At 65.9% G+C, this 115,343-nt stretch carries 109 protein-coding genes and 3 pseudogenes (2 of these 112 cut by a window edge); 34 read left to right on the top strand and 78 right to left on the bottom strand.

Annotated features, from left to right (window positions below; genetic code table 11):
* The 7 genes from AB0M74_RS18280 to rimP form a co-directional block, all read right to left on the bottom strand.
* Window positions 1-619: the 5' portion of a bifunctional oligoribonuclease/PAP phosphatase NrnA gene (locus tag AB0M74_RS18280; protein ID WP_366527418.1), read on the bottom strand. 398 nt of this gene lie to the left of the window's left edge; only the first 619 of its 1,017 coding nucleotides appear in the window; its start codon is at window positions 617-619; the stop codon falls past the left edge of the window.
* 13 nt (window positions 620-632) lie between these two features.
* On the bottom strand, window positions 633-1,076 hold the full coding sequence (gene rbfA / locus AB0M74_RS18275) for a 30S ribosome-binding factor RbfA (RefSeq protein WP_328403808.1): 444 nt from the start codon (window positions 1,074-1,076) through the stop codon (window positions 633-635).
* 26 nt (window positions 1,077-1,102) lie between these two features.
* Window positions 1,103-1,393, bottom strand: coding sequence for a DUF503 domain-containing protein (locus AB0M74_RS18270; protein ID WP_328413231.1), 291 nt, complete (start codon window positions 1,391-1,393; stop codon window positions 1,103-1,105).
* Between the two features lie 117 nt (window positions 1,394-1,510).
* On the bottom strand, window positions 1,511-4,552 hold the full coding sequence (infB, locus tag AB0M74_RS18265; RefSeq protein WP_366527417.1) for a translation initiation factor IF-2: 3,042 nt from the start codon (window positions 4,550-4,552) through the stop codon (window positions 1,511-1,513).
* Window positions 4,553-4,660: 108 nt separating this feature from the next.
* On the bottom strand, window positions 4,661-4,978 hold the full coding sequence (locus AB0M74_RS18260) for a YlxR family protein (RefSeq protein WP_366527447.1): 318 nt from the start codon (window positions 4,976-4,978) through the stop codon (window positions 4,661-4,663).
* A 164-nt stretch (window positions 4,979-5,142) separates the two neighbouring features.
* Window positions 5,143-6,171, bottom strand: coding sequence for a transcription termination factor NusA (gene nusA, locus AB0M74_RS18255; protein ID WP_366527416.1), 1,029 nt, complete (start codon window positions 6,169-6,171; stop codon window positions 5,143-5,145).
* Window positions 6,168-6,818 carry a ribosome maturation factor RimP gene (gene rimP / locus AB0M74_RS18250; RefSeq protein ID WP_366527415.1) on the bottom strand — a complete coding sequence of 217 codons (651 nt, stop codon included), beginning with the start codon at window positions 6,816-6,818 and terminating at the stop codon, window positions 6,168-6,170. Before rimP ends, nusA begins: the two co-directional genes overlap by 4 nt.
* Before the next feature lie 192 nt (window positions 6,819-7,010).
* Here rimP and AB0M74_RS18245 point away from each other — a divergent pair, with 192 nt between their 5' ends.
* Both AB0M74_RS18245 and AB0M74_RS18240 read left to right on the top strand, forming a co-directional pair.
* Window positions 7,011-7,637 carry a hypothetical protein gene (locus AB0M74_RS18245; protein WP_366527414.1) on the top strand — a complete coding sequence of 209 codons (627 nt, stop codon included), beginning with the start codon at window positions 7,011-7,013 and terminating at the stop codon, window positions 7,635-7,637.
* Window positions 7,634-8,065, top strand: coding sequence for a ferritin-like domain-containing protein (locus AB0M74_RS18240; RefSeq protein WP_366527413.1), 432 nt, complete (start codon window positions 7,634-7,636; stop codon window positions 8,063-8,065). Before AB0M74_RS18245 ends, AB0M74_RS18240 begins: the two co-directional genes overlap by 4 nt.
* 218 nt (window positions 8,066-8,283) lie before the next feature.
* Here the strand turns inward: AB0M74_RS18240 and AB0M74_RS18235 are convergent, their stop codons facing one another.
* Together AB0M74_RS18235 and AB0M74_RS18230 are read right to left on the bottom strand one after the other, a co-directional pair.
* Window positions 8,284-10,035: an acyl-CoA dehydrogenase family protein gene (locus tag AB0M74_RS18235; RefSeq protein WP_366527412.1), complete on the bottom strand. Its 1,752-nt coding sequence runs from the start codon at window positions 10,033-10,035 to the stop codon at window positions 8,284-8,286.
* Window positions 10,036-10,461: 426 nt separating this feature from the next.
* A complete protein-coding gene (locus tag AB0M74_RS18230; protein WP_366527411.1) occupies window positions 10,462-12,219 on the bottom strand; it encodes a proline--tRNA ligase in 1,758 nt (585 codons plus the stop codon).
* Window positions 12,220-12,354: 135 nt separating this feature from the next.
* Between AB0M74_RS18230 and yaaA the strand changes: the two genes are divergently transcribed.
* Together yaaA and AB0M74_RS18220 are read left to right on the top strand one after the other, a co-directional pair.
* Entirely contained in the window at window positions 12,355-13,098 is a 744-nt protein-coding gene (yaaA, locus tag AB0M74_RS18225; protein ID WP_366527410.1) for a peroxide stress protein YaaA, read from the top strand.
* A gap of 108 nt (window positions 13,099-13,206) precedes the next feature.
* On the top strand, window positions 13,207-13,938 hold the full coding sequence (locus AB0M74_RS18220; protein WP_366527409.1) for a hypothetical protein: 732 nt from the start codon (window positions 13,207-13,209) through the stop codon (window positions 13,936-13,938).
* A gap of 109 nt (window positions 13,939-14,047) precedes the next feature.
* On the opposite strand, the gene AB0M74_RS18215 is transcribed toward AB0M74_RS18220, so the two are convergent.
* Both AB0M74_RS18215 and AB0M74_RS18210 read right to left on the bottom strand, forming a co-directional pair.
* Entirely contained in the window at window positions 14,048-14,227 is a 180-nt protein-coding gene (locus AB0M74_RS18215) for a hypothetical protein (protein ID WP_366527408.1), read from the bottom strand.
* Between the two features lie 280 nt (window positions 14,228-14,507).
* Window positions 14,508-16,109, bottom strand: a complete 1,602-nt coding sequence (locus AB0M74_RS18210) for a PucR family transcriptional regulator (protein ID WP_366527407.1) — start codon at window positions 16,107-16,109, stop codon at window positions 14,508-14,510.
* A 252-nt stretch (window positions 16,110-16,361) separates the two neighbouring features.
* Here AB0M74_RS18210 and AB0M74_RS18205 point away from each other — a divergent pair, with 252 nt between their 5' ends.
* From AB0M74_RS18205 to AB0M74_RS18195, 3 genes are all read left to right on the top strand, one after another.
* Window positions 16,362-17,852 (top strand): CoA-acylating methylmalonate-semialdehyde dehydrogenase, encoded by a 1,491-nt coding sequence (locus AB0M74_RS18205; RefSeq protein WP_366527406.1) that lies wholly within the window; start codon window positions 16,362-16,364, stop codon window positions 17,850-17,852.
* A gap of 49 nt (window positions 17,853-17,901) precedes the next feature.
* Window positions 17,902-19,269 carry an aspartate aminotransferase family protein gene (locus AB0M74_RS18200; RefSeq protein ID WP_366527405.1) on the top strand — a complete coding sequence of 456 codons (1,368 nt, stop codon included), beginning with the start codon at window positions 17,902-17,904 and terminating at the stop codon, window positions 19,267-19,269.
* Window positions 19,270-19,347: 78 nt separating this feature from the next.
* On the top strand, window positions 19,348-19,851 hold the full coding sequence (locus AB0M74_RS18195) for a PPOX class F420-dependent oxidoreductase (protein ID WP_366527404.1): 504 nt from the start codon (window positions 19,348-19,350) through the stop codon (window positions 19,849-19,851).
* Window positions 19,852-19,871: 20 nt separating this feature from the next.
* On the opposite strand, the gene AB0M74_RS18190 is transcribed toward AB0M74_RS18195, so the two are convergent.
* From AB0M74_RS18190 to AB0M74_RS18175, 4 genes are all read right to left on the bottom strand, one after another.
* Complete coding sequence (locus AB0M74_RS18190; RefSeq protein WP_366527403.1) at window positions 19,872-21,356, bottom strand: MFS transporter; 1,485 nt, start codon at window positions 21,354-21,356, stop codon at window positions 19,872-19,874.
* A 3-nt stretch (window positions 21,357-21,359) separates the two neighbouring features.
* Entirely contained in the window at window positions 21,360-22,886 is a 1,527-nt protein-coding gene (locus AB0M74_RS18185) for an MFS transporter (protein ID WP_366527446.1), read from the bottom strand.
* 161 nt (window positions 22,887-23,047) lie between these two features.
* A complete protein-coding gene (gene cobA / locus AB0M74_RS18180) occupies window positions 23,048-24,346 on the bottom strand; it encodes a uroporphyrinogen-III C-methyltransferase (protein WP_366527402.1) in 1,299 nt (432 codons plus the stop codon).
* A gap of 100 nt (window positions 24,347-24,446) precedes the next feature.
* Entirely contained in the window at window positions 24,447-25,163 is a 717-nt protein-coding gene (locus tag AB0M74_RS18175; RefSeq protein WP_366527401.1) for a carbonic anhydrase, read from the bottom strand.
* A 250-nt stretch (window positions 25,164-25,413) separates the two neighbouring features.
* On the opposite strand from AB0M74_RS18175, the gene AB0M74_RS18170 reads away from it, so the two are divergent.
* Together AB0M74_RS18170 and AB0M74_RS18165 are read left to right on the top strand one after the other, a co-directional pair.
* Window positions 25,414-26,394: a hypothetical protein gene (locus AB0M74_RS18170; protein ID WP_366527400.1), complete on the top strand. Its 981-nt coding sequence runs from the start codon at window positions 25,414-25,416 to the stop codon at window positions 26,392-26,394.
* 140 nt (window positions 26,395-26,534) lie between these two features.
* Entirely contained in the window at window positions 26,535-26,981 is a 447-nt protein-coding gene (locus AB0M74_RS18165; protein WP_366527445.1) for a nucleoside deaminase, read from the top strand.
* Between the two features lie 121 nt (window positions 26,982-27,102).
* Here AB0M74_RS18165 and AB0M74_RS18160 read toward each other — a convergent pair whose 3' ends face one another.
* Complete coding sequence (locus AB0M74_RS18160) at window positions 27,103-28,458, bottom strand: DoxX family protein (protein ID WP_366527399.1); 1,356 nt, start codon at window positions 28,456-28,458, stop codon at window positions 27,103-27,105.
* Between the two features lie 142 nt (window positions 28,459-28,600).
* Window positions 28,601-29,938: a DoxX family protein gene (locus tag AB0M74_RS18155; RefSeq protein ID WP_366527398.1), complete on the bottom strand. Its 1,338-nt coding sequence runs from the start codon at window positions 29,936-29,938 to the stop codon at window positions 28,601-28,603.
* Between the two features lie 227 nt (window positions 29,939-30,165).
* Here AB0M74_RS18155 and AB0M74_RS18150 point away from each other — a divergent pair, with 227 nt between their 5' ends.
* Both AB0M74_RS18150 and AB0M74_RS18145 read left to right on the top strand, forming a co-directional pair.
* Window positions 30,166-31,296: a phosphotransferase family protein gene (locus AB0M74_RS18150; RefSeq protein WP_366527397.1), complete on the top strand. Its 1,131-nt coding sequence runs from the start codon at window positions 30,166-30,168 to the stop codon at window positions 31,294-31,296.
* An 8-nt stretch (window positions 31,297-31,304) separates the two neighbouring features.
* Complete coding sequence (locus AB0M74_RS18145) at window positions 31,305-32,402, top strand: hypothetical protein (RefSeq protein WP_366527396.1); 1,098 nt, start codon at window positions 31,305-31,307, stop codon at window positions 32,400-32,402.
* 99 nt (window positions 32,403-32,501) lie between these two features.
* On the opposite strand, the gene AB0M74_RS18140 is transcribed toward AB0M74_RS18145, so the two are convergent.
* The 8 genes from AB0M74_RS18140 to mqo all read right to left on the bottom strand — a co-directional run bounded on the left by AB0M74_RS18140 (window position 32,502) and on the right by mqo (window position 41,221).
* Complete coding sequence (locus AB0M74_RS18140; protein ID WP_366527395.1) at window positions 32,502-32,894, bottom strand: VOC family protein; 393 nt, start codon at window positions 32,892-32,894, stop codon at window positions 32,502-32,504.
* Between the two features lie 320 nt (window positions 32,895-33,214).
* Entirely contained in the window at window positions 33,215-33,625 is a 411-nt protein-coding gene (locus AB0M74_RS18135; protein WP_366527394.1) for a cobalamin biosynthesis protein, read from the bottom strand.
* Window positions 33,612-35,075 (bottom strand): cobyrinate a,c-diamide synthase, encoded by a 1,464-nt coding sequence (locus AB0M74_RS18130; RefSeq protein WP_366527393.1) that lies wholly within the window; start codon window positions 35,073-35,075, stop codon window positions 33,612-33,614. Before AB0M74_RS18130 ends, AB0M74_RS18135 begins: the two co-directional genes overlap by 14 nt.
* A 154-nt stretch (window positions 35,076-35,229) precedes the next feature.
* The gene (gene cobO, locus AB0M74_RS18125; RefSeq protein ID WP_366527392.1) at window positions 35,230-35,844 is read right to left on the bottom strand and encodes a cob(I)yrinic acid a,c-diamide adenosyltransferase; all 615 of its coding nucleotides are present in this window, start codon (window positions 35,842-35,844) and stop codon (window positions 35,230-35,232) included.
* Between the two features lie 318 nt (window positions 35,845-36,162).
* The gene (locus AB0M74_RS18120) at window positions 36,163-38,211 is read right to left on the bottom strand and encodes a magnesium chelatase subunit D family protein (RefSeq protein ID WP_366527444.1); all 2,049 of its coding nucleotides are present in this window, start codon (window positions 38,209-38,211) and stop codon (window positions 36,163-36,165) included.
* Window positions 38,212-38,555: 344 nt separating this feature from the next.
* A complete protein-coding gene (locus AB0M74_RS18115; protein ID WP_366527391.1) occupies window positions 38,556-38,957 on the bottom strand; it encodes a hypothetical protein in 402 nt (133 codons plus the stop codon).
* A gap of 281 nt (window positions 38,958-39,238) precedes the next feature.
* Entirely contained in the window at window positions 39,239-39,688 is a 450-nt protein-coding gene (locus AB0M74_RS18110) for a GNAT family N-acetyltransferase (protein WP_366527390.1), read from the bottom strand.
* 18 nt (window positions 39,689-39,706) lie between these two features.
* A complete protein-coding gene (mqo, locus tag AB0M74_RS18105; protein ID WP_366527389.1) occupies window positions 39,707-41,221 on the bottom strand; it encodes a malate dehydrogenase (quinone) in 1,515 nt (504 codons plus the stop codon).
* A 274-nt stretch (window positions 41,222-41,495) separates the two neighbouring features.
* On the opposite strand from mqo, the gene AB0M74_RS18100 reads away from it, so the two are divergent.
* Window positions 41,496-42,554: an alpha/beta hydrolase gene (locus AB0M74_RS18100; RefSeq protein WP_366527388.1), complete on the top strand. Its 1,059-nt coding sequence runs from the start codon at window positions 41,496-41,498 to the stop codon at window positions 42,552-42,554.
* On the opposite strand, the gene AB0M74_RS18095 is transcribed toward AB0M74_RS18100, so the two are convergent.
* From AB0M74_RS18095 to map, 3 genes are all read right to left on the bottom strand, one after another.
* Window positions 42,534-43,097, bottom strand: coding sequence for an alpha/beta hydrolase (locus tag AB0M74_RS18095; protein WP_366527387.1), 564 nt, complete (start codon window positions 43,095-43,097; stop codon window positions 42,534-42,536). The genes AB0M74_RS18100 and AB0M74_RS18095 overlap by 21 nt on opposite strands.
* A gap of 115 nt (window positions 43,098-43,212) precedes the next feature.
* Window positions 43,213-44,820: a cobyric acid synthase gene (locus tag AB0M74_RS18090; protein WP_366527386.1), complete on the bottom strand. Its 1,608-nt coding sequence runs from the start codon at window positions 44,818-44,820 to the stop codon at window positions 43,213-43,215.
* A gap of 7 nt (window positions 44,821-44,827) precedes the next feature.
* Window positions 44,828-45,691 carry a type I methionyl aminopeptidase gene (gene map, locus AB0M74_RS18085; RefSeq protein ID WP_366527385.1) on the bottom strand — a complete coding sequence of 288 codons (864 nt, stop codon included), beginning with the start codon at window positions 45,689-45,691 and terminating at the stop codon, window positions 44,828-44,830.
* A gap of 126 nt (window positions 45,692-45,817) precedes the next feature.
* Here map and AB0M74_RS18080 point away from each other — a divergent pair, with 126 nt between their 5' ends.
* The 5 genes and pseudogenes from AB0M74_RS18080 to AB0M74_RS18060 all read left to right on the top strand — a co-directional run bounded on the left by AB0M74_RS18080 (window position 45,818) and on the right by AB0M74_RS18060 (window position 49,065).
* Window positions 45,818-46,828, top strand: coding sequence for an LLM class flavin-dependent oxidoreductase (locus AB0M74_RS18080; protein WP_366527443.1), 1,011 nt, complete (start codon window positions 45,818-45,820; stop codon window positions 46,826-46,828).
* Between the two features lie 107 nt (window positions 46,829-46,935).
* A pseudogene (locus AB0M74_RS18075) lies at window positions 46,936-47,181 on the top strand (FAD-dependent oxidoreductase); the annotation flags it as partial.
* Window positions 47,182-47,216: 35 nt separating this feature from the next.
* Window positions 47,217-47,476 (top strand): annotated as a pseudogene (locus tag AB0M74_RS18070) (2-aminoethylphosphonate ABC transporter permease); the annotation flags it as partial.
* A 2-nt stretch (window positions 47,477-47,478) separates the two neighbouring features.
* Window positions 47,479-48,256: pseudogene (locus AB0M74_RS18065) on the top strand (ABC transporter permease subunit).
* Between the two features lie 107 nt (window positions 48,257-48,363).
* The gene (locus AB0M74_RS18060; protein ID WP_366527384.1) at window positions 48,364-49,065 is read left to right on the top strand and encodes a DUF4126 domain-containing protein; all 702 of its coding nucleotides are present in this window, start codon (window positions 48,364-48,366) and stop codon (window positions 49,063-49,065) included.
* Window positions 49,066-49,304: 239 nt separating this feature from the next.
* Here the strand turns inward: AB0M74_RS18060 and AB0M74_RS18055 are convergent, their stop codons facing one another.
* The 4 genes from AB0M74_RS18055 to AB0M74_RS18040 all read right to left on the bottom strand — a co-directional run bounded on the left by AB0M74_RS18055 (window position 49,305) and on the right by AB0M74_RS18040 (window position 52,686).
* Window positions 49,305-49,664: a DUF4254 domain-containing protein gene (locus AB0M74_RS18055; protein ID WP_366527442.1), complete on the bottom strand. Its 360-nt coding sequence runs from the start codon at window positions 49,662-49,664 to the stop codon at window positions 49,305-49,307.
* 1,314 nt (window positions 49,665-50,978) lie between these two features.
* Window positions 50,979-51,635, bottom strand: coding sequence for a hypothetical protein (locus AB0M74_RS18050; protein ID WP_366527383.1), 657 nt, complete (start codon window positions 51,633-51,635; stop codon window positions 50,979-50,981).
* A 416-nt stretch (window positions 51,636-52,051) separates the two neighbouring features.
* Window positions 52,052-52,234, bottom strand: a complete 183-nt coding sequence (locus AB0M74_RS18045; protein ID WP_366527382.1) for a hypothetical protein — start codon at window positions 52,232-52,234, stop codon at window positions 52,052-52,054.
* 2 nt (window positions 52,235-52,236) lie between these two features.
* Window positions 52,237-52,686: a hypothetical protein gene (locus AB0M74_RS18040; RefSeq protein WP_366527381.1), complete on the bottom strand. Its 450-nt coding sequence runs from the start codon at window positions 52,684-52,686 to the stop codon at window positions 52,237-52,239.
* Window positions 52,687-53,014: 328 nt separating this feature from the next.
* Here AB0M74_RS18040 and AB0M74_RS18035 point away from each other — a divergent pair, with 328 nt between their 5' ends.
* Window positions 53,015-54,400, top strand: a complete 1,386-nt coding sequence (locus tag AB0M74_RS18035) for an FAD-dependent oxidoreductase (protein ID WP_366527380.1) — start codon at window positions 53,015-53,017, stop codon at window positions 54,398-54,400.
* A 148-nt stretch (window positions 54,401-54,548) separates the two neighbouring features.
* Here AB0M74_RS18035 and AB0M74_RS18030 read toward each other — a convergent pair whose 3' ends face one another.
* Entirely contained in the window at window positions 54,549-54,983 is a 435-nt protein-coding gene (locus tag AB0M74_RS18030) for a hypothetical protein (RefSeq protein WP_366527379.1), read from the bottom strand.
* A 128-nt stretch (window positions 54,984-55,111) separates the two neighbouring features.
* Between AB0M74_RS18030 and AB0M74_RS18025 the strand changes: the two genes are divergently transcribed.
* On the top strand, window positions 55,112-55,741 hold the full coding sequence (locus tag AB0M74_RS18025; protein ID WP_366527378.1) for a TetR family transcriptional regulator: 630 nt from the start codon (window positions 55,112-55,114) through the stop codon (window positions 55,739-55,741).
* A gap of 134 nt (window positions 55,742-55,875) precedes the next feature.
* Window positions 55,876-56,736 carry a helix-turn-helix transcriptional regulator gene (locus AB0M74_RS18020; RefSeq protein WP_366527377.1) on the top strand — a complete coding sequence of 287 codons (861 nt, stop codon included), beginning with the start codon at window positions 55,876-55,878 and terminating at the stop codon, window positions 56,734-56,736.
* Here the strand turns inward: AB0M74_RS18020 and AB0M74_RS18015 are convergent.
* Entirely contained in the window at window positions 56,733-57,557 is an 825-nt protein-coding gene (locus AB0M74_RS18015; protein WP_366527376.1) for an ABC transporter permease, read from the bottom strand. The two genes, AB0M74_RS18020 and AB0M74_RS18015, sit on opposite strands and share 4 nt — an antisense overlap.
* Entirely contained in the window at window positions 57,554-58,375 is an 822-nt protein-coding gene (locus tag AB0M74_RS18010) for an ABC transporter permease (protein WP_366527375.1), read from the bottom strand. The genes AB0M74_RS18015 and AB0M74_RS18010 overlap by 4 nt, the downstream gene beginning before the upstream one ends.
* 98 nt (window positions 58,376-58,473) lie before the next feature.
* Here AB0M74_RS18010 and AB0M74_RS18005 point away from each other — a divergent pair, with 98 nt between their 5' ends.
* Window positions 58,474-59,886, top strand: a complete 1,413-nt coding sequence (locus AB0M74_RS18005; protein WP_366527374.1) for an APC family permease — start codon at window positions 58,474-58,476, stop codon at window positions 59,884-59,886.
* A gap of 76 nt (window positions 59,887-59,962) precedes the next feature.
* Window positions 59,963-60,463, top strand: a complete 501-nt coding sequence (locus tag AB0M74_RS18000) for a hypothetical protein (RefSeq protein ID WP_366527373.1) — start codon at window positions 59,963-59,965, stop codon at window positions 60,461-60,463.
* A 111-nt stretch (window positions 60,464-60,574) separates the two neighbouring features.
* On the opposite strand, the gene AB0M74_RS17995 is transcribed toward AB0M74_RS18000, so the two are convergent.
* On the bottom strand, window positions 60,575-61,846 hold the full coding sequence (locus tag AB0M74_RS17995) for a TIGR03118 family protein (protein WP_366527441.1): 1,272 nt from the start codon (window positions 61,844-61,846) through the stop codon (window positions 60,575-60,577).
* A gap of 211 nt (window positions 61,847-62,057) precedes the next feature.
* On the opposite strand from AB0M74_RS17995, the gene AB0M74_RS17990 reads away from it, so the two are divergent.
* Together AB0M74_RS17990 and AB0M74_RS17985 are read left to right on the top strand one after the other, a co-directional pair.
* A complete protein-coding gene (locus AB0M74_RS17990) occupies window positions 62,058-62,555 on the top strand; it encodes a peroxynitrite isomerase (RefSeq protein WP_366527372.1) in 498 nt (165 codons plus the stop codon).
* Between the two features lie 196 nt (window positions 62,556-62,751).
* Window positions 62,752-63,894, top strand: a complete 1,143-nt coding sequence (locus tag AB0M74_RS17985; RefSeq protein WP_366527371.1) for a BTAD domain-containing putative transcriptional regulator — start codon at window positions 62,752-62,754, stop codon at window positions 63,892-63,894.
* A gap of 257 nt (window positions 63,895-64,151) precedes the next feature.
* Here the strand turns inward: AB0M74_RS17985 and AB0M74_RS17980 are convergent, their stop codons facing one another.
* The 5 genes from AB0M74_RS17980 to dxr all read right to left on the bottom strand — a co-directional run bounded on the left by AB0M74_RS17980 (window position 64,152) and on the right by dxr (window position 70,891).
* Window positions 64,152-65,939: a penicillin-binding transpeptidase domain-containing protein gene (locus tag AB0M74_RS17980; protein ID WP_366527370.1), complete on the bottom strand. Its 1,788-nt coding sequence runs from the start codon at window positions 65,937-65,939 to the stop codon at window positions 64,152-64,154.
* Between the two features lie 64 nt (window positions 65,940-66,003).
* Window positions 66,004-66,867 (bottom strand): DUF4081 domain-containing protein, encoded by an 864-nt coding sequence (locus AB0M74_RS17975; RefSeq protein ID WP_366527369.1) that lies wholly within the window; start codon window positions 66,865-66,867, stop codon window positions 66,004-66,006.
* 58 nt (window positions 66,868-66,925) lie between these two features.
* Entirely contained in the window at window positions 66,926-68,083 is a 1,158-nt protein-coding gene (ispG, locus tag AB0M74_RS17970) for a flavodoxin-dependent (E)-4-hydroxy-3-methylbut-2-enyl-diphosphate synthase (protein ID WP_366527368.1), read from the bottom strand.
* A 165-nt stretch (window positions 68,084-68,248) separates the two neighbouring features.
* Window positions 68,249-69,451: a M50 family metallopeptidase gene (locus AB0M74_RS17965; RefSeq protein WP_366527367.1), complete on the bottom strand. Its 1,203-nt coding sequence runs from the start codon at window positions 69,449-69,451 to the stop codon at window positions 68,249-68,251.
* A gap of 300 nt (window positions 69,452-69,751) precedes the next feature.
* Entirely contained in the window at window positions 69,752-70,891 is a 1,140-nt protein-coding gene (gene dxr / locus AB0M74_RS17960; RefSeq protein ID WP_366527366.1) for a 1-deoxy-D-xylulose-5-phosphate reductoisomerase, read from the bottom strand.
* 86 nt (window positions 70,892-70,977) lie between these two features.
* On the opposite strand from dxr, the gene AB0M74_RS17955 reads away from it, so the two are divergent.
* The 3 genes from AB0M74_RS17955 (at window position 70,978) to AB0M74_RS17945 (ending at window position 72,207) form a co-directional block, all read left to right on the top strand.
* Complete coding sequence (locus AB0M74_RS17955) at window positions 70,978-71,247, top strand: DUF2631 domain-containing protein (RefSeq protein ID WP_328403930.1); 270 nt, start codon at window positions 70,978-70,980, stop codon at window positions 71,245-71,247.
* Between the two features lie 152 nt (window positions 71,248-71,399).
* Complete coding sequence (locus AB0M74_RS17950; protein WP_366527365.1) at window positions 71,400-71,687, top strand: hypothetical protein; 288 nt, start codon at window positions 71,400-71,402, stop codon at window positions 71,685-71,687.
* A gap of 364 nt (window positions 71,688-72,051) precedes the next feature.
* Entirely contained in the window at window positions 72,052-72,207 is a 156-nt protein-coding gene (locus AB0M74_RS17945) for a hypothetical protein (protein WP_366527364.1), read from the top strand.
* A gap of 123 nt (window positions 72,208-72,330) precedes the next feature.
* Here the strand turns inward: AB0M74_RS17945 and AB0M74_RS17940 are convergent, their stop codons facing one another.
* Entirely contained in the window at window positions 72,331-72,879 is a 549-nt protein-coding gene (locus tag AB0M74_RS17940) for an RNA polymerase sigma factor (protein WP_366527363.1), read from the bottom strand.
* A 342-nt stretch (window positions 72,880-73,221) separates the two neighbouring features.
* Window positions 73,222-74,151, bottom strand: coding sequence for a LysR substrate-binding domain-containing protein (locus AB0M74_RS17935; protein WP_366527362.1), 930 nt, complete (start codon window positions 74,149-74,151; stop codon window positions 73,222-73,224).
* Window positions 74,152-74,395: 244 nt separating this feature from the next.
* Here AB0M74_RS17935 and AB0M74_RS17930 point away from each other — a divergent pair, with 244 nt between their 5' ends.
* On the top strand, window positions 74,396-74,809 hold the full coding sequence (locus tag AB0M74_RS17930; RefSeq protein ID WP_366527361.1) for a DUF5997 family protein: 414 nt from the start codon (window positions 74,396-74,398) through the stop codon (window positions 74,807-74,809).
* Between the two features lie 108 nt (window positions 74,810-74,917).
* Here AB0M74_RS17930 and AB0M74_RS17925 read toward each other — a convergent pair whose 3' ends face one another.
* Window positions 74,918-76,501, bottom strand: a complete 1,584-nt coding sequence (locus tag AB0M74_RS17925; RefSeq protein WP_366527360.1) for a serine hydrolase — start codon at window positions 76,499-76,501, stop codon at window positions 74,918-74,920.
* A 1,078-nt stretch (window positions 76,502-77,579) separates the two neighbouring features.
* On the opposite strand from AB0M74_RS17925, the gene AB0M74_RS17920 reads away from it, so the two are divergent.
* A complete protein-coding gene (locus AB0M74_RS17920; RefSeq protein WP_366527359.1) occupies window positions 77,580-78,041 on the top strand; it encodes a PIN domain-containing protein in 462 nt (153 codons plus the stop codon).
* 18 nt (window positions 78,042-78,059) lie between these two features.
* Here AB0M74_RS17920 and AB0M74_RS17915 read toward each other — a convergent pair whose 3' ends face one another.
* A complete protein-coding gene (locus tag AB0M74_RS17915; protein ID WP_366527358.1) occupies window positions 78,060-79,010 on the bottom strand; it encodes an NAD(P)H-dependent oxidoreductase in 951 nt (316 codons plus the stop codon).
* 377 nt (window positions 79,011-79,387) lie between these two features.
* Entirely contained in the window at window positions 79,388-80,497 is a 1,110-nt protein-coding gene (gene rlmN, locus AB0M74_RS17910; protein ID WP_366527357.1) for a 23S rRNA (adenine(2503)-C(2))-methyltransferase RlmN, read from the bottom strand.
* 193 nt (window positions 80,498-80,690) lie between these two features.
* On the opposite strand from rlmN, the gene AB0M74_RS17905 reads away from it, so the two are divergent.
* Window positions 80,691-81,029, top strand: coding sequence for a lipopolysaccharide assembly protein LapA domain-containing protein (locus tag AB0M74_RS17905; protein WP_366527356.1), 339 nt, complete (start codon window positions 80,691-80,693; stop codon window positions 81,027-81,029).
* A gap of 4 nt (window positions 81,030-81,033) precedes the next feature.
* On the opposite strand, the gene AB0M74_RS17900 is transcribed toward AB0M74_RS17905, so the two are convergent.
* The 6 genes from AB0M74_RS17900 to rpsB form a co-directional block, all read right to left on the bottom strand.
* Window positions 81,034-81,975: a hypothetical protein gene (locus AB0M74_RS17900; protein WP_366527355.1), complete on the bottom strand. Its 942-nt coding sequence runs from the start codon at window positions 81,973-81,975 to the stop codon at window positions 81,034-81,036.
* A 70-nt stretch (window positions 81,976-82,045) separates the two neighbouring features.
* Complete coding sequence (locus tag AB0M74_RS17895; RefSeq protein WP_366527354.1) at window positions 82,046-83,068, bottom strand: phosphatidate cytidylyltransferase; 1,023 nt, start codon at window positions 83,066-83,068, stop codon at window positions 82,046-82,048.
* A gap of 152 nt (window positions 83,069-83,220) precedes the next feature.
* Window positions 83,221-83,778 carry a ribosome recycling factor gene (gene frr, locus AB0M74_RS17890; protein WP_366527353.1) on the bottom strand — a complete coding sequence of 186 codons (558 nt, stop codon included), beginning with the start codon at window positions 83,776-83,778 and terminating at the stop codon, window positions 83,221-83,223.
* 50 nt (window positions 83,779-83,828) lie between these two features.
* Window positions 83,829-84,557 carry a UMP kinase gene (gene pyrH, locus AB0M74_RS17885; protein WP_366527352.1) on the bottom strand — a complete coding sequence of 243 codons (729 nt, stop codon included), beginning with the start codon at window positions 84,555-84,557 and terminating at the stop codon, window positions 83,829-83,831.
* Window positions 84,558-84,783: 226 nt separating this feature from the next.
* Window positions 84,784-85,608, bottom strand: coding sequence for a translation elongation factor Ts (gene tsf / locus AB0M74_RS17880; RefSeq protein ID WP_366527351.1), 825 nt, complete (start codon window positions 85,606-85,608; stop codon window positions 84,784-84,786).
* Between the two features lie 176 nt (window positions 85,609-85,784).
* Entirely contained in the window at window positions 85,785-86,657 is an 873-nt protein-coding gene (rpsB, locus tag AB0M74_RS17875) for a 30S ribosomal protein S2 (RefSeq protein ID WP_366527350.1), read from the bottom strand.
* Window positions 86,658-87,045: 388 nt separating this feature from the next.
* On the opposite strand from rpsB, the gene AB0M74_RS17870 reads away from it, so the two are divergent.
* From AB0M74_RS17870 to AB0M74_RS17860, 3 genes are read left to right on the top strand one after another with little or no spacing between them, the layout of a single operon-like run.
* Window positions 87,046-87,438, top strand: coding sequence for a hypothetical protein (locus AB0M74_RS17870; protein ID WP_366527349.1), 393 nt, complete (start codon window positions 87,046-87,048; stop codon window positions 87,436-87,438).
* Between the two features lie 7 nt (window positions 87,439-87,445).
* A complete protein-coding gene (locus AB0M74_RS17865; protein WP_366527348.1) occupies window positions 87,446-88,027 on the top strand; it encodes a M23 family metallopeptidase in 582 nt (193 codons plus the stop codon).
* A gap of 54 nt (window positions 88,028-88,081) precedes the next feature.
* Window positions 88,082-88,612: a DUF1990 domain-containing protein gene (locus AB0M74_RS17860; RefSeq protein ID WP_366527347.1), complete on the top strand. Its 531-nt coding sequence runs from the start codon at window positions 88,082-88,084 to the stop codon at window positions 88,610-88,612.
* A gap of 81 nt (window positions 88,613-88,693) precedes the next feature.
* On the opposite strand, the gene AB0M74_RS17855 is transcribed toward AB0M74_RS17860, so the two are convergent.
* From AB0M74_RS17855 to AB0M74_RS17765, 19 genes are all read right to left on the bottom strand, one after another.
* Window positions 88,694-90,595, bottom strand: a complete 1,902-nt coding sequence (locus AB0M74_RS17855) for an alkyl sulfatase dimerization domain-containing protein (protein WP_366527346.1) — start codon at window positions 90,593-90,595, stop codon at window positions 88,694-88,696.
* 45 nt (window positions 90,596-90,640) lie between these two features.
* Window positions 90,641-90,949, bottom strand: a complete 309-nt coding sequence (locus AB0M74_RS17850; RefSeq protein ID WP_366527345.1) for a DUF202 domain-containing protein — start codon at window positions 90,947-90,949, stop codon at window positions 90,641-90,643.
* Window positions 90,946-91,311 (bottom strand): DUF202 domain-containing protein, encoded by a 366-nt coding sequence (locus AB0M74_RS17845; RefSeq protein WP_328403972.1) that lies wholly within the window; start codon window positions 91,309-91,311, stop codon window positions 90,946-90,948. The genes AB0M74_RS17850 and AB0M74_RS17845 overlap by 4 nt, the downstream gene beginning before the upstream one ends.
* Window positions 91,308-91,988 (bottom strand): DUF3159 domain-containing protein, encoded by a 681-nt coding sequence (locus AB0M74_RS17840; protein WP_366527344.1) that lies wholly within the window; start codon window positions 91,986-91,988, stop codon window positions 91,308-91,310. Before AB0M74_RS17840 ends, AB0M74_RS17845 begins: the two co-directional genes overlap by 4 nt.
* A 130-nt stretch (window positions 91,989-92,118) precedes the next feature.
* Window positions 92,119-92,850 carry an acetoacetate decarboxylase family protein gene (locus AB0M74_RS17835; RefSeq protein ID WP_366527343.1) on the bottom strand — a complete coding sequence of 244 codons (732 nt, stop codon included), beginning with the start codon at window positions 92,848-92,850 and terminating at the stop codon, window positions 92,119-92,121.
* A 195-nt stretch (window positions 92,851-93,045) separates the two neighbouring features.
* Window positions 93,046-93,966: a tyrosine recombinase XerC gene (locus tag AB0M74_RS17830; RefSeq protein WP_366527342.1), complete on the bottom strand. Its 921-nt coding sequence runs from the start codon at window positions 93,964-93,966 to the stop codon at window positions 93,046-93,048.
* A gap of 507 nt (window positions 93,967-94,473) precedes the next feature.
* Window positions 94,474-95,649: a DNA-processing protein DprA gene (gene dprA / locus AB0M74_RS17825; protein ID WP_366527341.1), complete on the bottom strand. Its 1,176-nt coding sequence runs from the start codon at window positions 95,647-95,649 to the stop codon at window positions 94,474-94,476.
* Window positions 95,650-95,969: 320 nt separating this feature from the next.
* Window positions 95,970-97,478 (bottom strand): YifB family Mg chelatase-like AAA ATPase, encoded by a 1,509-nt coding sequence (locus AB0M74_RS17820; RefSeq protein WP_366527340.1) that lies wholly within the window; start codon window positions 97,476-97,478, stop codon window positions 95,970-95,972.
* Complete coding sequence (locus AB0M74_RS17815; protein WP_366527339.1) at window positions 97,478-97,834, bottom strand: YraN family protein; 357 nt, start codon at window positions 97,832-97,834, stop codon at window positions 97,478-97,480. Before AB0M74_RS17815 ends, AB0M74_RS17820 begins: the two co-directional genes overlap by 1 nt.
* Before the next feature lie 136 nt (window positions 97,835-97,970).
* Entirely contained in the window at window positions 97,971-98,276 is a 306-nt protein-coding gene (locus AB0M74_RS17810) for a DUF2469 domain-containing protein (RefSeq protein WP_011210678.1), read from the bottom strand.
* 43 nt (window positions 98,277-98,319) lie between these two features.
* Window positions 98,320-99,108 carry a ribonuclease HII gene (locus tag AB0M74_RS17805; RefSeq protein WP_366527440.1) on the bottom strand — a complete coding sequence of 263 codons (789 nt, stop codon included), beginning with the start codon at window positions 99,106-99,108 and terminating at the stop codon, window positions 98,320-98,322.
* A gap of 63 nt (window positions 99,109-99,171) precedes the next feature.
* Window positions 99,172-99,960, bottom strand: a complete 789-nt coding sequence (gene lepB, locus AB0M74_RS17800) for a signal peptidase I (RefSeq protein WP_366527338.1) — start codon at window positions 99,958-99,960, stop codon at window positions 99,172-99,174.
* Window positions 99,961-100,678: 718 nt separating this feature from the next.
* Window positions 100,679-101,419, bottom strand: coding sequence for a signal peptidase I (gene lepB, locus AB0M74_RS17795; RefSeq protein WP_366527337.1), 741 nt, complete (start codon window positions 101,417-101,419; stop codon window positions 100,679-100,681).
* 142 nt (window positions 101,420-101,561) lie between these two features.
* Window positions 101,562-101,903 carry a 50S ribosomal protein L19 gene (rplS, locus tag AB0M74_RS17790; RefSeq protein WP_029893064.1) on the bottom strand — a complete coding sequence of 114 codons (342 nt, stop codon included), beginning with the start codon at window positions 101,901-101,903 and terminating at the stop codon, window positions 101,562-101,564.
* Between the two features lie 273 nt (window positions 101,904-102,176).
* Window positions 102,177-102,632 (bottom strand): hypothetical protein, encoded by a 456-nt coding sequence (locus AB0M74_RS17785; protein WP_366527336.1) that lies wholly within the window; start codon window positions 102,630-102,632, stop codon window positions 102,177-102,179.
* Window positions 102,633-102,918: 286 nt separating this feature from the next.
* Complete coding sequence (locus AB0M74_RS17780) at window positions 102,919-103,800, bottom strand: hypothetical protein (protein ID WP_366527335.1); 882 nt, start codon at window positions 103,798-103,800, stop codon at window positions 102,919-102,921.
* 28 nt (window positions 103,801-103,828) lie between these two features.
* Window positions 103,829-106,258, bottom strand: coding sequence for a Tex family protein (locus AB0M74_RS17775; protein WP_366527334.1), 2,430 nt, complete (start codon window positions 106,256-106,258; stop codon window positions 103,829-103,831).
* Between the two features lie 97 nt (window positions 106,259-106,355).
* On the bottom strand, window positions 106,356-107,984 hold the full coding sequence (locus AB0M74_RS17770; RefSeq protein WP_366527333.1) for an AMP-binding protein: 1,629 nt from the start codon (window positions 107,982-107,984) through the stop codon (window positions 106,356-106,358).
* Window positions 107,984-109,615 carry an AMP-binding protein gene (locus AB0M74_RS17765; protein WP_366527332.1) on the bottom strand — a complete coding sequence of 544 codons (1,632 nt, stop codon included), beginning with the start codon at window positions 109,613-109,615 and terminating at the stop codon, window positions 107,984-107,986. Before AB0M74_RS17765 ends, AB0M74_RS17770 begins: the two co-directional genes overlap by 1 nt.
* 95 nt (window positions 109,616-109,710) lie before the next feature.
* Here AB0M74_RS17765 and AB0M74_RS17760 point away from each other — a divergent pair, with 95 nt between their 5' ends.
* Window positions 109,711-110,565, top strand: coding sequence for a LuxR C-terminal-related transcriptional regulator (locus tag AB0M74_RS17760; RefSeq protein WP_366527331.1), 855 nt, complete (start codon window positions 109,711-109,713; stop codon window positions 110,563-110,565).
* A 107-nt stretch (window positions 110,566-110,672) separates the two neighbouring features.
* Here AB0M74_RS17760 and trmD read toward each other — a convergent pair whose 3' ends face one another.
* From trmD to AB0M74_RS17725, 7 genes are all read right to left on the bottom strand, one after another.
* Window positions 110,673-111,356, bottom strand: a complete 684-nt coding sequence (trmD, locus tag AB0M74_RS17755) for a tRNA (guanosine(37)-N1)-methyltransferase TrmD (RefSeq protein WP_366527330.1) — start codon at window positions 111,354-111,356, stop codon at window positions 110,673-110,675.
* A gap of 72 nt (window positions 111,357-111,428) precedes the next feature.
* A complete protein-coding gene (rimM, locus tag AB0M74_RS17750) occupies window positions 111,429-111,953 on the bottom strand; it encodes a ribosome maturation factor RimM (RefSeq protein ID WP_366527329.1) in 525 nt (174 codons plus the stop codon).
* The gene (locus tag AB0M74_RS17745) at window positions 111,954-112,196 is read right to left on the bottom strand and encodes an RNA-binding protein (RefSeq protein ID WP_163822793.1); all 243 of its coding nucleotides are present in this window, start codon (window positions 112,194-112,196) and stop codon (window positions 111,954-111,956) included. It lies immediately after the preceding gene.
* Window positions 112,196-112,630, bottom strand: a complete 435-nt coding sequence (gene rpsP, locus AB0M74_RS17740; RefSeq protein ID WP_366527328.1) for a 30S ribosomal protein S16 — start codon at window positions 112,628-112,630, stop codon at window positions 112,196-112,198. The genes AB0M74_RS17745 and rpsP overlap by 1 nt, the downstream gene beginning before the upstream one ends.
* A 460-nt stretch (window positions 112,631-113,090) precedes the next feature.
* Window positions 113,091-113,834 (bottom strand): class I SAM-dependent methyltransferase, encoded by a 744-nt coding sequence (locus AB0M74_RS17735; protein ID WP_366527327.1) that lies wholly within the window; start codon window positions 113,832-113,834, stop codon window positions 113,091-113,093.
* A 172-nt stretch (window positions 113,835-114,006) separates the two neighbouring features.
* The gene (locus AB0M74_RS17730; RefSeq protein ID WP_366527326.1) at window positions 114,007-114,990 is read right to left on the bottom strand and encodes an LLM class F420-dependent oxidoreductase; all 984 of its coding nucleotides are present in this window, start codon (window positions 114,988-114,990) and stop codon (window positions 114,007-114,009) included.
* 229 nt (window positions 114,991-115,219) lie between these two features.
* Window positions 115,220-115,343, bottom strand: partial view of an amidohydrolase family protein gene (locus AB0M74_RS17725; protein ID WP_366527325.1) — the end only. It continues 971 nt past the right edge of the window; only the last 124 of its 1,095 coding nucleotides appear in the window; its start codon lies beyond the right edge, outside the window — the gene reads right to left on this strand; it ends in the stop codon at window positions 115,220-115,222.

Here is a 115,343-nt window from a genome sequence, read left to right as displayed (position 1 = left end):
CCATGAGCGTGCGGGAAATCTCCGCACCGTCGATGCCGGTGGCCAGCAGTCGCTCGGCCAACCGGTGGGTACCGGGCCGAACCCAGCGGAACGAGCCGGTGTCGGTGACAAGCCCCGCGTAAAGGCAGTGCGCCACTTCGGGATCGATCGGCACCTGCCACGCGTCGAGCAACCGGACGAGCACGCTGGTCGTCGACTCCGCATTCGGATCGACTACATTGACCGTCCCGAACCTGGTGTTGGATCGGTGATGATCGAGCACCAATGTTGTTGCGGCACCGGACAACCGGTCGGCCAAGGCGCCGAGTCTGCCCGCGCTGCCGCAGTCAACGGCCACCGCAAGGTCCACCTCGCGCGGCACCTGCTCCGGCGCGACCAAATGATGCACGCCTGGCAACGACCGCATCGAAACGGGCAACTCGGCCGGTTCGGCGAACGACACCCACACCGGAATGCCACGACGATGCAGTACCAACGCCAATGCCAGCCCGCTGCCGATGGTGTCGGCATCGGGCTGCACATGGCACAGGATGGTGACCGAGCGTGCGGCCGCCAATGCGGCGACAGCCGCATCGAGATCCGCCGCGCCGACACCGACTGCTTCGGGCATCGTCGTCATCGTCTACCGCATGTCACTCGTCGGTGTCGCGTTCGACCTTGTACGGATCGGACTCGCCTGCGTGGGTAGCGGTGGCCGCCACCTTCGCCACCGCTTCGTCGGCGGCTCTGGCCTTGGCCAGCAAGGCCTCCATATCCGCAGCCACCTCGGGCACCTTGTCGAGCACAAAGGCCAGCGTTGGGGTGAATTTCACGCCGGTGCCCGCGCCCACCTTCGAACGCAGCACACCCTTCGCCTTCTCCAAGCCCATGGCCGCACCCTCGTAATCGGGTTCGACGTCCAAGCTTTCGCCCAGCACCGTGTAGTAGACCTTGGCGTCCCGCAGATCCGGGGAAACCTTGGCGTCGGTGATGGTCACGAAATTCAGGCGCGGATCCTTCACCTCGTACTCGATCGCGGTCGCCACGATCGCGGAAATCCGCTTGGCGAGTCGGCGTGCCCTGGCTTGATCCACCATGGCTGAACCCTCCTCACAATAAATCGTCAGTCTTCGGGTCCGAAGATCCTGCGGCGCACTGCCAGCAACTCTAACTCCGGACGGGCGGCAACGTGCCGCTCACATTTGTCGAGCACCTCGGTCAGGTGATCCATACCGGAACTGACCATGGCAACTCCCAGCAACGACCGGCGATGCCGATCGTGTTCTCCGCCTTCGGCGGCACTCACCCCGAAGCGTTGCAACTCGGCCAGGACCGGCCGTATCACCGAACGCTTCTCCTTCAGTGAATGCACGTCACCGAGCAGGATGTCGAACTCCAGTGCACCGAGGTACACGCACACCTCTTCAGTGTCGAGTTTCTTCCGTGTCGAGACAACAGCACCATCAGGTCGCGCCCACCCGAGCCCCAGCTTCTACCGGGGTGTCGGGCGGGCGCGACGCTGTTGCGGCTCTCAGTCGCGCGGCTTCTCGCGCAGCTCGTAGGCCTCGATGATGTCGCCTTCCTTGATGTCGGAGTAGGTGACGGTCATACCGCATTCGAAGCCCTCACGGACCTCGGCGGCGTCATCCTTCTCACGCTTCAGGGAGGAGATCGTCATCGTCTCGGCGACCACCACGTTGTCACGCAGCAGCCTGGCCTTCGCATTGCGCTTGACCGAACCGGAGGTGACCATGCAGCCGGCGATGTTGCCGATCTTGGAGGAGCGGAAAATCGCACGGATCTCGGCGCGACCGAGCTCGACCTCTTCGTAGATCGGCTTGAGCATGCCCTTGAGGGCCTTCTCGATCTCGTCGATGGCCTGGTAGATCACCGAGTAGTACCGGATGTCCACGCCTTCGCGGTTGGCCAACTCGGTCGCCTTGCCCTCGGCACGGACGTTGAACCCGATGATGATCGCGTTCGACGCCGAGGCCAGGTTGACGTTGGTCTCGGTGACACCACCGACACCGCGGTCGATGACCCGCAGACGCACCTCGTCGTCGACCTGGATACCGAGCAGCGCCTCCTCGAGGGCCTCGACGGTACCGGAGTTGTCGCCCTTGAGGATCAGGTTCAGCTCCGAAGTCTCCTTCAGCGCGGCATCCAGATCTTCCAGGCTGATCCGCTTGCGGCTGCGAGCGGCCAGTGCGTTGCGCTTACGCGCATTGCGGCGGTCGGCGATCTGACGTGCGATGCGATCCTCGTCGACAACCAGGAGGTTGTCACCGGCGCCCGGCACCGACGTGAAGCCGATGACCTGGACCGGTCGCGACGGCAGCGCCGCGACGACATCCTCGCCGTGCTCGTCGACCATGCGACGGACGCGACCGTAGGCGTCGCCCGCCACGATCGAGTCGCCGACCCGCAGCGTGCCGCGCTGGATGAGCACGGTCGCCACCGGACCACGACCACGGTCGAGGTGCGCCTCGATGGCGACACCCTGGGCGTCCATGTCCGGGTTGGCCCGCAGGTCCAGCGATGCGTCGGCGGTCAGCACGACCGCTTCCAGCAGCGCCTCGATGTTGGTGCCCTGCTTGGCGGAGATGTCGACGAACATGGTGTCGCCGCCGTACTCCTCGGTCACCAGACCGTATTCGGTCAGCTGCTGCCGGATCTTGTCCGGGTTCGCGCCTTCCTTATCGATCTTGTTGACCGCCACCACGATCGGCACGTCGGCCGCTTGCGCGTGGTTGATCGCTTCCACCGTCTGCGGCATGACGCCGTCGTCGGCCGCGACCACCAGGATCGCGATGTCGGTGGCCTTCGCACCACGGGCACGCATGGCGGTGAACGCCTCGTGACCCGGGGTGTCGATGAAGGTGATCAGTCGGTCTTCGTCGTTGACGTGCGTCAGCACCTGGTAGGCGCCGATGTGCTGGGTGATGCCACCGGCCTCGCCCTCACGGACGTTGGCCTTACGGATCGTGTCGAGCAGTCGGGTCTTACCGTGGTCGACGTGGCCCATGACGGTCACCACCGGCGGCCTGATCTGCAGGTCGTCCTCGCCACCCTCGTCCTCGCCGTAGGTGAGGTCGAAGCTTTCGAGCAGCTCGCGATCCTCGTCCTCCGGGCTGACGACGTGCACGACGTAGTTCATCTCGCTGCCGAGCAGCTCGAGGGTCTCGTCGTTCACCGACTGGGTAGCGGTGACCATTTCGCCGAGGTTGAACAGCGCCTGGACCAGCGAGGCCGGGTTGGCGTCGATCTTCTCCGCGAAGTCCGACAGCGATGCGCCGCGGGCGAGACGGATGATCTCGCCGTTGCCGCGTGGCAGCCGCACGCCGCCGACGGCGGGCGCCTGCATGTTCTCGTACTCGGCGCGCTTCGCCCGCTTCGACTTGCGACCACGACGGACCGCGCCACCGGGACGACCGAAGGCACCGGCTGCGCCACCGCGGCCACCGGGTCCACCGGGACGACCACCGCCGCCACCGGGACGACCACGGAAACCGCCCGCCGCGGGAGCACCCGCACCGGCACCGGGCGCACCCGTGCCGCCACCGCCACCACCGGGGCCGCCGCGGTAGCCACCGCCACCGCCACCGCCGCCGGGACGACCGCCGGGTCCACCCGGACGACCGCCGGGACCGCCGGGACGACCGGCACCTGCGCCACCGCCCGGACCCGGACGGGCCGAACGAGCAGGCATAGCACCAGGATTCGGGCGCGGCGGCATCGAGCCGGGGCTCGGCCGCGGTCCACCGGGACGGGGACCACCCTGACCGGCGGCCGGACGGGGACCGCCCTGACCGGGAGCTGGACGGGCGCCGCCCTGCGCGGGCGCACCGGGACGCGGGCCGTGCCCGGGACCCGGGCGAGGACCGCCCTGGCCGGGGGCAGGGCGCGGCGCGGGACGCTCACGCTCGGGAGCCGAGGAATACGGATTGTTGCCGACCCGAGGGGTCTTGGGGCCGGGCTTCGGACCGCCCGCGGGACCGCCGGGGCGCGGGCCGGAGCCCTGGGCGGGGGTACCGGGGCGCTGTTGCTGCGGCTGACCGGGACGCGGACCACCCGGGGTCGGGCGCGGACCGGCAGGAGCCGGAGCGGCCTTCGCCACGGGCGCCGACTGTGCGGCGTCCTGAACCGGCGCCGATTCGCGTGCGACCGGGGCCGCGGGAGCCGGCTTCACGGCCGGACCGGGGCGCACCGCGTCGGCGACGCGCTCGGCGGGCCGGGCGACGGGCTCAGCGGTTTCCCGCGCGGCCGGAGCCGCGGGGGTGGCTGCCGGAGCCGGAGCCGGAGTACGCGGACCCGGACGCGGGCCACCCGGGGTCGGCTTGGCGGCCGGACGGGCCGTCGACGCCGAACCGGGACGCGCCTCGGACTTGGCTGCTCCATTGGCCGGTGCGGACTTCGCCGCCACCGACTCGCGCAACCGACGTGCGACGGGTGCTTCCACCGTCGAGGACGCCGACTTCACGAACTCGCCCTGCTCCTTGAGCTTTGCGAGTAGTTCTTTGCTTGTGACACCGAGTTCTTTGGCCAACTCGTGCACGCGGGCCTTGCCTGCCACTGCTCTCCTCACTGAGAGGTCGAGCAGTGTCTCCGCCTAGGGAAGGCGGGCCCGCACGACCTCGGGTTATCTCCGATGGACGTTCATCGTTGGTGCTTCACGGTGTGCTCATGAGTGCTCGTGCCTGTTCTCGAGGTACTTCTCCAGGGCTGAGATATCCAGATGTCCGGACACTCGTAGTGCTCTGCCGAATGCTCGGCGTCGCTCTGCTGCGGTCAAACAAACCGAAACGGGGTGCAACCAGGCACCCCGTCCGGGAAGTCTGCGCTGTGGATCGGGAACGATCGCAAAAGCATGAGAACCAGTTGTGCCGGTCTCACATTCCCGCGCCACGATCCGCAACAGGTCGACGGCCAACTCGCGCTTCCGGCATCCGATGCAAGTCCGCACCGGAGCTGCCGGACGCTGGGGCGTCGCTGGCTGCAGGCTGGTGCGTTCGGGCAAAGAAACCGAAGGCTCGCGTTGAACCTGAGACCACTCTACCGCTGCCCCGGCCGGATCACCGAACCCCGCCCCCGCGGAAGTTACCAACATGTCATCCGGAGCATCCGGTGTCGGGCCCATACGCGGCTCACCGGGAGCGGTGTCGGTCAACTTCGATGCGCTTCCGTTCGCACACTGCCGCCCATGTCAGGGGCCGCGTCGCTGCGGATATCGATGCGCCAGCCGGTCAAGCGGGCGGCCAAGCGGGCGTTCTGCCCTTCCTTGCCGATCGCCAGCGAGAGCTGGAAGTCCGGCACCACGACCCGCGCAGCGCGCGCCTCCGCATCGACAATGGTGACCGACACCACTTTGGACGGCGAGAGCGCATTGCCGACGAAAGTCGCCGGATCGTCCGCGTAATCGATAATGTCGATCTTCTCGCCCGCCAGCTCGCTCATCACGTTGCGCACCCGCTGCCCCATCGGGCCGATACAGGCGCCCTTGGCGTTGACTCCCGGCACGGTGGTGCGCACCGCGATCTTGGAGCGGTGCCCGGCCTCGCGAGCGACCGCGACGATCTCCACCGAACCATCGGCGATCTCGGGAACCTCGAGCGCGAACAGCCTGCGCACCAGATTCGGATGCGTCCGCGACAGCGTGATCTGTGGGCCGCGTGGGCCGCGCGAGACGCCGACGACGTAGCACTTGATCCGGTCGCCGTGCTCGTAGGTTTCGCCGGGCACCTGCTCGGCGGGCGGGATCAAGCCCTCGGTCCCGTGCATCTCGCTGCCGATACGCACCACGATGGTGCCGCGGGCGTTGGCGCGCGCGTCGCGCTGCACGACGCCGCCGACGATGTCGCCCTCATGGGTGGCGAACTCGCCGAAGGACTTCTCGTTCTCCGCATCTCGCAGTCGCTGCAACACCACCTGGCGTGCGGTGGTCGCGGCAATCCGGCCGAATCCCTCTGGGGTGTCGTCCCATTCGGAAATCATGTTGCCGTCGGCGTCGACCTCCATGGCCATCACCCGCACGACGCCGGTCTTCTGGTTGATGTCGATGCGCGCGTTGGGCTGGTGGCCCTCGGTGTGCCGGTAGGCAGTAAGCAATGCCGACTCGATCGCGGAGATCACGGTCTCGATCGAGATCCCCTTGTCGGCGACAATCGCGCGCAGGGCTTCGATTTCGATGTTCATTCCACGATCCCTTCGGTCGGCGAATCGGACGCTGTTATTGATTCGGACAATGCATCGGTCGTTCCTAGAACTTCTTCTTCCTGCCCCGGCCGCGGACGGCCGGGGACGACTCCACCCGCAAGCTCGAGCTCACGCGCACCGGGCGGCGAGAACTCGACCTGGACTACGGCTTCGGCGATGTCGGCGAGCGCGACGCTGACCCGATGTGGGTTGCGTTTGCCGCCGAGCACCAATGCCACCGTGCCGTCGGTGAGCGCACCGACCCGGGCTTCGAACTTGTCCGATCCACCGGAATCGGGGGCGGGTATCCCGGGTCGTAGCGAGATCCGCACTTTACGCCCACGGGCGCGACGCCAGTGCCGGTCGACGGTGAGCGGGCGATCTATGCCGGGTGTGGTGACTTCCAGCAGATACTCCGTCTCGCCGAAATCGCCTGCCTCGTCGAGGTGCTCGGACAGTTCCCTGCTGAGTTCCGCGATGGTGTCCAGATCCGCAGCGTCGTCGCTGTCGACGATCACCTTCACCCGAGCCTGCGCTTCCGCGTGCTTGCCGGCCGTCGAAATCTCGACGCCCTCGAGGTCGAATCCTCGGCGTTCTACGAGTCCAGCAACCAGCTGGCTCAGCCTTTCCTCGGTCGGCATCGGCATGTGGGGCGGCTCCTGGTTCAGTTGTGACGTGGCGGGAAAATTCTCTACCGAAGGTCTAGCGTAACGCGCCACGAGAGTGTAAAGGACCAGCGGCCTGAGGCAAGTTTCGTGTGCGTGCGGCGGCCGGTCTCGGGTGAACAGGCCGGTCGACAGGTGGTCGGTGGCACCGCACGAATCTGGCACGATGGTGCCGTGCCCATCCGCCATCCCGCCCCGCCGCGCGCCGGGTGTACCTCCGGCCTCGCCGTCGACCGGCATGGTTACGCGCACCGCCTACCGGTCGGCCACCGCGTGACGGTCGACCGGCGCACCGCGTTGCGTATCGCTGGTGGCGGCACGATCGGCGCACTGACGCTCGGCGCCGCAGTCGGTTGCGCCGACGACACGATCTACGAGCCGGATCCGCTTGCCGCACAAGAGGTCCTGGCCCGCGCCGACGCCGCAGCCGCGACCGCGGCGATCGCGCTGACGCCGCAGCGGCACGCCGCGCTGACCACGATCGCGAGCGAACGCACCGCGCACGCCGATGCCTTGCGGGCCGAGATCGACCGCGTGATCGGGGTCTTCGGCGACGGCACCACCCCCACCCATCGCACCCGTTCGATGGACACCCCGGCGGGCACCGGATCGTCGGCGTCGGCGTCGGGTACGGACGTACCTCCCGGCGCACCTCCGACGATCGATCAGTTGCGCGATCGTCTCACCGCGTCCCAGCAGTCCGCCGCCGATCTCGCACGCACCCTATCGGGTTATCGGGCCGGGCTGGTGGCCTCCATCAGCGCGGCCTGCGCGACCCAGGCCGGAGTACTGCTGGCATGACCGACGCCGAGCGCCTTGCCTTGATCGATGCGTTGAACGCCGAATACGCGGCGGTATACGCCTACGGCGTGATCGACGCCTACGCCTCCACCGAACGCGACCGGCTCGTCACCCAGTACACCGCCGCGCACCGAGCTCGCCGCGACAGCACTGTCGAGGCCCTCACCGCGGCGGGCACCGCACCACCCTCGGACGCCGCCTACACGGTCCCGTTCCCGGTCGACGACCCGATCCCGGCGGCCAACCTCGCTGTCACCGTGGAGACCGACTGCGCGACCGCCTGGCGCTGCGTGGTCGAACGCGCAGACACCGAACCCGTCCGCAGGCTGGGCATCGAAGCGCTCACCGAATCGGCTATGCGCCAAGCTGCTTGGCAAGCGATCCTCGGCGCCAACCCCCCGACGGTCGCCTTTCCAGGCATGGCTTGACACCTGCCGGCCGGTCCACAGCGGATTCCGACACCTAGGATCTGCGCCGACCGCTGCCGCCCGAAGCGTCGGACAATTGCCGCGCGCTTTCGGGGATCCGACTTGTGTGGGCACTGGCAAGTAGCGCGATTCCCGGGGAGGCCGCGGTTCGCCGCACGGGGCAGAAACGGGATCGGCCGACCCCTCCGAAGCCGGCCGATCCCGTCGAGTTGCGGTGACTACGGGCGCATGGTGTACGCGCCGTCGTAGGCGGCGACCTGGTTCCAAACACGATCGAAACGCTCGCGGTCGGCGAGCGGGGTACGCAGCGCGCCGACGGCCCACGCCTGCTGTGCGGCAGTAGCGGTGGGCTTGCCGTAGAGAGTGGTGGCGTAGGTGTTGAAGTCGCGGATCTGGAAGTCGAAGATCTGGTCGAGCACGTCACGGTCGAGGCCGGTGATCGCGGCCTGCTCCAGGATCAGCTGGCCGTAGACCACCAGGGAGAACAGGTGGCCGATAGTCAGCATGAAGTCCAGGTCCTTCTGCTGGCCTGCGTCGGGGGCGGCCGTGGTCAGCAGGGTGCGCAGGGCCTGGGCCTGCTCGTAGAAGCGGGCCACGTTCGCGACATCGGTGTGCTTGTCGTAGACAGGGGTCCAGTCGGCGAACTGCACCTTGCCCGCACCGCGGGCCGGGCCCTGCCGGAAGAAGAACTCGTCGTCGGCCGCGTCGAGGCGGGTGCCGACCTCCGGGTAGTCCTTAGGGTTGAACAGGTAGTTCGGCATGAACTTCAGGATCTGGCCGACATTGACGTGCACGGTGCCCTCGAGCCGAGGCAGGGTGCCGATGTAGCGGGCGACCTGGGCGAAGTAAGTGTTCTTCTCGAAACCCTTGGCGGCGAGCACATCCAGCAGCAACGTCATGACTGTCTCGCCCTCGGAGGTCACCTTGGACTTCGTCATCGGATTGAACAGCAGGTAGCGGCGGTCTTCGAGGCCGGCGGTGCGGAAGTAGTCGACGGCCCGGTCGCTGAACAGCTTCATCGCGGTGATGCGGGCGTAGGCATCGACGAAGTTGGTCCGAACGTGCGGGAAGTCGGTGACCGGATTGCCGTAGAGGATGCGGTTGTTCGAGTGGGTGATCGCCTCGTAGAACGAATGCTCGACCATGCCGATACTGCCGTGGCAGAGGTTGAACTTGCCGACGTTGACAGTGTTCAGCGCCGCGGAGAAGGCTTCGGGGCCGGTGGAGAGGATGTCCTCGGCGGTCACCGGGTAGTTGTGCAGCGCGAAGGTGCTGACATAGAGCTGGCCGTGGATGACGTTGTCGATCAGCTCGTAGTCGTCGTGGCGGCTGTCGGCGGCGAACCACACATAGCCATCGGCGCCCTCGATGTCGGCGCGGCGCGAGAACACCGACACCATGCTGGCGACGTTACCGTTGCCGATGTAGTACTTGATGCCGTTGGCGCGGAACAGGATTCCCGCTTCGGCGTCGGCACTGCCGGGTTCGGTCGGCGTCAGCACCAGGTCGGTGTTGTAGATATCGGCGCCGTGGTCACGCTCGGACAGACCGAATGCCATCACCTGGCCGTCGGCGAGGTCGGCGGCGGCCCGCTTCTTGGCGGCCTCGTTGTCGCTCTGCCAGATCGGGCCGAGGCCGAGGATGGTGACCTGCTCGGCGTACCAGTACGCGAGACCATAAAACCCGAAGATCTCCGAGAGCGCCGCATTGCGGGCCGCGTCCCAGCGCCGGTTCGTGTCGCCGTCGGCATAGGCGGCCGGGGTCAGGAAGGTGGCGAACAGCTTCTCCTTCTTGGCGAACTCGAGGAACTCCGACACCCACACCGCGTCCGCGTCATCGGCGAGCAGCTGTCGCTTGCCCCGGGATTCGAACCACTCGATGGTGGCCTTCAACAGTCGCCGCGTCTCGGCGTCGAACTGCTGCGGGTCGTAGGTGGCGGGGTTGAACAACAACGCGTCGGTGCTCGTCATGTCGGTTAACTTACCAGCGAGTAATGGCAGCCCGGAGGGGGTCCGCCATAGTCGACTCGGCGAATCGTCCCTACGGAACCGTAGGTCAGAAGCGCTTTCCGCGCTGGGTCCACTACGTCCGACACGTCACGACCGCCGGTCACCGGGATACATCTCGACTGTTGGTGCCGTCGACAAAGTCCGCGGCACGTCCGTTCGAGGAAGCCGAGGCTTATTCCCACGCCGCTCGGGAGAGGTGGGCCTGGTGGCAGACATGAGGAAGCCCCGGTCAACTGGGCTGTTGTCGCACCGGCGTGCACCAGTCGACCGGGGCTTTCCACTTCCCGGTCCGGTTTGTCGAGGGCTGGGTAGCCCACTGGATGGGGCCCTCGTGCGCAGTGGCGCCTCATCAACAACCGTCACTCGAGGTGACGGGCCGAGCCACCGTCAGCCGCGGACCTGCGCGAGCACCGAATCCACCACCGAATCCGCTGGTACCTCGATGGATTCGCCGGTGAATCGGTCGCGGATCTCGACCTTGCCCTCGGCCCAGCCACGGCCCACGACCACGATCAGCGGCACGCCGATCAGCTCGGAATCCTTGAATTTCACACCGGGCGAGGCCTTGCGATCGTCGAGGACGACCTCGAGGCCCGCCGCATCCAGCTGTGCGGCAACTTGTTCGCCGCCGTCGCGAGCGGACTCGTCCTTGTTCGCGATCACCACGTGCACGTCGAATGGAGCGACCTCGCGCGGCCAGCGCAGACCCTTGTCGTCGTGCTGCTGCTCCGCGATGACGGCCACCATCCTGGACACGCCGACACCGTAAGAGCCCATGGTGAGCCGGACCGGCTTGCCGTTCTCGCCGAGCACATCGACGTCGAACGCATCGGTGTACTTGGTGCCGAGCTGGAAGATGTGTCCGATCTCGATGCCGCGCGCCGATACCAGCGGGCCCGCGCCGTCGGGTGAGGGGTCGCCGTCGCGCACCTCGGCGGCCTCGATGGTGCCGTCCGGAGTGAAGTCCCGACCGGCGACCAGGCCGACCACATGCTTGCCCGGCGCGTCGGCGCCGGTGATCCATGCGGTGCCGGTCACCACTCGTGGGTCGACTAGGTAGCGAACACCGTTGTCCAGCAACGCTTTCGGTCCGATGTATCCCTTGACGAGGAAATCATTGGCGGCGAAATCGGCCTCGGTGAGCAATTCCACCTCGGCGGGTTCGACAGCCGCGCCGAGGCGCTTGTCGTCGACCTCACGGTCGCCGGGGATGCCGATGCCGACGATTTCGGTCTTACCGTCCGGATGGCGCAGCTTCACCATGATGTTCTTCAGGGTGTCGGCCGCGGTGACCGGACGGCCATAGCTGTCCGCGATGCCTGCCGCATTGGCCCAATCGACCAGCGTCGCGATGGTCGGGGTATCGGGGGTGTCGTGCACAACGGCCGCGCGCAGCCCTTCGAGCGGAATCGCCGCAGGCGCGGGCGTGACCACGGCCTCTACATTGGCCGCGTACCCGGACTCGACGCAGCGCACGTAGGTGTCCTCACCGACCGGGCTCTCGGCCAAGAACTCCTCCGACGCGCTGCCGCCCATCGCACCCGAGGTCGCGGCGACGATGACGTAGTCGACGCGAAGTCGCTCGAAGATCCGGCGATAGGCATCGCGGTGTGCCTGGTAGCTGCGCTTCAGTCCGTCCTCGTCCAGGTCGAAGGAGTAGGAGTCCTTCATGACGAACTCACGCCCACGCAGGATGCCCGCGCGGGGACGTTCTTCGTCGCGGTACTTGGTCTGGATCTGATACAGCGTGACCGGAAGATCCTTGTACGAGTTGTATTCACCCTTCACGGTGAGCGCGAACAGCTCCTCGTGCGTAGGGCCGAGCAGATAGTCGGCCCCCTTGCGGTCCTGCAGCCGGAACAGACCGGGACCGTATTCGGTCCACCGGTTGGTGGTCTCGTACGGCTCGCGCGGCAAGAGTGCGGGCAGCGAGATCTCCTGGGCGCCGATAGCGTCCATCTCTTCCCGCACGACGTTCTCGACCCGGCGCAGCACCCGCAGGCCCAGCGGCAGCCACGAGTACACACCCGGGGCGACGCGGCGCACGTATCCGGCGCGGACGAGAAGTTTGTGGCTGGGCACCTCGGCGTCGGCGGGATCGTCGCGCAGGGTACGCAGGAACAGGCGGGAGAGGCGGGTGATCACGGAACGACAGGGTAGTCGCTGGCCGAGCGATGCCTGCAAGGCATTGGTCTAATTCGGCCTGATCGGGGGCTCTGTGTGGTTACCCCGGCTACCGCCTCCGAACCCCGATCGGACACGGCGGTACCGTATCCGCTCGTGCTGGTGCTGCTGCCTCCCTCCGAAACCAAGGCCGACGGTGGTTGCGACGCGCCCCTCGATCTGACGTCGTTGGCGATGCCGCAGCTCACCCCGGTACGCGACCGCCTCATCGACGAGGTGCTCGAGTTGGCGGCCGACCCCGACGGCGCCCGTGCGGTCCTCGGTCTCGGTAAGGGGGCCGATGTCGAGATCGCCCGCAATGCGAGCCTGCGTACCTCCCCGACCCGCCCTGCGCTGGAGCGCTACACCGGCGTCCTCTACGACGCTCTCGACACTCGCACCTTCACCAAGGCGCAGCGGGCCAAGGCCGACGCCAGGCTCGCCATCGGCTCCGCCTTGTTCGGCGCCGTCCGCGCCACCGACGCGATCCCCGCCTACCGCCTTTCCGGTGGCTCCAAACTCCCTGGCCTGCCCACCCTTTCGGCGATGTGGCGCGATGCGCTCCCCGACGCGCTGCACACCGAGGCCGCGGGTGAGTTGGTCATCGATCTCCGCTCGGGCACCTACCAGCAGTTGGGGCGCGTCCCCGGCGCGATCACCGCCAACGTCCTCACCGAACACCCCGACGGCACCCGGACCGTGGTGAGCCATTTCAACAAGCACCACAAAGGTCTGCTCGCCAGGGCCCTGGTCCTCACCCGTGCCGACCCCACCGACATCCGCGCCGTCGCCCGTATCGCGACCAAGTCGGGCCTGAAGACCGAAATTGCCTCCCCTACAGAGCTTTTGATCATCACCTGAGCTGCGGACCGCGCGGACTCGCCGACCCGACGGCAGTGTTGCGCAGGCTTCCATCCCCTGGGCATTGCGCCGGCTCCACTTGCCGCGCACTGGACATAGGCTGCCGCGATGGGTTTCTACGACTGCCGGTGCATGGTCACGGGCATCGGCCTGGACGGCATCGGTGCGACAGCGGTGCTGATCTACCGCAATGGCGATGCGTACCATCCGATTTCACTGGGGATTGCGGGCAACTACGACCGATCGGGAGCGGTCGACGGAGTGATCGAAGACCTCGGCACCGACGTGCTGCTGCGGTACTTCCTGGACCGCCTGAACGACGGCAGGCTCGTCCTCGACGCCGACGCGACGGAATTCGACCGCGAATCTCCGCCTACCGAAATCGACGAACTGCTCTGGTGCTTCGAACGCAACTGCCTCGACATCGAGGACGAACCGGCCGCAGCCGCGATCTTCGACGGATCGCCGATCCTGCTGGCACTGATCGCCCAGCCGATCTGGGATGCCGTGACCGCCACCGCCACTGCCGACCGATTCGAGAACGTCTTCCCGGATGCGGCCACCGGGGTGGAGATCTATCGAGACCATTCGTCGGAATTGTCCGTACAGGCCGGGAAGCTGCGCGCCATCAACGACCTCCTTGCCGGCCGTGGCCTCGTCTGGGCCTCGCCGGCACACACCGCTCAGCGGTACCCGACAGACTACGGTGGCCAGCACGACAGCGTGGACCTGCGCAGTTTCCTCGACGAGGCCAGGCGCGATTACCACGACCTGCCGATCGTGTTGTCGGCGATCGACTCCTATGAGAAGAAGATCCTCGACCTGCTGATCGACGACTGACTACCGAGAGCCCGGCCTTGCCTCCCGGGCTCTCCGACCTGCGGCAGGGAAGGGTCGCAGCAGGTAAACACCTGCTCGCCGAACCGCGACTCGGCCTGCTCGGCAGGTGTCAGATGCAGATGCTGAAGGCGAAGACGCCCAGCGGGATGGTGAAGCAGAAGGCCACCGAACCCAATGCCGGCGTGGGTGCCGGTGCTACCGGTTCCGCAGAGGCAGCGGGAGCTGCCGCTGTGCCGAGGAACAAGGTGATGGCGAGCGCGGCGAGCGTCGAAGCAATCTTCGTGGTCATTTCAACGTTTCCTTAGCTAAGTGACGATGATGAGACTCCCGACCCGGTGATAGCTGTAGCTTCGATGGTCCGCCGATGCCAGGACTTCCACAAGACCGCTCCAGCGAGGACAGCGCACTTCCAGGCCCGAAGGCGGAGCGGGTGCGACATGGTTCTCCAGGGCCCGATGACTCACAGATTGCTCGGTGAGATCGAGGAAAATGTCTCGCGACCCATGGAGCCATCGCCGAACTATGTGATGTTCGTCACACTTCAAGTGGCCGGCGACAGCGGCGTCGGCTTATGGCTTGTCCGCGTTCGCGGTCAGATCTCGAATGAGCAGAGCGGTGTGCAGCGAGGTACGGGACTCGCCGTCCTCGAGATCGACGTCGAGAATGCGCTCGATGCGCGCCAGCCGGTCGTATAGCGTCGGCCTGCTGATATTGAGCCGGCGCGCGAGCTCGGTTTTGTTGCCCGCCACATCGAGGAACTGCCGCAGCGTGCGGGTCAGCTCGGCCGCATGTCGAATGTCGTAGCGCAGCAGCGCACTCAGCTCGGTTTCGGCAAAGCTCTGTACGCCGGGCTCGTTGCGGATGAGCGAGAGCAGGCCGCGCAACCGCACATCCCCACCGCGATAGAACGGTCGCGGCGTGGACGTTTCCAGCGATAGCGCAACCTCGGCGACATGCATTGCGTGAGCCAGTTCGCGCGCAGTGTCCAGCAGCGATGCCGATTCCGCGCCGACACCGATGACCACCTGCTGCACACCGTCGACGCGGCGCACCTCCGCGGTGATCGCCAGACAGACCCCACACAGCACATCGTCGAGGTCGGCGGCGCGCGGGACCGCGAGGATCATGCTCACCCGAACGCCATGATCAGCCGCGGTCAGCGCGGTGGTTTTCGCCAACCCGAGGCCGTGCGTCACCGCGTCGAGCACGCCAACGCTACGGCGCTGCCTGGCGACCTGATCGGTTTCGTCCAGCGCGGCGACCTCCATCGCCAGCGGTACGTAATTCGCCCGGCGCGCAAGCAGACCCAGCGCCGTGGCCCTGGCCTGCGCGTCACGCTCGTCGAGCACCCTGCCGTTGACCAGGTCGTCGATGAGCCCGGTCTGCGCCTGCCGGTGCAGGCCGAAGCGGTCCTTGTCGATCATCCGATGCAGCGTCAGAGTTTGGGCGGCACGCTCGAGCACCATGCGCGCCCGTGGGGTCGGCACCCGGCTGGAGCGCAGGATCAGCCTGCCCCACCGCTGGGTGTGCGGACCGACCGCCACCACATCCCAGCCTGCGGGCAGCATGCGCGAGGTGGTCTCCCAGTTCTCCAGAATCGCCGAGGTGGTCGTGTGCCGCGCGGTCAGTGCGAGCACCCGATGGGAAAGGTCTTCGAGTACCACCGAGCAGTCGAGCATGCGCGCGGCAGTCTTGACGATCTCCGCGAGCGCGGCCCGCCGGACGCTGAGTTCGGTGAAGGTCTCGTGCACCGTCCTCGCGAACTCCAGTTCGGCATATTGATCGGCCACGATCACCCGATGCACCGCCTCGGTGATCTCGACGAACCTGGTAATCCGGTGTAGAGCGATCACCGACAGTCCGAGCGTATCGGCGGTGGTCGCGACGACCGGAGCCAATACCGGCACGGCGTCGCCGAGCTCGACGACCAGACCGGACACGCCCGCTCCCGCCAGCGCCGACAGATAGTCGACCGTAGCCGCGTCGCTCCCGCTCAACGCCGGTCCGGTGGTCAGAATCAGCTCGCCGCCGACCAAGAGCTCGGCGACGTCCGGCAGATCGCTGACATGCACCCACCGCACCGGACGATCCAGCGATCCCCCACCGACGACCTGCGGCTCCCCCGCACGCACCACCGGCATGGCCAGGACGTCCGCGACAGTCAGCAACACCGACGAATCGTAATACGAAAACGCAAATCGCGTACAGATTGTCGGCTCACGGATGCCGCGTGATGCGGCAGAGTGAGACTCGACAACGTCAATCCGACGCACGCCGGGATCCGGCAAAGCACGGGTGGAAACGACAACCCACGCGCACTCTGGATCCCGGCGCGCGCCGGGAAGACGGCCGAAATCCACGCCGATGACGCCGACGCCCGCAGACAGCTACACACCGACGCTCACGGATCGAATCGAGGAGATATGCAAATAATCGCGCATTGGGTCGACGGCAAGGGCTTCGCAGGAACGAGTGCCGCGACCGCGCCGGTGACCAATCCCGCGACCGGTGTGGTGACCGGGCAGGTAGCGCTGGCGAGCGGCGCGGACGTGCGGGCGGCGATCGATTCCGCGACCGCGGCTTTCCCCGCGTGGCGCGACGCGTCGCTGGCCCGGCGTACCCAGGTGCTGTTCCGCTTCCGCGAGCTGCTCAACGAACGCAAAGAGGAACTGGCCAAGCTGATCACCGCCGAGCACGGTAAGGTGCTCTCCGATGCGCTCGGCGAGGTGACCCGAGGTCTGGAGATCGTCGAATTCGCCTGTGGCATACCACATCTGATCAAGGGCGGATACACCGAGAACGCGTCGACAAAGGTGGATATCTTCTCGATCCGCCAGCCGCTGGGTCCGGTGGCCGTCATTTCGCCGTTCAATTTCCCGGCGATGGTGCCGATGTGGTTCTTCCCGGTCGCGATCGCCGCGGGCAACACCGTAGTGCTCAAGCCGAGCGAGAAGGATCCGTCCGCGTCGCTGTGGATGGCCGAGCTGTGGCACGAAGCGGGCCTGCCCGCAGGCGTTTTCAATGTGGTACAGGGCGACAAGGTCGCCGTCGACGAGTTGCTCGACAACCCGGGCATCAAGGCCGTCTCATTCGTCGGCTCGACCCCGATCGCGAAATACGTCTACCAGCGCGGCACTGCGAATGGCAAGCGGGTGCAGGCTCTCGGCGGCGCGAAGAATCACATGCTCGTGCTGCCGGACGCGGATCTGGACCTGACCGCTGATGCCGCCGTCAACGCCGGTTTCGGCTCCGCGGGCGAGCGTTGTATGGCGATCAGCGTGGTGCTCGCGGTCGGCTCCGTCGGCGACGAACTGGTCGCCAAGATCGCTGAACGGGCCGCGACGATCAAGACCGGCGACGGCACCCGCGACACCGACATGGGTCCATTGGTGACCCGCGAGCACCGCGACCGCGTCGCCGCGTACATCGAAGCGGGCGAATCCGCCGGAGCCACCGTGGTTCTCGACGGCCGTGACATCGAAGCCGACGGCGCGGCGAACGGGTTCTGGCTCGGGCCGACGATTCTCGATCACGTCGGCACCGATATGAGCGTCTATACCGACGAGATCTTCGGTCCCGTCCTGTCGGTGGTCCGGGTCGACACCTACGACGACGCGCTGGCGCTGATCAACGCGAACCCCTACGGCAACGGCACCGCGATCTTCACCAATGACGGCGGCGCGGCCCGGCGCTTCCACAACGAGGTCGAGGTCGGCATGGTCGGCATCAACGTGCCGATCCCGGTTCCCATGGCGTACTACAGCTTCGGCGGTTGGAAGAATTCGTTGTTCGGCGATTCGCATGCACACGGCACCGACAGCGTCCACTTCTTCACCCGGGGCAAGGCCGTCACCAGCCGCTGGCTCGATCCCAGCCACGGCGGACTCGAATTGGGCTTCCCCCAGAACAAGTAACACCCGCGAAGCACCGCCCACAGACCAAGTGACGCAGGAGAACTCGCCGATGACGCTGCCCAACGGATTGACGCCCGACCAGGCGCGCCATGCCGCTGCCCGCGCCTATGAACTCGACCGCCGCCACGTGTTCCACTCGTGGTCCGCGCAGGCGCAGATAAATCCGATGACCATCACCGCCGCGCGGGGCTGCCACGTCTGGGACGGCGATGGCAACAGGCTGCTCGATTTCTCCTCCCAGCTCGTCAACACCAACATCGGGCATCAACATCCGAAAGTCGTTGCGGCGGTGCAGGAGCAGGCCGCCAAGCTCTGCACCGTCGCACCGCAGCACGTCAATGAGGCCCGCTCGGAGGCCGCGCGGTTGATCGCCGAACGCACGCCGGGCGCGTTGAACAAGATCTTCTTCACCAACGGGGGCGCCGACGCCGTCGAGCATGCGGTGCGGATGGCACGGTTGCACACCGGCCGCTACAAGGTGCTGGCGCGCTACCGTTCGTATCACGGCGGCACCGAGACCGCGATCAACCTCACCGGCGATCCGCGACGCTGGCCCAACGACCACGGCAACAGCGGCGTCGTGCATTTCTTCGGACCTTTCCGCTATCGCTCGCAGTTCCATTCGAGCGACGACACCGAGGAAACCGAGCGTGCGCTGGCGCATCTCGAGCAGACCATCGCCTTCGAGGGGCCGAGCACCATTGCTGCGATCATCCTCGAATCCGTCCCCGGCACAGCGGGAATCATGGTCCCGCCGCCCGGGTACCTGGCCGGGGTCAGGACGTTGTGCGACAAATACGGCATCATCTTTATCGCCGACGAGGTGATGTCGGGGTTCGGCCGCACCGGAAAGTGGTTTGCGATAGAACATTTCGAGGGTGTCGTTCCGGACCTGCTCACCTTCGCCAAGGGCGTGAACTCCGGATATGTTCCGCTCGGTGGCGTCGCGATCAGCCCGGTCATCGCAGCGACGTTCGACGATCGACCCTATCCAGGTGGGCTGACCTACTCCGGTCACCCCTTGGCGACCGCCGCGGCGGTGGCGACCATCAACGCGATGACCGACGAAGGCATCGTCGAGAATGCCGCCGACATCGGTGCGCGCGTGCTGGGCCCCGGCCTCCGCGATCTCGCCGAGCGCCACCCCAGCATCGGCGAGGTCCGCGGGCTCGGCGTCTTCTGGGCCCTGGAACTCGTCCGCGACCGAGCGACCCGCGAACCGCTGGCTCCTTACGGCGGTACCAGCCCAGCGATGACCGAGGTCGTCGCGGCCTGCCGCGCGGCGGGGCTGCTGGTATTCGTCAACTTCAACCGGTTGCACGTCGTGCCGCCCTGCATCGTCGGCGAAGGTGAGGCAAAGGAAGGTCTGACCATCCTCGACGACGCCCTGCTGACGGCCGACAAGCACGTCGCCTGAGGTTCACAGCAGGCGACGCCGCTGCCATCTCGTCCATCGAAAATGGCGGTGTAAGGCCTCGGCTGGGGCTGTAATCCCATGCGGAAAAGCCTCGGCGGTGGTCCGGGCAGCGACGTCGACCACTCCAGGGACGGAATTCCCCCCGCCCGAGAGCTGTTCCAGTTGTACGTGACCCCTACCATCGTGCTTTCCGATGACCTGAAGAAGTACCTGGACGAGTCGAAGGTGTTCGCCACCGCGGCGACCATCGGCCCCAACGGGCAACCGCACCTGACCGTGGTCTGGGTGAAGCGCGACGGCGAAGACCTGCTGTTCTCCACTACCGTGGACCGCCAGCAGGGCAAGAACCTCGCCCGCGACCCCCGCATCACCGTGATGATCAATCCGCCGGAGAATCCGTACGTGTACGCGGAGATTCGTGGCACGGCGACCATGACGCCAGATCCCGACAAGACACTGCCGAACGAGTTGTCGCACAAGTACAGCGGACTGCCCTATCTGGAATTCAATCCGGCGTCGGTCAACGACGGACCCCGCGTCATCGTGCGCGTCACTCCACGCAAGGTCGCAGGCCGCATGTAATGGCTCGGGGCCCGGCTGCGTCAGATCTGCTGGGCCTCTTCCTGGGTGTGTTGCGCCTGCGCGACCTCGGCGGCGGTGTAGCGCAACGTCATCGCGACGAGCCCGACCAGCAGCGCACCGCCCGCGGCGACGAACAACACCAGGGCGTATCCACTGCCCAACGCATCGAGTTCGGCGGCTGTCATGCCGGTGGGGCTGCCGGTTCGACCGCCGAGTGCCAGCGTTCGCGAGGCGGCCACCGGGGCGAGCAGGCCGATCGCAATGGGAGTGCCCAGGTTCAGGAACATCTGGCCGACCGCCGAGAGCGGGCCGATATCCGCGGGCGCAACGCCGACGAGCACGCACAGCGGGATCAGCACGATTGCCATGCCGATGCCGAGACCGATCACGACGAACAAGCCCAGCAGCGTCGGCACATACTGCACGCCGCGATCGAGGGTCGAGCCGAACAGCAGTCCGCCGACCAGGATCGCCGCCCCCGCGCTCAGTAGCCAGCGTGGTGCGATCCGCATCGCCAGTCTCGACGACAACGCGGTCCCGAGGCCGGCGCCGATGGTGAACGGTATGAAGGCGATTCCGGCCACCAGCGGGCTGTAGCCGACCACATTCTGAATGAACAGGCCCGCGAAATAGGTTGTCGCACCGAGCACACCACTCGCCAGCAGGATCGCCAGGAAGGTGGCGACCCGATCGCGGTGATCGAACAGCGACCACGGCAGCAGCGGATTGTCCACCCGGCGTTCGGCGAAAACGAACACGAAGAGCAATACCGCACCGCCGACCAGTGCACCGATGATGACCGGGCTGCTCCAGCCGAATTCTGGTCCCTCCGTTGCCCCGAACACCAGCGCGGCACAGGCCAGTGTGCCGAGCACCGCGCCGCGCACATCCAATGTCAGCCGCTGATGCGTGGTGTCGCGCAGCCGATACACCGCGCCCAGGATGATCAATGTGCCGATCGGCACATTGATCAAAAAGATCCACCGCCAGCTCACCTCGGTGAGCGCACCGCCGATCACCAGCCCGCCGACCGAGCCGACAGCCATCATCGAACCGAAGATAGCGAAGGCATGATTACGCACGGTTCCCGGCGCGAAGGTGCTGGCAACCAAGGCGAATGCCGTGGGCGCCGCCAGCGCGGCTCCGGTGCCCTGGATCGCGCGAGCAGCGATGATCATCGCCTCGTTGCGGGCGAGCCCGCACAGCAGCGAGGCCAGAGTGAACAGCGTGACACCGACGATGAACATGCGTTTGCGGCCGAAGCAGTCACCCATCCGGCCGCCGAGGAGCATCAAGCCGGCCAGCGGGAGCCCGTAGGCGGTGACCATCCAGGCGCTGCCGGAACTGGTCAGGCCGAGTTCGTCCTGTAGTCGTGGCAACGCGAGGATCACCACGGTGCCATCGAGCACCACCATCAGCTGCAGCCCACTCAGCACGAGGATGGCGAGCCCGAACGCCCGCTGCGTCACCGGATACTGCACCGATGCAGCGGGGTCACCCGACACCGGTCAGCCCCTGTAATCGGACCGGCGAACGACCGGTATCGGACCGGTCTGGCGAACGACCGGCATCGGACCGGTCTGCTGCGCTTCCTCCTGCGCGTGCTGTGCCTGAGCCAGTTGCTCGGGCGTGAAGCGCAGCACCAGCGCGATCAAGCCGGCCACCACCGCCACCAGCGAGCAGACCGCGAGCACCAGCGTGTACCCGCTGCCCAGCGCGAAGATTTCGGCCTCGTTCATATCCGCTGCTTTGCCGGTGCGGCCGCCCATCGACAATGTGCGCGATGCCGCGATGGGGGTGAGCAGACCGACGAACACCGGCGTCGCCAAGTTCATGAACATCTGTCCCACCGCGGAAAGCGGGCCGATATCCGACAGCGGCACACCGACGAGCACACACAGCGGCGCAAGCACCATCGCCACGCCGACACCGAAGCCGATCACGATCAACAGCGGCAGCAGGGTGGTCAGGTAGTTGACCTCCCCATCGAGCTGTGAACCGAACAGCAATCCGGTGGACAGGACAAAGGCCGCACCGCACAGCAACCAGCGTGGTGCGATCAGCAATGCCGCCTTGGAAGCCAGCGCGCCACCGATACCGATGCCGATCGTGAACGGAATCGACGCCACGCCCGCGACCAGCGGGCCATAACCGAGCACGTTCTGCAGGAACTGCGCGACGAAGAAGGTCATCGCACCGAGCACGCCACCGGCGAGGAAGATCAAGAGAAAGGTCGCGACGCGATCGCGACTGTCGAACAACGACCACGGCAACAACGGATCCTCGATCTGCCGTTCCATGACCACGAAGATGATCAGCAACACGACACCGCCGACCAGGGAGCCGATGATGGCCGGGCTGGTCCAACCCATTTCCGGTCCCTCGGTCGCACCGAACACGATGGCGGCGCAGGCCAGCGTGCCGAGTACCGCGCCGCGCACATCCAGCGAGGAACGGTGGTGTTCGGTGTCCGCGAGTTGGTACAACGCGCCCAGCATGATCAGCGCACCGATCGGCACATTGATCAGGAAGATCCAGCGCCAGCTCATCTCGGTCAGCGCTCCACCGACCACCAGACCACCTACCGAGCCGATGCCGACCATGGAGCCGACGATCGCGATTGCCTGATTACGCACTTTCCCCGGTGCGAAAGTGGTTGCCACCAGGGCGAAGGATGTCGGCGCCGCGATCGAGGCACCGGCGCCCTGCACCGCGCGCGCCGCGATCAACATGGCCTCGCCCTGCGCGAGCCCACACAGCAGCGAAGCGAAGGTAAACAGTCCGACACCGAGTATCAGCATGCGTTTGCGACCGAACGCGTCACCGAGCCTGCCACCGAGCAACATCAGGCCCGCGAAGGTGAGACCGTAGGAGGTCACTGTCCACGCGCCGCCGGCGCTGGACATCCCCATTTCCTGTTGCAGCCGTGGCAGGGCGAAGATCACCACGGTACCGTCGAGCACAACCATCAGCTGCAGCCCGCTCAGCACTAGGATCGCGAGCCCGAAGGCCCGCTGCGTCACGGGATACTGCATCGTCGCAGAGGGATTCTCGAGCACGGTGAGCCACTGTAGTTGACTCGGGCGTATCGATTCGGGCCGACGTGAGTCCGCGCCCGCGAGTCACAACGGATCAGGCGAAGACTTGTGACACTCGACCGAGTCACCGCCACCGGCGCGGGCCTGCGAAAATGCCCCTATCCGCCCGTGGATTCGGCCAGCGGGCGCACAGAATCGGTGGAGAACCCGGCCGTCGGCCCGATCACCACGATGGCAGGCGGTCGGATGCCTTCGTCGCGCACCCGCGCGGCGACGGTGCCCAGGTCCGCGCGCAGCACGCGCTGGGTACGCAGAGTGCCCTCCTGGATCACGGTCGCCGGCGTGGCGGCGGACCGTCCGCCATCGATGAGCACGGTCGCGAACTGTTCGATTCGCTCGACGGCCATCATCAGCACGAGGGTGCCGCGCAGCTTGGCCAGTGCGGACCAGTCGACGAGCGAATCCGGATGGTCCGGTGCGACGTGCCCGCTCACCACGACGAATTCATGAGTGACACCACGGTGGGTGACCGGGATGCCCGCGGCCGCCGGGACCGAGATGGGACTGGTGATGCCGGGCACCACGGTGACCGGGATGCCTGCCGCAACGCACGCTTCCACTTCCTCGTAGCCGCGACCGAACACATACGGGTCACCGCCCTTGAGCCGCACCACGAATTTGCCCGACTGTGCGCCCTCGACCAGCGCCGTATTGATCGCTTCCTGCGCCATCGCGCGGCCATACGGGATCTTCGCCGCGTCGATCACCTCGACATCCGGTCCCAGTTCGGCGAGCAGCTCCGGTGGCGCCAGCCGATCGGCGACCACCAGGTCCGCTCGGGCCAGCAGCCTGCGGCCGCGCACGGTGATCAGATCCGGATCGCCTGGTCCGCCGCCGACCAGCGCAACGCCCGGGGTGACCGGCGTCGAATCATCGGTCACCACACCGGATTGCAGCGCCTCGAGCAGCGCGGTGCGCACGGCTGCCGAGCGGCGATGCTGCCCGCCCGCCAGCACGCCGAGGGTGAGTCCGTCGTAGCGGGCCGTCGCGGGAGTAACGGCGGTGCCGAGCCGCGCTACGTCGGCGCGGACACAGAAGATGCGGCGGCGGGTGGCCTCGTCGACCACAGCGGCATTGGTTGCTGGTTCGTCGGTGCAGGCGATCGCATACCAGGCGCCGTCGAGATCGCCGTCCGCGTACGCGCGCAGGGTCACGGTGAGCTGCCCCGAGGTGGCCATACCTTCCACTGCCGGAGTGATTTCACGACTGATCACGTGAACGTCCGCACCAGAGGCGATCAACAGTCCGAGCCTGCGCTGCGCCACCGTCCCGCCACCGACTACGACGACACGGCGCCCATCGAGATCGAGCCCGACGAGGTAGTTCGGGTCGCCCTCGTGGCGGGTGGCGGAATCGAGCTCCGGCTGGTCATCGGTGGGTGTTGACGTGTTCGGCACAGTATTCGAGCCTACGTCCTGAATATTCGGGGTTTGTGTCAGACCCTGCACCGCACACCGCGGGCGGTGGCGAACTTGCTATCACCTGCTGCCGTCGATATCAGGCCGGAGCTCCGTCGAGCACTTCGACCTGCCCGGTGTCGAGCGAGTAGTAGGCGCCGACAACCGAAAGGGCGTGGGTATCCACCAGTGGCGCGAGGTCGTTGTTGCTCCGTAGTTCTCCAGCGGTCAACTCGACCTGGATACGGGTCATCGTCTCGACCGGGTCTGCACCCGGCGAATCCATGCGCTCGTACGCCGGGCGCAGCGCCTCCACGATTGCCTGCAGATTGCCCGGCAGTGGCGTGCCTTCGCGCAGCGCCTTATAGGCGGCGGCCACCGCACCGCAGCGCTGGTGTCCGAGGACGACGATCAACGGGGTGCCACTGGTCATCGGGCCATACTCGACGGAACCGATCACAACGGGGCCCACCGCGAGTCCGCCGGTTCGCATCACGAATAGCTCGCCGAGCCCGGTGTCGAACAGCAGCTCCGGCGGGACCCGCGAATCGATACACGACAGTATGACGCCGTACGGCTGCTGATTCCGGGCGAGCAACTGACGACGATCCGGATCGCGGTCCGGGTGGTTGAGGTTGCCCTCGACCCACCGCCGGTTGCCCGCCATCAGGCGATCGAAGGCAGCCTTCGCAGTCTGTGGAGCGGGCGGCGGCGTATCGGTGTGCTCGGAGGGTTCATCGCGACCGCACCCCGCTATCACGGCGGTTGTCACGGTCAGTGCACCTGCCAGAACAGTTCGACGATCGAGCACACTCATGTCGTCACCTCGGTGGTTGATGGATCCCCATCGGTTACGAAACGGCGAAATCAAGCGCTTACTGTGCCGCTCAGTATGCCGGATATACCTTCGGAACACGGCATATGCCAGACGAGGTCGTCCCGGCTCGAGCCCAGGACCCGACGGTCCGGCACTGGTGCACCGAGGCCCCGACCGATTTTACGCAACCGCCCGATTTGCGTGCACCGCCAACCGCGTACGACACGCGGTCGTTCCTATACTCGAGTCCATGACTCAGTGGGCGCGAGCGCTCTGCGCGGTAGCGGTAGCGGTAATGACCGCGGTCGGGGCGACAGCATTTGTCGCACAGGCAGATTCGCAGCCCTACGTACCTGCTCTCGGCGTCGAGTCGAAGTACTTCCAGCCGGGCCCGTGGGCGGTGATCGAAGAAATCGGGTTCGGCTGCTGCGATGCCACCGGGTCGAAGTATGACCTCTGGTACCCGACCGACCTCGGCGCGGGCGGTGCACAGCACCCGATTGTGGTGTGGGGCAACGGAACCAACGCGATGCCGAGCCGGTACGCCTATCTGCTTCGGCACCTGGCATCGTGGGGTTTCGTGGTGATCGGCACCGAGAACCAGCAGACCGGCTCCGGCAGGGATATTCTCGGCTCGCTGTCGTATCTGAAGGGACTCGCCGCGGATCCGGCAACCATCTTCTTCGGAAAACTCGATACAGCGGCGGCCGGCGCGATGGGCCATTCGCAAGGCGCCAGCGGGGTGCTCAACGCGATGGCGGCGTCGGATGGCGCGATCAAGACCGCGGTGCCGATCGAAATACCAGCGCAGCTATGGTGCTCGTCGGGGATCACGTGCGCCGATAGCCGCAAGCTCACCTCGGGTTCGGTGTTCTTCGTCAACGGCTCGGCCGACCGGTTCATCTCCCCCTCGACGCAGGCGCTGCCGTGGCAGGCGGTCGGTCTACAGTCGAATCAGGCGTACTACGAGGCGACCGCGACGAGCGTGCCGAAGGTATGGGCGACACTCGACGGCCCCGATCACAATGATGTGCAAGGCCAACCGGACTGCGCGCACGCGTCGACTCCGTGCACCAGCGGCGTCGACGGCTACCTGGGATATCCGACGGCATGGATGATGGCCCAACTGCGCGACGACGCCGAGGCTCGCGGCGCATTCCGCACCGGCACCGGCGAATTCCTCTCTCCCGCACCGAATTGGCGAAATCAGTCGAGTACCGTCAGCCGCTGATCCGCGTCGATGTGTGGTCGGCTCGGCGAGGTATTGCGCTACCGGAGCGGTCGGCAGGATTGATCGGTGGGTTGGTCTGGTTGCGGCACGACCCCGGTTGCTTGCAGTGTGGAGCCATGACACAGGTACCGGCAGAACAGTTGCTCGAGGTGGCCTACGACGAGGCGCTACGCGGCCTGTCCGAGGGCGGTATTCCGATCGGCGCGGCCTTGTTCGCCGCGGACGGCACGCTGCTCGGGCGCGGCCGCAACCGCAGAGTGCAATCCGGCGACCCCAGCATCCACGCCGAAACCGATGCATTCCGCGCGGCGGGCCGCCGCCGCGACTACGGTTCGACCATCATGGTGACCACACTGTCACCGTGCTGGTATTGCAGCGGGCTGGTGCGTCAGTTCGGCATCGGCGCGGTGATCGTCGGTGAAGCGCAGACGTTCAACGGCGGCCACGACTGGCTCGCCGAGCACGGGGTCGACGTCATGGTCCTGGGCGACCAGCGCCTCATCGCCATGATGACCACGTTCATCGCCGAACAGCCCGCGCTGTGGCACGAGGACATCGGCGTCACCGACGAGATCGAGGCGCGGTGAGCGCGCCGGCTCCACATCACCTTCCGTTGAGCTAGGCCACCGCTACCGAACCCGACAGGAAGCGCACCCGTTCGGATGCCATCACGGTCGGTTGACACCGCGACGTTCCGGTCGGCGACAGTCACCGGAAGTACGCGTAGTCCTGAACCCAATGGAATCCGCGGCTACGCAACGGGAAGCTGTCGAGATCGAGCTCGGTCAAGGACATGGTCACCGGATGGTCGTTCACCTGCCCGCGCAGGACGAGCCGGTCGGGACCTGGCTGTTCGAAGGCGAACGACGCGACCTGCTTCGGCACACCCGAGGCATCCTGCGCGGGTTCGGAAAGGGCGATCGTTCCCGCCTCCAGCTCGACAACGGCCACGGCGGGCACCCTGCTGCCGTCCATCCGCTGATATGCCGCGCCGCTGGTATCGACAATGAGCCGCTGCCAACGATCTCCGTCGGAAGTCAGTGGAGGCAGCGCAACTCCGTCCAGCGTGAATTCCGTGACATTCCAGATCCCATACAGTGCCGGTTTCGGTGCCCCGTCGCCATATTCGCGCCACGCGTCCCAGCCGCTACATATACAACCGATCAGCACCCAGACACCGAGGAAGATCTGCATGACAACGAGGATGCGTTCGGCTCGCGGGGTGCGGACAAGTCGCGGTTGGGTGGCGGGCTCGGACGGCCGTTCCAGCACAAGGACATTCGCCAGTCGACGCGCCTGCGGAGCCAGCACCACCAGGCATAGCAGCACCAAATGGAACGAGAGGATCTTGACCGGAACGTCGAAGGTCATATTCAGCACGAAAACTTGGGCCAGACTGACCAGACTCAGCATCGCACCGAGCGTCGCCGTGCGCGGAGCGAACAGCAGCAGCCCGCCGAGGACCTCCGCGATGCCGAGCAGAATCTCGTACGGATGTGAACTGCCGACCTGCATCCACAGCACCGACATCGGGCTGAACTCACCGTAGGGCTGGACCAAGGCCGCCAGCGGCGGACTCGTCATCTGTGTCGGAATGACTTTGGCCATCCCGTAGAAGATCATCTGACCACCGAGACACAGCCGGATGAAGACCACGAACCAGGCAGCGAGCCCGGCGTAGTCGCCGCGGCGTCGGTCGAGTGCGGTCCAGACGACAGTGATCGCGGCGGCGAGTACCGCCAGACAGAAAACCAAGAGCCAGATGATCATTTGATCACCGCTGCCCGAGTCGTGCAGCACGGCGTCGACGCCGAACACCCGCCTGCCGACGCCGGCGACGATCGGTTCGACGGCCGTCATCTGCCAGCGGATCGCTTCGTCGGGAAGCCATTGCCCGGCGATCCCGGTGAACACGTAGGTGATCTGCGCGAAGACCAGGCAGAAGAGCACGAAGTAGGCGACGCACATGCGCAAGGCCACCCGTGTGAACGGGCGCCAACTCGGGTTGCCGGGCTCAACGGATGAATTCTGTTGCACCCGAATACGAGTCGGCTTCGGACTCACTACCGCATCCATGTGGACCCCTGTCCGACGACGAAATGATGACGGCTCGAAACTATCGAGGCCGACCACTCGTCGTCCTCAGAGCGAACCCCCGTCTCCGCCCGGGGGTCAACCGAACCACAGCTGGGGTGCCTGCACCCGGTCAGCGGAAGTAGGGGTAGTCCTGCACCCAGTTGAACCCCCGGCTACGCAAAGGGAATCGCTCGAGATCGACCTGTTCCAGCGCGATGGTCACCTGCCGACCAGCCAACCGACCCATCAGCTTCAACCGATCCGGAGATGGCTGATCGAAGGTGAAGGTGGCGATCGGGGACGACTGCGCGCCCGGCTCCGGCGGTGGATCCGACAGCACGATCGTGTGCGCGGCGGGGTCCACGACGACGGCAGCAGGCACGAGAGTTCCGTTCATCCGTTGGTAGGTCGCACCGGGGACATCGAACACCAGTCGCTGCCAACGGTTCTCGTCGGTGATCAATGGCGGGATCGACTGACCGTCCTGGGTGAACTCCGACACCTGCCAGATTCCGTACAACGCCGGCTTCGACGCACCGCCGCCATCCTTTTCCCAGAACTTCATCCCCACCTGCACCGCACCGGACAAGACCCATACCCCGAGCGCGAGTTGCACCGTGACCGCGATGATTTTCGTCCGACGACGAGCAAACGGCTCCGGCTGAGTGGCCGGTTCAGCGGGCCGCGCCAACAAGAGCAGATCGGCCAGCCGCCGGGCCTGCGGCGCGAGCAGCACCATGGTCAGCAGCAACAGGTGCAGCGCCAGAATCTTGACCGGAACGTCGAAGGTCATATTCAGTACGAACACCTGCGCCAGACTCACCAGACTGAGCATCGCGCCGAGGGTCGCTGTCCGCGGCAGGAACAGCAACAGGCCGCCGAGCACTTCGGCGCAACCGAGCAGAATTTCGTACACCGGCGACGAACCGACCTGATTCCAGAGCACCGACGCCGGGCTGAACTCACCGTAGGGCTGAAGCAACGCCGCCAGCGAAGGCTCCGGCATCTGGGTCGGGATCATCTTGGCGACCCCATACCAGAGCATCTGCCCGCCCAAGCACAGTCTGACCGCGAGCAGGAACCACGCATTCAGGGCCCGATAATTCGGTCGATGCCGATCGAGCACAGTCCAGATCGCCGTCGCCACAACCGCAACAGCCAGCAGGCTGAACACGAACGCCCAGACGAACCGCTGATCGCCACTACCCGAATATTTGTGCAGCACGACGTCGGTGCCGAAGATCAGCCGTCCGGTCCACTCGAAGACCGGACCCAGCGGACCCCACAGCCCCATCGCCGTGTCCTCGGAGAGATCCCCGGCGAAGAGGCCGGTGAAAACAAACGGGATCTGCGGGAACAGAACACAGAACAAGCCGAAGTAGACGAAGCCGAACCGGAAAGCGACCCGCGTCGCCGCGTTCCAGCGTGGCCCGCCCTCGAACCCCTCACTACCTTGTGATGACTCCACAAGAGGGCAAGGTATCGAATCGGAGATACCGTCCGCCTCCAGGAAGTCCCCGATTTCCGCTCCTACCTCCGAGGTAGGAGATCGAGACCGAAGGATGAGTACTCCGGTACTGTCAACCCCCGATGCCACCCAGTGAGCGGGTTACATTTTCTTGCCGTTTTCCTGGCTATACGCAACTAGAACGCGTTACATTTTGGCCGAAGGTTCATGGTGCAGGAGGATGAAATATGGCCGAAGATCCCGATCCCACCACGCAACGACAGTTGACTGTCAGCGACCGCGATCTCGACGCCCTCGCGGAGGATTTGTCCCGGTGGTTGGATTCGAAGGTCTCCGCTGACCACCCGCCGAAGATCTCGGCACTGTCGCGTCCGCAGGGCGCCGGGATGTCGAGCCCGACGGTGCTGTTCGACGCCGAATGGAGCGTGGACGGCAGGCACGAAGCCGGATCGTTCGTGGCGCGGCTGACGCCGGAGACCGAATCGTTCCCCGTGTTCGAAAACTATGATCTGGAAACGCAATACAGAATCATGGCGGGCGTCGCCGAAGCCTCCGATGTGCCGGTGCCCGAACTGTGCTGGTTGGAGACCGACGAAAAGGTGCTCGGTACTAAGTTTTTCGTGATGAAGCGAATCGACGGACGGGTGCCCGCGGACAATCCGCCGTACGTGTTCATCGGCTGGCTGTTCGATGCGACCCCCGAGGAGCGCGCCGAGCTGACCGGCCACACCGTAGAGGTCATCGCCCAAATCCACGCGATCCCGGATCCGGCCGCCCGGTTTCCGATGCTCGACGGTCCCGGCCAGGCGCTGCGCAGGCATGTCGAGTGGCATCGCAAGTGGTATCGGTGGGCGCTGGCCGACGACGGATACCCGATCCCGATCATCGAACGCGCCTTCGACTGGCTCGATACGCACTGGCCCGCCGATCCCGGGCCCGATGTCCTCGCCTGGGGTGACTCGCGACCGGGCAACATCCTCTACAACGGCTTCGAACCGGTCGGTGTGCTGGACTGGGAGATGGCCGGACTGGGTCCCCGCGAGCTGGATATCGCCTGGCTCATCTTCATCCACCGTTTCTTCCAGGACATCGCCACCCGCTTCGATCAGCCGGGCCTCGCCGACTTCCTGCGCCGCGACGACGTTGTCGCCAAATATGAAGAGATCACCGGATATACAGTTCGCGATCTCGACTTCTACATCGTCTACGCCGCGCTGCGCCACGCCATCGTCATGGCCAGGGTCAAGCGCCGAATGATCCATTTCGGCGAGGACACCGACACCCCCGACCGCGACGACTACGTGATGCACCGAGCGAGCCTGGAGGCGTTGCTCGCCGGAACCTACGAGTGGGATTGAGACCAGCAATGCCTGTGCCCTTGGACGAGTACCCGATCCATCAGACACACCTGTCCCTGGCCCGAGTGGCCAGCAGCGATCGGAACTTCTATGACAGAAGCTATTTCAACGGCCATGACCGCAACGGGGGCACGTTCTTCGTCACCGGCTTCGGGGTGTACCCGAATCTCGGCGTGACCGACGCCTACGCGGCCGTCCGCCGTGGTGACACCCAGCGTTCGGTCCGCTTCTCCGACGCGCTCGGCGATCGCAGCCTGGACCAGCAGGTGGGCGGCTACCGCATCGAGGTGGTCGAGCCACTGCAGCGGATCCGAGTGATCTGCGAACACGACGACCTCGGCTTCGACCTCACGTGGGAAGGCTCGTTTCCAACAGTCCAGGAGCAGCCGCACCTGATCCTCAACGGCAACCGGCCGATCATCCAGGCGACCCGCTTCGCGCAGGTCGGCTCATGGACAGGCACACTGCACGTCGACGGCACGGATTTCACCGTCGACCCCGACATCTGGATGGGCACCAGAGATCGCTCCTGGGGTATCCGACCGGTCGGCGAGCCCGAACCGCCCGGCCGCGCCGCCGCGGAACCCTCGGGCGGCTTCTGGTGGATGTATGTGCCGATTCGCTTCGACGACTTCGCCATCGTGGTCATCGTGCAGGAAGAGCCCGACGGTACCCGCACCCTCAACGACGCGGTCCGCGTCTTCCCCGACGGCCGCACCGAACAGCTGGGCTGGCCACGGATCCACATCGACTACCGTTCCGGTACAAGGCATCCCGTCGGCGCGCGGCTGGAACTCACCACACCCGACGGCAAACCGCTCGAGGTCGAGATCACGACTGTCACCAATGTCGCCCTGCATGTCGGCTGCGGCTACGGCGGCGACCCCGACTGGCTGCACGGCCGCTGGATGGGCCGCGACTGGTCCTCCAGCAGCAGCTACGACCTCACCGATCCCGCCATCGCGAGCCGAGTCCCCTTCGGCGTCATCGACCATGTCGCCCACGCCCGGTGCGGCGACGCCGAAGGTTGGGGCCTGTTCGAACACGCCAGCCTCGGCCGTCACGACCCGACCGGCTTCGCCGACTGGGGCTCGGTAGCGCCGTGATACGGCACCGGGTGCGGGCACTCCGAATGGTGCCCGCACCCGGCCGCGCTATGTTCCGGTACGGCGCACCGCACCACAATGCCTCGTCCCGTACGGATTTCAGCGCTCCGGTCGAGCCAGCTCCGGACGCTTGATGTAGTCGGTCAACCCGATCACATTCCCCCAGGGATCGGCGACCTCGACACTCCATCCGGTGCCGACTTCATACGGCGCACCGAGCATCGGCACTCCGTACCCTTCGAGCTCCGCGGCCGCGGCCAGCGCATCGGGCACCTCCAACCACAACCGCATCCCCGACAACCCATTCGCACCAGCGCTCGGATCCACCCGAACCATCACCCCGGCTACCTCCCCGCCGACATCGAACACCGCGATACCGTCCTGCGGCAGCGTGAACTTCACCGCCATCCCCAACGCACCCTCGTAGAATTCCACCGCAGCGCCCAGGTCTCCGACCGGAACCAGCACGTTGTCGATACCTCGGATCTCCATCCCGCCATCGAACCACGCCGACGCCACCGATACCGGCGCTGCCGAAGATCGGCGACCCGCGCCCGAGCGCAGAACCGACCGTGGGCGTTGGCCTTTCCGGCACCAACAGCACGAGCTGACCCGGCGCGAACGACACCCGGACCAGACGGTGGCCCGGCCTTTCGGCCCTCAGACCGATCAGCCGAGCACCACAGCAGAATCACGCCACACCCGCGGTGCACACCGAGGCCGACGCACATTCCAGCCAGCGGATCAGGCCGGGACAACGAAGGATTACGGCCGGCCGGACAGATCGGACCGTCCCGATCGCCACCGCCTACTCATTCGCCGTCCAGGGCGGTTCGGGACCAGGCTGATTCGCTGTGGGCAGGCCGATGAAGTGCGGCGGCGACGACGACGTGGTCGATCGTGCGCTTGGGGATAGTGAGCGGGCCGTCGGCGGCCAGGATCGCAGCTGCTTCGGCAACGCTCGGGGTGCCGAGAAGAGTGTTGGTCCGGGTCGAGGGATTGGGGACGCGAACTTCGGCCAGTTCCGCGTTGGTGTAGGCGCAGACAGGAATCGCTAGATGGGCGGCCGCAGTGCGGATGCCGGGCTCGGTGGCGCGGCGGTCGAGCGTCGCCAGGCAGCGGATGGGTTTGTCGCCCAGTACTTCTCGGATGGCAGAAAGGATCCGCTCGGCCGAGGTTCCCGGTCGGCAGCCCAGTCCGACCACGAACTCACGTGGTGGCACGGGTGTGTGTGTACTCGGCGGCGGCGGCGACGAAACGGGCTACGGCGCGAGGGTTTCCAGCCGGGTGGGTGTGCAGGTAGGAGGCGTGCACGCGGTGGACGAGTGCGCCTTCGCGAATTCGCTCGCCGCCGGCATGCCAACCCCAAGCCGGGGTGTCGGGGCCGGTGGCGACAAGTCGGGTCCGATGGAATTCGTGGCCGGATACTCGCTCGCCCGCTCGCCAGAGCGGAGAATCGTTGAGCGCCACCGCATCTCGGTATCCAAGAGTCAGGCGCGGTCCGAATTCCGCGGTCGCGTCGACAACGCCTGCCATCGCGTGGCCGTCGAGCGATCGGGTGAGATACAGCAGACCTGCACATTCGGCGTGCACCGGCATCCCACGCCCGGTCTGCTCGGCCACCTGCGCGAGCAGAAGAGTATTGGCAGCCAGGTCGGCCGCGTGCTCCTCCGGAAACCCGCCTGGCAACACCAGACCTGCTGTGCCGGTGGGAAGTTCGTCATGCAACGGGTCGAAAACAACCACCTGAGCCCCCGCCGCGATCAACAGCTCACGGTGCTCGGCGTACCCGAAGGTGAACGCAGGCCCGCCTGCGATAGCGATCACCGGCGCGAATTCCGGCTTCTCAGTGCAAGCTTCGGCTACACGGCTGGTGTCTGCGCCGCCGCGGGGAAGCGACTCGATGGTCGTGTGCGCGGCCGAATGCGCGCGCAGCTCCATCGCCGGATCCCAGATCGGACCTGCGACCGTCGTGTGGGCAAGACTCGCGATCGCACGCAGATCGACGTGGGCGGCTACGAGATCTGTCATGGCATCGACCGCGGCAGTGGCGGCGGCGCCGTGTTCGACAGCGGGGATGAGACCGAGGTGACGAGAAGGGACTTCCAGCTCGGACATTCGCGGCAATGAACCGAGGACAGGCAGGCCGACGCGGTCGCAGGCCGCGCGCAGCACGTGATCGTGGCGTTCGCTGCCAACGCGATTGAGGATCACGCCGCCGAGCCCGATCGTGCTGTCGAAAGTGGCGAATCCGTGCAACAGCGCGGCGAGGCTCTGGCTGTGGCCGCGGGCATCGACCACCAAAATCACTGGTGCGCCGAGCAATCCGGCGACTTGCGCGGTGGATCCCGCGGCGATGGGCCCGGCCTGGTTCTCGTCGATGCGGCCGTCGAACAGCCCCATCACACCCTCGACCACCGCGAGGTCACACCCCTGCGCGCCGTGCCGATACAGCGGCACAACACGTTCCATGCCGACCAGCACCGGATCGAGGTTGCGCCCGGGCCGGCCCGCGGCAAGTCCGTGATATCCGGGATCGATGTAGTCGGGCCCGACCTTGAACGGCGCCACCCGATGCCCCGCCCCCCGCAACGCCCCGATCAACCCCGTCGCCACCGTGGTCTTCCCACTCCCCGACGCCGGCGCGGCAATCACCACCGCAGGAACACTCACCGGATCCGCACCCCTCGGGATCCGCATCCACTGCGCCCTCCGGCAACATCGGCCGCCGACGCGGGGCGTGCGCACCGCCCGTCGGCCATCGTTACCTGGTGGAGCAGGCTCCGCGGCGTCTGCCGCGGTCGTATCCCACTCCTGGAACCGAAGCTCACCATTCGATGCCTCGTTGGCCTTTTCGACCAGCGTCCATGGGGTGTTTGACTTTGGTCATTTCGGTGACGAGGTCGGCGGCGTCGATGAGGGCCGCAGGAGCGTCGCGGCCGGTGATCACGACGTGTTGGTTGCCCGGTCGGTTTCGCAATGTCTCGACGACCTCACCGGTGTCGACCCAGCCCCACTTCAGCGGGTAGGTGAATTCGTCGAGGACGTAGAAGCGGTGCTGCTCGGCTTCTAGTCGGCGGGCGATCTCCCGCCAGCCTGCCAACGCCGCGGCGGCGTGGTCCTCGTCACTGCCCGGCTTGCGGGTCCACGACCAACCTTCGCCCATCTTGTGCCATTCGACCGCGCCACCGGCACCGGTTTCCTCGTGCAGCCTGCCGAGCGTGCGAAAAGCGGCTTCCTCGCCGACCTTCCACTTGGCGCTCTTCACGAACTGGAACACCGCCACGTCGAACCCCTGGTTCCAGGCACGCAACGCCATCCCGAACGCCGCGGTCGACTTCCCCTTACCCGGCCCGGTGTGCACGGCGAGCACCGGCTGGTTCCGCCGCTGCCGCGTGGTCAGCCCATCATCCGGAACGGTCTCCGGCACACCCTTAGGCATCGAAACTCCTTGGTAGTCCATTGATCAATGCGCCAGCGCTCAGGTGGACACCATCCCCGCTGGGACGTGCCGGACGGTGCCGACAGGCCGCCTGCGTCAGACCGCCGACAGTTCGGGGGCAGACCAGATGTCCCTTCAGGAACAGGTAGCGTGTACTGCCGCGCGCGGACCGGGGCGGCTGGATCGGGTACCTCCGACGGCGACTGTCGAGGTCAGGGCGCAGCGGTAGCGCACTCAGGCGACTCGCGGCGCGGTACGCCCGCCCCGACGGCTGAAACCGGCGCAGGCTATCGACGACAGGCAGTTGTGCCGCCACGATCAAGCAACTCGCATCGCCGTGTGCGCGCCGAAACGACTCGAGCCAGCACGGACTACGTCGGCGACCGAATCGCCGTTCAGCTCGCCGAGTCGCAGGTAGCAGGCGCGCAAGCTGCGGGCCAGGTCTGCGGCGAGGCCGAGGCGGATCATGCCGCGTTCGCAGTCGACGACGATCGAGGTCACCGCTTCGCGGGCCAGCATGTCGGCCGCGGCGCGAGCACGGGGTACCGGATCGGTGCCGCCGGTGGCGCGGCCGTCGGTGAGCAGCACAAGCATGGGGCGACGGCGAGGGTCGCGGACTCGCTCGCGGTGCACCACCTCGCGGGCCTTCAACAGGCCTGCGGCGAGCGGGGTTTTGCCGCCGGTGCGCATGCCGGACAGACGGCGAACCGCGATATCGACCGAGGAGGTCGGCGGCAGCACGAGTTCGGCCTCCTGCCCGCGCACGGTGATCACGGCAACCTTGTCGCGGCGCTGATAGGCATCGCGCAGCAGGGCGACGACAGCGCCGGTAACCGCGGAAAGCCGGTCCCTTGCCGCCATCGATCCGGAGGCGTCGACCACGAAGATGACCAGATTGCCTTCGCGCCCTTCGCGATACGCACCGCGCAGATCCTCCACCGACAATATCAACGGACCCTCGCCGCGGCCGCGGGCGTGCTGGTGCGGGGCAGCTGCGAAGACGGTGCCGAGCAGATGTAGTCCGGCGGAGGTGTCCGTGCTGGAGCGGACGGTACGGCCCTGCCTGGTCTGTGCCCGGGAGCGGCGCCCAGCGGCGCCCTCGCCGACGCCGGGGACCTCCCAACGCGGCGGCGCTAGGACCGATGCGGCGGGAGCACCGGTTCGGCCTTCGCGAGCGGCTGGCGTTTGCCCACCGCCGGGTCCGCGGTCCGGGGAATCCGGGCCGCCATCGGGGCCGTCGTCCGGGCCACGATCAGGTCCGTCGCCCGGAGAATCCGGTCCCTCGCTGTCCGGACCGAAATCGTCCTCGCGACTCGGGTCGGGCTGATCCTGCGTGAGGTCGGTCCCGAATTCGTCTTGCTCCGTGGCATTTTCGCTACCGGACTGCTCGGTGCGCGCCGCTTCCTCGCCCGCGTCGCGCATCGCGTCGTCGAGCTGTTGTTCGCTGATGCCCGGCTCGTCGAACGGATCGCGCCGTCGGCGGTGCGGCAGCGCCAGCTCGGCCGCAACACGCACGTCTTCTTCGCTCACGGTGTCCGCACCACGCCACGCCGCGTGCGCCGTCGCGGTCCTGGCCACCACCAGGTCCGCGCGCATCCCGTCCACATCGAAAGACGCACACAGTGCGGCGATTCGGCGCAACTCGACATTGTCGAGCATGACGCCTGCGACCCGATCGCGGGCGGTGAGAATCCGTTCGGCGATATCTCGGTCGGCGGCGGCGTAACTCGCCGCGAACCCGGCCGGGTCCGCCTCGTAATCCAGCCTGCGGCGCACCACCGCCATCCGTACATCAACGTCCCGTGAGGCGGCGACATCGACGGTCAGGCCGAACCGGTCCAGCAGCTGCGGACGCAGCTCACCTTCCTCCGGATTCATGGTTCCCACGAGCACGAACCGCGCCGGGTGCGAGTGCGAAACGCCGTCACGCTCGATATGCACCCGACCCATCGCCGCCGCATCGAGCAGCACGTCCACCAGATGGTCGTGCAGCAGGTTCACCTCGTCGACGTAGAGCACGCCGTGATGGGCGGCCGCCAGCAGTCCTGGCCGGAACGCCTGTTCCCCGTCCCGCAGCACCCGCTCCAGATCCAGCGAACCGACCACTCGGTCCTCGGTAGCGCCGACCGGCAGTTCGACCAGTCGAGCAGGCCGCGCCCCCGTCTCATCGACCACCGGCGGCAGCAGCTGGGCAAGCGCACGCACCACTGTCGATTTCGCCGTGCCCTTCTCCCCCCGCACCAGCACCCCACCGATCCCGGGATGCACCGCGCACAGAATCAACGCCAGCTGCAACCGCTCCTGCCCCACCACCGCGGAGAACGGGAACCCCGCCTCACCATCCGCGCCAGAACGCGAACCACTCAGTGAATGGGCATGTGGTGCAGTTTCCGTATGGGACAAGGACACGACCCAACTCTATTCGCGCCACCCCAGCCGATCCCCAGCACCCTCCACCAGCCGCGACCTAGCGCCACACGACACCGCCCCCAGCAACCGCGCAAGCCTCAACGCAGGCAGCCCTACCACCGGTCGTTGTCCTACTCGTCCGAAACCTCTGACCCGACCCGTCGCCGAGACGACCATGGCATAGAGGTCCGACGACCCGACGTCGGGTGCCAACGCACCGGAGTCGGGCTGCTCGAGAGGATGTGGGCACGCTTGTGTCCGTGGAGAAGGTTGTCATGGCTCGAAAGCCCGGATCGCCTGTCCTACGGTGCTCGGCGGGGCACCAGCCCGGAGCGAACAGCGGAAGCGACCGCAGCCACGCCGCTCCAGGCGGGATCAATGATGATCTCGTATTCGGTGCTGTCGAACGCGTCCAGCTGTACCACGGTGGTGTCGTTCTCATCGGTCGCGACGATCCGGCCCTCGATCATCTGATCTACACCGTCGGCGAATTGTTGGATTCCGTTCCAATCGAATGCCACTGCCCCGGCGGCCACCATTTCCTGGAACTGAGCCCAGGTGGCCGAGCCGAAGTCAGTGGGTAATCGTCGGATCACCCCGTCGAAGTCCTCGACCATCCACCGCCAGTTGTTCGGCGGGAACAACTGGAGCACTTCGCGCAGGGGCACCAGCGCTCGCTCAGAGGTCCACATGGGAATGATCATTCAGGGCCTCCTCAACGGTCATCGGACCGTATTACGGTCCAATGCCTGGAAGGCTACGACCATGAGCGCGAGCCGTCACTCGATTAACCGACACGCGCCGACTCGGCACGATGACACCTTCCGAGCGAAGTGAGACCGAGCACTAGAGTTCGCGGCCCGTCTCGCTTCCGAGCCGTCGAAGCGCACGCGCCGAAGGCGCAAGTCTCGACGGCTCGGAAGCGAGACCAAGGGGGCCGCGAACCCGCAGCGCCGAAGGCGCTGCCAAAAACACAGCTAAGACCTCACCCCTTGCGCATGGGAGTGTGCATGATGCCGTCCTCGTCGAACTCTGCACCGTCGGGCTTGAACCCGAACTTGGTGTACATGTCGACCAGGTAAGTCTGGGCGCTCAGCCGCACGGTCGCAGAACCGGCTTCGGCCAAGGCGGCTTGGACCAGCCTGGTGGTGTAGCCGTGGCCGCGGGCAGTAACCGCGGTGCACAGGCGGCCGATCCGGAAGGACTTCACGCCGCCTTCGTGCTCCTCGAGCAATCGCAGCGTCGCGATGACCTCACCCTCGTCGTCGAGCCAGAAGTGTCGGGTCTCCGGCAGCAGATCCAGGCCGTCCAGTTCCGGATAGGCGCACTTCTGCTCGACCACAAAGACTTCTACGCGGAGTTTCAACAGCTGATAAAGGGTGGCGGTATCGAGATCCTGCGCCCATGACCGTTTGAGTGCAACCGTTGACATCATCGCGTTTTGGTACCACACCTACGCCGTCGGCGCGACCGCCTCGTACTTGGGCGTGTTGTCCGACACGCCGGTGAGGTTCAACGTCTTGGAGGTCCAGTCCCACACTTCGCGGTACAGAGCCTGGTTCTCCGAGAGCTTCACGCCCAGCGAGGGGACCATTTCCTTCAGCTTCGGCGTCCAGTCCGCGTACTCACGTGGGAAGCACCGCTGCAGCACATCGACCATGGCGCTCACACAGGTCGACGCGCCGGGCGAGGCGCCGAGCAGACCGGCGATGGAGCCGTCCTCGGCCGCGATCACGGCGGTGCCGAGCTCGAGCACGCCGCCCGCACCCTTGCGCCGGATGATCTGCACGCGCTGCCCCGCGGTGATCAGTTCCCAGTCGTGGCCGTCGGCCCTCGGGACGAACTCCTGCAGCGTGTACACCTTGCCCGCCTCGGACTTCAGCAGCTCACTGACCAGGTATTTGACCAAGCCCAATTCGGTGACGCCGACGCCGAGCATCGAGAACAGATTGCCAGGGCGCACCGACTTGAACAGGTCGGTCAGCTTGCCGTCCTTGAGGAACTTCGGCGTCCAGCCCGCGTACGGACCGAACAGCAGGCCCGGCCGCCCGTCGATGACGCGAGTATCCAAGTGCGGCACCGACATCGGCGGCGCGCCGACGGCGGCCTTGCCGTACACCTTGGCTTCGTGCTGCTTGATCAGCTCGGGGTTGGTGCAGCGGAAGAACTGGCCGCTCACCGGGAAACCACCGAAGCCCGCGATCTCCTTGATGCCAGCCTTCTGCAGCAGTGGCAGCGCACCGCCGCCCGCGCCGACGAAGACGAATCTGCTGATGAGCGTGCGGGTTTCGCGGGTACGGAGATTGCGTACCCGCACCAGCCAGGTGCCGTCGGACTGTTTGGTCAGGTTACGCACCTCATGGCCGAAGGCCAGGTCCGCGCCGGACTTGCCGAGGTAGGCGAGCAGTTCCTTGGTGAGCGAACCGAAGTCGATGTCGGTGCCCGCATCGGTCCAGTTCAGCGCGACCGGGTCGGAGAAGTCGCGGCCCTTGGCCATCAGCGGCAGTCGCCTGCTGAATTCCTCGGGGCTGTCGATGTATTCCATGCCTTCGAACAGCGGGTGGCGCGAGAGCGCCTCGTAGCGCTTGCGCAGGTACTGGACGTCGTCGGCGCCGTGCACGAAGCTGACATGAGGAATGGGGTTGATGAAGCCCGACGGATCGCTGAGCAGGCCGTTCTCCACGCCGTAGGCCCAGAACTGCCGCGAGACCTGGAAGCGCTCGTTGATGTCGATCGCCTTGGAAACATCGACAGAGCCGTCCGGCTTCTGCGGGCTGTAGTTCAACTCACACAGTGCCGAGTGGCCGGTGCCCGCGTTGTTCCACGGGTCGCTGCTCTCCGCCGCAACGGCGTCGAGCCGTTCGAACAGGGAGATCGACCACTCCGGCTGCAACTGACGAAGCAGCGCGCCGAGGGTGGCACTCATGATGCCGGCACCGATGAGTACCACATCGGTCTTTTCAGTCATGGCAGCGTTCGGCACGGGTAGATCGACTTCCTTGTCACTTCTGCGGCAGTTCACCGGCACGGTGGCCTGCCTGGGCACGGGCGCTATATGGATTTTTACGAGCCTGGCGTGACTCGGCGGTGAGTAGGTTACCCGCCGTTCACCTATTGCCAATTGTGCACCTCACCGGTTCGATCATCGGCAACGAACCTGCCGAATGTGACGTAGATTCCTCCCCTACCCCCGGCGACGCTGGAACTTCAATCCGAAGCAAACGTCGCCTAGATTGGTTGTCGTGACGAACGAAACCTCGCTAGGCGTGTCGGACATCACGACGGGCGCGAAGTGGCAACCGGATGTTCTCGGGGCGCGCTACGAGCAGCGGACCCTGGCGTTCGGCCCCGATCCCGACGGCGAGGGCGACGCGGTGGCCACACTGGTCAGGTACACCCCGGATTCCGGCGCCCCGGCCACCGAGGTCGCGGTGCTGTACGTCCACGGCTTCACCGACTACTTCTTCCAACAGCATCTCGCCGAGCACTTCGCCGGCCGCGGGCACCGGTTCTATGCCCTTGATCTGCGCAAGTGCGGACGCTCGCTGCGCGACGGGCAGACACCGCACTACGTCACCGATCTGGCGCTCTACGACGCCGAGCTCAACGAGTCGCTACGCATCGTGCGCGAGGAGACCGGTGGCGAGGTGCTGCTCGTCGCGCACTCCACCGGCGGGCTGATCGTGCCGCTGTGGCTGGACCGGATCAATCGGGCCAAGGGCACCGTCGCATCCGGTATTACCGGTTTGGTGCTCAACAGCCCATGGTTCGATCTGCAGGGTCCCTCGTACTACCGGACCATCGGCACGCCCGTGATCAAGGCGCTCGGCAAGTTCCGGTCGATGATCGAGCTACCCGGTGGGAAGATCAGCTCCTACGGCGACAGCCTGCACCACAGTGTCGCGGGCGAATGGGACTACAACCTCGATTGGAAGCCGCTGAGTGGCTTCCCGGTCCGCTTCGGCTGGTTGCGGGCAATCCGCAATGGTCATGCCCGGCTGCAGGCAGGTCTCGATATCGGGGTGCCCGCGTTGATCCTGCGTTCCCGGATCACCAAGTTCGCGCGCAAGTACGGACCCGCGGTCGACGTGGCGGACGCGGTGCTCGACGTCAGGCAGATCCAGCGGTGGTCCGGGTGCCTCGGCGATCGCACCAACATCGTCCCGATCGACGGCGCACGGCACGACGTGTTCCTGTCCTCGGCCGAGCCGCTGGCGAAGGCGTTCACCGAACTCGACAACTGGCTGAACTGGCTGACGATCTACCAGCGCAAGTCCGCCTCACCAGAGGCTGGTGCGTAACACGATCTCGGTCGCCAGCTCGTGGTCGGCTTCGGTCGCCACATTGTCGACGTCGATCTGCACGACCCGGAATTCGCCGTAGACGTAGCGTCCGGACGCGTCCGCGATCGCACGCGGCAGGTTCTTGGTCACCAGCACCGTGACCGCAAGCTCGACCGGCCTGCACGCTGCGTCCAGCACGGTCCCGTCCGCGGCGGGTACCGCGGGGTGGCCACGATCGGCGACCACCAGGCTGATGAACCGGCCGAAACCGCCCGCGCACAGCTGCCAGGCCAGTTCCGCGCCCGCCCCGCGCCCGGCGACATTCACCCACGGCACGCCGAGCTCGTCGAGAATGCCGTGTACGCCCGCGGTGTCCAGGTCCGCTATCGATTCCACCACGATGGTGCGCAGGTCTGAATTGTGCAGTCGAGCACAGACGTGGTCGTACACGTCGACCGGATCACCCGCGTCGGGCAGCAGCAACACGCTGTGCCGAGATTCGGGCCCGTCGACCCGCACGGTCCAAGCCCGGTCACCGACCGTGATCCGCCGAGATTTCATGCCGGAGTACGGTACACGGCCTGGTTGAACAGAGCCGCGTGTCGAACCTCACCTGCGAGTCAGACGTGGGGTTCACCACTATCTATCCGGCCATGCATCCTGGAGTTCACCCAGCTCACGGGCTTGCGGAGCTGGGCACCATCGCGGCGGCGAGAACAGGAAGGCCACCGGGTGCGCCGTCGACGATCAGGCGTTCCAGCTGTGGGAAGTCGAGGTGCTGCTCGACCAGATCGGCGAGCAGATCGAGTTGGGCGCTGCGAATCGCGGCAACCGAAACATCCTCGGCAACAAGGAAGCCCGGTCGTCCCGCCGCGACGGCGATCTGCCGCAGCCACATTCGACGGAACCCATCCGATTCCAGCAGGCCGTGCAGGTGGGTGCCCCACACCGCGCCGCGGACGCTGCCCTCGGATGCACCCGCCAACTCCAGCCAGGCCGGATCGCCGCTGCGACGCACTCTTCCATGATGAATTTCATAACCCTGCACAGGAATTCGCTCTCCATCCGGCAACAGGGTGCGTCCGGAGACGCGGCGCAGTACCTTCTGGTCGGCGAATTCGATGTCGTGATCGAGCAGTCCGAGGCCCTCGACTACGCCCACACCGGATTCGACGGTGTCGGTGATCCGGCGGCCGAGCATCTGATAGCCGCCGCAAATGCCGAGGATCGGTTTACCTCCGGCCGCGCGAGCCGTCAGCGCGTCGGCGAGCCCGGTACCGCGCAACCAGGCCAGGTCATCGACTGTCGCCTTGCTACCGGGCAGCACCACGAGGTCGGCCTCCGACAGCCTGGACGGCTCGCTCACCCAGCGCACCGCGACTCCCGGCTCACAGGCGAGGGCCTCGACATCGGTGGAGTTGGAGATGCGCGGCAGCCTGATGGCCGCAACGGTCAGCCATTCGGTACCCGCGGGCGGGCGGGGACGGCCGACAGGAGCATCCGCGACGGTGCCGAGCGAATCCTCGGCGTCGATCCAGAGATCGTCGGCGAAGGGAATCACGCCCAGTGTCGGACGGCCGGTGAGTTCGGTGAGCCGCTCCACTCCGGGCCGCAGCAGTTCGACATCGCCGCGGAACTTGTTGATCACGAAGCCCGAAATCAGTTGCTGGTCTTCGGGATCGAGCACCGCGACAGTTCCGAACAGGTGGGCGAGCACCCCGCCGCGATCGATGTCGCCGACCACGAGCACCGGCAGCCGAGCCGCCTGAGCCAGCCCCATATTCGCCAGGTCGGTGGGGCGTAGGTTGATCTCCGCGGGCGAGCCCGCTCCTTCGCAGATCACCACGTCGAATTCCGCACGCAAAGAGGCGAGTTCGGCGCCGACGACCTCCCGTAATTCCTGTCGGTGCCGGAAGTAGTCCCGCGCTCCTACCGTGCCGACCGCTTGTCCACGCACCACCAACTGAGAACGGCGGTCACTGCCCGGCTTGAGCAGCACCGGATTGAACCGCACACTCGGTTCCAGCCCACACGCCTGCGCCTGCAGTGCCTGCGCCCGCCCGATCTCCCCGCCGTCGAGGGTGACGACGGAGTTGTTGGACATGTTCTGCGCCTTGAACGGCGCGACGCGCACGCCGCGGCGCGCCAGCATTCGGCAAAGCCCGGCTACCACAACGCTTTTGCCGGCATCCGAGGTGGTACCCGCGACGAGCAGTGCGCCTTTCACGCCGACGCGCCGCCCTGGTGCGCGCACACCCGCGCCGAACCGCGCGGCCCAGCGCATCCATCTGTCACGGCAGGGTCAGGATTTCAGCGCCGGTGTCCGTGACCACCAGGGTGTGCTCGAACTGCGCGGTCCACTTGCGGTCCTTGGTGACCACGGTCCATTTGTCGTCCCAGATCTCGTAGTCGATGCCGCCGAGGTTGATCATCGGCTCGATGGTGAAGGTCATGCCGGGCTCGATGATGGAGTCGACGGCAGGCTGGTCGTAATGCAGAATGACCAGGCCGCTGTGGAAGGTGGGGCCGACGCCGTGACCGGTGAAGTCCCGGACCACGCCGTAGCCGAAGCGGTTGGCGTAGGACTCGATCACCCTGCCGATCACATTCAGGGCACGACCGGGTCGAACGGCCTTGATGGCCCGGGTGGTCGCTTCCTCGGTCCGCTCGACCAGCAGCCGGACCTCCTCGTCCACATTGCCCGCGAGGAAGGTCTTGTTGGTATCGCCGTGCACCCCATTGATGTAGGCGGTGACGTCGATATTCACGATGTCACCGTCCTCGATCACGGTCGAGTCCGGAATCCCGTGGCAGATCACCTCATTGAGCGAGGTGCAGCACGATTTCGGAAATCCCTTGTATCCGAGGGTCGACGGGTAGGCCCCGTGATCACACATGTACTCGTGTGCGATCCGATCCAGTTCGTCGGTCGTGATGCCGGGCGCGACAGCCTTACCCGCCTCGTGGAGAGCCTGCGCCGCGATCTTGCCCGCGATCCGCATCTTCTCGATGGTTTCGGCCGTCTGCACCCACGGCTCATTGCCCTCGTCGACGGTCTTCTTCCACGCATACTCCGGACGCTCGATCGAGCGCGGAACTTCCCGAGTCGGCGAAAGGGTCCCGGGAACAAGCGGCTGGCGGGTGCGCACTGACATGGCAACAAGACTATCTGCACCTCCGACAACCCACCCTCGGACATCCACAGGATGGAATATCACCGGACCGTGGTCCGTTTACGTTGATCGTTGACATCGCTACTACTGATGGACAGGACTCAAGCCGTGGAATTGGGACTGACGACGTTTGCCGAGTTGTACGCGGTCGGCGAGCGCCCCGCGCCGAGCGCGGGGGAACGGCTGCGCGAGGTGGTCGAGGAAGCGGTCGCGACCGAAGCATCGGGCCTCGACGTCTATGGTGTCGGCGAGCATCACCGCAAGGATTTCGCAGCATCCGCACCCGCGGTTGTACTGGCCGCGATCGCCGCGCGGACCGAGCGGATTCAATTGACCAGCGCGGTCACCGTGCTGAGTTCGGATGATCCGGTGCGGGTATATCAGGATTTCGCGACGCTCGACGGCTTGTCCAAGGGCCGCGCCGAACTGATGGCGGGGCGCGGCTCTTTCACGGAGTCGTTCCCACTGTTCGGCTACGACCTCGCCGAGTATGACGAACTGTTCGAGGAGAAGCTCGCACTGCTGCTGCACCTGCGCGACGAGGCGCCGGTGAACTGGACGGGCAAGTTCCGTGCTCCGCTTCGCGGCACGGTGGTGTATCCGCGCACCGAGAACCGGCCGTTGCCGGTCTGGATCGGGGTGGGCGGCAGTCCGGAGTCGGTCGTCAGGGCCGGGCTCCTCGGACTCCCGTTGGCGATCGCGATCATCGGCGGTCAGCCGGCGCGGTTCAAGCCACTCGTCGATCTGTATCACCGCGCTCTCGACGAAGGCGGCCATGACAAGCAACCGGTCGCGGTCCACGCCCACGGCTACCTCGCCGATACCGACGAGCAGGCCGTCGCCGACTTCTACGAGCCGTACGCGCTCGCAATGAGCACCATCGGTCGCGAACGCGGCTGGGGTCCGATGACAAGAACCCAGTTCGAAGGATTGCGCGCCCAGAGCGGTTCGCTGTTCGTCGGCACACCGGACTCTGTGGCGGAGAAGATCGCCGACGTGCGCGACACCCTCGGCCTCGACCGTTTCATGCTGCATACCAGCGTCGGCACCCTGCCGCACGACAAGGTACTGCACAACATCGAGCTGCTCGGTAATAAGGTTGCGCCCCAGGTCAACTGACGGTTCGGGTCCGAGGGTCAGCCACGACAGTCGGCCACCGCCATCGCAGCCACCCGGCTATCCATCCGAACCCTGCGATCACGAACACATCGATAGGACAAAATGTGGCATTCGATGTCGATGGCGCGTCCTATGAGCACCTCACCGCCGTCACCGAGGAACTGCTCGGACGCACACTGCCGCAGGTGATTCGGCGCTGGGCCGGGATCTACAGCCAGAGCATCGACCCGACCGCCGTCGTCACCCGCGCCACGGCCGACGAGCACGTCTGGGTGATCACCGGCCCCGGCGGCCGCGGCATGACCCTCGGCCCCGTTCTCGGCGAAGAAACCGCTGACCTGCTCGATCTGTGAGGACCGCTGTGCCGGACACGAACATCCAACTGGCTCTGCTCGACGCCTGGCCCGCACTGGCCGCGGGCGGCAGCCTCGTCTTCTGCTGACGCTCAACGAGTTCGGCATTGTGCTCTTCGCCGGCGCAAAGGGCGTGGCAACGCTACCCGCCTCGATCCGCACCCGCGGCATCGCGACCTTCAATCTGCCAGGCGCGGCGGTGCCGGCCACCGTACAGGTGCGGCTGTCGCCGAGTCCGTACATCGGCTATCGATTGATCTTCGCCCGAGTTACCGGACACCAGAAGGAAGGCTGACCATCCTGGTGTGGACACGAAGTGAACGGGCCACGGTGCTCGCAATCTTCGCACTCGCCGTGCTCGTGGTGTTTTTCGCCCCGATTGCCACCGCGTCGCCGCGGCGCTGGCCGGTAGCTGGGACCGGTCCGCTGCCCTCGGATCTCGGTCTGTCGAACTTCCGGCAGGCCTTGTCCGGTCAGAAGGAAGCCAGCTTGTCGGTGAGCATGCAGACCTCCTTGTCGGCGGGCGGACCAGCCCTCAGCGCTCAGCACCCGGGCCGCACTCGCCCGCGTGCAAGCGCGCTGGTGGCGAACGTTCACCGATGCGGTGCTCCATCTCCCGGTCGCGGTGCCCTCCGTCGCCATCGGTCTCGGGGTGCTGGTCCGTTCAAGAGCGGCCGATGCTGGGTGGCACCAAATGGATTGTCATCGTGGCCCATTCGATGCTCATGCTCGCCTACGCCTTCAGCGCCGTGACCGCGGCGCTCGACCGCCTCGATCCCATCTACCGACAGGCCTGAGTCGCTCGGCGCGGGACCGTTACGGGTGCTACTGCTGGTGACGCTGCCCTTGTTGCTGCCTGGCCTCGGCGCGGCGGCGGGTCGGGCTGTCGCCCTGTCCGGAGGCCAGCTCGGCGACGATCATGGTCTACCCCGCAACCTGGAAGATATTGCCGGTCAACATCTTCGGGCGCACCGACCGCGGTGAGGTCTTCGACACGGCCGCAGGCACCTGCCTGCTGCTACTGGCGACGCCGGTCGCCCTGGGTCGCTGGATGGGTCGTGCCGCGCTGCGTTGAAGCATGGGCCGCACAGCGCTCATCCCGAGCTGTAGGGTGTCGAGCCCGGACCGGCACGGTATCGGACAAGAGCTGCGCGGCACCGAGTTCGGGCCGCATCGGGGCGCATGAGCTCGCAGGGCATCGAGCCCGAACGCGCGGTGCTGGCCCGCGCGACACCGCATTGGCCCAGGCTGCGCGGCATCGAGCCCGAATCACCCTACGATGACCAGGTGGAAGCACTTCCTCTGATCTTCACCGCGGGCTGGGCCAGCGGGGTCAATGCCTATGCCGTGGTCTTCTTGTTGGGCATATTCGGCGTCACCGGCCTCTCCGACGACGTGCCGGAGGCGCTGCAGCGGACCGATGTGCTGATCGCCGCCGCTGTACTGTTTCTGATCGAGGCTGTCGCCGACAAGATCCCGTACCTGGATTCCTTCTGGGACGCGGTGCACACCATCGTGCGGCCGGCATCGGGCGCCGTCGTTGCCGCGCTGCTGGCCGGGCAGGACGGCTCGCTGCCCCAGCTCGCCGCAGGCGCGGTCGGCGGAACTACCGCGCTGGTAAGCCATTTGGTCAAGGCAGGAACACGAATGGCGATCAACACCTCGCCGGAGCCCGCGAGCAATATCGTGATGAGCGTGGCCGAGGACACCACCGTCGCCGGCATCATCACCCTCGCCATCTTCCACCCGATCGCGGCCGCTGCCTGTGCGGGCATATTGCTGCTGATCGGCGTGCTTTTGGTGGCCCTGCTCGCCAGTAGAATCCGTCGCTACCTCGTTCGCCGCAGGCAGCGTCGAGCCGCGAGGCAAGCCACGACGGCCTGAACTCGGGCAGCACTGCAACAACAGCGACCACCAGCGGGCGTGCCGCGCCAGTCGACCACGCGGCACGCCGGGCGGGGCGCCTCGTTGCGCCCGCCGTCACTGCCGGCGACGTAAACATCCGAATGGACGCACTGGTCGGATGAATCGACATCCGGGACATCGCCTCTGGGTCAGTGACATCGTAGGGGCAGTGTCACCGATTTGCTGTGTCGAAAGAACGAGACCATCGGTCGCGCGGTTCACTGCTCAGGTAAACGGCGGCGGCCCCCGGCCACGTCGGTCACGAGATCAGTGTACCCGTCAACTAGTTCGGCCAGGTGGTACCAATGTTTATGGGTATTGTCGCTGCGCGCGCCATCGACATCGATCGCCTGGTTCGCATCCACCCAGCTGCGAGCCATCCTGTCGACCACCGCACCCAAACTCTCGGTGTGCAGCGCTGCGCCGTTGCGCTGCTGCGGGATCTCCTGCGCGATCCAATCGTTGATGTCATCGACGAGCTCGCTTCGACGACAATCGATTTCGGATATCAGATGCGCATCGCGCACTTGCCCGCGTCGCGTGTGCAGCTCCGCGAGCGCATGCGCGGACCGTAGCAATTCACGATCTTGGAAACGTCGCCCCTGGAAGGCACACAATATTTGCGGAGCAGTCGGCAGCACCCCTACCGTCGGCGCGCTCATCCCCATACCCCGAATTCACCCGACACCAACGCGCTTTGTACCAACATGATTGGCTCTCGATTCGGTTATCCCGGTCATCGGATCGGTTGTTTAAAACTAAGCTAGCTGGATCATGCTCTTACCGATGCAAGAACGCAAGAGTGCGTCTGCATTGCTGCGAAGCTTGTGTTCCCGCAACCCGCAGGTGTCCCACTTCCGCAGCGAGACAACGACTTCACCCTCCACGAATAGGGCACCTGACCAGTACGGTCGGGCGAGGTAGAACCCCCGGTCTTGCGTCCAGTTACCCCTCAGCGGCTCCAAGCACCAGCTCGTTCGGCCCCGGCGATCCCATTAATGGGACCGACCAGTCCGAAGAGTGCATCGCGGTTCGTCCGCGACGTCCGCACCCTTGGCGACCGTGGCGCGTAGTCAGTGCGACGCTGTCGGACGCCCCGGGTGGGCACCGGGTGATCGCCTCGGATGGCAAGCAAGCAACGGACGGATTTCCTTGCGGCAGTCCGAGAACGGCACGGTGCAAGTCACCACCGGACAGTTCCGACTTCCCGCGCACGCGCGCGATCTCGCCGGACCCACCGTTCGCGGCCGAGTATTACCCGCCGCCGACACCACGCACGGACTCAACTCTTGATGGCGTTCGGCCGCAACACACTCCATGCGTTGACTCAACGTTTGCTATCCCAGACCGACGGCGAGCCAAAGGTGTGATCATCGAGTGCTCTCGCGACGGCATCGCCAGCGTCGGAAGCTGACATCGCAGCGGTGGGGACGGCGCTCGACCGGTTCGACGTCACGGCCGAGGATCTGGCGGAGAGACCGCCACTACCTCCGCCCGCACCGACTTTCGTCGAGTACACGGTGCAGGCGTTCGATTCGATCCAATCCACTCGCACCCGCGACACCTACCGGTCGTTCGGCGCGAATGGTCATGCACTGGCTGGACAACTGTCTCGACGAACCGACCGTCACCGACCTGAATGGTTGGTCGACACCCTCGCCGCCGCACGCGACATCGCCACGGCGACCGTGACAGCCTGGGCGTCGCTGGGCCGCTGCGTTCCTTCGTCACCAGAGTTGCGGGCAAGAGCCACAGCGGATTGCACCTGTAGAGCCACCGACCTACCCCACCCCGACGATCCGGACAACGGCATCGGGTCGCACGCCAACATTCGATCGACTGGGCATCACTGCTGGACCGTGGCCGTCGGGCGGCCCGGCCGACGCCGACGTTCAGCGATCACGCCAAGTGGTGAAGTCGACATCGAGGTATTGCTCGGCCACGGACGGAATATGGACGAGTGTCATCGCCGCCAGGTTGCCCTGATCGGTGCGCACGCAGATTGTGTCGCCCACATGTAGGGCATACAGGTTGGATAGAGTTTTGGTCCAAGAGCCTGCGGCGATTTCGCGGCACCGTTCGTGGGTGCTGGAACCTGCCGCGGGGTTGCCGAGCACAGCGAAACGCGGCGTGCCATTACTCATGGCATTGAGACCGTCAGCGCTCTTGGACGGGCTTACATCGACCCCGGGCTTGTCTTGATCGTGGATCTGTCCTGTGTCCAGGTCCAGACCTTGAACGTTTTCCAGCTTCTGATGTCCCTGACCGAGTATCACCGGCGCCACCGGGACGGTCGAACCGAGAATCGTTGTGCTCGTCGGAGTTTCGGACCTCGCCGGCAGGCTGGCCGGGGAAGGGTTCGACGAGCACGTCGGGATTCCGAAGATGACGGCTGCGACGACGCCGAGAGCCCCGGCGATGCCACCGACTTTCGCCCACGGGCCTTCGCTTGGGCGACTGCCTTCACGCTGCTGATCGTTCTCGTTACGACTGGTGCTGGGACCCGCGTTCTCCATTCGCTCCCCTGTACGCCCGACGACACTGGCCACTTCGTGAAGAGACTAGCTCGAAATACACTGACACATTGGGATGTTGACTGCACTGTGGCGTACGCGCACCCAACCTACTGGCGCGAGTCAGTTCGTTCTGGACCAGACAGGCAGCTCGATGCGGTGGTTCCAGTAGAAACGGTGCGGAAACAAACGCATTCGATGTAGTTCGTCGAATTCCTTTCCTCGACATCGAGACCCGACGAATACAAAGCCCTTCGAGAAGTACATCGAGGACCGACTAACTCCTGTTGTCGAACTGCTGCTCCGCCCGCGCAATGGCCTCTCGCCGATCAATGTCACCCCATAGCAGACCGCGAGATCCATCATCGTGGCATCGCCGCGGTGATTCCGGTCGTCGTGACATCGTGCAGGACATGTTGTGCGAAGTACGGTCCCGCCTTCCGGAGCCGACGTCAGTGTCGCGTCCTCGAACCATTCCCTGGGGTGTCCGTGCTATCCGGCCTGCACCAGCCGGAGGTGGCGTCGAACGCCGAATCAGAGGGGTCGGCGAACTCGGCGAATTCTCGGTCCGCATCCAGTTGCGCTCGAATGCCCTCGAACTCGGCATCCACCGCGATGGACTGGCGTGCGGACATCTTCAGGATACGAAAGTCGCCGAGGTGACAGCGACATCGGCGGGGCTGAAATACCATCCGATCCAGTTGTCGACATCCACCCGAATCCCATGACCACTTGCCGGACCGCTGGTGATCAACCACAGCCCGTTTCCGTACCCGGTCGCCGTGCTGATGCTGCCATCCGACCATGCGAACTCGGCCGCACTGGTGGCACCGGGCGCGTTCCACGGAATGGTCACACTGAACCGTCCGGCGTCGATACCCGGAAGCAGTGGACTCACGCACTGCCGCAGGGTGGCTTCCCGCCAGATGTTCTGCCCCGCACTACCGGTGCCGGGGATCCATCGGCCGATCATCAGACTGCCCTGCTGACAGCCCCCACTGCCCGGCTGAGCCTGTCCCTGCGCCGCACCGAAAACCGACACCACACTCAGAACCGCCGCCACCAGCACGGCTCGACGAACAGACACGGCAATACCTCCCTGCGACAGGGACAGCAACGCGACACGGCCGAGCAGAACGGACGCCGATGACCTCGCGACGCGTAGCACTGCTGACTTGATCAGCAGCTTAGCGGTCTCGGCACGTGCACATGGGTTATCGCTCGCCGGTAATGGTCTGCTGCGACGGTGCCCTCGTCGATTCAACGGTGTGGCACTGCGGCTTTGCTATAGAATTGCCAGATTCGAGAGTAAGCCGAATTGAAGGCGATTTCGTGCCCGCTGTGTCGAGAGTGTGGCCACTCGTGCGCGCAGCATGGCGGCCAGGCGCAGAACTCCAACACGAGGACGGCTCTCCATGACAGACGTCGACTATTGCGTGGTTGGTGGGGGATTCGCGGGATTGACGGCCGCTCTGCGGCTGAAACAGGCGGGTCGATCGGTGGCGTTACTGGAAGCTCGGGACCGACTCGGCGGACGCACGTTCACCGAAGTGCGCGAAGACGGGTCCTGGATCGATCGCGGTGGCGCCTGGATAGGGCCGGGGCAGGACCGGATCTATGCATTGATGAACGAGTTCGGGGTACCGAGTTACAAGCAGTACACCGACGGTGAGGCCATGATGGTGGTCGATGGCAAGCAATACCGCTATACGGGCACTATCCCGTGGACGATGAGCCCCTGGGCAGCGCTGAACCTCGGTGCGGTATTTCTCGAGCTGGGCCGCATGTGCACAACGATTCCCCTCGAAGCTCCGTGGACAGCGAAAAATGCCGACCAATGGGATCAGATCACCCTGGCGCATTGGCTGGACAGCAACATCCTGTCCAAGCCCGCCCATGAGCTGCTCGAGACCGCCATCGCCGGCTGCTACACCTCGGCCGCCTCGGAGGTGTCGTTGCTCTTCGTGCTGTATCAGATGGCGTCGGGGGGTGGGCCGAGCTTCGTCCTCGGAGTCAAGGATGCGGCGGAGGATGCTCGACCGGTCGGCGGCATGGGTGCCATCTACCGGCCGATGGCGGCCGAGATCGGCGACTCGATCTACTTGTCGCAGCCGGTCCGGGATATCCATCAGGATGCCGACGGGGTGACGGTGCGCTCCGATACATCGACCGTGCGCGCACGCCGGGTGATCGTGGCGGTTCCTTTGGCGATCGCGAGCCAGATCCGGTACGAGCCGATGCTGCCGGTCGATCGATCGTTGCTGCATCAGCGAATGCCGAGCGGCGCGATCTTCAAGATTGCCGTCGTATACGACGAGCCGTTCTGGCGTCACGACGGGCTGTCGGGGCAGTCGGCCGCACCAGGATCACCCGCAACCGTCACCATCGATGCTTGCACGGACATCGGGCGACCCGGGGTCCTGTGCGTCATCACCGAGGGGCCCATCGCGCGGCAGATCGGACAACTCGACGAGGCCGAGCGGAGGGCAGCGATCCTCGGCGCCCTCGCCGAGCGGTTCGGCGACAAGGCCCGCTCCCCCGTCGACTACATCGAGCAGAACTGGAGTGGCGAGCGCTATTCCGGTGGCGGGATGCTCAGTCACGCACCAACCGGTGTCCTCACACAGTTCGGTCCTGCCCTGCGTCAACCTTGCGGCCGCATCCACTGGGCCGGAACCGAGAGCTCTGCCGTCATGTGCGGTTGGGTCGACGGAGCCGTTCGCTCGGGCGAACGGGCGGCGAGCGAAGTGCTGGAACACGAAACCGTGACCGCGCTCGGAGGCAGCCCGGCTCACCTGTGAAGCCCTGTCGGGCAGAGATTTGCCGCGCGGGCAGCGAGGCGCTGCTCGGCACCGCGACGTCGGCACTCATTGGACCGACCCAGCCGGGCCGTGTGGCCCTCAACGGCTCGGTGAATCCCGGGGACCCATCGAGCCGTTCAGATTCCCATCAGGCGGGCGCCAGTTCTTCCGAGAGCCGACCGGTGATGGTGGTCAGCACACGGGCCGCGGTGGCCAGGTCCTCGGCCGAAACGACACCGTAGGCCCGAGAGACGATGGCGCCGGATTCCGCACGAACCTTGGCGACCAGCGCACGCCCCGTCTCGGTGACCTCGACCAGTGCACCGGGCAATTCGGCGACATGTCTCGTCTCGACAAGCGCATTCAAGGCCGCCGCTACCGCGGCAGGCTCCCACTGCGTCATACCGGCGACGTGGACAATGTGCGCGGCCCGCTCGACGGGCGCACCCGCGGCCACGGCTTGATTGAGAGTGATCCACCGCTTCTCGTCGAGCGTGGTGCCCGCCAGCACACGGTTCAGGACCGCTGTGTGGTGCTTCTCGACTTGGCCGATGATCGACGGGGTCAGTGCGGTTGCGGTCATGTCCAGCTCCTTGATCAGGCGGTTCCTCGTTGTGTCATTATTCTGACACTGAGTTCCATTTGTGCGCAAGTATTATTTAGTACTCAGTCTTTTTCGTGCAGCAGACCCACTTGCGGTAGCATTCGGGCATGACCGCGACCGGCAACCGCGCACTACCCCTTCGCGAACGCAAGCGGCTACGCACCCGCCGCGCACTCGCCGACGCAGCGCTGCGGTTGTTCACCGAAAAAGGTTTCGACGCAACCACATTGGAGGAATTGGTCGATGAGGCCGAAGTGTCGCGCAGCACGTTCTTCCGCGCTTTTCCTGCCAAGGAAGCGGTGGCGATCGAGGCCGAAACCGAGATCTGGTCGAATTACCTTGCCGCACTTGAAGATTATGAGCTGTCCGGCATCATCATCGATGATCTGCGCGATGCGCTGACCGAGGCCGCCACCGCGCTCGAGCCGGACTGGGACCGTCGCTATGTCGCCACCCGGCGGCTGGTCCGCACCGCACCCGCCCTGCTCGCCTACGTGGAGTACTACCGCACCGGGGTCCAACAGGAGGTAATCGACTGTCTGGCAAGAAAACTCGAACTGGACACCGAGGACCTACGACTCCACATCCTCGCCGAGCTGACCACCTCCGCGTGGAGCGTCGCGGGCAGGGACTGGGTCCGCAGCGACGGGGAAGGCGGGCGGCCGACCCTCATCGGGCGTCTGCACGCCGCGTTCGCGGCGATACCCACCAGCCTGGAACTGTCGGCGCACGACTAGCAGGATCGGTGGCGGTAAGCTCGACCGAAATGACCACACCGTCGGTGTGGATCTGCTGGACTGGGTCGACTCTTACCGATGTGCGAACGCAGTAGTGCGTTCCGGGTAGGACGCCCGGCGAAAGGGTAGATGGCATGGCAGGCAAGCGGACAGTCCTGACCGCGGGACTGCGCCGACTCTCGGTGCTGCTGTTCGACATGCGCGAGCAGTCCGGTCTCAGCAAAGAGGACGTCAGCGGCAAAACCGGGATCAACATCACCACGCTGTACCGCATCGAGACCGCTCAGGCTCGTCCGCAGCGACGCACCCTGATGGCGATGCTCGACCTATACGGCGTCACCGAGCAACAGCGCGAGGATGCGCTCGAGTTGCTGTCGGACGCGCTCAAGCCCGGCATGTCACGGCCGTACGAGGCCAGCCTGACCGATGTGTACGCCGCCTATATCAACTTCGAATCCGAGGCGCTCTCGGCCAGGCACTACCAAACCTCTTTCATCCCAGGGCTGTTACAGACCGAGCAATACGCCATCGCGGTCATCGATACCTCCATGCCGAAGCTGGAGGCATCGGCATTGGAACGCCGAGCCAGGGCCAGGCTGGATCGGGCCGCCGTACTGACCAAGACCGATCCGCTCGAACTATGGGTGGTCCTCGACGAAGCCGCGATCCGCAGGATGGTCGGTGGACCCGAGGTCATGAACGGTCAGCTCATGCGGCTACTCGAGGAGATCAAGAAGAAGAACGTGATCTTGCAGATCCTGCCGTTCGGAGCGGGCGCGCACCCCGGTATGGCCGGATCCTTCACGCTGCTGGACTTCCCCAACCCGGCCGACCCGGAACTGGTGTACGTGGAAGGCATCGCGGGCGACGAGTTGATCGAGGGGCACACCGAAATCCGCCGCTTCGGGGTGATATTCGACCAACTGCGCGCCATGGCCCTGAGCCCGCGCGACTCCGTCGCCCTCATCAACGAGGCTGCGGCGCACATCCGCTAGGCGCGGCTGGCCCGCCGATAACCGATTGCGGCGGGGATCGCGAACACCACGATCGCGCCGACCGACCAGGCGATCGTGGCCAGTAACGGCGTCCGCACGGGACCGCCGAGCGACAGTCCGCGCATCGCATCGATGGCGTAGGTCATCGGTTGATGCTCGACGATCGGTTGCGCCCACGGCGGATAGGCGATCAGCGGCACGAACCCGGTGCAGAAGAACATCAGCAGCGATGATCCCAGCGAAACTGCCTCCACCAAGGCGGCTTTCGCACTGAACACCGCAACGGCGGTAACCATCGTCGCGAATGCGAGCCCGAACAACATCGGCACACCGAACAGCGCGAAACCGGCGGCCACCCCACGCTCGAACCGGAACCCGAGCGCCACTCCGACCGCGAACAACACCAGCGTGCACAACAGGATGCGCACCCCTTCGGCCACGATTCGTGCCGCAAGCCCCGACGCGCGGTGCACCGGTAACACCCAGAACCGGGCCAGCAGACCCTGGTCTCGTTCCCTGCCGAGGGTGACCGCGCCCGCCACCGACCCGGCCATCACACCGACCAGCGAGACCATCGGCACCGACCCGTACAGCGCACTGGAGCCGGCGAACGACGAAATCTGACGGCCTAGAACAGTGTTGAGCATGATCAGCAGCAGCGCCGGGACGACAAGCGACTGGATGACCGTCAGCGGATCCCGCAACCATCGCATCAGCAGCCGCTTGGTCTGAACCATCGTCTGCGGTAGAAACAGTCGCCAGGTCTCGGTGTCACCTGCCACTGTCGTGAAAGCCACCACCTGCGTCGGCGCGGAGGTCATGCCGACCTCCGCATCGCCACGATCGTGGACGCACCGCCGAACACCACGGCAAGTCCGAGCGCCCACGCCAGCGGCGGCCCGAGTGTCGACCAGTCCACCGCGCCCGCGTTGGGTGTCGAGTCGCCCGCCAGTGCGCGCATCCCGTTCACGAATTGCGACACCGGCTGGTTACGCGCGAAACCCTGTATCCAGGTTGGGAATTGGGAGGCAGGCGCAAAGCCCGTCGAGACCATGCCGAGGATCAGCTGCGGCAGAATCAGCGCCTGAGTGGTCGCCTCCGGACTCTTGGCGAGGCTGCCGAGCAGGTCGGCGCCCAGACACAGCGCCAAGGAGATCAAGAACGCGTAGCCGACGAAACCCAGCGTGTGCCACCAGCCTCCATAGAAGTCGAACCCGATGACATGCCCGGAGACCAGTGCCGCCGACAATGCGACCAGTGCCCGATACAGCGCCGCGGTGACGCGTGCGGCCAGCGGCATCACCGCGGGCATCGGCATCGACCCGAACCGCTGATCGAGGCCGTCCTCGGCATCGGTGGCCGCACGGAAGGCGGCCGAGATCGCGCAGAAGGCGGTCGCCTGCATCACGATCATCGGCATCAGGAACTGCGCGTAACTGCTCAGCCCGTGGCCGTAGACGGACATCACCAGATTCAACGGCGTGTAGAAGCCCAGGGTGAACAGCGTCGGCGCCAGCACAGCGGTGAACAGTTCACCGTTGCGCCACGAAGGCCGAATCAGCCGCCGGGTCAGCACCCACCACTGTGCCACCGGTGCGGTATGCGGTCGCGGCGTGGCGACCAGCCGATCGCTGCTCATCTGCACACGTCCATCGTGCGTGACACTCGCGCCCAGCGGCCGCCAACACGACACATAACCGCCGACTAATTTGCAGGCCCAACGGGTACATATCTGAGATGACCAGCATCAACGCCGAATCCGGGCCTACACAGGAACCCAGCCTGAATCGGGTGATGGGACCGGGATTGCTACTGTTGTTCGTCGTCGGAGACATCCTCGGCACCGGGATATACGCGCTCACCGGCAAAGTCGCGAACGAGGTCGGCGGCGCGGTGTGGGTGCCGTTCCTCGTCGCCTTCCTGATCGCGCTCCTGACCGGTATGAGCTACCTGGAGCTGGTCACCAAGTATCCGCACGCCGCGGGCGCCGCCCTCTACACCCACAAGGCCTTCGGCATCCAGTTCCTCACCTTCATGGTCGCGTTCACTGTGATGAGTTCCGGAATCACCTCGGCCGCCACCGCCTCGCGTGCCTTCGCCGCCAATTTCGCCGAAGCATTCGAACTCGACCTCGGCACCGGGATCGGGATCGGGATCACCCTGATCGCACTGGCCTTCATGGCCGTGGTCGCCGCCATCAATCTGCGCGGTGTGAGCGAGAGCGTGAAACTGAATGTCCTGCTGACCTGCGTCGAACTGACCGGGCTGTTGATCGTCATCGGCATCGGACTGTGGGCCCTCGGGTTCGGCAACGGAGACTTCGGGCGCATCACCGAGTTCGAGACCGGCGACCACACCGCACTCGGCGGCGTCATCGTGGCTACTACGCTGGCCTTCTACGCGATGGTCGGCTTCGAGGACTCGGTGAATATGGCCGAAGAGTGCAAGGAACCGAGCCGCATCTTCCCGAAGGTCCTGCTCAGCGGTCTGATCATCACCGGAACGATCTACGTGCTCGTCTCGATCACAGCGGTCGCGCTGGTCCCCACCGACCAACTCGGCACAGGCGATACTCCGCTGCTGAAGGTCGTCGAGATGGGCGCGCCCGGCTTCCCCACCGATATCTTCGCGTTCATCACCATGTTCGCGGTTGCCAACTCGGCGCTGATCAATATGTTGATGGCCAGCCGTCTGCTTTACGGGATGGCCCGCCAGGGTGTCTTGCCGCGCCCGCTCGGCCGGGTGCATCAGCGGCGCCGAACCCCCTACATCGCCATTGCTTTCACCACCGCACTCGCCCTCGGGCTGATCGCATTCGTCGGCGAGGTGCCCGAACTCGGCGGCACCACAGCGCTGTTGCTGCTCGCCGTTTTCACATTGGTCAATGTGGCGGTGCTGGTGTTGCGCCGAGACACGGTGTCGCACAAGCATTTCCATACACCCACCGTGCTGCCGGTGATCGGCGCGGTGGCCTGCGGATTTCTGGTCACCCCGTGGACCGACCGCAACCCGCAGCAGTACACGATCGCCGGCGCGCTGCTCGCCATCGGTGTCGGACTATGGGCGCTCAACCACTTGGCGATCCGGCGCCAGCACGCCGTGCTCCCGGCCGCGAGCACGCCGAGGCCCGAGGACGATCGAATTGTGTGACGTTCGAGTCGATTACGGCGGGCTGTCCGAAATCGTAAGATGACGACCGACCAGGGTATCGGTAATGTGAGCCGCGATGACCAGCATGGAAGCCCGATTCCGCGACGCTGCCCGGACCGTGCCCCTCCCCAGCCCATGGAACCTGTCTACCTATCTGGCGAGTGTCGCTACTCACCGTGGCCGTTCGATCTCGCTACACCCCCTACCAGCCGGGATACTCGCGGAGACCGGCTGCCGCGGCAGCGGACTGTGGGTGGCGCGCAAGCACGATGACATCATCGTTTACGACGCCGATACTTCCCAACGCGATGCCGATCACATCATCCTGCACGAGGTAGGGCACATGCTGTTGCGGCACGGCAAGGACGACTCCGCTCCCGAGACACCGCTACCACCGACCCTGGCCGCGCTGCTGCCCTCGCTGTCACCGGGGTCGATCCGGCATATCCTCGGCCGCAGCGACTTCGGCACCGAACGCGAACGCGAGGCAGAGGTGTTCGCGGATATGACAATGGTGTACGCCACACTGCCACAGCGAAAGAGTCGGTCCTTCCGGCTGTTCGGCCGCAATCGCTGAGCGTCGACTTCGGCTGCGCTCGGCCGAGCGCGGTGTGTGACGAGCCGCGTCGGTGGCCGGGCTACGACAAAGGCGGCTCCCGTCGATGGTCGGGAGCCGCCTCGTCGTGGGCTACTTCAAGCGGAGTTTGCCGAAGAGGCCGTCTTTTTCGTCGTCGGGGCCTGCGGTGAAGTACAGGGAATTGGCATCACCGAGGCTTTCACCGTTGCCGAACATCAGGGCCCACAGACCCTCGATTTCAACGGGCTTGCCGTTGGCGTCGCGCAAGTAATCGACGAACTTGCCGGTGGTGTCGTCGTAGGCGAGGACGTAGCCCGCGCCGCCGAAATTGCCCACCAGGAGCTTGCCGCTGAGCGGGCCGAAGTCCGCGGGGGCCACGGTGACAGCCCACGGGGCGTTGAGGCGACTGCCGTCGTCGAGGATGCGGACCAACTTGCCGGTCTCGTCGAACTCGGCGACCTTGCCCTTGGCCGGCTTGCCCTTGGCGTCCTTCTCTTGGTCCTTGTCGAGCGAATCCTCTTCGCCCGCATCGAACTTGGTCGCGTCCTGCTCGTCGGACTTGGTGGCGGCGTAGGAGACGAACACCCGCTTGCCGACAGTGGTGACGTTGAATGGGGCCGGGTCGCCGGGCTTGGCCTTCTTACCCTGATCGGGGGCGCCCGGGTTGACCTGATCGCCGGTGGCGAACGGGTTGGCGAAGCCTGCGGTCGGGACCAGCTGCCAGTTCTGGTCGAACGTGCGGATCTGCGGGTCGACGCCGAAGTCGGCGGCGAGCAGCTTGTCACCGGAGGGCGTGAGCGCGATGCCGAAGAACTGCATGCCCTGCGGCTGGCCGTCGAACATCAGGTTGGCCGGGCCGTCGGCTCGGATGATCTGGCCCTCCGGGCCGAGTTCGGTCCAGGCCGCGATCTTGCCGGAGTCGGTGGCGAAGATGAACCGCGACGAACCGGTCAGCAGCTGCGGACCGCCCTCCACCTCGACCGGCTGGTCGCGCACAACGAACACGTCGGAGGTGATCGGAGCGCCGTTGAAGACGACACCCGTGGTCTTGCCGATGCTGTTGTCGGAAGTATCGGAATCGGCGCCGGGAATAGTGACGATCTTGAGCGGATCCTGGAACAGCTTCTGCACTTTAGGGTCCGAGGATGCTGTCACATCGCCGACGAACTGGAACGATTTACCGCCGCCACCGACCCAGAAGTGACCGCCCGCGCCCTTCGGGCGGTCGGCAAGGCCCCACGCGTTCACCATGTCGGGGAAGGTGAACTCGGCCTTGTACTCGGCATTGTTGGCGGCGAGGTTCGTCTGCGTGTAGTGATTGCCGTCGAGGGCAGGAACCTCGTCGTTCGACTTCGAGTCCGAGCATGCGGCCGCGACGACCAGCGCGGCGCCGAGTACAGAGACACGCAACAGACCATCTCGGGTCCGCGACCGCCACGCACCAGTGCGGCGCAATTCACTCCAGCGTCCGTTCAACTTATTGTCCTTTCAGCCGCACGCCACCCTCTTGGCGATTAGGCGATGCTAACCTTAGCCTGACGGAATTTAGGGAGTATCGGACCACCCCGCCATTCGCGGGTTTAGGCTGTCCGCCGTGGTCGAACCCCAAACCCCCGTCGCCCCTCATCCCGATATCGCACCACTGGCACCACTGCTCGGCACGTGGCGCGGCCCAGGGCACGGCGAATATCCGACCATCGAGCCGTTCGACTATGTGGAGGAAATAAAATTCGGCCATCTCGGCCGGCCATTCCTCACTTATCGCCAACGCACCCGCGCCGCCGACGGCAGCAGGCCGATGCACGCCGAAACAGGCTATCTGCGCTGTCCGCAACCGGGCCGGGTGGAGCTGATCCTCGCCCACCCGACCGGCATTACCGAAATCTGCGAGGGCGCGCTGTCGGTCACCGACGGCGAGGTGCACCTGGAGTTGGACTCCACGAACATCGGCCGCAGCAGCACCGCGAAACTGGTGACCGCACTCGGCCGCTCGATCCGGCTTTCGGGCGACACCATCGACTACACACTGCGAATGGCCGCCGTCGGCCAAGATTTCCAGCACCACCTCGCCGCGACGCTGCACCGAGCCTGAGGCGCGGGGCCGATTCCGGATGCGGTCGCGGGTCGATCGCGGAATGCCGTCGATCCAATACTTGACACGATCGGCACCCAACAGTTTTCGAAGGCAAGAGGATCAGTTCCGGGTCGATGCGTATGCTGGAACCGATCGCACGGTGCTCGATGCGTGCGAAACAGCTTCGCGCACTGAATGATTCGGAGGCGAGAACGTGGCGGCTGCGGGCATCGGACGAGTAACACTCGATCTACGGGTGCTCGGACCGGTACGCCTGCTCGTCGACGGTCGCGCGATTGCCTTACGCGGCGCCAAACTCCGCGCCCTGCTCGCGATGCTGGTCATCAATCGACGCAAATCCGTGGCGAAAACAACTCTGGCCAAGGGAATTTGGGACGAAGGCCCGCCGAGCCGGTCGGTCGAAGGCCTCTACGCCTACGTGTCGAATCTGCGCACCGTACTGCGCGGAGCCGGGGTGGACGACCGCACCGTCCTGCGGACGGTCGGCGACGGATACCTACTCGACATCAGCGAAGACCAGTGTGACGTCGGCCGATTCGAACGCGCGCGCAACCAAGGGGCACTAGCCCTCGGCACCGGAGACCTGGAGAACGCGGCGCAGTGTTTCGCACGCGCGCTGTCGGAATGGAGCGGCGAAACCGTCGCCGGACTGCGTGTGCTGCGATTCGCCGACAATTTCGCCACCGATATGGACGAGCGCAGGCTGAATGCGGTGGCCGACCGCCTCGACGCCGACATCGGTTGCGGACGGGCGGGCGCGATCCTGGGTGAGCTCGCCGCGCTGACCGCCGAACACACCGTGAACGAACGACTATGGCGACTATCGATCACCGCGCTGTACCGCAGCGGACGCCAAGCCGACGCGCTGGCCGCTTGTCTGCGCATTCGCCGCAATCTCGCCGACCAGCAGGGCATCGACCCCGACCCGAAAACCGTCGCACTGGAGGAGGCGGTCCGTAGCCAGCAGACGCTGCCGACGCTCCCCGCTTCGCCCGGCGCGACGACCAGGGACCTGCCCGAACTCCGCCGCCAGGCGTGGCTACGGGTCGGTGACGACAAGCCGATCGCCGTCCCGGCAGCAGGGCTGCGCATCGGCCGCGATGCGGACAACGACATAGTGCTCGACGACTCGTGGGTCAGCCGCAAGCACGCACGCATCCTGGTCAGGCCGGACGGCATATTCATCAGGGACCGGGATTCGGCCAACGGGGTTTACCTGAACGGGTCCCTGATCGGCGCCGACACCACTCTCTCCGACGGCGATGTGATCAGGATCGGGTCCACCACCATCCGCTACGAGATGCCCGATCGCAAGACCCCGAAGCCTCCTCGATAAAATGTGAGCTACACCTCGTCACACAGCTCATCGTGAAACACCGCTTCGCAGGACCGCTCGAACCCTTCACCGTCGACTAGCGCTGACCCGAAGGAGCCGAATATGAAGCGTTCCACGACTATTCTCGCCACCGCCGGTCTCATTCTGGGCGGCGCGGCCACCATCCAGGCACTCGACAGCGGCGACACCGAGCGGGTCGCACCGTTCGCGGAGGAACGCGGCGACCAGATGCGGCTATCGATGTCGACCAACGGGTGTCAGTACCCCGCAGGCAGCATCGTGAACATCTCGCGGGTGACCGCGACCGCATGGTCGGAGCTGCCAGCCCTCACCAGCAATGTGGCGAACGCGATATCGCCTCGATAGCCGACAAACCACGAGTGCGACCCACCGTCGACCTCGGCCTCTCCCGTCTTGCCGAACACCTCGCCCTGGTCGGCTATCCGTTCGGCGGTGCCGCCAGTAACCACCTTGCGCATCATCGTCCGCAACCCATCGATCACCTCGGGTGCGATCGCCGGGCGTTCGCCATCGATGGCAGTCGTGCGACCGGAGATCAAGTACGGCACCGGCACCGAACCGTGCGCGATCGTCGCCGCCATCACCGCCATCGCGAACGGGCTCACCACCACCTTGCCCTGGCCGATTCCGTCCTCGCTGCGCTGGATCAGGTCGTCCGACGGCGGCACCGAACCCGACATGGTCGGCAGCCCAGCGATCGTATAGCCGGGTCCGACGCCCAGTGTCGCGGCCGTCGCGTGCAACGCGTCACCTCGCAACTCGCTGGCCATCTTCGCGAACGAGGTGTTGCAGGAACGCTCGTAGGCGGTCGCCATCGGCACCTCGCCGAGGGTGAACAGGTTGTAGTTGGGAATCGTGCGCTCCCCGATCACAATGCGGCTCGGACAGGGCAGCAGCGTGTCCGGTGTGGCCTTTCCGCTCGACATTGCGGCGGCCGCGGTGACCGTCTTGAAAATCGAGCCGGGCGGATACTGCCCCATGGTCGCGACCGGGCCATCCTGGTCAGCGGCCTTGTTCTGCGCAACCGCGAGAATTGCGCCGGTGGAGGGGCGCAGCACCACCATCATGGTCTGCTCGGTGCGCGCATCCACTGCGCGCTGCGCAGCATTCTGCACGAACCGGTCCACGCTCAGTGAGAACGAGGGCGCAGGCTGCGAGGCCACCTCGGTGAGCACATCGGTGTCGGCGCCATTGGCGTTCATCGTGACAACGCTCCACCCCGCCTTGCCGTCCACCTCGGCGATCACCGTTTTGCGCACCTGCGCGAGCAGATCCGGCGCAAAATTCCGGTCGGTGGCCACCATGTCCCATTGCTGGGTCAGCGTCACACCGGGCAAGCCGATGAGGTCTGCGCTCACCTCGTCGAATTCGTTCTCGCTCAGCAGCGCAACGGTATAGGCGCCGTTGGTGGATCTCGCCCGGCCCAAGATGGCCTCCGGAGTGAGCCGCTCGTCGAACCGGCGCAACGCCGCGGCCAACGACGTCGCCACGAAGGACTGGTCGGAGGCGGCCGCCGCGGTGAACGCGACACGGGAGACTTTTCCGGGCACCAGCACGTCACTACCGGACTGCTCGTTGACCCTGGCGCGGGGCGCGGGGTTGGCCCGCAGCTCCATGGTCTGGGTATTGCCGAGCTTCGGATGGATATCCGCGGAAGTCCAACGCACCATCCAGCGCCCGCTGCTGCGCCCCATCTGCAGTTGGCCGGTATAACGCCAGGTCCGGTTCTTGGGCAGTCGCCACTCGTAGGTGTAGTCGACCGTCGCGGTGTCGCCGGTGACCCTGGCCGCGCCGGTGTGCGCGATCAGCTGCTCGGCTTGGAGCTGACCCCATGCGGAACTCAGTGCGGCGGTTGCCTTCTCGGGTTGGCTGGTGAGCTGCGCCGCCGATTCGAGATCGCGACTCGCGAAGGCCGAGACGAAAGCATCGGCCGCGGGGACCGGTCCCTGCGGGCGCGCCGAACAGCCGGTTCCCGCAGCGGCGAGCACCGCGACGGCCATCGGGATGAGCATGCGAGTCGACATCGGCACCGATGTTAATGGCCACTTACGAGCAAACGCCTGTGGCGCACCGATGTTCGATCGAAGTTCAATCGAGCAGGACTGTGGCGAAGGTGGCGATCTGGCGAAAGCCGACCCGGCTGTAGGCCCGGCGGGCAATGTTGTTGTAGTCGTTCACGTACAGGCTCGCGGTCCGTCCGGAGGCGACCACCGCATTAGCGACCGTTGCCGTGCCGCCGGTGCCCAGGCCCGCGCCGCGGCGCTCCGGATGCACCCATACACCCTGGATCTGACCAGTGCGCCGAGACAGCGAGCCGACCTCAGCTTTGAAGGCGACCTCGCCGTCCTCGAACCGCGCCCACGCCCGCCCGGATCCGATCAGACTCGCGATCCGCCGACGGTAGCCACGACCGCCGTCGCCCGCACGCGGGTCGACGCCGACCTCCTCGATGAACATGGCGATGGCCGCATTGAGGTAGCGGTCCAATTCGTCGGGCCGCACCCGGCGGACCTCGAGGTCAGGGGTCGCGAGCGCGGGCTGGCCGAGTGCGAGCAGCGGCTGCTCACCACGCACCTCCCGTTCCGGTCCCCAGTGCGAGGCGAGCATCTCCCATAGCGGCAACGCCAGCTCTCGACGCCCGACCACCGAAGAGCACACGCGTGGCCACCGCACCGCCCGATCGGCGAAGGCGCGCAACGCGTCCTGATCGCCGCGCAGCGGCACCATGTTCGCACCGGAGAAGCACAGCGACTCCGACGGACCGCCACGGCTCCAGAGCTCGCCCTGCCCGCTACCGGTTTCCAGCCCGAACTCCTGCAACCGCGCGGCGACCATGCATGAGGCGACCGGATCGGTATCGAGCACTCTCAGGACCTGTGCCAGATCCCGGTTCGCGAGCTGACGCGCCGGGGAAAACTTCGCCCGTCGCGTCGGCTCCAGCAGACTCCGCACGAATGACAGCCTGCCACGAATCGCGCAGCTGTGGTATGCCGATGCCGAATAGCAACACCTAGCCGACCGTGACGACCGGTTCCCCCGCACCCGCGTCCTCGCCCATCTGCTCGGCCAAGCGCATGGCCTCCTCGATCAGCGTCTCCACGATCAATGCCTCCGGCACCGTCTTGATGACCTCACCCTTGACGAAGATCTGACCCTTGCCATTGCCGGACGCGACGCCGAGATCGGCTTCACGGGCCTCACCGGGACCGTTCACCACACAGCCCATCACCGCGACGCGCAGCGGCACCTCCATGCCTTCCAGCCCAGCGGTTACCTCGTTGGCCAGGGTGTACACATCCACTTGAGCGCGGCCGCACGACGGGCACGACACGATCTCCAGCTTGCGCGGGCGCAGGTTCAGCGACTGCAGGATCTGCCCGCCGACCTTGACCTCTTCCGCAGGCGGCGCGGACAGCGACACCCGGATCGTGTCACCGATGCCCTCGGACAGCAGTGCACCGAACGCCACCGCCGACTTGATCGTGCCCTGGAATGCCGGGCCCGCTTCGGTCACACCGAGGTGCAACGGGTAGTCCGACTGTGCGGCGAGCTGCCGGTATGCCTCGACCATGATCACCGGGTCGTTGTGCTTGACCGAGATCTTGATGTCGCCGAAGCCGTGCTCCTCGAACAGGCTCGCTTCCCACAGCGCCGATTCGACGAGCGCCTCCGGAGTCGCCTTGCCGTACTTCTCCAGCATCCGCTTGTCCAGCGAACCGGCGTTCACCCCGATGCGAATCGGAATGCCCGCGGCGCCTGCGGCTTTCGCGACCTCGCCGACGCGACCGTCGAACTCTTTGATGTTGCCTGGGTTGACGCGCACCGCCGCACAGCCCGCATCGATCGCGGCGAAGATGTAGCGCGGCTGGAAGTGGATGTCGGCGATGACCGGGATCTGGCTCTTGCGCGCGATGGTGGCGAGCGCGTCGGCATCCTCCTGGCGCGGACAGGCCACACGCACGATGTCACACCCCGAGGCGGTCAGTTCCGCGATCTGCTGCAGAGTCGCGTTGATGTCGTGGGTCTTGGTGGTGGTCATCGACTGCACCGAGATCGGATGATCGCTGCCGACGCCGACGCCACCAACCATCAGCTGGCGGGTCTTACGACGTGGCGCGAGAACGGCCGCAGGTGCGGTCGGCATCCCCAATCCGATTGTGCTGGTCACTTCCGGCTGCCTACTTTCCTACGTTCTGGTGAGCCGTTCACCTACCGAGCTTAGCCGCGCGGCAGCCGCTGACCCTGTGACGACCATGACATGTTGCGATCCCCCGTTGCCCGCGACAGGGTACCGCGTCAGGGCGAACAGCTGAAGTGGGTCGGCGGGTCGAGGTCAGGGGAACAGTTTGATGGGGTTGATGATGTCGGCGGCCAGTGTGAGCACCATGTACGCACCGCCGATCACCACCGCGAGGTAGGTCACCGGTAGCAGCTTCATGTAGTCGACCGGGGCGCCGGGCGCGAGGCCCTTGAAGCCACGGATGGAATTGCGGAGCTTCTCGTACAACACGACGGCGATGTGCCCGCCGTCCAGCGGCAGCAGCGGCAGGATGTTGAATGCCCCGAGGAAGAAATTCAGACTGGCCAAGACCAGGATGAACAGATTCCACAGCCCACGTTCGGCGGTCTCGCCGCCGATCTTGCTCGCGCCGTAGACGCTGACCGGGGTTTCCGGGTCACGCTCGCCTCCGGTCACCGCGGTCCACAGCGCCGTTACCTTCTGTGGCATCTGAGCCAGCGACTGGAGTGTGCGCACGAACATGTCGCCGGTGAATGCACCCGCGGCCGGAATCGCCGCCAGCACATTGTATTTCACGGGTTCGTAATACTCGGAGCCGACACCGACGGCGCTCACCTCACGTCCGGGCCCACCATCGGCCGGAAAGCGAATCACCCGCTCCGGGTTGACCGGAATTGTCAGCGTCTGCCCGTCGCGTTCGACGGTATAGGCGAACGGTCCGTTCTGCTTCTGGGTTTCGGCCTGGAACTCCGGCCAGGTCTTCACCTTCACACCATTGACCGCGGTCACCACGTCGCCGGTCCGCAGACCTGCCTGCTGGGCAGGTCCTGCGCCGGTGCACGCCTGCAGCGTGCCGTCCACATTCTGCTGCGCGACACAGCTCATCTTGCCGATGGTGGTGGCGGGCGGCTGATCGAAACGCGGCAGCCCCCATCCGACCGCGAGGATGACCACCAGGATGAAACCGAGCAGGAAGTTCATAGCTATGCCGCCGGACATCACCACGAGACGCTTCCAGGTGGCCTGCCGGTACATCGCCCGGTCGAGATCCTCTGGCGCCAGCTCATCCAGCGCCGTCATACCGGCGATGTCGCAGAAACCACCGAGCGGCAGCGCCTTGAGGCCGTACTCGGTCTCACCACGCCGGAAGGAGAAGATCTTCGGGCCGAAGCCGACGAAGTAGCGACGCACCTTCATACCGGTCGCCTGCGCGGCCCACATGTGCCCGCATTCGTGCAACGCGACCGATATCGTGATGCAGAGGGCGAACAGCACGAACCCCAACGCGAACACCATGTGGTTTACAGCCCTCCTGCATTGCGCAGCTCGCCTCGATGAAATGCGACCGCAGCCGCGAGTACCGCACGCACGCGTCCGGTCGTGGGCGCGAGCACTCCGACAACAGTAACCGGACCATGGCCGACCCTCATGGCTCAGTCTGCCAGGCCGCCGTATAGCGGCGCGCCCGATCCCTTCGAACCTGCGCCCAGTGCGGATGCACCGAGCTCGCTGCGCATCCCGAAGGTGCCGGGCGTCGGCCCGCGTGCCGGACCGCTCGGCGCGGAGCTCGTCGGCGATTCCCGGGAAGTGTGCCGGTCAGGCGTGGACGAGTGCCCTGGCACAGTCCCGTGCCCAGGTGTCGGCAGCCAGCACCTCGTGCAGCGTTTCGGGTTCGACGCGCCATTGTTGCGCCGCGTCGACCGTGCGCGCGACGGTGCGCACGATGTCGGGGAAGCGAATGGCGCCGTCCAGAAAGGCTTGCACCGCAACCTCATTGGCCGCGTTGTAGACCGCCGTGACGCTGCCGCCCGCCATGCCCGCCTGCCTGGCCAGCTCGACAGCAGGAAATACCACGTTGTCGACCGGCTCGAACTCCCACGTCGACGCGGTGCTGAAATCGCAGGCTGCGGCGGCGCCGGGCACCCGATCCGGCCAGCCGAGCGCCAGCGCGATGGGCAGTTTCATGTCCGGCGGACTGGCCTGCGCCAGGGTGGAGCCGTCGGTGAAGGTGACCATGGAGTGCACGATCGACTGCGGATGCACGGTGACATCGATGCGGTCGTAGGCAATCCCGAACAGCAGATGGGTTTCGATCAGTTCCAGACCCTTGTTCACCAGCGACGCCGAATTCAACGTGTTCATCAGACCCATCGACCAGGTCGGATGCGCCTTCGCCTCGGCGGGGTTCACCGATTCGAGCATTTCGGCGGTCCAGCCGCGGAACGGGCCACCCGACGCGGTCAAGATCAGGCGGTCGACCTCGTCGGCTCGACCCCCGCGCAAACACTGCGCGAGCGCGGAATGCTCCGAATCGACCGGGACGATCTGGCCGGGGGCCGCGGCGCGTGTCACCAGCGAGCCACCGGCGACCAGCGACTCCTTGTTCGCCAACGCGAGCCTGGTGCCCGACTGCAGTGTGGCGAGGGTCGGCTCCAAACCGAGCGAGCCGACCAGTGCATTGAGCACCACATCGGCCTCGGTGCGGCGCACCAGCTCGGTCACCGCGCCCGGACCACCGAGGGCGAGGTCGAGGTGCTGCGCCGCGGCCGGATCGGCGACAGCGACATTGCGAGTGCCGGTCGCGGACATCTGCGCGGCAAGCAACCCGGTGTTGCCACCGCGAGCGGCCAAGCCGACCACCTCGAACTTGTCGGGGTTGGCCGCGATCACCTCGAGCGCTTGGGTCCCGATGGAACCAGTGCTGCCGAGCAGTAGGACTCTCACAATGTCGGACACGGCCCCATTGTGGCAGGGCCTGCTGGCTACGACGACCGGTCGTATGCCACGATATCGACAAGTACTCGACCCACCAAGGAGCGATCGTGGCCGCCACGGAACTCGAAACCACCCACAGTGACAGCGGCGTCCTCACCCGTGTGGACACCGCCGAGGTTCCGTCCGCCGCCTGGGGTTGGAGCGGCGAGTCCCGCCGGACCTTCCGTGCCGCAGGCTGGATCGTCGCGTTGATCCTGCTGGCCATGACCATCGGCAACCACAAGGGCCGGGTCGAAGACGTCTTCCTCGTCGGCTTCGCTGTTGCCATCGCGGGCATACTGATCCGCGACTCGATTCTGCGTCGCAAGCCGAGGTAGTCCCGATCCTGCGACGATCGCCCGCCGCGCGAGCGCGCAGCAATGGCGAATCCCCTCATCCCGAGATCCGGTGCGCCACAGCGCGAGACGCGCAGCAGCACCGGCTCGGTGGGGTACGGTCTCCGGCCATCAACTGAATCCTGGCGACCGCCATGCAGCGCGACCGCCATAGGAACGCTGGTGTCGCTACCCGCCGGACTCCACAAGCACGGTCGACGGCGTGCAGCGCCGCCATCGATCTGATCAGTGCCGCGATCGCCGAGTCCGGCGGGAACCTGGATACCGAGACAGCGAGCTCACTGTCCACAAAACTCCTGGCTGTCACCGCCAGTGGCGCCGACAAGGACGCGATCCCCGCATACGCACGCGCGCTTGTCGATGACAACGCCCCCGGCACGGCAGCCGCGACGGTCGACGTCAACCGAGCCTGCGTGGGCTGATGAGCGCGGAAAGGTACCCGCCCGGATGCGGCCTCCGATGGCAGCTCGGTGACAGCCTACGGCCGACTACAGAGTCCGCTCAGCCAGGCGGTGGCCGACGGCGGCGACCTGGGAAAGTCGAGTCCGCCGGCGGCCATCCGGCCCCATCCAAACCGTTATCGGGCAACCGAACCGGTCGAAGGGTTCATGCGGGTCGTCCGCGGCAGCGCCGCGCCTGATCCGGGAACTGGTGGCCACCAATGGCAGAGCCGTTCAGGTGGATACATTTCCGACAGTCCCTTCCGCGCCGCTGCCCACCCGGGAACCCGTGACCGTCAGCTGACAGTGGCCGTCCACGCACGACCGCTGCAGACGACCCCTCGAAATGGTTTGGGCCAGCCCGATCGCCCAACAGGTCGGGCAACCACGTAAGAAAACCAGGCCGACCGGCGCAAGCAGCAAGCTCACCGGCCCGGTCACCGGCAGCAACGCGACCGAACTCACCAAGGCGCCGAACCCAAGGGCGCCGCGGACCAAGTGACGTGGGACAGACTTGCTCGCAAAGCTGGACTCACCGCTCATCCCCCAGCTCCGAGCACCGAATACCACTGCACCGCAATCCAGGTGGTGACGAATGGGCCTCCCGGCACGGCCTGCTGCTCGGTCATTCTGTGCCGCCGTGCAAAGGATCCTGCAAGGTGTGGTGTACCGCTGATCTGGCGCGATGCAGCCGTGACTTCATCGCGGCGGTGCTGAGCCCGAGCAGATCGGCGACCATACGACCGCTGTAACCCTGCACGTCGCGCATGATCAGCACTCGCCGCTGATCACCGGGCAATGCCGCAATAGCCGCCGCGACTCGCTCGGCTTCCAGGCGATGCATCGCCGCGTCCTCGGCCGACACCGTGCCTTCGTCGAGGATCGGTTCGGAGCGACGCGACATCAGCCGTAACTGGCGCAGACACTCGTTGCGAACGATCCGAAACATCCACGATGCCAGGGCCCCCGACGCACGCAACGTCCCGATCTTGCGATACAGGATGATCAGCGCCTCCTGCGCGGCATCCTCGGCGTCCTCCGGCGTGGCACACAGCGAGTAGGCGAACCGCCGAACATGCGGATGCGCCCCCGACACCAGCGCGGTAATCGATTCGGTATCCCCCGACTGCGCCGCGGCAACCAGATGCTCATCCGGCCAGCGCACGTCAGCCACGAGACCGCCCCCGCCGACGCAGCACGGCAACACTGCACGCGCAGACCGCAAGCACACCAACGACAATGGCGGCAATAATCACGACAACCTCCCGATCTCGTGCCGACGGTGTTGCCGACACAGGTATGAGAGACATGAGCGGTCCGAAAGGATTCGCATTCGAGGACCGGTTCGACGTTCTGTCGGGTCCTATGCCCCGTCTTATGGCCGAACGTGCTGATCAGTACGTCGGTATCGTTGGAATCGAATAGGGGTCGCCAGTGTCGCAGGCCAATTGCTCGACCGCATAGCAGGAACCCCGCGTGGCGACCTCGTACTCAGCAACCGGCTGCCCCGAGCGCATCAGCGCCCCCTGCGCTTGGCGGGCTTCTTCTTGGCGGGGGTAGGGCGCCCACCGGTGGCTCGTTTCGGTGGTGTCTTCTTGGGCTGCTGCGCCGGCTTGCTGCGTGCGGCAGGCGATCGCGAGCTTCGTTCCGAGCGACCGCGGACGATCCCCACGAACTCCTCGACCGATTCGGTGGTCCGGTCGGTAGGCCAGGCCAGCACGATCTCGGTGCCGGGGACGTCGGTGATTGTTCGGTACACGAGGTCGCGGCGGGCATGCAGGCGGGCAATCGAATGCGGGACGATCGCAAAGCCGCCGACTGCCGCAACGAGTTCGATGGTGCTTCCTGCTTCATCGATGTCGGTGGCATCGTGCTGCTGTTCGTCCGCCAGATCCGGCGTGCTCACCTGCTCGAACACCGAGAGCGGGTGGTCTTTGGAGACCACGGCGACAGGTAGCTCGCGGTAGAGCGGAATCGCGCTCATGCCGTCGCGGTCGAAGGGCAGGCGAACGAAGCAGAGATCGATACGCCCGTCACGCAGCGCCGCCGACTGCTCGGCCGCCGCGATCGCGACCACTTCGAGCGGAGTATCCGGGAATCGCTCACCCCAGATCCGGGTCCATTTGGACACAGTGACACCCGGCACGAAACCGACACGCAGTTCAGGCGTATCCGTGGCGGCCGGCGCTGCCGCGCGCTCATCGGCGCGAGCGATCAGCTCCCGTGCCTCCCGCAGCAGTTCTTGTCCGTCATCGGTCAGCTGCGTCGGCTGCGCCCCAGGAACGAACAGCCTCGTCCCGAGTTCGTGCTCCAGATCGATGACCGTCTGGCTCAACTTCTGGCGCGCGATATTGAGCGACTTCGCCGCCCGTGCGAAGTGCAGTTCTTCGGCAACCGCAACAAACCAGCGCAGCCGCGCTATGTCGATGGACTCGAACCGGCTCATTCGGTCAAGGGTATTGCCCGACCTGGTCTCGACCTGCGAGCGGGGCAGACACGCAGTTGTCCGGCACACCCTCCCGCACACCACCGAACTGCTCCTACTAGCCCGCATCGGGCAATTGCCGAGGGACCCGCCCACGTTGTCGGACGAACCGCGCCCAGCGGCAACCATCAGACAGCTGCCGCCGCTTCGCTCCGGACCAGACTCCGGACGAACTACCTCCGACGACGCCCATTAGGCTGTATCGGTGAGCCCGGACAAGAAACCGCAGACCATGAAGCCGCTGACCGCGGCGAACAAGCTCGGCATCTACCTTCCGGCGGCGCCCGAAGAATTCCGGAATTCGCCGATCTCACGTGCCGACCTCGAAGAGCTGCGCACCAATCCCCCGGAATGGCTGACCGAACTTCGCCGCACCGGCCCCTTCCCCCGCGACGTGGTCGCTCGCAAACTCGGCGTCTCCAACACCGGCCTCGCCCGCGCCGACGTCTCCGACGCTATCACCAGCGATGAAATCGCCGCCCTGCTCGCGGACCCGCCGGAGTGGCTGGTCCGCGAGCGCGACAGCTACGCCGCGGTGCTGAAGGAAAACGAGCGCATCAAGGCGCAGCAGGCCGAGCGACGTGCGGCATCGAACCGGCCAGCGAAGAATTACCACTAGAGCAACGGTCGGGCTCCGCTCCCCGTGGGGGCCTTCGCCGGCGTGCCCCACGTGGCTTCCTCGGTGACCACACCAGATCGGCGCCATCCGACGATGCGCAGGTACTGGTCATCGTTCGAACGTCCCGAGTCCGTCCTCGTCGAAATACTCGAGGGTGAGCGTGTCGGCCGTGAACTTCGCTGTGGAGATGGTCCCCGGCGGGGCGTTCTCGTCACTCAGCGTGAAGACGAACGTGTCTGCGTCCCAGTGCTTCAACGGGTACGTGCGTCCGGCCGGGCCCAGTGCGAGCACCAGCGTCTCGCCGGCATTCGACACGACGGCGGGTCCCCAGTAGTCGTTCGCATACGTCCCGACATAGGACGCGAGTGGTTGCGGCGCCTTCGGATTTGCAGGCGGCTGTTTGCCGACCAACTCCCCCTCCGGCTCGGCCATCCCGGCGAACGCATGCCGGTAGAGCGCACGCCAGTCTTCACGCACCTCGCCGTATTGCACGAGGTCGGCGAACTCGGCAGTCAGAGTTTCCGGAACTCCGATAGGCGCGGTGTTGGTCAGCGCGACAATGGCCACGTCGGCCGACGGTATCACCAGAAAGTTGGTAGCCGCCCCCAACGCGAAAGCCCCCGAGTGGCTATAAGCGACGCGACCGGCCGAGGTGCTGGACACATTGAACCCATACCCATAGAAACCGGCCCGCGCATCCGGCGCGGTCGGCCGGCCAGAGACCACTTGCGGTGTGATCGCAGGCAATAGCGCCGACTCGGGCGCGATCACTTTCCCGCCGATCTCACCTGTGCCGAGCATCATGGCAAGCCACTGCGCCATATCGCGGACCGAAGAGCTGGCGCCGCCCGCAGGTGCCTGCGCATCCGGATTCCGCACCGACTGCGCGACCCAATCCCCGTCGACCGACATATGCCCGACCGCCCGATTCGATCTCGCCTTGTAGTCATCGAATCGTGAACTGGTGGAGCTCATTCCGAGTGGGGTGTAGAGGACATCGGCGGACAGCTGGGCCCATTCCGCGCCCGCGGCCTCCGCGACCGCCTCGGCTGCGGCAGTCAAGCCGAAGTTGGTGTAGTGGTAGGTAATTCGAAACGGATCCAGCGGGTCCATTCGCAGTTTGTCGAGCACTTGCCTGCGGTCGTAACCCAGATCCTCCAATCGATCACCCGTATGATCGGGTAGCCCGCTGCGGTGCGCGAAAAGATCACCGATCGTGACATTCGCACTGACATACGGTTCACGCAACGCAAACCAAGGTAGCTTCGACACGACCGGCGTATCCCACCCGACCGATCCCACCCCCACCTGATGTGCCACCACTGTCGCCGCAAGCGACTTGGACACCGAAGCAAGCTGAAACACGGTGTCGGAATCCACTTTATCGTCGCGCCCGACCGCACGGACGCCGAAACCCCTGCTGTATACCGCCTTCCCGCCATGCACGACAGCGACCGCCATACCCGGAATCTTGGTGTCCGCCATCAACGACTCGACGAGGCCATCCAGTTTCTCTACGGCAACTTCTACGGCACGGTCGGGCAACGCGAGGCCGACAACCTGGTTCGGCGCGAGATCTACCGTCGCGGACGTGACGCTGCCAGCACCTCCGTTAGTTGGAGAAGCGCAGCTCACAAGTAGTGCGACTGCGGGAACAACGATCACTCCGAACCACCGCGTACGACGGGTCATGGATCATGACGGTAGTACGGGAAAGCTACCCATGTGAGTCGTTTACGGACGCTGCAGCATCATTTACAGCAAATATTCGCGAATCCCTTGATCAGCGGACGTGGTCCACAAACGACCAGGCTTAGGTCAACTCTGCTGAGTGGTGCTTCCAGCATCTTTATCCAGCTCTCCGGCCGCCTGCACCCACAGAGTCGCCGAGGAATACCTAAGCGGCGGATCGCGGTCGCTGGACACGACAGCCACCACTCGCTCCGCTACGTGAACACCGAGGCCGAGTTCGGTACTGCGGCCCGGGACGGGTGGTATGCGGTTGGTTTGGCAGTCCCGCCGCACCGCTCTGCCTCGTCCGCGTGGTGTGCAATCGTGTTCCCTCATCGAGGCCATGGGATTGCTGAGCATCGAGTCGGCGAACGCCGGCAGAGATGTTCGGACACCGGGTAATTCGTCCAGAACGCAGAGGGCCTGTTCGAGCACTGCGCGTCTGTTCGACCGAACCTTCGATGAGTCCGTTCCGCGGCGTCGATGGGACCCAGGTCTCCAAGAGCGGGCTGCGCTGGCACAATGCCGTTTCCGGACAGCCACGCCCACAAGCGGTTTCGCTCTGCGGCTGCGCATCGACATTCGGCGGCACGATCGCCGATCGGCCCCACCGGCTGCCTGGCGTCCAGCGGTCCCACCCACACACGCCGCACCGCCCGCCCCGCCGAGAATCCTTCATGCAGCACCCGCCACAGAGGGGCCAACGCAGCTGCGGAACCGGACTCCGGAGAGTTACCCGCCGCCCATTTCCCGTTGCTGGGTGCGCAGCTCCTCGGCTCTCATCCGCCGATTTCAGTTCCTAGACCGCAGCAATTTCCGGGCCGCTGATTCCCGCAGGCAGGGACCGCCTACACATATATGCACAGAGCAACGTCAGCGAGGCGGAGATCATTCGCAATGCGATACACCTTGCCGCGCTGCGGATGCAGCGGCGATCGGAACCACTCCGCCTGAGGCGATTCGCCAGCGGCGATCCCACCCTCGCCGAGCGTGTCGACGAGTACCTCGCCGATGATTTCGGCGACCACCCGGAACGCCCGTGACAGTCGATATCGAGGGGCCCGGAATTGTCATAGCCGACACATCCGGGCTGATTGCCGCATTCGACACCTCGTCACCGGAGAGCGACGGGGCCTTTCACACCCTCGAACAGGCCGGCATGGTCGTGCTGTCACCACTCGCACTCGCCGAGGTCGACCATGTCGCCCGCCGGGTACTGGGCCGACGGATCGCAACGGAGATGATCGAGGACCTCAGTGCTCAAGCTCGCACGGGGCGTTTCGACATCGCCGCAGTGACACCTGATGTGTGGGATCAGGCCAATGCCGTCCGCAGGCTCTACCCCGGCTTGCGTCTTGACCTCGCGGACGCAGTCATTGTCGCCTTAGCCGCTGACTACGAAACCGACGCGGTCCTCACCCTCGACCGACGAGGCTTCCGAGCCCTGACGCCCCTCACCGAGCACAAAGCATTCCGCGTACTGCCCGACGACCTTCGCTGACTGCGTAACGCTCTGAGTTCACTGCGACCGCTCAGGACGGACGGTGAACGCAGACGGCTCATAAATCTTTGCGCGCCGAGCTATCTCGTCCGCCTGCGCACCCTGGCGTGCGGCGGTTTGCTGGATCTCGAAGAAGTGGTCGCGCAGCTCCTCCATCGATGTCACGGAGCCGCGAGCCCGGCCCGCAGGGAACCGCACGGTCACCGCGCCGTCGATGACAACGAGTTCGCCGCTCGTCCCACAGGTCGCACACTCGGCCTCCTGGCCGCGTAGTACGAAAACATCCAGGTGGCAAGACGGGCACAGCCCGGGCTTGTCGGCGAGGTATTTCGCGTCCTCGAAACGCGCGCCGACCTGCCCCGTCACGTTGCGGCCGAGCTGTGTCGCTCGCGCCATAGCGCTGTCGTCGAGGACAACGGATCGAGGCATGCCCGCGCCCGCGAACTGCACTTGATCGACCACTGCGATCCGCATGGAGAAGGTCAGGGTGTGCAGCAGCGGCAGCGCCAAAGTGGTCCAGCGCGGCGTCAAAGACCCTCCGACAGCGATGAATCCGGCTACTCGCGGCCTGAGGACCCGTTCGTCCACCCGGAATGACACCGCCGGAGTTACGCCGGAAGCCTGCAGGCGCAGCAGTTCGGTGGTGATGGCGGCGTCGGCGTTGGGGCCGAGGATCCGGTCGGCGAGAAGTTTCAGGCGGCCGGGGATGGTCCTGGTCAGCACCGGGACGGCAACGATCAGCGCATCACACTCGATGAGCTGCTCCCAGAACCACGCGGTGTCGTCGGCTGTTCCGGCGTTCGGACCGGGTGCGATCTCCAAGTCGTCGAGCCTGATCAGCCTCGCGTCCATCCCGCCTTCCCTGGCGGCGGCCAGCGCGGCTGTCAGCAGGAGCTCCGCGCTGCCGCCGGGTTGTCCGCAAGACAGCCCGAGCACGATTCCACCATCCGACGGGGTCGAGAGCGTCATGGTGCGGAGCGTAACCGGAAATCGGAAATATCGCCTGTCCACAGTGGTGCAGGAAGCCGAGATGCCCGCCCGATCAGCCAGCTCCGCCGTACAGCACTGATGCCGCACCGATCGCAGAGGTCGGGCAGTACTGCGGCTTTGGCATACCGGCTACCCCGCTCGCCGACCGCGGTTCCCTCCACACCGCACTGGTTCCCGCGACGATTCTACGGCTGGGCGTCATTCCCTGGAGAACTACCTCGTCGAGCATCGCGGCGTTGCCCTGGCGCCCGCCTGCGCACGTTCACTTACGCACGTCACCGTTCTTCGACAGCGGCCTGAGCCGACCGCGCACCACGAAACAACCGACTCCGGCGTAATCCGCACCGCCGCGGAGACTATCCCTCCGCCGCCAATTGCCCACAGGCAGCGGCGATTTCCTGGCCGCGGGTATCGCGGACAGTACACGGGACACCCTGAGCGTTGACACGCCGCACGAACTCGGCCTCGACGGGCTTGGGGCTCGCGTCCCACTTGCTACCCGGGGTCGGATTCAGCGGGATGACATTGACGTGCACGCGCGAACCGAGTGCCTTGTGCAGCTTCTGACCCAACATGTCCGCACGCCACGGCTGATCATTGATATCGCGGATCAGCGCGTACTCGATCGACACGCGACGGCCGCTCTTGTCGGCGTAGTAGCGGGCCGCATCGAGGACCTCGGCCACCGGCCAGCGGTTGTTGACCGGGACCAGGGTGTCGCGCAGCTCGTCGTCGGGAGTATGCAGCGAGACCGCGAGGGTCACCGAGAGGTCCTCGTCGGCGAGCTTGCGGATGGCGGGAGCCAGGCCGACAGTGGAGACAACGACGTTGCGCTGGGAAATACCGAAGCCGTCCGGGGCCGGTGAGGTGATCCGGCGGACTGCGGCGACTACGCGCTTGTAGTTGGCCAGGGGTTCGCCCATACCCATGAAGACGATGTTGGAGAGTCGGCCGGGTCCGCCCGCGACTTCACCGTCGCGCATGGCCGCCGCCGCAGCTCGGACCTGGTCGACGATCTCGGCGGTGGACAGGTTGCGGTTCAGGCCGCCCTGTCCGGTAGCACAGAACGGGCAGGCCATACCGCAACCTGCTTGGCTGGAGATGCAGAGGGTGGCGCGGTCCGGGTAGCGCATGAGAACGCTCTCGAGGAGGGTACCGTCGCCTGCTCGCCACAACGTCTTTCGCGTCTCACCCGCGTCACATGCCACGTGCTTCACGACCGACATCAGTGGCGGGAAGAGTGCCTCGCCGATTTTCTCGCGCACCGGCGCGGGCAGATCCGTCATCTGTTCGGGGTCGGCCTGCAGGCGGCCGTAGTACTGCCTGGCGATCTGGTCCGCTCGAAACTTCGGCAGTCCCAGTTCCTCGACCGCCGCGCGACGGCCGTCGGCATCGAGGTCGGCGAGGTGCCGAGGGGGCATACCACGGCGCGGAGCATCGAAGACAAGCGGAAGGGAGACGGTCATAGTTTCTCCAGTGTCCCATCCCTTGCGCGCGCTGCCGACCGGAGGTGACGATCGCGACGCCTGACGCGACGAAGGTCACTGCGCGAGGCTCGGATCACAGTGCCGAATGGCATGCAGGTTCCGATCCGGCGACAGACGGATCCCCCGCACTCAAATGCGTGCGCGGGTCATAGCGATCGACAATGATCAGACTATGACGAGCCCCGCCGAGGAGTCGTCCGAACCGCAGCTCGGTCGGCCGACAGAACCTGTTGTTCCTCCCACGCCGCCGAAGCCCGCCACCAGGACCTTGGAAAAGTCCAGGACCGGATACACCTGGATCGGCCTCATCGTCGCGGCGCTGATCGGCATCCTGGTGCTGATCTTCATCCTGCAGAACCTCGAACAGCAAAGAGTGGATCTGTTGTTCTGGGATTTCTCGCTGCCGGTCGGAATTCTGGTGCTCCTGTCGGCGATCGCGGGTGCCTTGGTGATGGCGCTGGTCGGCGGAGTCCGCATCGTACAGCTCAGACGGGTCGCCAAGCGTCCGTGAGCGGCTAGCGACCGACCATGCGCTCGAGCACCTCGTGGAACTCTTCGTCGACAACGATGGCCAGACCTTCGTCATCGATCCGGGTGAGCTGGGTCCACCGTCCCCGACGCCACCAGAACACGTAGGGGCTGATCGCGCCGGGCTGGTCCGCGTATTCCGCCGCCGCGAAACCGGCCATGGCGTTCAGTGACGGGATCAGCTGCGGACCCTCGATGACATGGAAGGCGACCAGGTGTCGGAAGGGCACCGCTACCAGCGCGCCGTCGTCGCCGAGCGGCGCGCCGACGAGCTTCGCCACCAGTTCGTCCAGCAGCAACGCCCAGGATGCGGTCAGGTACGAGTCGCCCGCGACCACATCGAATCGCGTACCATCCTCGTCCTCGATGACATCGTGCTGCTCGATGGGCACCTCACGCAGGTTGTCCATCGCGCGCGCCCGCAGCTGATCCAGGTCGCCGAGGTCGATCAGCGACTGCCACGGCAAGGTCTGGACGCTGTCGGGCAGATCGAGTGCGAGCGCCGCGTGCAGGCCGGGAGCCAGTTCTGCCGCATAGCTGTAGTCCCCGCCGGTGGCCAGTTGATGCTCGCCCGACACTTTGGGATAGAGCAGCGACCATACCTCGGCGGTCGGCATCGCGGAGGTGTCGGTCGCCCCGTCGATGCTGCGCAGTACGAGGTCGACGTGACGTTCGATCAGCGCGGGCCAGTTCTCGGGACCTTCGGCGGCATTGTGGCATGCGGCCGCGATGTTGTAGAGACCGAACTCGTTCCCCGAGTCATCGGTGACGTGCGTGCCGAAAACCGTTACCTCGAAGCCACGTTCGGAGAAGGCGCGGTACACGTTCTCGCGTAGTCTGCCGCCCTCACCCTCCGACAAGAACTCGAACTCGGCATCACGCGGCAGATCTGCCGAATCACGCTGGGACACATGACGAAACAATCCCACTGCAGCCACTCCGTCCGAAGATCAACGCGCCGAGCGTATCCGGATGCTCCTGGCACGCGCGCGCCGGGCGTCAGAGGAACGTGGAAAGCACAAGCCAGGAAACGAAGGCCGAGGGCAGCATCGAATCGAGGCGGTCCATGATGCCGCCATGACCGGGCAGCAGGGTGCCCATGTCCTTGATCCCGAGCTCCCGTTTGATCTGCGACTCGATGAGGTCGCCGACCGTAGCGACCAGGACGAGGCCGATGCCGAGCACCACGCCGATCATGGAGTTGGCATCCAGCAGCAGGGTGACCGTCAACAGACCGCCGATGACGCTGAAGACCAGTGAGCCGCCGAAGCCTTCCCACGACTTCTTCGGGCTGATCGACGGCACCATCGGATGGCGGCCGAACAGCACGCCGGCCACGTAGCCGCCGACGTCGGAGCACACCACCAGGATCATGAAGGTCAGCACCCGCAGGTTGCCGTCCGGTTCCAGCAGCAACAGGGTGGCGAAGGAGGCGAGCAGCGGGATCCACGCCAGGGTGAAGATCGCGATCGCGGTGTCGCGCAGGAAGTTTCGTGGCGCGGTTTGCAGTCCGTGGTCGAAGAGGCGCCACACCATACAGACCAGTGCGGTGGCGGCGAAGGCGCCCGCGACGCCGCTGGCGCCCCACGGCCAGCCGAGCCAGAACACCGCCTGGCCGCCGACGATCAGCGGGATCCTCGGCACCAGCACGTCGGCCTCGCGCAGCCGCTTGGCGACCTCCCAGGTCGCGACGCCGACGCCGGCGGCCGCAACGCCGATGAATACCTTCGGCACGAAGAGCAGGATCGCGATGAGCGATAACCCGAGACCGAATCCGACGGCCAGCGCGGCGGGCAGGTTCCGGCCCGCCCGCGATTTCGCCGCCGCCGCAACGGCCTCGTGAGTTGTCGCGTCGGCCGCACCGGCATGCTGGTCGACGGTTGCACCATCGGAGGCACTTTCGGCGGTCGCGGCGTCACGCACGTCCCCGTGCTCTGCATCAGGTGTGCCGTTCGCCGGCGGCGGCGTTGCGGCCGCACCGGTCGCGGCGGCGTTCTCGGCCACGATTGTCCCGTCGCTCACTCGTCGTTCCGTTCGTTCCCCGCCCGGGGGCGGGCGCTCGGCTGTCTTCCATCGGCGGCATTCCCGGTGCCCTACGTGGTTACGCAAGCTGCCGCCTCCGGGCCCGTCGCTCACGCCGCCACGTCCGATGACATCGGCATACGCCGAGGACGTCAGACCTCGAGCAGTTCAGATTCCTTGTGCTTGACCAGCTCGTCGATCTGGCCGACGTACTTCGCGGTGGTCTTGTCGAGCTCCTTTTCGGCGCGCCCGACCTCATCCTCGCCCGCCTCGCCATCTTTCTGGATGCGCGACAGTTCGTCCATAGCCTTGCGGCGGACATTTCGTATCGACACCTTGGCGTCTTCACCCTTGCTCTTGGCCTGCTTGGCCAGTTCCCTGCGACGCTCCTCGGTGAGCTGCGGGATCGAGATGCGGATGATGTCACCGTTGTTGGTCGGGTTCACCCCGAGGTCGGAATTACGGATCGCGGTCTCGATCGGACCCATCTGCGCCTGCTCATAGGGCTTGATCACCACCATCCGTGGCTCCGGCACCGTGATGCTCGACATCTGGGTGATCGGGGTCATCGAACCGTAGTAGTCGACGACGATCCGGGAAAACATGCCCGGGTTCGCGCGACCGGTCCGGATGGAACCTAGATCGTCCTTCGCAACCGAGACAGCCTTCTCCATTTTCTCCTCGGCATCGAAGAGCGCTTCATCAATCACGACCGTTTCCTCCACAGCATCGTCAGCGTCATGATCCGCAGGTCGCGGGGTCAGGACCGAACCAATGTGCCGATCTTCTCACCGGCGACCGCCCGGGCAATATTGCCCTTCGTCAATAAATTGAACACCAGGATGGGCATCTGGTTATCCATACACAAGCTGAAAGCCGTCGCGTCGGCGACCTTCAGATCGCGCTCGATGACTTCCTTATGGGTGATCTCGGTGTACATGGTGGCGCTGGTGTCCACCCGAGGGTCAGCGGTGAACACCCCGTCGACCGCCTTTGCCATCAGCACCACATCGGCGCCGATCTCCAAGGCGCGCTGGGCGGCGGTGGTGTCGGTGGAGAAGTACGGCATGCCCATCCCCGCGCCGAAGATAACCACGCGCCCCTTCTCCAAGTGCCGCTTGGCCCGCAATGGCAGGTACGGCTCGGCGACCTGGCCCATGGTGATGGCGGTCTGCACCCGGGTGTCGACGCCCTCCTGCTGCAGAAAGTCTTGCAGCGCAAGGCTGTTCATCACGGTGCCGAGCATGCCCATGTAGTCCGAACGGGCCCGCTCCATACCGCGCTCCTCGAGCTCGGCGCCACGGAAGAAGTTACCGCCGCCGATCACGACGGCCACCTGGACACCGGAGGCGACGACCTCGGCGATCTGCTCGGCGACCGCCTGCACGACGTCGGGATCGAGCCCGACCTTGCCGCCGCCGAACATCTCACCACCGAGTTTGAGCAGCACCCGGCGATATCCTGGGCGGTCGATCCCCGGGTCCGTCATGGGTGTGCTTCTCCTTCGGCGATGGATTCGGTCTCACGGCAAGCAGGTCGGCCGGACAGCAATGTAGAGCGAACCTATCCTGCCTTATTCGGATTCCGCGGCAGCAAAAGGCCCCCTCTGAACCGCCGGGCTCGCCCGGTCGGACCACGGAATCGGGGGCAAGCGAGCCCGGACAGCCGAAACCCCTCGCACACCGATGTGGAGCGCGAGGGGTCTCGAAGGGAGATCAGGCCTGTCCGACCTCGAAGCGGGCGAAGCGGGTCACGGTGACGCCGGCCTCTTCCAGCAGGGCCTTGACGGTCTTCTTGGAATCGGTGACCGACGACTGCTCGAGCAGCACGACATCCTTGAAGAAGCCGTTGACGCGACCCTCGGTGATCTTCGGCAGGGCGGCCTCGGGCTTGCCCTCTTCGCGGGCGGTCTCCTCGGCGATGCGACGCTCGTTGTCCACGACCTCGGCCGGAACCTCGTCGCGGGTCAGGTACTTGGCCTTGAGCGCGGCGACCTGCATGCCGACGGCACGCGCGGCCTCGGCGGCAGCGTCACCCTCGCCCTGGTACTCGACCAGCACGCCGACGGCGGGCGGCAGGTCGGTGGCCCGCTTGTGCAGGTAGGTGGCGACCGCTCCGTCGAAGGAAGCGACGCGACGCAGCTCGAGCTTCTCGCCGATCTTGGCGGCCAGCGCCTGCACGGCGTCGTCAGCGGTCTGGCCACCGAGGTCGAGAGCCTTCAGCGCGTCCAGGTCGGCAGGCTTCGCGGCCGCGGCAGCGGTCACGATCTTGTCGGCCAGACCCTGGAACTCGTCGTTCTTGGCGACGAAGTCGGTCTCGGAGTTGATCTCGACCAGCACACCGCCCTTGGCCGCGATCAGGCCTTCGGCGGTGGAACGCTCGGCACGCTTGCCGACATCCTTGGCGCCCTTGATGCGCAGCACCTCGACGGCCTTGTCGAAATCACCCTCGGTCTCGACCAGCGCGTTCTTGCAATCCATCATCCCGGAGCCGGTGAGCTCCCGCAGCCGCTTCACGTCAGCGGCGGTGTAGTTCGCCATCGGTGGCGATCCTCCTGTGTGTTGTCAATGGGTGGTAACACCACCTTGCCGACCTCTCCCGTACTGGAAGAGGCCGGCAAGGTGAACAAAGCCGTCACGGTCGCAGCGACAGGGCCGGAGGCGGCAGCTCGCGTAACCGGAGGCCACGCTGCTACCGCCATCCAACACCGCGAGGCTCAGGCGTCGGCCGGAGTGGTGGCCGGCGGAACCTCGGCGACCGCGGCGTCAGCGGCGGTCTCGACCTCGGCAGGGGCCTCGGCCTCGGCAGCGGCGGGGGCAGCCTGCGCGAGCAGCTCCTGCTCCCACTCGGCGAGCGGCTCGCCCGCGCCGGCTTCCGGCTTCTCGTCACCGGAGGAGATGCCGGCCCGCGCCTGCACGCCCTCGGCCACCGCGGAGGCGACGACCTTGGTGAGCAGAGCGGCGGAACGGATCGCGTCGTCGTTACCCGGGATCGGGTAGTCGACCAGGTCGGGATCGCAGTTGGTGTCCAGGATCGCGATGACCGGGATGTTCAGCTTGCGGGCCTCGCCTACGGCGATGTGCTCCTTGTTGGTGTCGACGACCCAGATGGCCGAAGGCACTTTGGCCATGTCGCGGATACCACCGAGGGTGCGCTCGAGCTTGTTCATCTCACGCGTGAGCATGAGGATTTCCTTCTTGGTGCGACCCTCGAAGCCACCGGTCTGCTCCATGGCCTCGAGCTCCTTGAGGCGCTGCAGACGCTTGTGCACGGTCGAGAAGTTGGTGAGCATGCCACCCAGCCAGCGCTGGTTGACATAGGGCATCCCGACGCGAGTCGCCTCGGCCGCGATCGACTCCTGGGCCTGCTTCTTCGTGCCGACGAAGAGAACGGTGCCACCGTGGGCGACGGTCTCCTTGACGAACTCGTAGGCCTTGTCGATGTAGGTCAGCGTCTGCTGCAGGTCGATGATGTAGATGCCGTTGCGGTCGGTGAAGATGAACCGCTTCATCTTCGGGTTCCAGCGTCGAGTCTGGTGTCCGAAGTGCGCGCCGCTGTCGAGCAGCTGCTTCATTGTTACGACAGCCATAGCTCCCGTATCTCACTTTCATTGCCGGTTGACGCAGCAGATCGGCGATCCGCTGCCCTGGCGCCTCCGAATCATCGGACCCGACCACGAAGATCAGGACCAGCCGACGATTCCCTGCTCCGCACTGCACTGTCACGAACGAATGGAATCCGGTTCGAACAGCGCCGTTGCGAACAAGCACAGGGTGGCGCGCGAAGTCGGCCCATGCACGCACAGACCGCTCGATCAGTCTACGTCTTCGGTAGCCCACGGCTAAATCGGCCTGCGATGCAGGCATCCCGAATGGCCCATGCGCAGGCGAAATGCCTGATTTCCACAGTTGCGGATGTTGTCCACAATCAGCGGATCGGGGGTACTGCCGAGGGTCCGGGCCGATGAGGGTAGAGGAATGAATCGCATCAGCATTTTCCTGACAATGTTCATTCCACTGTTGTTCGCAGGATCGGTGGCCATGGCGCCGAACGCGGCGGCAACGCCACCGGAAACGTTCGGGCTTGCTACGCCTGTTCCCTCCGATATCCATGCCTCCTTGCCGCCACGTCCGGCGCCGAGCAGTTGGCAGGCCGTACTCGCAGCGGGCAGCTCGATGGGCGCCTCGGCACCGTCGGTCCCCGGCCTGGGAACTTCGCCGGGTCTGCTGCGCCCTGATCCGTTGCGGTCGGGAGCTATGCCCGGGGTCGGGACCGGTTCGGCGGGTGACTCGGCGCGCATTGCCAGTGATCTGCTGCGGCTGTTGGGTCTTGTCCGGCAGGTTCCGCTTCCACTTCCTGCGCAGCACTGAATCTCGAATGAATCGCATCAGCAGGGCGGGCCCGGAAAACACGGGACAATGCGTGCATGCCGGTCGACACTGGCGGCGGGCGGTGTTCGTCGTCATCGGTGTGACTGCTCTGCTGGGTACGACGGAGCGGTCGGTTGTGGCCGCTCCGGCCGGACAGTTCGGATGGCCGTTGCAGCCGCGGCCATCGATCGAGCGGCGGTTCGACCAACTCGAGCACGATTGGTTACCAGGGCACCGTGGAGTCGATCTGGCAGGTATGGCCGGTCAGGTGGTGTTCGCGGCGGGCGACGGCATCGTCGTGTTCGCCGGGAAGGTTGCGGACAAGCCGGTGGTGTCGATCGACCATTCCGGTGGTTTGCGGACCACCTACGAGCCGGTCGAGCCAGCAGTCCCGGTGGGAAGCCGGGTCGGGCGCGGGACGCCGATCGGGAAGCTGGAGGCCGGTCACGAGGGCTGCGCCGTGGCGGCATGCCTGCACTGGGGTGCCCGGCGGGAGGCGGGCGGACGCAACCGGCGCGAGTATGTGGATCCACTCGGGTTGTTGCATGCGGTTGCCCTTCGGCTCAAGCCGATGCTCCACCATGGCTGAAGCGTTTGTGAACGATTGCTTCCGAACCTCGGTTCCGACGGCGAAGATCGAGGTATGGACAACGCGCTCGGCGACCCTTCGTTCACCTACTCCGAGGTCGGCGCCACCAAGGGGCCGCTGCCGGACGGCTACCACCGGTTCCGGCTGCGGCGACGGATCGGGCACGGACGAGCACTGTTCGAGCACGCGGGCACGGAGATCTTGGCGTATCGAATGCAGAAAGGCACCGCCATCTTTCAGGAGGCGAGCACACCGACCGCCGAGCCCGGCACTCGGCTGACAGTGCGACTGGGCTTCGGCCCCTTGGCAATAACGGCACCCTGCCGCGTGGTGTACGTGCTCGACGAGTCCGATCGACGCGGCTTCGCCTATGGCACGCTGCCCGGCCACCCGGAAATCGGCGAGGAACTCTTCGCTGTGGAGTACGACCGCGCCGATGACACCGTGTACGGGTTGGTGACCGCGTTCTCCCGTAACGCGGCGTGGTACGCGCGCATCGGCGGCCCGGCGGTCCGGCTCGTCCAGCGCTTCATCGCAAGCAAGTACATCGACGCGCTGCCGACGAAGACACCGACCCAGCATTAGTTGTGCGCGCTCGGTGGTCACACAACAGCTGCGCACCACCACGAACGACGATTGAGCGGTCGAGGGTGGCATCGCTCGCGGTCACGGGGTGACGATGGCGAAGTTCGGGTCGGGATTGTCGAACACGCCGACGATGTCGGACAGCTTCGTGGGGTCGCCGCTCAGGCTGATGTCGCCTGCGGTGGCGGCGGCGCCGAAATCCCCGCCCGCCACCAGGACCCGGATGAGGGTTGCCCGGGACAGGGTGAACACCGCGGAAGGGTCGGGCATAGCGACGCCGGTGGGCAGGTCATAGTGGGTGAGCAGGCCGTTGCGCAATTCCAGGCGGTGGATCCGGTTCTCGTCGCTAATGTGCCAGTCGATGACCACGCGCCGGTCCCATGCCTTCGGCCCGTCCACACGTAAGGCCCAGACGTCGAAGATCTGCTCGACGGTCAACGCGGCCAGCACGCTCGGTGAGTCGGGTTTGGTCGGGGTACCGAAAGTGCCGTTGCGCAGTTCGTAGGCACCGCTGAGGTAGAAGTTTCGCCACGTGGCATTCTCCGCGCCATAGCCCAGTTGTTCGAAGGTGTCGGCCTGCAATGCTTTCGCGGCCGTGTTGGTGGGATCGGCGAAGATGACGTAGTTGACCACCTGCGCGACCCAGCGGTAGTCGCCCGCATCGTAGGAGATCCGCGCCTTGCGCAGCACCTCGTCGGCACCGCCCATGAATTCCACATGGCGCTGGGCGGATTCGACCGGCGAGTGCTCCCAGAGATGGGCCGGATTGCCATCGAACCAGCCCATGTACCGCTGATAGATGGCCTTGACGTTGTGGCTGACCGACCCGTAGTACCCGTGCGTATGCCAGGCGTTCGCGATGGCCGGTGGCAGCGTGATCATCTCGGCGATTTCATTACCCACATAACCCTGGTTCAGCAGCCGCAGCGTCTGATCGTGGAGGTATCCGTACAGATCGCGTTGCAGCGCAAGGAATTCCACGAGGCGCTCAGTACCCCAGGTCGGCCAGTGGTGCGAGGCGAACACCACATCGGAATCGCGGGCGAACAGGTTGATCGCCTCGGTGAGGTATTTCGCCCAGATGTGTGGATCACGCACCAGCGCACCGCGCAGGGTGAGCAGATTGTGCAGTGTGTGCGTGGCGTTTTCGGCCATGCACAGCGCCCGATGATCGGGAAAGTAGAAATTCATTTCGGCGGGCGCCTCGGTGCCCGGAGTCATCTGGAAGACGATCCGAACTCCGTCGACTGTCTGCTCCTGACCGGTGGCGATGATATCGACCGTTGGTGGGATCAGGGTCACGGTGCCGAGGGAGGTGGTCTGGCCGAGTCCGGCGCCGACCTGTCCGAGTGGACCGCGCGGCAGCGCAGCGCCGTACATGTAGGCAGCCCGGCGCGCCATGGCGGTGCCCGCGTAGACATTCTCGGCCACCGCGTGCTCCAGAAATCCGACCGGAGCCACCACCGGGCAGCGACCGGCCGCAACGTCTTCGGTGGTCGTCACGCCGAGCGCGCCGCCGAAGTGGTCGGCGTGGGAGTGGGTGTAGATGAGCCCGGTCACCGGCCGGTCGCCACGATGTGCGCGATACAGCGCCAGCCCGGCGGCGGCGGTTTCCGCGGAGATCAGCGGATCGATGACGATTACCCCGATGTCACCTTCGACCAGTGTCATGTTCGATAGATCGAGGCCACGAATCTGGTAGATCCCCTCGGTGACTTCGTAGAGACCCTGCCGGATGGCCAACCCGGACTGCCGCCACAGGCTCGGATTCACCGAGGCGGGGCACGGCTCACGCAGAAAGCCATAGGAGTCGTTGTCCCACACCACAGTTCCATCCGAAGCGGTGACCACCCCCGGCTCCAGTGCGGCGATGAACCCGCGATCGACATCCGCGAAATCGGCGGAGTCGGCGAACGGCAGTGCCGCGGCGGCGCGCTGCTGTCCGGCGATGACGAAGTCGCTCGGTTCTGTCGCTGTGCCCATGTCCATCCTCCTGATCGGTAGCCGAATTGGTTGGGCCGGAAGGGATTAGAGTTGTGGATCCGTGAAACCGATTGCGGCCGCGACACAGGCCACGGCGAGAACGGCCATCATGGTCGTGGCGATGACACGGGCGCCGTCACGGAAGCGGCCCTCGTGCAGACTGCGATTGCGCAAATAGCAGATTCCCGCCAAAGCGGCGAGCGTGACCGCGGCACCGATCGGTGCGATCGCCGCCGAACGCCAGCCACTGGTCGCCGCGTGGTTGAGGAACAACGCGGCGATAACCATCGCTGCGATCGCGGTCCGACGCCACGCTAATGCGGTGCGCTCCGCGGCAAGACTTGCCGGGCTCATCGCAGCAACACCGCCACGCACGCCAGCACCGACACCAGAGCGATGCCCACCGACAGGATCGGCACCATGACGGTGACAGGCAGCGGGTCGCCGCGGCGCATAGCTGTACCGACGCGTCGCCAGTGTGTGTAGGCGCCGATCGCGATGATCACCGCGAGCACGATGCAGCTCAACGCAAGCGCCCGTCGCAACCCGGACATCCGGAACGGCTGGACCAGGGTATGCACGGCGACACCGCCTGCGAGCAAGCCGAGCGAGGTGCGTATCCAGGCCAGAAAGGTGCGCTCGTTCGCGAGGGTGAAGCGGTAGTCGATTTCCTCCTCATCGTCACCGGACTCTTCGGCCGGGCTCGGGAGCGTCATATCGCCTCGCTTCGACTGGTCAGCTGACCCGATCTGTCGCGGACCCACAGCCAGGTCACGGCAAGCATGAGGACCAGCGCGGGTGTACCGAGGACGAGTGCAACAGTGCCGCGAACTACGACCTTGTCCGCCAGGTAGAGCGGCAACGTCACCACCACGTGCACCACCCAGAATACGAACCACGCCAACGTGATTCGCCGATGCAGTCGCAGCCGCGTGGCCGGATCAGCGGGCTCGGCCGGTTCGAGCCCGATCCGGCGGCAGACGGTGCAGCTGAGAGGCTTGCCGGTGAGCAGGGTCGCACCGAAGAGCACGGTCATCACCACGCACAGCGCGACTTCGGGCAGGTAGAAGCCGCGCCCTTGGCCCGTGATTTCGACAAACAACGACAACACCAGGATGACCAGCACCGACACTGCGACGACCCGCACCGAGTCGCCTTGGACGAGCCGGACGGCAGCCAGGGCGACGGCGATCGGAGTGGCGACGAAAACACCGACCGCGGCACCGACGAGGTAATAGCCGAAGAGAAACCCGATGGTGGGTGCCGCACCGTCGAGGATGTGCCGGGGGCCGGGCATCGCGCGGAACTCACCCCACATCTCGATGCCGACACCGCGATGTTCTTCCAGCTCACGCGCATTCCCTACGGTGCGATGCCGATCGTCGGGGTTCACGGGCGCCACTCCATCTCCGGTAGGGTTTCGTGCCGTAAGCAAACAATCCGCAACGTCAGCGTAACCGCCACCAGGATGGCCGTCCACGAACCTCGCTGCGCGACAGCGAACCCGGGCCGGCTCGATTGCCTCACACGGGCATGGCGTCCCGAAAGGTCATGGCGAGGTGATCGACGACCGAGGTCATGAGCGCACGCTTGGGCAATCCCAAGGAGCTCAGCTCGGCCGCCCAGGCGTGGTCGCCGAGAGTGAGGTCTGCCCCGCCTACGCGAGCGCGCATGCCAGAAGGCTCCATATGCCACGGTGTGCTGCGCGTGACGCCGTCGATGTGCGAGTAGGCATCGAACGACGATGCGGTGTTGCGCCGCGAAGGCAGCGCGATGCCAGGGCGGACTTCCAGGTCGACGAGGAGCTTGCCGTCCTGGTGCAGCACACCGCGGCGCGTACCGCCGTCGCGATGCATGGTGAAGTCGGCGAGCTCCTTGGGGAATCCCCAGATGCCGCGGCCTGCCGCGAGGGTGAATTCGCCGTCGACAGGGAGCCGGTGGATGAAGACACCGGCGCCACCGGTCAGCATGGCGCGCAGGTCACCGAACCACGCGTTGTTGGCGGCGCGGTGGTGGCGGACCATGAAGGAAACGCCGAATTCGTGGTAGGGGCCGAGGTCACCGTCGAGGTAGTCGACGAAGACGAGCGTGCAGACGGCACGGTCGCCGGGCAAGCGCAGGATATCCAGTTTCGAGTAGTCGATGAGCCGCTGCGCGGCGTCGGCGGGCACCACATAGGTGGCCATGAAAGTGCGTGCGAGCCGGATTCGCACCGGCATGTGGATGTCCTGGCCGAGAATCGTGTGGGTGGTCATCGCCGCACCCGTCCGCACGCGACAATATGGGCTCCCCGACACGTCGCGGCCGGCTGTTGACCACCTGATTGTGCGGCGTCCACGAATCCTCCAAGACTAGAACTCGTGTCAGAATAGCGGCATATGAAGCACACTGACGTGCCTTCCATAAAGAAGAACACGTTTCAGAATTGTCACCGTTGAGAGCGTGGCAGCCTATGCCCGCGGATGAGCTCGGTCGTGCACCTTCTTCAGCCGCTCGATGGAAACATGCGTGTAGAGCTGAGTTGTCGCCATGCTGGCGTGGCCGAGCAGTTCCTGCACCACCCGCAGGTCGGCACCGCCCTCCAGCAGATGCGTGGCGGCCGAGTGACGCAGCCCGTGCGGACCCATGTCGGGCGCGCCGGGTATCGCCGAAACCACCTCGTGCACCACAGTTCTGGCCTGGCGCTGATCGAGACGCTTACCGCGACGGCCCAGCAGCAGGGCACGCCCCGAGTCCGTGGCGACCAAGGCAGGTCGGCCATATCGCAGCCAATTGCCGATGGCGTCGTCGGCAGGCACCCCGAACGGCACCGACCGTTCCTTGTTCCCCTTGCCCAGCACGCGAACCAGATGCCGCTCCCGATCGACGTCATCGATGTCGAGCCCGCACAGCTCGCTGACTCGAATCCCGGTCGAGTACAACAGCTCCACGATCAGCCGATCGCGCAGCGCCATGGGATCACGTTGCACCGCACCGGATTCCGCCGCATCCATCGCTGCGACGGCTTGCTGGGCGCCGAGCACGGCAGGCAGCACTCGATGCGCCTTCGGCGACCCCAGCCTCAACCCCGGATCGGTTTCCAACCGCCCGGTACTGGTCAGCCAGGCGGTGAAGGTCCGAGCCGACGACGCACGCCGCGCCATCGTCGTGCGCGCGACGCCCGCGCTCGCCTGTCGCGCGAGCCAGGATCGCAACAATGCCAGATCCAGTTCCCGAACCGCGGAATCCGCCGACCGCTCATACAGATGCGACAACAGCGACCGCGCATCACCCAGATATGCGCGCGCGGTATGCGCTGACCGGTTCCGCCCGAGCCGCAGATGCCGTCCGAACTCCCCCAACAACGCCTCGAGATCCTCCGGCAACTCCATCCACCCACCGTCGCCCGCATCAGGCCACTTGGCAAGCCAGCACGCCGACCGGCCACCCGATCACCGTCCCCTCGAACGACCGAACCCACTTCCGTCCAACTACATCCACCCACCGAGCGTCGCCCGGACCCCGCACTCGACGAGTGGCATGTGACGGTGCGGCCTACTCGGCAGTTTCCTGGGCGCCAGGTACCGGTAGCCGACGTTCGACCCAGCGATGGCTACCCGCCGACAGGTGAGTCGACCGCCGGGCAGCAAGACCCGGGCGGCGGGCACCTGCCGGCTGTGTAGGCGCAGACACGGGACCACCGAGATCTATTCCGCACCCGAGCCCGTTCAGCGAGTACGCGCCATACCGGCACGAACACGGCCCCGCTGAACCATTCCTTGGATTCCTCCCGCATCGGTTCAGCGGGTGTGCGACATCGCTGGCGCCGACGCCACACCCGGTCGATCGAGACCGCTGATCGAGCAACTCGACCAAGGGCTTACGCAGTGTAAGAACTCTCAAGATGTTGGTGTCCTTTCTCTTCGGTACCAGCCGTTTTCATCCCTGCCGACCAGCCCCGACAGCTCGAGTGCCGGTAGGACCGCGCGCACGACGGCCAGTGCCAGACCGGATTGATCGGCGAGGTCTCGAGGTAGGCGGGAACCGATCTTCGGTAGGGCGGCGAAGATCGCGGATTCGTCACCGGACAGGCCATCTCCCGGATCGGGTCGCTGATCGGTCGACAGCGACAGCCGCAGCGGACCGGCCTCGTCGATCACCTCCTCGGATCGGGTGACGAGCACCGCCTCTCCGTCTCGGATCATCTGGTGGCAGCCGATCGAGGACGCGGAGGTGATCGGGCCGGGGACCGCCAATGCCGGGCGTCCGAGGCGGCGAGCCCATTTCGCGGTGTTGCGGGAGCCGCTGCGCAGACCGGCTTCCACCACGAGAACGCTGTCGGCCATTGCGGCGATCAGACGATTGCGAGCCAGGAACTGGTGCTTGTGCGCGACCGTGCCGGGCGGATATTCGCTGACGACCAGTCCGCACTCAGCGATCTCCGCGAGCAATCGGGCGTGTTGAGCCGGGTACGGCCGGTCGACGCCACAGGCGAGAACCGCGATAGTCGGACCACCAACCGCCAGCGCTGCCCGGTGCGCCATCCCGTCGATCCCGAACGCCGCACCCGACACGATCGTCCACCCCTGTGCCGCAAGGTCGCCGACGATCTCACCGGTGACACGATCGCCGTAGCCGCTACTGCATCGAGCACCGACCACCGCCAGCGCCCTCTCACTCGACTCCAGCAGCGAGCGCGGCCCGCGTACCCACAACGCCAGCGGCACCGCACCATCCCGGTCGCGCCTCGGGTCGAGCTGACTCAGCCCCAACATCCGCCAGGCAGGCCATTCCGGATCGTCAGGGGTGATCAACCGCCCACCGACCCGCCGCATCAGCTCCAAATCCTTTGCCGCACTGTCAATTCCACGCCGTTGCTCGGTGGGCCCACGCAACGACTCCGGCAGTGCGCACCCCCGCACAGCATGCGCTGCCTCGACAACCCCCACCGACTCGATCAACGCCGACAGTGCCGCACAAGGCCCTTGGACGACCCGCGACAAATACGCCCACGCCAACCTCCGCTCCTCGACCACACCTTCCCCACCGCTCGCACCGCCGACACCAGCCCCCACCGACCCGCTCCCCCCGACACCCATGGCCGCAGGCCCCGAATACGTCTGCCCAGAGCTGGTTCCCATGTTCGGCATCGACCTACCCCTGCCGCCCACCCTCGGCCTTGCGGCGGACGCATCAGCTCCTCCATCGACAACCACAGACGGCACCGCCGCCACTCTCGGCTCCACAACCACACCGCCACCTATTTCCACAGACACCGAGGTCGTCCCGGCACCCTCCACTACCGCCTGATCGCCACCCACAGCCAACAGACCGGACGCAGGCGTCTCGCCTCGGATACCGCGTTCACCCGGCAGCTCGCCGGCCATCACCTCGCTCACTGTGCGCCGCGCTGGCGAAAGTTCAATGCGGACATGATGTCTCGAGCGGTAGGTTGATCGGCGCCGCGCAGGTCGCTGATGGTCCAGGCGACTCGGATGGCGCGATCCGCGCCTCGGGCGGAGAGTCGGCCGAGACGGAGGGCGGCTTCTACCGGGGCCACCGCCTCGCGTGGGAGCCGGAATTGTTGACGCAGTATGTGTCCGGGGACTTCGGCATTGGTGACCCAGCCGTATTCGCGCCACCGTTGCACAGCCACTCGCCGCGCCACGGCCACGCGGTCACGAACCGTCGCACTGCTTTCGGCGGCCTCGGTGCTGAAGCCTGCCTCGATGTGACCGTGCATCTGCACCCAGATGTCGATACGGTCCATCAGCGGACCGGAAAATTTTCCCAGGTATCTGCGGCGGGCGAGGGGAGCACAAATGCAGTCGATATCGCGGGCCGGCGCGCATGGGCACGGGTTCGCCGCGAGGATGAGCTGGAAGCGCGCCGGATAGCGGGCGACGCCATCGCGGCGGGCGATGCGCACCTCGCCTTCCTCCAGCGGAGTTCGCATTGCTTCGAGCACCTTCGTGCCGATCTCGGCGCATTCGTCGAGGAACAGCACGCCGCGATGGGCGCGGCTCACCGCGCCGGGCCTAGCCGAGCCCGAGCCGCCGCCGATCATCGCGGCCGCCGAGGTGGAGTGGTGTGGTGCGACGAAGGGTGGCATCGTAATCAGCGGCTGGTCGCAGGACAGCGCGCCCGCCACCGAGTGAATGGCCGTCACCTCGAGTGCCTCGGTTTCCGACAGCGGCGGCAGTAGGCTCGGAAGGCGTTGCGCCAGCATCGTTTTACCGATACCAGGCGGACCGGTCAGCAAGAGGTGGTGGCCACCCGCGGCAGCCACCTCCAATGCCCACCTGGCTTCCTCTTGGCCGACGACCTCACTCAGGTCGCCACCGGATGGGACGACGTCGGGCAGCGCAGTGTCGGGCTCGGCCAGCACCCCTTCACCGCGCAGCCACGCGACCAGGGCGCGCAGGCTGGCCGCTCCGTACACCGTGATCCCATCCACCAAACCCGCCTCAGCCATCGCGGACTCGGGCACGATCACCGTCTGCCTGCCCGCGTTGCGTGCGGCGATCACCGCGGGCAGGATGCCTCGCACCCGTCGAACCCGACCGTCGAGCGCGAGTTCACCGAGCAGTACGGTCTTCGAGAGCCGCTCCGGCGGGATCACACCCGCCGCATCCAAAACGGCGGTGGCCAAAGCAATGTCGTACACACTGCCGACCTTCGGCAGGGTCGCGGGTGACAACGCCAGGATGACTCGGCCGTCGGGCCATTTCTCCCCCGAGTTGGCCACCGCGGAGCGCACCCGGTCGCGGGATTCCTGCAGCGCGGTATCCGGCAGCCCGACCAGGTGCACTGAGGGCAGCCCCTGCCCGATATCCGCCTCGATCTCTACCAGCAAGCCGTCCACCCCGGTGACGGCGACAGAATGCGCTCTCCCGAGTGCCATCAGAAGACCGCCTTCAGATGGTCGATGACGGGGCCCTGTTCGCGAGTCACCAAGACCGACACCACATCGAACCGAATGTGCCGCCACGGGCCGTTTTGTTCGGCCAGCCACATCAGGGCCAGCCGCCGGATCCGCTGCCGTTTGGTGAAGGTGACCGCTTCCGCGGGCGTGCCGAACTGTAGTCCGGATCGGGTCTTCACTTCGATGAAGGCGGTGATACCGGCGTCCTGGGCGATCAGATCGAGTTCGCCGTACCTGCATCGCCAGTTCCTGCCGACGATTTCCATCCCGGCGGCCTGCAGGAACCGTGCCGCCAGTTCTTCCCCGTGCGCGCCGAGCGCCTGTTTGTCAGTCACCGAGCCAGCGTGCGCCGAGCCGTCCTCGGCGCCGCTGAGCCGAACTGCACGCACTGCGTCCCTGTTGATAGCCGCTCAGCTGTGGACAACCCCGCGCGATATCGGCTGGTCCGACCTGGAAGGTCGGTGCACCGTGCTACTCGGGCAGGCGCAGGTCCGGCTTCTCCAGCTCTTCGATATTGACGTCCTTGAAGGTGATCACTCGAACGTGCTTGACGAAGCGGGCGGGGCGGTACATGTCCCAGACCCACGCGTCGCTCATCCGCACCTCGAAATACACCTCGCCGTCGGCGTTCTGCGGGCGCAGCTCTACGGAATTGGCCAGGTAGAAGCGGCGCTCGGTCTCCACCACGTACGAGAACTGACCGACGATGTCCTTGTACTCGCGATATAGCGAGAGCTCCATCTCGGTTTCGTACTTCTCGAGGTCCTCGGCACTCATCGGGTGGGACGTCCTCCTTCTCGCCGCACTGCGTGTGCTGACATCATCGCGCATGAGCAGCGTCGGTAGCCACTCGGCTATCCCCATCCGAGGCCTGGGGACCTTCGGAAGCCATGTCATCGGTGCCCGCAACGAGCACCGCATCGGCGTAGGTGGACACGCTGACGGCCGGACGAAGGCCCGCGGCGTCGCGCACATTGCGCCACGACCGCCGGTGCTCGTTGCTCGGTCCGAGCCGCTCGAGCGCGGCGGCGTGCTCGGGCGTGTTGTAACCCTTGTGCGTCGCGAATCCGTAGCCGGGCAGTCGCTCGTCCAGTTCGACCATCATTCGGTCCCTGGTGACTTTGGCCAGGATGCTGGCCGCCGCGATGCAGGCAGCGGCGGCATCGCCGCCGATCACCGGCAGTGACGGCACCGGAATGCCCGGCACCCGGAATCCATCGGTGAGCACGTATCCTGGCCGCTGCCCGAGCCCGGCGACGGCCCGGCGCATGCCCTCGATATTGGCGACGTGGATGCCGATCGAATCGATCTCCCAGGCCGGGATGACGACGACCTTCCATGCGAGCGCCAGCCGGGTGATCAGCGGATAGAGCTCCTCGCGCACCGACTCGGTGAGTTTCTTGGAATCGTCGAGCCCGGCCAGTTTGTCGTAGGCCTTGGGCGCGAGCAGGCACGCGGCGACCACCAGCGGTCCGGCGCAGGGTCCGCGGCCCGCCTCGTCGACGCCGGCAACCGGACCGAGCCCGCTGCGGATCAGCGCCGCCTCGAGCGTGCGCAATCCGCCGGACCTGCGCATCACCACACGCGGCGGCCAACCACTGCTCGGCATCGTCACCCGACTACCAGCCACTCGACCTTTCCCCACCGTCCGATTATCCCGCAGCCGCGCCGATCACTTCGTTTGAGGATCCTCGGCCCGCACCGGCCCGATCCGGCCAGGCGGCCAGATCTTGAACACCGCTTTGCCGCGGACGTTGTCCGTCGGGACAGTGCCGTGGAGCTCGTCAGCGAGGTGGTACCGCGAGTCCGCGGAGTGGTCACGATTATCCCCCATCACCCAAAGGTTTCCGTCGGGCACCTTCACCGGATCGAACTCGCGCGCCCCTTTGCCGGTGCCGAAGCGCAGACCGGGAACGTACGGAAAGTCATACTTGGCGTACGGCTCGTCCAACGGCTTGCCGTCCACCAGGATGCGCCCCTGCGCATCACAGCACTGCACGGTCTGACCGCCGACCGCGATCACCCGCTTCACCAGATCGTTCTCATCCGGCGGCACCAGCCCGAAGAACGAGAAGAAGTTCTGCACGCTACGCACGACGGTGTTGTCGGAACGGATCGATTGGTAGCCCCGATTCCATGACGGCGGACCGACGAACACTACGACGTCGCCTGGCTCGGGATCTCCCCAGTAATAGCTCAGCTTCTGCACGTAGATACGGTCGCCGGTGCAGCCGGTACAACCGTGCAGGGTCGGCTCCATCGATTCGGAGGGAATCACATAGGGACGGCCGACGAAGGTGACCGTCAGAGCAGCGATCACTGCGGCGATCGTAATGAGTATCGGCAGTTCCCGCCAGAACGGTCGCTGCTTGCGTCTTTCCCCCCTCGACTTCTTGCGCCCTCGCGAATTCTGGTCATCGCCAGGCTCGGACTCCGTTACCGACCCACCTTCGTCTGCCACGCCGAATAGGTTAACCCCATGGCGGGAAGTGTCGCTCGGGAGTGCTTCCGACACCCGGTCTTCGTAGTCGTCATCGCCGTCGGAGCCGCATGCGGACCCGAAAGGTCCCCGCGCGAAGCGCACTCACACTTTCACACGGAGGTCCACTCGCCCTTCGGCTACTTCCGCTACCTCATTCGACTAGCGGCCGGAGCGCACGTTCCGTGCCACACCAGAAGAAAATAGCATTACCGGAAATGGTTCCATTCGTTCCATCGCCGACATAGCAGGGATATACAACACCATCGACCTCTGAATCGGCGTGCCGCCTGACCGAGTCACATGCCCCGAAATTTTCGTACGGACATCAGGATTATTCCCGCCGGAATAATCCCGCAACCCCGAGCATTATCACCATAGCCCAGCAATTGCCGCGCAGCCGATGGATTTCGACGACACAGTCACTCGCCTTATCGGGTCAGTTTCGGCAATTGATGCAGCCAATTCCCAATCCACTAGTCGAGCTGCCCCTTCCCAGGAGACGGCCGAGTCACGCATGCGACGCGTTGGAATCGCGACCTGGACGTCGTGAATTCTCGCAACGTGATCCTGCCCCTACGACTGGCTCAGTTCGACTGCACCAGAAGACATTTCGTCACACGTCAGGCAGCTGGTACCAAAACTCCCGAATATGCCGGAACGGTTCATCACATCAGCGCGCAGTGTGCGGATCTGGAGATCACACGGGTCCGATCCGGCTCGGCGGCCAGATCTTGAAAACCGCTTTGCCGCGGATATTGTCGACCGGAACTGTGCCCTGTAGTTCATCAGCGACATGCGCCCGAGAGTCCCTGGAGTGGTTGCGATTGTCGCCCATCACCCACACGTTGCCGTCCGGCACCTTGATCGGGCCGAACACCCGACCCGAAGGGTAGGTCGCGTTCTGCTGGCCGGGCACCCATGCGAAGTCGCTCTTGACATACGGCTCGTCCAACGGCTTGCCGTCCACCAGGATGCGCCCCTGCGCATCACAGCACTGCACGGTCTGACCGCCGACCGCGATCACCCGCTTCACCAGATCGTTCTCATCCGGCGGCACCAGCCCGAAGAACGAGAAGAAGTTCTGCACACCGCGGACAACGGCATTGCCCGACCGGATCGACTGGTACCGGTCGTTCCAGGACGGCGGACCGACGAACACCACGACATCGCCCGGCGTCGGATCGCCCCAGTAGTAACTCAGCTTCTCCACGTAGATGCGGTCGCCGGTGCAACCGCTGCAGCCGTGCAGCGTGGGCTCCATCGACTCCGACGGGATCACATACGGGCGTCCGACGAAACTGACCGTCAAGGCCGCGATGACCGCCGCGATCACGATGAGGATCGGTAGCTCCTGCCAGAACGGGCGCTGCTTTTTCTTGACGCGCCGCTTACCACGGCGGCGACCCGATCCTTCGTCGTTCGACTCGGAAGCCGTCATCGACCCATTTTCGTCTGCCACGCGGAACAGATTAGCCCGGCACCGCGACGAACCGCGCAGTGCCGGGCTATCCGAGTATTCAATACGATTCGCGGCTATCTGCCACCGCGAACCCGCCGCGCCGAAGGCCCGGCGGAAGGATTCAGCGCTTTTCCTTGATCTTGGCAGCCTTGCCACGCAGATCGCGCAGGTAGTACAGCTTGGCGCGGCGAACGTCACCGCGGGTCACGACCTCGATGTGGTCGATGTTGGGGGTGTGCACCGGGAAGGTGCGCTCCACGCCGACACCGAACGACACCTTACGGACGGTGAAGGTCTCGCGGATGCCACCGCCCTGACGCCGAATGACGACGCCCTTGAAGACCTGGATGCGCTCCTTCGAGCCTTCGATGACCTTCACGTGCACATTGAGGGTGTCGCCCGGCCGGAAGTCGGGGACGTCGCTGCGCAGCGACTTTTCGTCGACGAAGTCAAGGGTGTTCATGTCCATCCTTCTGATGTTTGCGCGAACAGAGGACCCTGGCGGCACTGGACGTGCTCGACCGGTTCATGCTCCGAATAAGGGGGTGCGCCGGGTCGATGACCACCCAGGGCAACCTGAGCATTGTGCCAGATCAGCGGGTCGCGACGAAAATCGGCCCCTGTTGGCGGCTGTTGCGGGCCCCGGTCCACAACGGTATCGCTCCGCGGCAGCCGGGGCACCCGTCGAGTTTACCCGCGGGCGCAGCGCGGCAATATCGCCGTCAACCTCTCGTTCTCAGGCGCGGTGATGCCGAAGGCGGCACGGCGCCCGGAGTACCCGCAGGGCAGACCGCTGTGCCGATCGGCGAACCCGTCGGCGCCCGCCGCGCCCGAATGACCGAAGGCGCGTGCGCCCAGGAGCGGAGCAGCAGCCTTTGGCCTCGAACCCGACCAGATACGGCGCGCGGTCACCGCGCACCAGGTCCCGACCGGTCGTCTGCAGGGTGGTGAATGTGGCGAGGGTATCGGGCTCGAGCAACGGAGCCCGTCCGCTCATCTCCGAGGTCGCGGCGGCGTACATACTCGCCAGGCCGCGGGCGCTGCCGACCGCGCCCGCGGAGGCCTGGCCCAGTGTCCGCACTTGCGCGTCGTTCGGGAGCTCGAGCACCTGGTCCGGGGTGAAGCCCGGCACGTTCAGGTTGTCAGCGATGCCGGGAATGCTGTGCGAACCGGGAGAATTCGCCTCGAACACCGCCTGCATCCAATCCGTACGGCGCTCTGATGCGTTCCTCGAACAACTCCTGGATCGAACTGCCCATGACGCTGAGACGAAACGGTCTCCCTGATCGCCTTCACCCTCAGCGACGGCAAGATCACCACAATCGACCTGCTGTCGGACCCGGCCTCGCCTCCCCCGGCCTCGACACCATCTCCCACGGCAACCAGCAAGATCCGAACCCGGTCTCGGCGAGTGACACCCGCCCGCGACACCGCGCGGGCAGTCGCCGTGGTGTGCTGCTCACCCGTCGTGGCATCGCTCAGCGCGGAGTCTTCTCGTGCTCCGATGACCATGGGAGGTGGTGGCGGTGGGGATGGTGCGGCGCGGGTGGGGCTGGGACGACCGTCCTGGTCAGCTCCGCCTCGGCCGCGGTACGGACGTGCTCTACGTCGGGTTTACCCGCAATCAGGTCTTGCACGAAGATCTTGGCTCGGATCATCGGGCGTCGATAACGCCGCTCTCGCACTATCGATCGGTACATCATCCGGCGTCGGTCGCCATAGCGCCAGCGTGCCCACGGCGCACCCGGCCTGCTCAACCGGAACGCACCGACGAAGAGCAGCGGCAGGAAGAACATGCCGAACAGGCCGGTCCAAATCTTGCCCTTGGCGATGACGATCGCCGCGAGCGCCAGGTTCACCACCGAGAACGCGACGATGAAGGTGCGCATCTCGATGCTGGGATCGCGGCGAAAGTCGTTGATGTCCAACAACCAGAGCGGGTGAAAGCCGAGCAGGAGCAGTCCGGTCACGGCCAGCGCGACGAACACCGCGTCCACCGAGGTGCGGCCCTGCTCCTCCCAGTACACGTCGCGCAGGTAGAAGATCAGCGCGAATTCGTCCAGGGTCAGGGCCGCACCGACACCGAAAGCGGCTGCGAGCAAGCTCGCGGTGAGAGTGTCTGCGTTCTGGTACATGGTGACCATCCCGATGCCCGACAGCAGCACCAGGATGACCCCGAACACCATGTGGTGGATGTGGACCCCACCGGAGCGCAGATTGCCCGGCCACCAGCGCACTTGCTTGCGGATCAGCCGGACACTGAGCCTGATCAACAGGAACCCGACGATGAACCCGAGCAAAAAGCACAGCAGCGGAAGCCTGCCCTGCGCGATCACATCGTCTTCGAGCCACCGTCGCATGGCCGCCTACATACCTCCGCCTGGGGTCCTACTGTCCGAAACCGGCCCGGCGCAGGGCGTCGGCCATCGAGCCGGTCGGCGCGGGCGCATTTCGGCGCTGATTGCCACCCTGACCCTGGCTGCGGCCCTGTCCCTGCGACCGACCCTGACCATTCTGCCGCTGTCCGCCACCGGCGGACCCGCCACGGCCGGGATTACCAGGAGCACGATCGCCCTGGCCGCGGCCGCGACCCTCACCGCGCTCACCCTTGGCCGGGGTGCCCGGCTCGTCGTCCAGGCGCAATGACAGCCCGATGCGCTGGCGTGCGACATCGACCTCGAGCACCTTCACCTTGACCACATCACCGGACTTGACCACCTCGCGCGGGTCCTTGACGAAGTTGTGCGACATCGCCGACACGTGCACGAGACCGTCCTGGTGCACGCCGACATCGACGAATGCGCCGAAGGCGGCCACATTGGTGACCACGCCCTCCAGCACCATGCCCGGCTTCAGATCCGCGACCTTCTCCACACCCGCCGCGAACTCGGCGGTCTTGAACTCGGGACGCGGGTCACGGCCGGGCTTCTCGAGCTCGGTGATGATGTCGGTGACGGTGGGCACGCCGAACTTCTCGTCGGTGAACTCGGCGGGCCGCAGCGCGCGCAGCGTCCCGGTGTTGCCGATGAGTTCGGTCATGCCCTTACCGGTCGATTCCAGGATGCGCCGCACCACCGGGTACGCCTCGGGGTGCACCGCGGAGGTGTCGAGCGGGTCGTCGCCGCCGCGGATGCGCAGGAAGCCCGCGCACTGTTCGAACGCCTTCGGCCCGAGCCGCGGCACGTCGAGCAGCGCGGTGCGACTGCGGAACGGTCCGTTCTGATCCCGGTGCGCCACAATGCTTTCCGCGACCGAACCGGCAATACCGGAAACCCGCGACAACAGCGGCACCGAAGCGGTGTTGACGTCGACGCCGACCGCATTCACCGCGTCCTCGACCACTGCGCCCAGCGAGCGGGCCAGCAGCGTCTCGGACACGTCGTGCTGGTACTGACCGACACCGATGGATTTCGGGTCGATCTTCACCAGCTCCGCGAGCGGGTCCTGCAGGCGGCGCGCGATCGACACCGCACCACGCAGCGACACGTCCATATCGGGTAGTTCCTGCGTGGCGTAGGCCGACGCGGAGTACACCGAGGCGCCCGCCTCCGACACCACGATCTTGGTCGGCTTGTTCTCCGGAATACGCGAAATCAGTTCGACGGCAAGCGCATCCGTCTCGCGGGAGGCGGTGCCGTTACCGATGGCAATCAGCTCTACACCGAACCTGGCGACCAGCGCACCCAGCACAGCGAGCGACTTCTCGGTCTGGCCCTGCGGCTTGTGCGGGTAGATGACCTCGGTGGCGACAGCCTTTCCAGTGGCGTCGACGACGGCGACCTTCACACCGGTGCGGTAGCCCGGATCCAGGCCCATGGTGGTCCTGGTGCCCGCGGGCGCGGCGAGCAGCAAATCGCGCAGGTTGGCAGCGAATACGTCGACGGCGTCCTTCTCGGCGGCCTGCCGCAACCGCATCCTGGTGTCGATGCCGAGGCTTACTTGAAGTTTGGTGCGCCATGCCCAGCGCACGGTATCCAGCAACCAACTGTCGGCCGCGCGCCCCCGGTCTGCGATATCGAACTGCACGGCGATCCGGCCCTCGAAGATGCTGCGCTCGCCCGGCGCGAGTTCCTCGGTGTCCGGCTCCAGCTGCAGCGAAAGCACGTCTTCCTTCTCGCCACGCAGCAGCGCGAGGATCCGGTGCGAGGGGAGCTTGGTGAACGGCTCGTTGAACTCGAAGTAGTCGGCGAACTTCGCGCCGGCCTCCTCCTTGCCCGGGCGCACCGCCGAGGTGATCCGACCACGGTTCCACATCAACTCACGCAGCTCACCGACCAGGTCGGCGTCCTCGGCGAATCGTTCGACCAGGATGGCGCGGGCGCCGTCGAGCTGCTCGGCGGTGTACTGCGCGGGATCGGTGCTGGGGTCGGTGATCAGCGCGTCGGCGACCGGTTCGTGGCCCGCCTCGCGCGCAATCTGCGCCTTGGTGCGGCGCTTCGGCTTGAACGGCAGGTAGATGTCCTCGAGCCTGGCCTTGGTCTCGGCGAGCATGATCTGCTGGTGCAGTGCGGGTTCGAGCTTGCCCTGGCTCCGGATCGACTCGACGATCGCGGCCCGGCGCTCGTCGAGTTCGCGCAGGTAGTGCAGGCGTTCGTCGAGCTGGCGCAGCTGCGCGTCGTCGAGACCGCCGGTCACCTCCTTGCGGTAACGCGCGATGAAGGGCACGGTCGAGCCTGCGTCGATCAGCTCGACGGCCGCGCGGACCTGGCTCTCACGCACCTCCAGCTCGTCGGCGATGCGACGGTTGACGCTGGCTTGGTTCGCACTGTCGAAACTGGGGCTGGACTCTGCACTGGCGGTCTCGGGCGCTGTCGTCACGTCCGCAGACACTACCGTCGTCCGCTGACAACGAGGCCGCACCCAGGTGAACCGACGTGTATGTGGCGTCGACCCGGTCGGTTCGGCACGGCTGTGATCACCCCAGCAAGTCCTTCGCCAGCTCCCGCATCTCGGCCTTGCGCACCTTTCCGGTGACCGTCATCGGGAACTCGTCGACGATGTGCACGTACCGCGGAATCTTGAAGTGCGCCAATCTGCCTGTGCAGAACGCGCGCACCGCGTCGGCGTCCAACGGCGCCGCGCCCGTCCGCATCCTGATCCAGACCATCAACTCCTCACCGTATTTCGGGTCGGGGACGCCGATCACCTGGGCGTCCATAATGTCGGGATGGGTGTAGAGGAACTCCTCGACTTCCCGGGGATAGATGTTCTCGCCGCCGCGGATCACCATGTCCTTGATCCGGCCGGTGATCACCAGATAACCGTCGGCATCCATCACGCCGATATCGCCGGTATGCATCCAGCGGGCGGCGTCGATCACCTCGGCGGTCTTCTCGGCCTGCTCCCAATAGCCGAGCATCACCGAGTAGCCGCGGGTGCACAACTCGCCGGGCACGCCGCGCGGTACCGTCGAACCCGTTGCCGGATCTACGATCTTGACCTCCAGGTGCGGTCCTACCCGCCCGACGGTCGCGGTCCGCCGCTCGATGCTGTCGTCGCGGCGGGTCTGGGTGGACACCGGCGATGTTTCCGTCATGCCGTAACAGATACAGACCTCACGCATGCCCATGCGGTCGATCACCCGCTTCATCACCTCGACCGGACACGGCGAACCGGCCATAATGCCGGTACGCAGGCTCGAGAGGTCCGGTGCGGCGGTGGCGGCACTGTCCAGCCCGGTGAGCAGGTCGATGAACATGGTCGGCACCCCGTACAGGGAGGTGCACCGCTCCTCGGCCACCGCCGCGAGGGTCGCGATCGGGTCGAACGAGGGCGCCGGAATCACCACTGCCGCACCGTGGCTCGTGCTTGCGAGATTGCCCATGACCATGCCGAAGCAGTGATAGAACGGGACGGGAACGCAGATCCGGTCCTGCTCGGTGTAGCCGCAGAGCTCGCCGACGGAGTAGCCGTTGTTCAGGATGTTGTGATGACTGAGCGTCGCCCCTTTCGGGAATCCTGTTGTGCCGGAAGTGTATTGAATATTGATCGGATCGTCGGCGGACAGCGTCGCCGCGATCCGGGCAAGAGCATCAGCGTCGATATCCCCCTGCGCCAACGCATCCCATTCGGGCGTGCCGAGAACGAGTACCTGCGTCAACCCTTCGCACTTCGGCCGGACCTGCTCGATCATCGCGACGTAATCCGACGATTTGAAGGCGCGCGCGGCGAGCAGCATCCGCACCCCGGATTGGTGCAGCACATACTCCAATTCGCTGGTCCGGTATGCCGGATTGATATTCACCAGGATCGCGCCGAGCTTCGCCGTCGCGTACTGCACCATGAACCACTCCGGGCAATTGGGCGCCCAGATGCCGACTCGGTCGCCCTTGCCGATGCCGCGCGCCGCCAGACCGGTGGCCAGCGTGTCGATCGCGTCGGCGAGCAGACGATAGGTCCAGCGGCGACCGGAGAGGCAGTCCACCAACGCTTCCCGGTCGGGATGGGCGGCTACCGTCCGATCGAAATCCGCGCCGATGGTGTCGCCGAGCAGGGGAGTGTCCGAGATGCCCGACGCATAGCTGGGCAGTGGTACCGACAACATCACTTGCTCCCCTGCTGCCGCAGCACGAACCGCTGCACCTTGCCGCTCGGCGTTTTCGGCAACTCCGCGACGAAATGCACCCGGCGCGGATACGCGTGCGCGGCGAACTTCTCCTTGACCAACTTCTGCAGTTCCTCGGCGAGCTCCTCATCGCCCGCGGAGCCGTTGCGCAGCACCACGAATGCCTCGAGCACCTCACCGCGCAACTCGTCCGGCATGCCGACCACCGCCGCCTCCGCAACCTGCTCGTGCAGTACGAGCACGCTCTCCACCTCGAACGGGCCGATGCGGTAGCCCGCCATGATGATCACATCGTCGTCACGGGAGGAGAAGCGGAAGAACCCGTCGGCGTCCCGCGAGCCCGCATCGCCGGTGAGATACCAGCGCCCGTCCGCGGTGAAGCGCTGTGCGGTGCGCTCGGGGGCGTCGAGGTAGCCGAGGAACCACAGCAGTGGGCTGCGTTCGGTGTCGATGGCGACACGGCCGAGCTCTCCCGGCGCCGCCTCGATGTCGGCGTCGTCCGCGAGTACCGAGCAGGTCCAGCCGGGCAGCTGCCTGCCCATCGAGCCGATGGGCACCGTGGTGTCCAGTTCGTCGTGCCAGGCGTTGCAGATGACCATGCCGTGCTCGGTCTGCCCGTAGTGGTCACGCACGGCCACCCCTAGATGCTGCGCGGACCAGGCGACGACCTCGGGGGTGAGCGGCTCACCGGCCGAGGAGGCCCGGCGCAGCGACACGCCCGCGGGCACTGGGGTGTCGTCGGCCCGTAGTGCGCGATAGACCGTCGGTGCCGCGGCGAAGTTGGTGACGCCGAAGCGCGCGAGCACCCGCCAGGTGAGTGCGGGCGAGAAGCCTGCGTGCAGCAGCAGACTGCGCGTGCCCGCGGCCAGCGGGCCGAGAATCGCGTAATAGAGCCCGTAGGCCCAGCCCGGATCAGCGGCATTCCAGAACACGTCCTCAGCACGGACATCCAGCGCGAACTCTTGGTACGCATGAAAGGAAGCCAACGCCCGGACCGGGATCGGGACGCCCTTCGGCGTACCGGTGGTGCCGCTGGTGAACAGCTGCACGAGTAGACCCTGGCCGCCGACGGCGACCGCCGCGGCCCGCGGATCATCAGCGGAGTGCGCGGCGAGCAGATCGGCGAACCGCAGCTGCCCTGTCGTCTCGTCGCCGGCGACCACGACCGTCCACGGCGCATCCACCGGAATGTCATCGCCCGGGGCCAGCTTTCCCGCTTGATCGGCATCGGCGATAACGAGCACCGCGCCGCTGGCGGCCAACCGGAAGGCGACGGCGGGCGGCGCGAACGCGGTGAACAGCGGTACGTGCACCGCACCGCGCCGCCAGATACCGAGCAGGGCGATCACCAGATCCACCGACTTGGCCATCAGCGTCGCGACCCGATCCCCCGGCCCGACACCCTGCTCGGCCAGCGCCGCGGCGAACTGTGCCGAGCGCTCGCGGAGCGCACCGTAGGTCAGGTCGATCGAGCCGAGGTCGGCATCGACAACGGTGAACGCAACCTTGGCCTCCGAATGCCGGTCGCACAACAGCTCCGCCGCACATGCGTCGGGCCGGTCGTAACGCTCCAGCAGTTCGCGCACCCGCGCATTCAGGTCCGTGCTCATGTCGCCTCTCCTCATCCGTGACCCACCTCACCCCTCGTCGAATAGGATGTGGGTCACATCATGCTCGCCACTACCCCCGAAAAGGGGTGAATCGTTTGCCCCACACCACCCCCCTGCTACGCCCACGCGACGGTGACGCGTTACGTGCCGAGATCCGCTGGGTGGCGAACAAGGCCGGGGTCCCGGTGGTGTTCGGCGGCGAGGTGCACAACGACGCACTGTTGTTGACGGAGTTCGTCGGCACCATGACCAACGGGCTGCGCGGACTGTCGGTGCTACGGACCTCGGGCCTCGGCGGCCGGGTCATGGACATGCGGCGACCGGAATCGGTCGCCGATTACCGCAACGCCTCCACAATCACCCATCACTACGACGGGCCGGTATCCGGCGAGCGCATCCGTTCCGTTGTCGCGGTCCCGGTGGTCGTGGACGAGCACTCCCGCGCGGTCATCTACGCCGCCAATCGCGGTGGCTCGCCGCTCGGTGACCGCACCGCCGATCTCCTGGTCGAAGCCGGTCGGCGGCTTGCCGCCGAGATCGCCATCCGCGACGAGGTGGATCGACGCATCCGATTACTCGAGCTGGCCGCGCCGACCCCGGACACTGCGCCCGCGGTCACCGAGGAATTGCGTGATATCCATGCCGAACTGCGCGGCATGGCGCGCTCGGCCCAGGACGAGAAGCTACGCACCCGTCTGCATGATGTGTGCGAACGGCTTACCCGCGTGATGACCGGGGCACCGATGCCGCTTGCGCCGCGGCTGTCGCGCCGTGAACTGGACGTGCTGTCTCAGATCGCGCTCGGTTGCACCAATCAGGAAGTCGCGCAACGCCTTTCCCTCGGCACGGAAACGGTGAAGAGTTACCTCCGCAATGCGATGAGCAAACTCGATACCCATTCCCGGCACGAGGCCGTCGTGATCGCCCGCCGCCATGGCCTGCTGCCGTAGATCGCCGGGGCGAACCGATCGCCATGACCGACCCGGATCATCAGCACCTGCGCGATAGTCGACCTGTTGCCGGACGCACCAACACCGCGGCAGCGAGTGGCGCGAAATCAGTCCGGCGGCAACAGATCCGGGCGCCGCGCGCGAGTTCGCTCGAGTGACTGTTCATGCCGCCACGCCGCGACCTTGGCGTGGTCGCCCGACAGCAGGATCGGCGGGACTTCCAGTCCGCGCCAGCTCACCGGGCGGGTGTAGCTCGGGCCTTCCAGGAGGCCGTCGGAGAACGAATCCTCTTGATGAGATTGCTGATTGCCCAGGACGCCGGGCAGCAGCCGCACAACCGCCTCGGTCATGACGAGGACAGCGGCCTCGCCGCCGATCAGGACATAGTCACCGATGCTGACCTCCTCGACGCGCACCCGGTGGGCCGCATCATCGAAGACGCGTTGGTCGATGCCTTCGTAACGGCCACAAGCGAAGACCAGGTGCTGCTCGGTGGCCCAGCGCTGGGCGGTCGCCTGAGTGAAAGGGACGCCGGCGGGAGTCGGCACGACCAGCAGCGCGTCGTCGGGGCAGACCTCGTCCAGGGCGTCGCCCCAGATGGTCGGCTTCATGACCATGCCGGGCCCACCACCGTAGGGGGAATCGTCGACGGACTTGTGCACGTCGTGCGTCCAGCGGCGCAGATCGTGCACATCGAGAGAAATCAAGCCCTTATCGATCGCCTTGCCGAGCAACGCGGTGCGCAACGGCTCCAGATACTCGGGGAAAATCGTGATGACATCGAGTTTCATGCCGACCCCACGCCACGGGAGTTCCCACGTCCGGACGGCCCGAGCACCGGGTGACTGTGTCTCATCCCGCCTTCATTCCGGATCGAGAAGACCTTCGGGTGGATCGATGACAACGAGGCCGTCGGCCAGCGACACCGTGGGCACGATGGCAGTGACGAACGGGATCAGGATCTCCCTGCGTTCTTCGGCGGCGCGCACCGAAAGCAGTTCTCCCGCAGCGGAATGCAGCACCTCGGTAACCGTGCCGACCACCGTGCCATCGATGAGCTGGACGGTCAGCCCCTCCAGCTCGTGGTCGTAGTACTCATCCGGATCCTCCGATGGCGGCAGGTCGGCGCTGTCGACGAAAAACAGCGTGCCACGTAGTGCGTCGGCGGCGGTGCGGTCAGCGACCCCGGCGACATGCACGAGAAGCCGGCCCGAATGCTCTCGGGCCGACTCCACGGTGAAGTCACGGACTTCTTTGGATCGCGCCAGCCTGCCACGCAGCGTGGTGCCCGGCGCGAAACGTGTCTCGGGTTCGTCGGTGCGGACCTCGACGACGAGTTCGCCACGCACACCGTGCGACTTGGCGACCCGCCCTACGACGAGTTCCATCTAGGCGTCGGTGTCGACCACGTCGACCCGAATGCCCCGCCCGCCGATACCAGCGACCAGGGTGCGCAGCGCGGTCGCGGTACGACCGCCGCGCCCGATCACCTTGCCGAGATCCTCGGGATGGACATGCACCTCGACGGTGCGTCCGCGACGGCCGGTGATCAGCTCGACGCGGACGTCATCGGGATTGGCGACAATGCCGCGAACCAGATGTTCGACGGCATCGGCGACGACTGCGCTCATTACTCGGCGGCCTCGGTGGCGGGCGCCTCAGCGGCCTCGTCCTTCTTGGCGGCCTTCTTCTTGGGGGTGACGGCGTCGGCGACCGGCTCGTTGTCGGCAGCGGCCAGCGCGGCGTTGAACAGGTCCAGCTTGGAGGTCTTCGGAGCCTTGACCTTCAGCGTGCCCTCGGCGCCCGGCAGGCCCTTGAACTTCTGCCAGTCGCCGGTGATCTCCAGCAGACGCTGCACGGCCTCGGTCGGCTGCGCGCCGACACCCAGCCAGTACTGCACACGCTCGGAGTCGATCTCGATCAGCGACGGCTCTTCCTTCGGGTGGTACTTGCCGACATTCTCGATGGCGCGACCATCACGACGGGTGCGCGCGTCCGCGATGACCACGCGGTACTGCGGGTTGCGGATCTTGCCGAGACGGGTGAGCTTGATGCGAACAGCCATGTGCTGATTGCCTTTCATAGTGTGGTCACGGCGCAATTCAGCGACCCGCATGGTCTGCGAGCCCGGTTTTGCGCATGGAGTGTGTGACCGCCGCGCGGCACGTAACCGGAGACGGGCTGACACTGTCCAGGAAGGACGGTGGTCCATTGTGCCAGACACCCCGGCCTCCCCCGAAATCGCCTCCCGAGCCCCGACACCGCGGTGCGCGGTACATGGTGGAGAGCCGAGTCTCGGCGGTGCCGCAGCCAAGTGCCGCGCTCGGGCGGTTCAGCGGGTTTCGGTAGTGGAGCAGGACGATGCCGGAGCGGAAGGGACGGGCTCTACGAGGCGCAGGCCGGGGGCGTCCGATGGGTTCGATGAACAAGCGTGCGCCTTCGCCGACCACTGCTGATAGACGAACAGGCGGTATTCGTCGCCCAGGTCGGCGGCGACCTGTGCGTGCACAGCCGGTCACCGGAAATCATCGCTGGCTCGGCTGGGGGGCGGTGGCGGTGAGAGCGCGTGTGGACATCCACGGGCCACCCCACCACATCCGCCAACCGAGCGGCGCGACACCGACCCGCACGGCGCCGAGGTCGATGAGCACCGCCGCGTATTCGCGGGTCTTGGCGATGTCGGCGATGACCAGGCGGCCGCCGGGGCGCAGGACTCGGAACGCCTCGCGCACCGCGGCGGCGCGGCCCGCCGCGGTTTTGATGTTGTGGATGGCCAGGCTGGAGACCACTACGTCGAAGTCGCCGTCCGCGAACGGCAGCTCGGTCATATCACCGGTGTGCAGTCGGACGCGATCGGCGACGCCTTCGGCCGCCGCATTCCATTCGGCGGTCGCCACGCGGTTGCCGGACTGATCGACCGATCGCCACAGGTCGACGCCGACGGCATGACCGTCGGGCAATCGGCGGGCCCCGGCCAGCAGCACCGCGCCGCGGCCGCAGCCCAGATCGAGCAGCAACTCGTCACCACGGAGGTCGAGCTCGTCGAGCAGCCGATTCCAGACCTGGAATTTGCCGCGTCGAGTCGCGTGCAGATACAGCGCGAACTGGACGGCCATCGCGGCAGTGATCACCAGCCAGACCCAGATCCAGCCCACATGCTGGGCGTACCCGACAACAACCGTCGCGACGGCGTACACACCCGCGATCGCGGCGAGCATGAACAACACAAACGGCGCATCGACACCGTAGGACGCTCGCTTCACCGCCACCGACCGATCCTTTCCAGGCACATCGACGACCCGAGGGTTTCGTGGCGGCGATCCGCGGGATCACGTGCATCGGCAAGACACCACATCGTCACGCGCCGAGGGTATTCCCGCGACGCGCTGGTCGGCCATTGTTCGCGTCGATCGGCGCGTCGGCCGCACGGTAGCGAAGTGGTCAGCCGACCAGTGGCGCCAAGGTGCGCCCGGCGAGATCGACCGCGCCGGGCTCGTGGCCGTTGGTGACCATATTGACGATGAGCCCCTGGACTCCGTGATCGAGCACCCGCGATTGCAGTTGTTCGGCGACTTCGGCTGGTGTACCTACGAATTGGCGGTCGGCGGGAGTTTGCCTGCGCTCCTCCTCGGAGAGGGTCGAGAGATCGACGCCCATACCGCGCATCATGTCCTGCTGCTGTTTGCGCACCCGATCGCCGTCCTCATCGATCATCAGGAAGCACAGGTAGCTGACTTCCAATGTCTTCGGATCACGGCCGACTTCGGCGCAGCGCTCGTGCAGTGCAGCAATCTTGCGCGGCAACTCGGAGGCATTACAGATGATGTTGAGGTGATCGGCGTAGCGAGCGGCGAGACCGAAGGTCTTCTTCTCACCGCCGCCACCGAGCAGGATCGGCAGATCGTCGCGAATCCTCGGCTCGTTCATAGCCTTCTCGGTGTGGTACCACTTGCCCTCGAAGGTCGGGTGTTCGCCGCGCAGCATCGGGTGGATGATCTGCAGCGCTTCGTCGAGCCGCTCGAAACGTTCGGTGAAGGTACCGAATTCGAAACCATAGGACTGGTGCTCGAGCTCGAACCAACCCGCGCCGATGCCGAGCACCGCCCGGCCACCGCTCACGACATCGAGCGTCGTGACGGTCTTGGCGAGCAGCGCAGGATTGCGATAGGTATTGCCGGTGACCAACGCCGACAATTGAATTCGCTCGGTCGCCGTGGCCAGCGCACCCAGCGCCGTGTAGGACTCGAGCATCGGCGCATCCGGCGCGCCTAGACCGGGCAGCTGATAGAAGTGGTCCATCACGAAGACGGTGTCGAAGCCCGCGGCTTCGGCCTCGCCGGCCTGCGCGATAACAGTCGGGAACAACTCCCGCACCGACCGGCCGTAACTGAAGTTGGGCATCTGATAACCGAGGCGAATGGTCACATCGATCGACCCTACGCCTTCGACCTCTCGCTTTCCGGCTGATCACCTGGCCAGGCCGCACCGAAGCCGGCCCTGACTTCCACACAGCGAGCCGCCACGCGAGTCTCTGTTGGAACGCAAACCCAGCAAAGCGCCGACCTAGCGGGGCGCGCCGACCCGTCGGAGCGCACCGACTCGGTGAGAACACCGATGGAGTGGGCGCTGGTTGCGGCCTACGTGCGGTCGGCGTTCAGCGATGTCCTGTCACTGGGCTCCGGGTCTTCACGACCCTGCCACGTAGGACCACTGCGTAGGGATCGGTGAGGGCAGCCGGGGTGACGCGGGGGTCGTCCGGGTAGACAACGAAGTCCGCG

Origin of the sequence: Nocardia sp. NPDC051463 (assembly GCF_040681975.1) — a bacterium.
In the GTDB taxonomy this organism is placed as follows: domain Bacteria; phylum Actinomycetota; class Actinomycetes; order Mycobacteriales; family Mycobacteriaceae; genus Nocardia.
Note: the sequence above shows the minus strand (reverse complement) of the source record. Positions and strands in the feature narration are given on the sequence as shown.

Bases quoted from the DNA above. Each gene is read 5' to 3' on its own strand.
- AB0M74_RS18005 (WP_366527374.1), top strand. From the start codon at position 58,474: ATGACCAGCATCAACGCCGAATCCGGGCCTACACAGGAACCCAGCCTG.
- rimM (WP_366527329.1), bottom strand. From the start codon at position 111,953: ATGGAACTCGTCGTAGGGCGGGTCGCCAAGTCGCACGGTGTGCGTGGC.
- AB0M74_RS18060 (WP_366527384.1), top strand. From the start codon at position 48,364: ATGAGCTCGCAGGGCATCGAGCCCGAACGCGCGGTGCTGGCCCGCGCG.
- AB0M74_RS17850 (WP_366527345.1), bottom strand. From the start codon at position 90,949: ATGAGCCCGGCAAGTCTTGCCGCGGAGCGCACCGCATTAGCGTGGCGT.
- AB0M74_RS18175 (WP_366527401.1), bottom strand. From the start codon at position 25,163: ATGAGTGTGCTCGATCGTCGAACTGTTCTGGCAGGTGCACTGACCGTG.
- pyrH (WP_366527352.1), bottom strand. From the start codon at position 84,557: ATGACGGACCCGGGGATCGACCGCCCAGGATATCGCCGGGTGCTGCTC.
- AB0M74_RS17745 (WP_163822793.1), bottom strand. From the start codon at position 112,196: ATGAGCGCAGTCGTCGCCGATGCCGTCGAACATCTGGTTCGCGGCATT.
- AB0M74_RS18090 (WP_366527386.1), bottom strand. From the start codon at position 44,820: ATGCGCTGGGCCGCGCGGTTCGGCGCGGGTGTGCGCGCACCAGGGCGG.
- AB0M74_RS17980 (WP_366527370.1), bottom strand. From the start codon at position 65,939: ATGTCGACTCGCATGCTCATCCCGATGGCCGTCGCGGTGCTCGCCGCT.
- AB0M74_RS17860 (WP_366527347.1), top strand. From the start codon at position 88,082: ATGGACAACGCGCTCGGCGACCCTTCGTTCACCTACTCCGAGGTCGGC.
- AB0M74_RS17810 (WP_011210678.1), bottom strand. From the start codon at position 98,276: ATGAGTGCCGAGGACCTCGAGAAGTACGAAACCGAGATGGAGCTCTCG.
- cobO (WP_366527392.1), bottom strand. From the start codon at position 35,844: ATGCCTAAGGGTGTGCCGGAGACCGTTCCGGATGATGGGCTGACCACG.
- AB0M74_RS18020 (WP_366527377.1), top strand. From the start codon at position 55,876: ATGGCAGGCAAGCGGACAGTCCTGACCGCGGGACTGCGCCGACTCTCG.
- tsf (WP_366527351.1), bottom strand. From the start codon at position 85,608: ATGGCGAACTACACCGCCGCTGACGTGAAGCGGCTGCGGGAGCTCACC.
- AB0M74_RS18220 (WP_366527409.1), top strand. From the start codon at position 13,207: ATGGGTTTCTACGACTGCCGGTGCATGGTCACGGGCATCGGCCTGGAC.
- AB0M74_RS18010 (WP_366527375.1), bottom strand. From the start codon at position 58,375: ATGAGCAGCGATCGGCTGGTCGCCACGCCGCGACCGCATACCGCACCG.
- mqo (WP_366527389.1), bottom strand. From the start codon at position 41,221: ATGACTGAAAAGACCGATGTGGTACTCATCGGTGCCGGCATCATGAGT.
- AB0M74_RS18200 (WP_366527405.1), top strand. From the start codon at position 17,902: ATGACGCTGCCCAACGGATTGACGCCCGACCAGGCGCGCCATGCCGCT.
- AB0M74_RS18045 (WP_366527382.1), bottom strand. From the start codon at position 52,234: ATGTCCGCACGCCAGTCCATCGCGGTGGATGCCGAGTTCGAGGGCATT.
- AB0M74_RS17855 (WP_366527346.1), bottom strand. From the start codon at position 90,595: ATGGGCACAGCGACAGAACCGAGCGACTTCGTCATCGCCGGACAGCAG.
- AB0M74_RS17865 (WP_366527348.1), top strand. From the start codon at position 87,446: ATGAATCGCATCAGCAGGGCGGGCCCGGAAAACACGGGACAATGCGTG.
- AB0M74_RS17765 (WP_366527332.1), bottom strand. From the start codon at position 109,615: ATGAGCACGGACCTGAATGCGCGGGTGCGCGAACTGCTGGAGCGTTAC.
- AB0M74_RS17935 (WP_366527362.1), bottom strand. From the start codon at position 74,151: ATGAGCCGGTTCGAGTCCATCGACATAGCGCGGCTGCGCTGGTTTGTT.
- AB0M74_RS17950 (WP_366527365.1), top strand. From the start codon at position 71,400: ATGCAGCGCGACCGCCATAGGAACGCTGGTGTCGCTACCCGCCGGACT.
- AB0M74_RS18030 (WP_366527379.1), bottom strand. From the start codon at position 54,983: ATGACCGCAACCGCACTGACCCCGTCGATCATCGGCCAAGTCGAGAAG.
- AB0M74_RS17780 (WP_366527335.1), bottom strand. From the start codon at position 103,800: ATGCGACGGTGGCTCGAAGACGATGTGATCGCGCAGGGCAGGCTTCCG.
- rlmN (WP_366527357.1), bottom strand. From the start codon at position 80,497: ATGACCGTCTCCCTTCCGCTTGTCTTCGATGCTCCGCGCCGTGGTATG.
- AB0M74_RS18195 (WP_366527404.1), top strand. From the start codon at position 19,348: ATGCGGAAAAGCCTCGGCGGTGGTCCGGGCAGCGACGTCGACCACTCC.
- AB0M74_RS18185 (WP_366527446.1), bottom strand. From the start codon at position 22,886: ATGCAGTATCCCGTGACGCAGCGGGCCTTCGGGCTCGCGATCCTAGTG.
- AB0M74_RS17905 (WP_366527356.1), top strand. From the start codon at position 80,691: ATGACGAGCCCCGCCGAGGAGTCGTCCGAACCGCAGCTCGGTCGGCCG.
- AB0M74_RS18025 (WP_366527378.1), top strand. From the start codon at position 55,112: ATGACCGCGACCGGCAACCGCGCACTACCCCTTCGCGAACGCAAGCGG.
- AB0M74_RS18150 (WP_366527397.1), top strand. From the start codon at position 30,166: ATGGCCGAAGATCCCGATCCCACCACGCAACGACAGTTGACTGTCAGC.
- AB0M74_RS18235 (WP_366527412.1), bottom strand. From the start codon at position 10,035: ATGACGAGCACCGACGCGTTGTTGTTCAACCCCGCCACCTACGACCCG.
- AB0M74_RS17845 (WP_328403972.1), bottom strand. From the start codon at position 91,311: ATGACGCTCCCGAGCCCGGCCGAAGAGTCCGGTGACGATGAGGAGGAA.
- rpsB (WP_366527350.1), bottom strand. From the start codon at position 86,657: ATGGCTGTCGTAACAATGAAGCAGCTGCTCGACAGCGGCGCGCACTTC.
- lepB (WP_366527337.1), bottom strand. From the start codon at position 101,419: ATGACGGCTTCCGAGTCGAACGACGAAGGATCGGGTCGCCGCCGTGGT.
- AB0M74_RS18095 (WP_366527387.1), bottom strand. From the start codon at position 43,097: ATGAAATCTCGGCGGATCACGGTCGGTGACCGGGCTTGGACCGTGCGG.
- map (WP_366527385.1), bottom strand. From the start codon at position 45,691: ATGTCAGTGCGCACCCGCCAGCCGCTTGTTCCCGGGACCCTTTCGCCG.
- AB0M74_RS18015 (WP_366527376.1), bottom strand. From the start codon at position 57,557: ATGACCTCCGCGCCGACGCAGGTGGTGGCTTTCACGACAGTGGCAGGT.
- AB0M74_RS17835 (WP_366527343.1), bottom strand. From the start codon at position 92,850: ATGACCACCCACACGATTCTCGGCCAGGACATCCACATGCCGGTGCGA.
- AB0M74_RS18140 (WP_366527395.1), bottom strand. From the start codon at position 32,894: ATGGAGATCCGAGGTATCGACAACGTGCTGGTTCCGGTCGGAGACCTG.
- trmD (WP_366527330.1), bottom strand. From the start codon at position 111,356: ATGAAACTCGATGTCATCACGATTTTCCCCGAGTATCTGGAGCCGTTG.
- AB0M74_RS18240 (WP_366527413.1), top strand. From the start codon at position 7,634: ATGACCGACGCCGAGCGCCTTGCCTTGATCGATGCGTTGAACGCCGAA.
- AB0M74_RS17830 (WP_366527342.1), bottom strand. From the start codon at position 93,966: ATGGAGTTGCCGGAGGATCTCGAGGCGTTGTTGGGGGAGTTCGGACGG.
- AB0M74_RS18115 (WP_366527391.1), bottom strand. From the start codon at position 38,957: ATGATCATTCCCATGTGGACCTCTGAGCGAGCGCTGGTGCCCCTGCGC.
- AB0M74_RS17770 (WP_366527333.1), bottom strand. From the start codon at position 107,984: ATGTTGTCGGTACCACTGCCCAGCTATGCGTCGGGCATCTCGGACACT.
- rimP (WP_366527415.1), bottom strand. From the start codon at position 6,818: ATGCCGATGCCGACCGAGGAAAGGCTGAGCCAGCTGGTTGCTGGACTC.
- rplS (WP_029893064.1), bottom strand. From the start codon at position 101,903: ATGAACACCCTTGACTTCGTCGACGAAAAGTCGCTGCGCAGCGACGTC.
- AB0M74_RS18145 (WP_366527396.1), top strand. From the start codon at position 31,305: ATGCCTGTGCCCTTGGACGAGTACCCGATCCATCAGACACACCTGTCC.
- AB0M74_RS17805 (WP_366527440.1), bottom strand. From the start codon at position 99,108: ATGCCGAGCAGTGGTTGGCCGCCGCGTGTGGTGATGCGCAGGTCCGGC.
- AB0M74_RS17870 (WP_366527349.1), top strand. From the start codon at position 87,046: ATGAATCGCATCAGCATTTTCCTGACAATGTTCATTCCACTGTTGTTC.
- AB0M74_RS17820 (WP_366527340.1), bottom strand. From the start codon at position 97,478: ATGGCACTCGGGAGAGCGCATTCTGTCGCCGTCACCGGGGTGGACGGC.
- rbfA (WP_328403808.1), bottom strand. From the start codon at position 1,076: ATGGTGGATCAAGCCAGGGCACGCCGACTCGCCAAGCGGATTTCCGCG.
- AB0M74_RS18215 (WP_366527408.1), bottom strand. From the start codon at position 14,227: ATGACCACGAAGATTGCTTCGACGCTCGCCGCGCTCGCCATCACCTTG.
- AB0M74_RS18110 (WP_366527390.1), bottom strand. From the start codon at position 39,688: ATGATGTCAACGGTTGCACTCAAACGGTCATGGGCGCAGGATCTCGAT.
- AB0M74_RS17965 (WP_366527367.1), bottom strand. From the start codon at position 69,451: ATGGTGTTCGCGTTGGGGTTCGTGCTGTTCGCCCTCTGCATCACGATA.
- AB0M74_RS18170 (WP_366527400.1), top strand. From the start codon at position 25,414: ATGACTCAGTGGGCGCGAGCGCTCTGCGCGGTAGCGGTAGCGGTAATG.
- AB0M74_RS18000 (WP_366527373.1), top strand. From the start codon at position 59,963: ATGACCAGCATGGAAGCCCGATTCCGCGACGCTGCCCGGACCGTGCCC.
- nusA (WP_366527416.1), bottom strand. From the start codon at position 6,171: ATGAACATCGAAATCGAAGCCCTGCGCGCGATTGTCGCCGACAAGGGG.
- AB0M74_RS18205 (WP_366527406.1), top strand. From the start codon at position 16,362: ATGCAAATAATCGCGCATTGGGTCGACGGCAAGGGCTTCGCAGGAACG.
- AB0M74_RS17925 (WP_366527360.1), bottom strand. From the start codon at position 76,501: ATGACCCGTCGTACGCGGTGGTTCGGAGTGATCGTTGTTCCCGCAGTC.
- AB0M74_RS18035 (WP_366527380.1), top strand. From the start codon at position 53,015: ATGACAGACGTCGACTATTGCGTGGTTGGTGGGGGATTCGCGGGATTG.
- AB0M74_RS17915 (WP_366527358.1), bottom strand. From the start codon at position 79,010: ATGACGCTCTCGACCCCGTCGGATGGTGGAATCGTGCTCGGGCTGTCT.
- AB0M74_RS17945 (WP_366527364.1), top strand. From the start codon at position 72,052: ATGGTTTGGGCCAGCCCGATCGCCCAACAGGTCGGGCAACCACGTAAG.
- rpsP (WP_366527328.1), bottom strand. From the start codon at position 112,630: ATGGCTGTTCGCATCAAGCTCACCCGTCTCGGCAAGATCCGCAACCCG.